The sequence below is a fragment of the Ramlibacter aurantiacus genome, assembly GCF_016722895.1.
GTDB lineage: Bacteria > Pseudomonadota > Gammaproteobacteria > Burkholderiales > Burkholderiaceae_C > Ramlibacter > Ramlibacter aurantiacus.
In genome coordinates this window covers 109635-222286 of the sequence record NZ_JAEQNA010000004.1, presented here as the reverse complement: position 1 = coordinate 222286, position 112652 = coordinate 109635, and the positions used below count along the sequence as shown (strand labels likewise).

The following is a 112652-nucleotide window of genomic DNA, read 5'->3' as shown; positions in this document are numbered from 1 at the left end:
TTCGTGTTTGTCTCGCCGGGCGATCAGTAGCCGCCGCGATTGCCGCCGCCGCGCGGGCCGGAGCCGTAGGGGCTACGGAAACCACCGTCGTTGCCGCCGCGGCCACCGCCACCACCGCCGCCCCCACTGCGGCCACCGCCGCCGTAGCCGCCGCCACCACTGCCGCCACCGCCGTAACCGCCGCCGCCGCCACCGTAGCCGCCGCCGCCACCGCCGTAACCACCACCACCGCCGCCGTAGCCGCCGCCACCACCACCGTAGCCGCCGCTGCGTGAGCGCGGCTCAGGCGGACGGGCTTCGTTGACCACCACGCTGCGACCGCCCAGGGGCTGGCCATTCATGCCGTTGATGGCTGCCTGCGCTTCCGCGTCGCTGCCCATCTCGACGAAACCGAAGCCTTTGGACCGGCCGGTGTCGCGCTCCATCATCACCTTGGCGCTCGTGACGGCGCCAAATTGGCTGAACGCCTGCTCGAGGTCGCTATCGCGCACGGAATAGGGCAGGTTGCCCACGTAAAGTTTGTTGCCCATTTGATTGGGACTCCTAAAAAAACATAGACCTGAGCGATGAGTCCCGGAAGCGCTTTAACTGAGCAACAACGCGAAGATGAACTGTTCACCGCAATCTTGCGCGGGCACGAACCCACGCGAGGCCATTATGAATCACAGCTTGAGGCTGGACGCAAGGGCGCAAACCCCCGGCTGGCTCGACAACGGGATCCATAGGGAAAGCATCTAGGAACGAACGTTCTCCCGTGCCGACTGATGAGTCCGGCGGGTTTGGACAGGATGAACTTCTATGGGTGATCGCTCAGTCAAGAACGGGGGTGGTGCTTTTTCACCGGGGACTTCGCGGCGCAGCAATGACCTGCCCAAGTCTCCCGCTCGGACAACGCCCGCACGCGGGGAAGGGTCCACAAGCGCGCTGCCCGTACAGTTCCATGCCGCCAGCCCACCGCTGAGAGACCGAGCTGCAACGGGGGTGGGGCCTGCCAAAGTGTTTTCTCCTCGTCCATCCACAAACTCAGCTACGTCGACAGCAGCCGCTGCTGGCCAGGTTGGGTCACGCGAACCAGGGAAAGACCGCAAGGCGGAGCGTGAGTCCAAGGGCGGACAGATCGATTCGGCCGCGTCCTCGGCAACGGCTTCGCCATGGGCCGCACGCAATGGACAGCTCGAGGAGCCGGAGGGAAGCCAGCAAGCGCCTCCACTCGGGTCGAGCGCGGCGGGTGCCGCAGGGCACCCCCTGAAGCCCGGCGGGACTTTCACTGAGACATTCGCTGAGTTCGCGCCCTACATGCCGACGCCGATTCGAGGGACGATCGACCACGAGTCTGCGCTGCACGTCATCGCTGCCGCAGAGAGACGAAACCTGGCCAAAGCGCTCGAGCGGTTCATTCCGCCCACAGCCGGCGAGCGCGAATCGCGTATTCAGAGGACGGCCATCGCCCTGCACAAGATGAGCGTCACTCGCGAAGACGTGACGTCGTTGGTTGCTGCCAGCCGCACGCGTGACGCCTGGCGCAATGGCCATGTCGTGTTCCGGACGCTCCTCAGCTTTTTCCCGGCGGCCCTGAGCGGCTGGTTGCTCGTCAACCATCCAATCGTCAACAAGGACGATTACGCGGGTGACGCGGCGCATGACGCGGCGATCTTCAATCACTTCCTGAGTTACCTCGTGGCGGTCGGATGGATCACGCTCGGTGGCGCGCTGGCAAGCCGGGTTGCCGAGGGCGGCAAGCTGATGCCCAAGTACAACAAGCCCGCTCCGATCGAACGCGACGGCAAGCAGGTTCCGGACAAGGACACGACCGGAGCGGTGTTCGCCAGCGGTTTGCAGTTCTGGCCGTTCGCATTGGGTCATTCCATGGTGGGCGCAGGCCTGTTCGGCACCAGTCCGCAGCAGCTCGCCCCCGCCTATGTGGTCAGCACGATGTGTTCCAGTGTGGCGACCGCTGTCAGCACCTCGGTGGTCGAGGCATGCCGCACCGAGGGGCGCCGGGATTCTGTTTTTCTTGATGCCAGCACCCCAGAGAAAGAGGAGGCACTCAAGAAGGCGATCGAGGATCTGCGGCAGGGAACGTGGGAGGCGATCAAGGGATACGGTGCCGACCTTGCGACCGGCTTCGCAAGCGCGCTGAGGGAGCCGGTTGTCCAGCTTCGCGATTCGAAGCACGCGCAGCCGGCTGCCGCGTCCGTGCCGCTGGAGCCGGGCGAGGGACCCGCTGCGCCGGAGACCAGGTGGCAACGCCCGGATTGGGACACGGTCAAGGACATCACCCGGCGTGGCGCCGCCACCGTTTATTCGACGGCCGGCCGGGCCATCGCACCGTTGGCTCACAACCCGACGGTGAAAATGGCCCTGAGTGTGGGTGCCGGCCTGTGGCTGGGACTGTCGTGGGGATGGGTGCTGGGCGCGGTCGTGCCGCCCAGGCAGGCGGCTGGGCAGCCAGCCGCTGCCCAGCCGGCATCAGCGAGGGCGGTGGCGGCGATCATGCCGGCGACGGCGACCGTGCCGCACTGAACGAAAACGGGAGGCAGACATGATCAGTTCGCAATCGCATGAAGCGCCCGCCGAGGATTCCGGCCCTTCCTTCGCGGCGGAAATGGAGCAGATGGACGAACACCTGCACAACCTGAGTTCGAAGTTCTTCGAGGCCATGTTGCCGCGGGTGGTCGAGCGCATGGTCGGCCCGGGTGACGCTGCTCGCGAGGCGCTGGCCAACGGGGGCTTCGTTCTCAATGACTGTACGGTCGTGATGCGTCTGAACGCCGAGACCGACTCGGTCGAATTCTTCTGCGACGTGGGCTTGCCGCGGCCGCCGTCGCTGCACCAGGTGTATCGGGCGGCGCTCGAGCACAACCTGTGCCGCACCTACCCGGGGATCGTGCTGGGGATCCATCCCGAGTCGGGTCGCCTGGTGGCAACCGCCGCTTCGCCGGCCATGCTCGTAGGCAACGACGAGGTGTGCATCGAGACCCTCCAGATGCTCACCGGCGTCGTGACCGAATTGCGCGCCCAGCCAGGCATCGATGTGGAGCTCTAGCCTGGCGGGCACGCGAACCGCACGGCTATACTGCGCCGCTTCAGCGCCGATTTGCTTCCGATTGCGGGCGCTCTAACAAGTTCAGCTAAAGACGAAGCCCGCGTGAAAACCGGCCTCGCACTTGGCGACGCCGGTTTTGTTTTTGGATGTCGATGACGCTGGTCGCTCAACCTCAGGCTCTGCATTTCCCGCAGCCGCTGGCGCTGCAAAGCGGTGCGTCCATCGCGCAGTACGACCTGGCCTACGAGACCTATGGCCGGCTGAACGCCGATCGCAGCAACGCGGTGCTGGTATGCCACGCCCTCAACGCCTCGCACCACGTGGCCGGCGTCTACGAGGGCCAGCCCAGGTCCGAGGGCTGGTGGGACAGCATGATCGGCCCCGGCAAGCCGGTGGACACCGACCGCTTCTTCGTCATCGGCGTGAACAACCTGGGTTCGTGCTTCGGCTCCACGGGTCCCATGCACACGAATCCCGCGACTGGCAAGCCGTGGGGGGCCGACTTTCCCGTGGTCACCGTGGAAGACTGGGTGAACGCGCAAGCGCGGCTGGTGGATGCGCTGGGCATCGATCAGTTGGCAGCCGTCATGGGCGGCAGCCTGGGCGGCATGCAGGCGTTGTCGTGGACGCTGCAGTACCCCAAGCGGGTGCGCCACGCAGCGGTGATTGCCAGCGCACCCAACCTCAACGCCGAGAACATCGCTTTCAACGAGGTGGCGCGCAGGGCCATCGTCACCGACCCGGACTTCCACGGCGGCCACTTCTATGCACATGGGGTGGTGCCGCGACGGGGACTGCGCATTGCCCGCATGATCGGCCACATCACCTACCTCTCGGACGACGTCATGAACGAGAAGTTCGGACGCGAGTTGCGCAGCGCCGTGGGAGCCGCCGCCAGCGACTACCGCTACACCACGCAGGAAGTGGAGTTCCAGATCGAGAGCTACCTGCGATACCAGGGCGACAAGTTCAGCGAGTACTTCGATGCCAACACATACCTGCTGATCACCCGCGCCCTGGACTATTTCGATCCGGCGCGCCGCTTCGGCGGCAACCTCACCAAAGCACTGGCGGCGGCTTGCGCCCGCTTCCTCATCGTGAGCTTCAGCACCGACTGGCGCTTCTCGCCGGCGCGCAGCCGCGAGATGGTCAAGGCGCTGCTGGAGAACCGGCGCAGCGTGAGCTATGCCGAGATCGACGCGCCCCATGGCCACGATGCCTTCCTGCTGGAAGACCCGCGTTACCTGGCCCTGGTGCGCGCCTGGTTCGACGGCATTGCCCGGGAGTTGTCCGCGTGAACGCGCTAGTCCACCACCACCGCGTTGCGGGTCGCCGGATCGGTGTTGATGTCGCTGATGCGGCCCGAGGCGTCGAAGACCAGCTGGTACTCGGCGAAGCTGCTCAACCAGTGGCGCAGCACCTTGGCCTGGGGGTCGGGGTTCTCGCTGCTCACCGGCCAGCCCACCGCCATGCGCGCCTGTTCACGCGTCATGCCGCGGGTCACCTTGCCCGCTGCGATCGCCTCGCGGATCTTGGGCGGGTGAGAGGCGAGCGTGGCGCTGGGGTCTTCAGCCAGCACGTAGCGCCGCGCGAACGCCTCCAGTCCCAGGTCGCGGCTGTAGTCGTTGCCGATGGCTTGCGACTTGCCATCGATGGTCACCAGCACGCGATAGCGGCCATAGCCGGTGATCTGCACCGGCGTGCCCGCCGGAATGATGCGGTGCGTGGGCCCCTCGTCGTAGTTGATGTCGCTGATCCACTTGCCGTCACCGCGCAGGCTGCAGCACAGCCAGCCGCTCCAGGTCGCCTGCGCGTGCGCGGCGCTGGCGGCCAACAGGGCTGTGGCCAGGGCCAGTTGCTTGATCGTTCGTCGCATTGTTTTTCCCTCCTCCGGGTGGTTCGTCCCGGCGCCGGGATTCTGCCAGCCGGCTTCGGCACGGAGCGTCCATGAGCGACCGCCCCCTGCTGCAGACCATTGCCCGCATGGTGCCCACCGGATCGCGGGTGCTCGACCTCGGATGCGGCGACGGCGCCCTGCTCGACCTGCTGCAGCGCGAACGAGGCTGCACCGGGTATGGCGTCGAGATCGCCGACGACAACGTGATCGCCTGCGTGCGTCGCGGCGTCGACGTGATCCAGTTGAACCTGGACGAAGGCCTGGCCATGTTCGACGACGACAGCTTCGACGTGGTGCTGCAGATCGACACCCTGCAACACCTGCGCAACACGGAAACCATGCTGGTGGAAACGGCACGGGTGGGTCGCGTGGGCATCGTGGCCTTCCCCAATTTCGCGCACTGGCCCAACCGCCTCGCGGTGCTGCGCGGGCGCATGCCGGTCACCAAGCGCCTGCCCTACCAGTGGTACGACACGCCCAACATCCGCGTGGGCACCTTCAAGGACTTCGAGGTGCTGGCCACCCGCAATCGCTTGTCGATCCTCGATGCGTTCGGCGTGCAGGACGGACACGAGGTGCGCTGGCTGCCCAACGCCCGGGCATCGACGGCGGTGTTCCGTTTCGAGCGGGGATGAAGCCTTCAGGCGGCTATCCTGTCGGGCTGCCTGACCTGCAAGAGCCACCCCGCATGCCGCGCTTCGCCGCCAACCTGAGCCTGCTCTATCCCGAGCTCGATTTTCTCGACCGCTTCGAGGCGGCCGCTGCGGATGGATTCCGCGGGGTGGAGTTCCTGTTCCCCTATGCCTGGCGGCCGGCCGAGCTGGCCGGCCGCTTGCGCGGACACGGTCTGCAGCAGGTTCTGTTCAATGCGCCGCCTGGCGGTCTCGACGCGGGCAGCGTGGACCGCGCGTGGCAGGCCGGTGACCGGGGGCTGGCCTGCATTCCGGGGCGCGAGGCCGAGTTCCGCTCGGGCGTGACACTGGCGCTGGCGTATGCCCGGGCACTCGACTGCCCGCGCATCCATGTGATGGCCGGAGTGGTTCCCGCGGGACTCACGCGCGAGACGGTCCGGGCGACCTTCGTGGCCAACCTGCGTTGGGCCGCGGCCGAGGCTGCTCATGACGGCGTGGTCCTCCTGATCGAGCCGATCAACACCCGTGACATGCCCGGCTTTTTCCTGAACCGGCAGGACCATGCCCACGAACTGGTCGAGGAGATCGGCGCGGCCAACGTGCAGGTGCAGATGGACCTGTACCACTGCCAGGTGGTGGAAGGCGACGTGTCGACCAAGATCCGGCGCTATCTGCCGACCGGCCGCGTGGGACATTTCCAGGTCGCCGGCGTGCCCGCGCGGCAGGAACCCGACCAGGGCGAGTTGAACACCGCTTATCTGTTCGACGTGATCGACGAGGTCGCCGCTGCATGCGGATGGCAGGGCTGGGTCGGCGCCGAATACCGCCCGGCACTTGCAAGCGTCGGCGGCACCCGCGCGGGGTTCGGCTGGCTGCGGCGCCGCGGAGGCCCCGAAGCGGGTTCTGTCCCTAGACCGTGACGATGATGTCGCTGCCGTCGAGGAGTTGCTCCACCTTGGCGGCGGAAGATCCAACCTCAGCGACCGCGGCGCGAAGCTGCTCTTCGCTGCAGCCGAATCGTTTGATCCACCAGTTGACCTCCCTGGGATTGTCGAGTTCGATGACGTTGCGTTGTGCAGGAATGGGTTCGAAAACGAATGCCATTTGGGTTCGGCTCCCTACTTCTTTGATGGGCCGATTGAAGCGCAACGGGCGTCCAGGGAGTGAACGCCTGTGGCGCAACCGTTCGTCGGCTCGGTCCTACCCCCAAGGGATTAACCCGCCACGGCTGGCGTCGGCCGCAGGGCGCGCTTACAGTGTCGAATCATCGAGCCCAAAGTAAACGCCGAGTCATGAACAGACCCCTGCACCGGGAGTTCCCTGCGCCCGTGCTCGAATCGTCCCTGGCCCGGGAGCAGATCGATCACCAGTGGAACGCGGACATCGTCCGGCAGCTCGCCGACTACATCGCCATCCCGGCCAAGTCGCCGGCCTTCGACGCTGATTGGCAGGCGCATGGACACATCGAAGCCGCCGTCCGGCACGCGGCCGCCTGGGTCGAGGCCCAGCGGGTCGAGGGCCTGCGGCTCGAGATCGTCCGCTTGCCCGGCCGCACGCCGGTGCTGTTCTTCGAGATTGCACCGACCCGGGCGCTCGCGGAGCACTCACAGACGGTCCTGATGTACGGTCACCTGGACAAGCAACCCGAATTCACAGGCTGGCGCGCGGACCTGGGGCCCTGGTCGCCGCGCTACGAGGACGGCAAGCTGTATGGCCGGGGCGGCGCCGACGACGGCTACGCGGTTTACGCCAGCATCGCGGCCGTGCAGGCGCTGAAGGCGCAGCAGGTGCCGCACCCCCGCATCGTGGGACTGATCGAGACCTGCGAGGAGTCGGGGTCGCACGACCTGCTGCCTTACATAGACGCCCTGGGTCCGCGCCTGGGCGAGGTGGGCCTGGTGATCTGCCTTGATTCGGGCGCGGGCAATTACGACCAGTTGTGGCTCACGACCTCGCTGCGCGGGCTGGTGGGCGGGACGCTGCGGGTGGACATCCTCACCGAGGGCGTGCACTCGGGTGACGCATCAGGCCTGGTGCCCTCCAGTTTCCGGATCATGCGCCAGGTGCTCGATCGCCTGGAGGACAGTCGCACGGGGCGTCTGCTGCCGGCTGCGTTCCATTGCGACGTGCCGCCCGATCGCCTGGAGCAGGCGCGCGCGACGGCGGCGGTGCTGGGCCAGGAGGTCTATGCCCGTTTTCCCTGGGCGCATGCCGATTGCGCCGGGAGCACCCAGTCCGCGCTGCCCACCACCACCGATCCGGTGCAGGCCCTGATCAACCGCACCTGGACGCCGACGTTGTCGGTGACGGGTGCCGAGGGACTGCCGCCGCTGGACCAGGCCGGCAATGTGCTGCGTCCCTATACGGCCTTCAAGCTGTCGCTGCGACTGCCGCCCCTGGTGGACGCCGCGCAAGCCGCGCAGGACCTCAAGCGGCTGCTGGAGGACAACGCACCCTATCGAGCCAAGGTGACATTCGAGCCGGGTGGCGCCGCCACCGGCTGGAACGCGCCGGCGATGCTCCCCTGGTTCGAGCAGGCGATGCAACAGGCTTCACAGGCGCACTTCGGCGCACCCTGCGGCTACATCGGACAAGGTGGCACGATCCCGTTGATGAACACGCTCAGCCAGGGGTTCCCCGCGGCGCAAATGATGGTTTGCGGGGTGCTCGGTCCGCGCAGCAATGCCCACGGACCCAACGAGTTCCTGCATGTGCCTTATGCCAAACGCCTCACCGCGGCCGTCGCCGAGGTGATCGCGCGGATGCCCTAAACTCCGCGACCGTTCCATGTCCCATAGCGATTCCACGCTCTCGACCTTCACCGCCGCGGATGGCGACAACCTGGCCGTGCAGTACTGGCCACCGCAGCTGGGGGTGCCGCGGCGCGGGGTGGTGGTGCTCGTCCACGGGCTGGGCGAGCATGCGGGCCGCTACGAGCGGCTGGCGCAGACGCTGACGTCGTGGGGCTTCGCGGTGCATGGCTACGACCAGTGTGGCCACGGCGATTCCGGCGGCGTGCGCGGGCGCCTGCCCAACACCATGCGCCTGATCGAGGACCTGTACGACATCGTCGACAGTGCCAGCCGTCGCGTCGCTCCGGGCGAGTCCCTGATCGTGCTGGGCCACAGCGTCGGCGCGTTGGTGGCCTGCTGCCTGGTGCTGCTTCGCGATGTGCCGGTCGACGGCCTGGTGCTGTCGTCGCCCGCGTTCAAGCCGTATCTCACCCCGCTGCAGAAGATGTTTCTCTCGGTGTTGCCGCGCTTCGCTCCCAATCTCACGGTGCGCAGTCCGGTGTTGCCCGAGGCTTTGTCGCACGACCCCGAGGTCGTGGAAGCGTACCGGGCCGATCCGCTGGTGCACGACCGCATCTCCGGACGCCTGGCCCACTTCATCACCGAAGCCGGGCCGCGGGTGCTGGCGCGTGCCGGTCGCTGGAAGGTGCCGACGCTGCTGCTGTATGGCGGCGAGGACTGCGTGGTCAAGCCGCAGGCATGCCGGCAATTCGCCGAGTCCGCTCCGCCGGGGCTGGTGACGGCGCACGATTTTCCGCACCACTACCACGAGGTCTTCAACGAGCTCGAGTCAGAACCGGTCTATGCGGCCCTGCGCGACTGGGTGGAACAGCGGTTTCCGGCGCCGGCCGCCGCCCCGCCGCGGCGCCGGTCGCCGGCCTACCTGTGAGCGGCGCGGGACTGCAGGATCGCCAGGGCGGCCAGTGGTGCCGTCTCCGCGCGCAGCACGCGCGGACCCAGCGATACCGGCTCGAAACCGCCGGCGTGCGCCGCCTGCAGTTCCTTCGGGCTCAGGCCACCCTCGGGTCCGGATAGCAGAAGCGCCGGCTCGTCGTCATCGATCAGTTGACCGATCGGGCGGGCCTGCGGGTCCAGTGAGAGCACCAGACGCCGCGCCGCGGGAAGCGCCGAGTCGATCCAGGCGTCGAAGGCCTGGATCGGCTCGACGGCCGGCACCCGGTTGCGCCCGCACTGCTCGCAGGCGGCCTGCGCCACGGCTTGCCAGTGCGACTGCTTGCGCGAAGCTCGCTCACCCGAGGGACGCAGCACGCTGCGCTCCGACAGCACCGGTGCGAAGCTGGCCGCGCCCAGCTCGGTCGCCTTCTCCACCAGCCAGTCCATCCGTTCGCCGGCGGCCAGGCATGGCGCCAGGTGCACGGTGCGCCCGGCCTCGCGCTCGATCGGCAGGTGCGCTGCCACCTGCGCGTCGACCTCGCTGCGCCCCATGCGGGTGATGGTGGCGGCCCATTCACCGCCCTGACCGTCGAACAGCGTCACGCACGCGCCCGGTTGCAGGCGCAGCACCTGCACGTGCCGCGCGGCCCCTGGCGGCAGCTGCAGGCAGGCGCCCTCGGCCAGCGGCCATGGGCAGAAGAAGCGGGGGCCGGCCTTAGAGCCTGCCAAAGGCATAGCCGGCGGTCAGGGTGGTGCCTTCGACCCGGTCCACCAGCGCCAGCAGCGGCGCGAGTTCACGATAGCGTGCGGCGGTGGCCCGGATGTAGCCGATGAAGCGCGGCGCGTCGGCCAGGTATCGCTGCTTGCCGTCCCGCAGGGTGAGCCGGGCAAAGATTCCCGCCACCTTCAGGTGCCGCTGCAGGCCCATCCACTCGACGGCACGCCAGAACTCACCGAAATCCGAATCGACCGGCAGCCCGGCCTTCACGGCCTTTTGCCAGTAACGGATGGTGATATCGAGCACGAATTCCTCGTCCCAGCTGAGGAAGGCGTCGCGCATCAAGCTGGCGATGTCGTAGGTGATCGGTCCGTAGACCGCGTCCTGGAAGTCGAGCACGCCCAGCCGGCTCTCTCCGGCCTGGGGGACCATGAGGTTGCGCGGCATGAAGTCACGGTGTACGTAGACTGCCGGTGCCGCCAGGTTGCGCGCGACGATCAGCCGGAACTGCTCGTCCAGCGTCTGGCGCAGCGCGCCTTCCACGGCCATGCCGCGGTGGCGCGCGAGGTACCAGTCGGGGAACAGTTGCAGCTCGCGGGTGAGCAGGGCTTCGTCGTACGCCGGCAGCACCCCGGGTCGCGAGGCCAGTTGCCAGGCGAGCAGGGCGTCGATCGCGCCTTCGTACAGGGGGCGGTTGGCGCTCGCATGCGCCGGGTCGATGGCGTCCATCATGGTGCGAGTGCCCAGGTCCTCGAGCAGCATGAAGCCAAGGGTCGAATCCCACTCGAGCACCCGCGGCACATGCAGCCCGGCATCGGCCATCAGGCTGGCCACGCGCACGAACGGGGAGCAGTCCTCGCGCTCGGGCGGCGCGTCCATCACGATGAGGCTGCCTCCGGGCTCACGGTCGATGCGCAGGTAGCGACGAAAGCTGGCGTCGGCCGACGCGAGGCGCAGTGTCGGCGGCAACAGTGCATGCGTGTCCTGGATGCGGCGCAGCCAGCCGTCGAAGTCGGCTTGACGCCGGGGATCGGACCATGCCACCTGCGGCGACAAGGACTGTGGGGCAGGGGAGGGCGCGGCATCGCTCATGGATAATCGATTCTACAAACGCAACCGGAACCGCCTGGCCCACGGCCGGCTACTCCATCGACTCCCCCATGCCGTCTCCCCGCCCCAGGAATCGAGCGGCCCGCTTCAGGCTGGCCGCGATGTCGCTGGCGGCCTGCGCGCTCTGGCCCACCGTCCAAGCCCAGGAGGATGGACTGCCCGCGCCGGTCTTGCGGTCCAGTCCCGCGCTCGGCGAAACCATCAGCCCCGATGTCCGACCTGAGTTGCCGGTCTTCGTGGAAGGCGACCGCATCAGTGGACGCAGCGAACTGGAGACCCTCATCGAAGGTGACGCCACGCTGCGCCGGGGCGACACGCTGATCCGGGCCGAGCGCATCGAATATGACCAGGCCGAAGACCTGGCGCGCGCCCGTGGTGACGTGCGCATCAACCGTGCCGGCGATGTGTTCGAAGGGCCCCAGCTCGAGATGCACGTCGACGCCTTCGAGGGCTTCTTTACCGAGCCGACCTACCGGCTTCGGTCCACCGAGGGCTACGGCCAGGCCAGCCGCATCGACTTCCTGGGCCCCGACCGGGCCCTGGTCCGCCAGGGGACCTACACCACTTGCGAGCGTGAGCCCGGCTCGAGCTGGCCGCTGGGATGGTTGCTCACCGCCGATCGGCTCTACATCGACAACGAATCCGAAACCGGGTTGGCCCTGGGAGCCACCGTGCGCTTTCTCGGCGTGCCGCTGCTGCCGATCCCGGTGCTGAGCTTCCCACTCACGGACAAGCGTAAATCCGGCGTGCTCACGCCCACCCTGGCGGTCAACAACCGCAGCGGCGTCGAGCTCACGGTGCCTTACTACTGGGACATCGCGCCCAATCGTGACGCGACTTTTTCGCCCACCCTGATGTCGCGGCGCGGCCTGCAGCTGTCGGGCGAATTCCGCTATCTGGAGCCTCTCTACAGCGGCACCACGGGCCTGAGCTACCTGCCGGGAGACAACCTGCGCGGACGCGACCGCTGGGCCTACAACGTGCGCCACGCGCAGGTGCTTCCTGCGGGCGTGGGGCTGAGCCTGAACCTCAACCGTGTCAGCGACGACGACTACTGGCGCGACTTCACCCGCTCGCCCGCCATCGCCTCGCTCACACCGCGCCTGCTGGCCAGTGACGCCGTCCTGAGCTGGGGGCGGGGCAACTTCGCCGCCCACGCGCGAACCCTGCGGTGGCAGACCCTGCAGGACGTCACCGCGCCCATCGTTCCGCCCTACGACCGGCTACCGCAACTGCAGGGCCGCTACACCAACCTCGAGCTGCTTGGCGGGTTCAGCAGCTATGTAGAGGCCGACTACACCCGCTTCAGTGCCGAACCCGCCCTCACGCGTCAGCCGAACGGCGAACGCGCCTACGTCATGGCGCAGTTCGCCCGGCCCTGGCAGGCGCCCGGCTGGTTCGTCATTCCGCGGGTGCAGCTCCACGCCACGCAATACCAGTTCGACGCGCCACTGGCGAACGGGCTCACCTCGGCCGAGCGCAGTGTTCCGACCTTCAGCCTGGATACCGGCTTGCTGTTCGATCGGCAGGTAAGCCTGTTCGGCCGGCCTCTGGTGCAGACCCTGGAGCCGCGTGCCTTCTACGCCTACACGCCGTTCCGGGAGCAGAACTACCTGCCCAACTACGACTCTGGCCAGCACGACTTCAACTTCGCGACCATCTTCACCGAGAACCCGTACGTCGGGCACGACCGCATCGCGGACACCAACCTGCTGACGCTGGGGCTGACCAGTCGCCTGCAGGACGTGGCGACCGGTGGCGAGCTGGCGCGATTTGGGCTCGCCCAGCGGCTGCGCTACGAGGACCAACGGGTCACGTTGGGGGGCGCTCCCCCCATCGCCGACCGCTTCTCCGACATCCTGCTGGGCGCCTCCGTCAACTGGAGCCCGACCTGGGCCAGTGAAGCCACGGTGCAGTACAACCCGCGCACCGACCGCTCCGAACGGGCCACGATCGGGGCGCGCTACAACCCCGGACCGTTCCGCACCGTCAGTGCGGCTTACCGGACCCAACGGCTCCTGAGCGAGCAAGTGGACCTGGCATGGCAGTGGCCGCTCCAAGATCTCTGGGCCGGCCGCGGCAACGGCAATGGCCGCTGGTACAGCGTCGGCCGGCTCAACTTCAGCCTGAAGGACCGGGAGCTCGTGGACACCATCGTCGGCGTCGAATACGACGGCTGTTGCTGGGTGGGGCGCTTGGTGTTCGAGCGGCTCCAGACGGGCAGCGCCGGCCCCAACAAGCGCCTGCTGTTCCAGATCGAGCTGCTGGGCCTGAGCCGTGTCGGAACCAATGCGGTGACCCTACTCAGGGACAATATCCCGCGCTACCAGTTGCTGCGTTCGCTGCCGGGCACGCCGCGCAGCCGATTTACCGAATACGACTAGCCGATGATTTCAATCCAATTTCCACGCCCGCGTGCGATCGCGCTGGGGCTGGTGGCCGGGGCCTTCCTGGCGAGCACCACCATCCCGGCCAGCGCTCAGCTGCGCCTGGGGCCGGGGCCCGGCGTCCGCTCAGCGCCTGTGCCATCCACGGCCGCGCCCGCGGCGTCCGACCCGTCGACGCGGTCAGCCGATTACATCGTTGCCGTGGTCAATTCGGAGCCGATCACCAATAACGAAGTGCAGGCGCGGGTGGCGCGCGTGCAGCAGGAACTTTCCGAGCCGGGTGCGCGCATGCCCGATCGTGAGTCGCTGGTTCGGCAGGTGCTCGAGCAGTTGATCGTCGAGCGGGCGCAGCTGCAGCTCGCGCGTGAACTCCAGCTGCGCGTCGATGAAGGCATGGTGGACGCGGCCGAGCAGAACATTGCACGCCAGAACCAGCTTGACGTAGCCGATTTCAGGCGTCGACTGGCCGCCGAGGGGATTTCGCCCGAGTCGTTCCGGCAGGATCTGCGAAACCAGCTGCTGCTGTCACGGCTGCGTCAGCGCGAGGTCGAGCCGCGGGTTCGGGTGACCGATGCGGAAGTGGAGCGCTTCATCCACGAGCAGCAGAACACGAGCGACCTGTCGGCGGTGGAACTGAACCTGGCCCATATCCTGGTGGCGGTGCCGGAAAACGCGCCTGCGGAACTGGTGCGCGAACTCAGGACCAAGGCGGAGCGCGTGCGCGACCGCGCACGCGCCGGAGAGGACTTCGCGGCCCTGGCTCGCGAGCTGTCGGACGCCCCTGGAGCTGCCACCAATGGTGGCGTGGTGGGCGTGCGCACCGCCGACCGCTACCCGAGCCTGTTCGTCGAAGCGACACAGCCGCTCGCGCCGGGCCAGGTCAGCGACGTGGTTCGATCGGGCGCGGGTTTTCACGTGATCAAGGTGCTGGAAAAGCGCCGTGGCGAACTGCCCGGTTCGACCGTGGTCCAGAACCGGGCCCGACACATCCTGCTGCGGCCGACCGCCCAGCTGAGCGAAAGCGAGGCTCGACAGCGGCTGGAGGACTTCAAGAAGCGGATCGAATCCGGTCAGGCGGAGTTCGCTGAACTGGCGCGGCGCCACTCGCAAGATGGCAGCGCCCGCGAAGGCGGCGACCTGGGCTGGGCCAATCCGGGCATGTTCGTGCCGGAATTCGAGGAGGTGCTGGCCACGCTGTCGCCAGGCCAGATCGCCGACCCGGTGCAGACCCGTTTCGGCCTGCACCTGATCCAACTGGTGGACCGGCGCCAGCACACGCTCAGCCCACGAGAGCAGCGCGAGCTGGCGCGCAATGTGCTGCGCGAGAAGAGGCTGCAGGAGGAATATGCGCGGTGGGCACGCGATGTGCGCGCCCGTGCCTGGGTCGAGCTGCGCGATCCACCCCGGTGAAACACGTCGCTCGCAAGCGCTTTGGCCAGCACTTCCTGGCCGACAGCAGCATCATCGATGGCATCGTTCGCGCGATCGATCCGCGACCCGGTGATGCCATGGTGGAGATCGGCCCGGGCTTGGCCGCACTGACGCAGCCCTTGGTCGAGCGCCTCGGACGCCTGTCGGTCGTCGAACTGGACCGCGACCTGGCGTCCCGCTTGCGCGCTCACCCCCAATTGGAGGTGATCGAATCGGATGTGTTGCGGGTCGACTTCAACGATATCGCCGAGCGGGCCGGATCGAAACTGCGTGTCGTGGGCAACCTGCCGTACAACATCTCGACGCCGATCCTGTTCCACCTGCTGTCGTTCGCCGAGCGCATCGTCGACCAGCACTTCATGCTTCAAAAGGAGGTCGTCGACCGGATGGTGGCCCGACCCGCCACGGCGGCGTATGGACGCCTGTCGGTCATGCTGCAGTGGCGCTACGCCATGGAGGACGTGCTGTTCGTCCCCCCCGCGGCTTTCGATCCGCCGCCCAAGGTGGACAGTGCGGTGGTCCGGATGGTGCCGCGAGCGCATCCCCAGGCCGTGGATCCGCAGCTGCTGTCCGAGATCGTGCAAGTCGCCTTCAGCCAGCGGCGCAAGCTGCTTCGCCACACCCTCGGGCAGTGGCTGCAGGTGCGCGCCGTCGAGACCGACTTCGACACGCGCAGGCGTGCCGAGGAGGTGCCATGGGAAGCCTACGTGGCACTGGCGAACTCAGTCACTGCCGGCTCGCCACCATGAACAAAGCCCGGGGCAAGCCCGGGCTTTGTTCATGGTGGCGAGGTGATGTCAGGTCAGGCGGCGGCCAACCAGTAACCCGCGTTGAAGGGGCTGCTCATGCGAAGCGCCAGCGGCGACACGTCCACGAGCTTGTCGGTCGGCATCTTTTCGCCGGTTTCAGTCATAGCCTGCGAGGTCGCGGCGGCGGTGTCGCCTTGAGCCTCGTTCGCCCGCTCTGCTTGGCTGTTTTGCGCAGAGCGGGCTACAGAAAAGAATAGAAACACCTGAACGGTATCTTCCGGTCGGCCCAGTAATCGGCCGTGTCACGGAAGATGTCCAGCAACTGCTCGCGTGCTTCCTTGTCGAACTTCGCGTTGGCCGGGATCTGCTCCAGCACGACCACGAAGCCCGGCTGCGGCCCGGACTTGTGCACCGGGTCGGTCATGCAGTCGTACAGCGCATCGAAGTTCTTGCCGAAGTGCGCCGGCAGCATGAACTGCTGCGCAATCAGGTCGAGCACGTCCTGCTTGCTCTGGGCGGTGGCGAGGTTGGCGTACAGGAAGTGGTGCCCCAGCTTGCTGGCGGCGTCTTGCAAGTCTTGCACGCGGTGCGCGCGAATCGACTGAACGATGTTGTTGCGCACGTTCTTCAGCGGCGTATCGCCGGTCTCGAGGCGACGGGACGAATCCATCTCCGCGTTTCTTTCCAAGTTCAAGAACAGGTCCCGCTTCATTCGGGTTCACTCCACAATTTTGCGAAAACTGGCGTAATGGTCTGCGGTGTAGTAGCACGCATGTGGCTGCCTGGGCGGCCCGCCGCATACGATGCGCCGGGCTCCCCGGTCGCGCGATCCTGGTGTCTTCACGGTGTATTCCCGGTAATAGCCCCGCTTGTTCAGCGGCAGCAGGCGTTCGCGATTTCCGAAAACGCTGCCGTCCTTCCCATAAGGAAAGGGCCCACCGCGGAAGACCATTTCGTAGGTTTCACGCCCTTGCCGCGGCAGCTCGGCCAGGGCCACGGTGGCTGACTGACCGGAAACCGGGTCCACGCGCTCCCTGGCCGAAACCGGGACTGTGAGCGACGTGACGATCAGGGCGCTAGTGAGGGCAAACTTGCTCGCAAACCCGCGCACGAACTGGACCTTCTATGGTGACCTTCGGGACACTACTGTCCGGGAAAACCCCGAAAATTCAAGTGCGCGAGTGTGACCGATCCCGGTTCAAAACGCAAGCTTATGCACAAGTTTTGAGCAGTGGGCAGGGCCATTGGAGGGTCTGTCGACGGGCGGACGCCGGCGACCCTGGCGCAATTGATCAGCGGGTCGCGTTGGCGTCGGCGACCGTCAGGGCGGTCAGGTTGACGATTCGCCGGACGGTCGTGCTCGCGGTCAGGATGTGGACCGGCAAAGCGGCGCCGAGCAGCACCGGTCCGATTGCGATGTTGCCGCCGGCCGCAGTCTTCAGCAGGTTGTAGGAAATATTGGCAGCATCGATATTCGGCATCACCAGCAGGTTGGCATCTCCGCTGAGCGAACTGCTGGGCATGAGCTTCAGGCGTGCGTTGCCGTCGAGCGCGACGTCTCCGTGCATCTCGCCGTCGACTTCGAGCCAGGGAGCCTGGACCCGCAGCAGGTCCAACACCTGCCGCATCTTCACCGCGCTGGGCTGGTTGCTGTTGCCGAAGTTCGAGTGCGACAGCAGCGCAGCCTTGGGACGGATGCCGAAGCGCATCATTTCTTCGGCAGCCATTACGGTGATTTCCGCCAGCTGGTCGGCCGTCGGGTCATAGTTGACGTGCGTATCGACGAGAAAAACCTGGCGGTTCGGCAGCAGCAGGCCGTTCATGCAGGCATAGGTGTTCACGCCGGCGCGCCGGCCGATCACCTGGTCGATGTAGTGCAGGTGGAGGGTAGGGACGCCCCAGGTGCCGCAGATCATTCCGTCGACCTGGCCCTTGTGCAGCAGCATGGAGCCGATCAGGGTCAGGCGCCGGCGCATCTCGATCTTCGCCATCTGCACCGTCACGCCCTTGCGCTCGGTCATGCGGTGGTAGGTCTGCCAGAAGTCGCGGTAGCGCTCGTCGTGCTCGACGTTGACCACGTCGTAGTCGTCGCCACTTCGAAGGCGCAGGCCGAACTTCTCCACACGCTGGGCGATCACTGTCGGACGACCGATGAGCGTGGGACGGGCGATGCCCTCGTCGACCACGATCTGCGCGGCCCGCAGCACCCGCTCTTCCTCGCCTTCGCAGTAGGCCACCCGCTTCTTTGGGGCGCTTCGTGCGGCCGCGATGATCGGCTTCATCGTGGTGCCCGAGGCGTAGACGAAGCTTTGCAGTCGCTCGCGATACGCATCCATGTCGCCAATCGGCCGCAGCGCCACGCCACTGTCCACGGCCGCCTGGGCGACGGCAGGCGCGATCTTGATCATCAACCGCGGATCGAAGGGCTTGGGGATCAGGTACTCCGGTCCGAACGCCAACTGCTGGCCTGCGTACGCCGCGGCCACGACTTCGCTCTGTTCGGCCTGCGCCAGCTCGGCGATCGCGTGGACGGCGGCGATCTCCATTTCGTCGGTGATCGTCGTCGCACCGGAGTCCAGCGCGCCGCGGAAGATGTACGGGAAGCAAAGGACGTTGTTGACCTGATTGGGGAAATCGGTCCGGCCGGTGGCCAGGATGGCGTCCGGCCGCACGGCCTTGGCTTCTTCGGGGTGGATCTCGGGATTGGGATTGGCCAGCGCCAGGATCAGCGGATGGGCCGCCATGGTGCGCACCATCTCGGGCTTGAGTACACCGCCCGCAGACAGGCCCAGGAAGATGTCGGCGCCCTCGATGACCTCGGCCAGCGTGCGGGCCGAGGTCTTCTGCGCGAATTGCACCTTGTCCTCGTCCATCAACTCGGTACGGCCTTCGTAGACCACCCCGGCCAGGTCGGTGGCGAAGATGTTTTCGCGCGGCATGCCCAGCTTGACCAGCAGGTTCAGGCAGGCCAACGCGGCCGCACCCGCGCCGGACGTGACCAGCTTCACCTGCCGCAGGTCTTTGCCGATGACCTTCAGGCCGTTGATGATGGCGGCCCCCACGACGATCGCCGTGCCGTGCTGGTCGTCGTGGAACACGGGGATGTTCATGCGCTCGCGCAGCTTGCGTTCCACGTAGAAGCAATCGGGCGCCTTGATGTCTTCCAGGTTGATGCCGCCAAAGGTGGGCTCGAGGGCGGCGATCACGTCGACCAGCTTGTCGAGATCGTGCTTCTCGTTGATCTCGATGTCGAAGACGTCGATGCCGGCGAACTTCTTGAAGAGCACGCCCTTGCCTTCCATCACCGGCTTGGCCGCCAGCGGACCGATGTCGCCCAGGCCCAGCACCGCAGTGCCGTTGGTGACGACAGCCACCAGGTTGCCGCGGCTGGTGTAGCGGAAGGCGTTGGCCGGATCCTTGACGATCTCCTCACAGGGAGCGGCCACGCCGGGCGAATAAGCCAGGGACAGGTCGTGCTGGTTGATCAGCTGCTTGGTGGCCTGGATGGCGACCTTGCCCGGGGTCGGAAACTCGTGGTACTCGAGGGCGGACTGGCGCAGGAGTGCGCGCTTGTCTTCAGGCGTGACCGGGGGGGTGGCGGACATCGGGGAACTCCATGGGCGCGGTCCGGACTGCACGCGCCGGCCGCGCTGTTGTGCGGTGGCTGGGCATTGTAGACGTGGCCCCGCCGCCGCCGCCGTCAGGCCGCGGCGGGCACCAGATCCCCCGGACGCTTGTGCGCGAGCCGGTCCCAGAGCTTTTCGTGGAAGAAGAACGCGACGGCCTGCACGGTCGGTTCGACCAAGCTCAGCGTGAGCGACAGCATCAGGTTGCCGGTGACCGCGTAGGCCACCGAGATGGCGACCAGCATGTGCAGCAGGTAGTAACTGGCAGTCTTCTTCAACGTGGGCACTTGAGCGAGGGCGATGCGGGCCATGGACACTCCTTTTCGAAACGTCCCGAAATGGTAGGTATTCGCAATTGAGTGGGCCAATTGGATTGACCTACTCAATCGATAGCCTGCCGCTCAGGCCCGCATCAAAGCCTCAATCTCGTCCGGATCCACGGGCGCTCCGCGCGTGATCAGCTCGCAGCCGGCTTCTGTCACGATCGCATCGTCCTCGATGCGAATACCCAAGTGGTGGAATCGCTCGGGCACCCCTTCGGCGGGCCGCACGTACAGGCCGGGTTCGATGGTGAGCACCATGCCCGGGCGCAGGATGCGGCTGGGCCGGTTCTTGATGGTCTCGCCCGACAGCGGGTCCACCCGTTCGCTCACTTCGCCCACCTCGCCGGGTTCGACGTAGCTGCCGCAATCGTGCACGTCCATGCCCAGCCAGTGCCCTGTGCGATGCATGTAGAAGGCGAAGTACGCGCGCTTCTCGATCACGTCCTCCACGGTTCCGACCTTGGCGGGGTCGAGCAAGCCGAGATCCAGCAGCCCCTGCGACAGCACCTTCACGCTCGCCTCGTGCGGCTCGGTGAAGCGGGCCCCTGGCCGAGTCGCGGCCACGGCGGCTTCCTGGGAAGCCAGCACCAGGTCGTACAGCGCACGCTGCGCTCCGCTGAAGCGGCCATTGGCCGGAAAGGTGCGGGTGATGTCGCTGGCATAGCCATCGAGCTCGCAGCCGGCATCGATCAACACCAGCTCGCCCGCCCGTACCGGCGCCGTGTCGGCCCGGTAGTGCAGCACGCAGGCGTTGGCGCCGGCCGCGACGATGGAGCCGTATGCCGGGTACTGGGAGCCGCCGCGCCGGAACTCGTGCAGCAACTCGGCATCGAGGTGGTATTCGCGCAGGTCCTGGCCCTCGCGCAGCATGCGGGCGCTCAGCTGCATGGCGCGCACATGCGCTCGGGCGCTGATGGCCGCGGCCCGGCGCATCAGGTCCTGTTCATGCGCGTCCTTGATCAGGCGCATGTCGTCCAGGATGCCGCACAGGTCGCGCTGCTGTTCGGGGCAGGTCGCACCAAAGCGCACCCGTGCCCGGACCTTTTGCAGCCAACCGGCCACGCGCGCTTCCAGGCCCTCGTGGATGGCGAACGGGATCCACACCGTCTCGCGGTTTTCCAGCAGCCGGGGAAGGCTGGCCTCCAGCTCGGCGACCGAATGCGCCTCGTCGACCCCCAGGGCGGCCGGCGCGGCGTCGGGACCGAGCCGCAAGCCATCCCAGATCTCCCGCTCGAGGTCCTTGGGTTGGCAGTACAGCGTGCTGCGCCCGTCGCCGGTGATCACCAGCCAGGCATTCGGCTCGCCGAAGCCGGTGAGGTAGTAGAAATAGCTGTCGTGCCGGTAGATGTAGTCGGTGTCGCGGTTGCGCGGCCGCTCCGGTGCGGTAGGGATGATCGCGATGCCGCCGGGACCGATCTGCCGGGCGACCCGGGCGCGCCGTTCGGCGTAGGGAGAGTGGTTCATGTTGCGTTCAGTTCGGCCAGGCGCTGCGGGGTGCCCACATCGGTCCAGGGCCCGGTCCAGAGTTCGGCGCTGACCTGGCCATTGTCCATGGCCCGGCGCAGCATGGGCCCCAGGGCGGCCCTGATGCCCTCGGGGTTGCCCATGGGCAGCGGATCGAAGAAGCGCCGCCGGTACAGGCCTACGGTGGAGTAGGTATGGCGCACCGGTGCGTCGTTCAAGGCGCGTCCATCGGCAGCCAGGCCGAAGTCGCCGCCAGGATGATGGGGCGGGTTCGGCACCAGCCACAGGTGGGCGTCGGTCGGTCCGCTCGCAAACCGTGCATAGGCGTGACGACTGAACTCGAACCCGGGCATGTAGACATCGCCGGCGGCAATCCAGAACACCTCGTCGAGCAGGGGCAGGGCACGGGCGATGCCGCCCGCGGTCTCCAGCGCCGCACCGAAATCACGCCCCTCGTGCGAGTAGGCCAGCCGCATCGGCTCTTCCAGCCCCGCCAGCGGCAGCGCGTGGCCAAAAGCCTGCTCGATCTGGTCGCCCAGCCAGGCGGTGTTGATCACCACGCGGTCGAACCCTCCGCGGGCGAGCGCCTCCAGGTGGTGCCGCAGCAGCGGCTTGCCTCGCACGCCCAGCAACGGCTTGGGGCAGGTGTCGGTGAGGGGGCGCATGCGCTCGCCCCGGCCGGCGGCCAGCAGCATGGCCTGGGCGGGTGCCATCAAGCGTCCTCTCCCCGGTCCAGCGAGCGTTGCTCGGTCCACTCGGGCTCGAACAGCTCGCCCAGCGCGTCCACCACCCGGCGCGCAAGGGCACGCTCGTCCTCGGTGGCCGCAGCCATCCACAGGTCGAGCGCGACACTGCGCTCGGCGGGCCAGGTGCGCAGGGTCAGCTGTGCACTGTCGGCCAGCACAGCCCCGGCCAGGCCGCCGTGCGCCAAGGACACGAAGCACTCGCCACCCGCAGGCCGCAGGCCGCAGACGTCCAGCACCTGCGCCGCTGCCGCGCGCAGGCGCATGCCATCCGTCAACCAGCTGCGCTCGCACCGGCACTGGTAGAGGTCGGCGATGAGGTGAACCGCTTGCATCCGGGCACTGTAGACGAAGGCTGGCCAGGCGCGGGGCGGCCGGGCCCGGACCCGCCCCCCGGCTAAAATCCCGGGTTTCCCCCACCTTTCCGCCTTCCCCCCGGAGCTGCCCCCGATGGCCAACCCCCTTCAGATGGCAAGCGCGATTCGCGCCTTGTCCATGGACGCTGTTCAAATTGCCAACTCGGGTCATCCGGGTGCGCCCATGGGCATGGCCGACATCGCCGTTGCGTTGTGGGGCCGCCATCTGCGCCACAACCCGGCCGATCCGCACTGGCACGACCGTGACCGCTTCGTGCTGTCCAACGGGCACGGCTCCATGCTGATCTATTCGCTGCTGCACCTGAGCGGCTACGAGCTGCCGCTGGACGAGCTGCGCAGCTTCCGCCAGTTGCACAGCAAGACGCCGGGCCACCCCGAGGTCGGCATCACCCCAGGGGTCGAGACCACCACCGGGCCGCTCGGGCAGGGCCTGGGCAATGCGGTGGGCATGGCCCTGGCGGAGAAGCTGCTGGCCGCCGAGTTCAATCGCGAAGGCCACGCGATCGTCGACCACCACACCTATGTCTTCCTGGGCGATGGCTGCCTGATGGAAGGCATCAGCCACGAGGTCTGCGCCCTCGCCGGCGTCTGGAAGCTCAACAAGCTGATCGCCGTCTACGACGACAACGGCATCTCCATCGACGGCCAGGTGACGCCCTGGTTCATCGACGACACGCCGGCACGCTTCCGCGCGTATGGCTGGAACGTGATCGGCCCGGTGGATGGCCATGACGTGGACGCGGTGGATCGTGCCATCGCCCAGGCGCGCGAGAGCCGCGACAAGCCCACGCTGATCGTGGCCAAGACCCAGATCGGCAAGGGCAGCCCGAACCGCGTGGGCACGGCCAAGTGCCACGGCGAGCCGCTGGGCCATGAAGAGATCGGTGCCACCCGCGATGCGCTGGGCTGGCCGCACGAGCCGTTCACGGTGCCCAAGGAGGTATACGCCGAGTGGGATGCACGCCCTCGTGGCCGCGAGCGGCAAGCCGCCTGGAGCGAGCGTTTCGCCGCCTACGAGAAAGCGCACCCCGAGCTGGCCGCCGAGTTCACCCGCCGCATGCGTGGTGAGCTGCCCGTGCAGTTCGCGCAACTGGCGCTGGAAGCCACCATCGCCGCCGAAGCCAAGGCCGAAACGATCGCCACCCGCAAGGCTTCGCAGCTGGCGTTGGAAGCCTTCACCGCCGCGCTGCCCGAGCTGCTGGGCGGCAGCGCCGATCTCACTGGCTCCAACCTCACCAACACCAAGAGCACTCCGCCGCTGCGCTTCGGCAGCGACGGCGCGCCCGAGCGTGACGAACAGGGCCGCGTGGGCCGCCACATCAACTACGGCGTGCGCGAATTCGGCATGGCCGCGGTCCTCAACGGCATCGCGCTTCATGGTGGATTCATCCCCTACGCCGGCACCTTTCTGACCTTCAGCGACTACAGCCGCAACGCCATCCGCATGGCCGCGCTGATGAAGCAGCGCGTGGTGCACGTGTTCACCCACGACTCCATCGGCCTGGGCGAGGACGGTCCCACGCACCAGTCCATCGAGCACGCTGCCAGCCTGCGCCTGATCCCCAACCTGGACGTCTGGCGCCCCTGCGACACGGCCGAGACCGCGGTTGCCTGGGCCGTGGCCCTGCAGAACGCCGACCGTCCCACGGCCTTGCTGTTGTCGCGCCAGAACCTGCCGTACGCGCCCAAGCCCGGTCTGCAGGACATCCGCCGTGGCGCCTACGTGCTGGCCGAATCGGCGGAAGTCGGTCTCGCGCGCCGGCCCCAGGCTGTGCTCATCGCCACGGGTTCCGAGGTGCAGCTGGCGCTGAAGGCGCAGGAACAGCTCGCCGCCCAGGGGCTGGCCGTGCGCGTGGTCTCCATGCCCAGCACCACCACCTTCGACCGCCAGGACCGGACCTACAAGGAGCAGGTGCTGCCGCCGGGCGTGCCACGCGTGGCCGTGGAGGCCGGCGTGACCGACTTCTGGTGGAAGTACGGCTGCTCGGCCGTTGTCGGGATCGACACCTACGGTGAATCCGCGCCGGCCAACGTACTGTTCAGGCACTTCGGATTCACCCCCGAGAACGTGGCGGACACCGTGCGCGCGGTGCTCGGCCACTGACCACGCTTCGTTTCATCAACTCTTCAAGGGATTCAGCATGACCCTCAAGATCGGCATCAACGGCTTCGGCCGCATCGGGCGCATGGTGTTCCGTGCCGCCGTGCAGAACTTCAAGGACATCGAGGTGGTCGGCATCAACGACCTGCTCGAGCCGGAGTACCTGGCCTACATGCTGCGCTACGACAGCGTGCACGGCCGCTTCCAGGGCGAGGTCTCGGTCGAGGGCAACACCCTGATCGTCAACGGCAAGCGCATCCGCCTGACCGCCGTCAAGGACCCCGCCGAGCTCAAGTGGGCGGACATCGGTGCCGAGGTGGTGGTCGAATCCACCGGCATCTTCCTGACCAAGGAAACCGCGCAAAAGCACATCGATGCCGGCGCCCGCAAGGTGATCATGTCGGCGCCCTCGAAGGACGACACCCCCATGTTCGTCTTCGGCGTCAACGACAAGACCTACAAGGGCGAGGCCATCATCTCCAACGCCTCGTGCACCACCAACTGCCTGGCGCCGCTGGCCAAGGTGCTGAACGACAAGTGGGGCATCAAGCGCGGCCTGATGACCACCGTGCACGCCGCCACCGCCACCCAGAAGACCGTGGACGGCCCGAGCAACAAGGACTGGCGCGGCGGGCGCGGCATCCTGGAGAACATCATCCCCTCCAGCACCGGAGCAGCCAAGGCCGTGGGCGTGGTCATCCCGGAGCTGAACAAGAAGCTCACCGGCATGTCTTTCCGCGTGCCGACCTCCGACGTGTCGGTGGTCGACCTGACCGTCGAGCTGAACAAGGAAGCCAGCTACAAGGACATCTGCGCCGAGTTCAAGGCGCAATCCGAAGGCGCGCTCAAGGGCGTGCTGGGCTACACCGAGGACAAGGTCGTCGCGACCGACTTCCGAGGCGATCCGCGCACGTCCATCTTCGATGCCGAGGCCGGCATCGCCCTGGACGGCACCTTCATCAAGGTCGTGAGCTGGTACGACAACGAATGGGGCTACTCCAACAAGGTGCTGGAGATGGTGCGGGTGGTCTCTCAACGCTGAGCCGGCGCCCGGTCCCCCGCAAAGAGCGCCCCCTGTGGGCGCTTTTTCCATTGCGCGATCATCCAACCATGGTGGGCGCCCTCAGGCGCACCGTCACGACTTTCGAACAACAAGGAGACCCATGCAGCCATCCGACCTACCCGGCCCCGGCCCGCGCGACCTTCGGCTGCCCGGCAGGCTGGTGATGATCGGCCTGGGAAGCATCGGCCAGGCCGCCTTGCCCGTGCTGCTGCAGCGCGTCGGCGTGCGGCCCGAGCGCATCACCGTCATCCACGCCCATGCCGCCGAGCGCGCCGTGGCGCAGCGCTGGGGTGTGGCCTCCCATCAGACGCCGCTGGCGCCGGACAACCTGGACGCCGTGCTCGAGCCCCTGCTGGCGCCGGGTGACTTCGTGCTCAACCTCTCGGTGAATGTGGCCAGCCTGGCACTGGTGCGCTTGTGCCGGCGGGCCGGCGCGTTCTACCTGGACACCTGCACCGAGCCCTGGGCCGGCGTGTACGACAACCCCGAGCTGCCGCCTACCCGCCGCAGCAACTACGCGCTGCGAGAGGACATGCTGCGGCTGCGGCGTGAACTCGGTCCCGGTCCCGCGGCGGTGATGACCCAGGGCGCCAACCCCGGGCTGGTGTCGATCTTCGCCAAGGAAGCGTTGCTGCAGATGGCACGCGAGACCGGCCTGCAGGCGCGCACGCCGGACAGCCGCGAAGCATGGGCGAGCCTGGCCCGCAGGCTGGGCGTGCGGGTGATCCACGTGGCCGAGCGGGACACCCAGTCGGCGACGCGCCGCCGGCTGCCGGACGAGTTCGTCAATACCTGGTCGGTGCAGGCCTTCATCGACGAAGGTCGGCAGCCCGCCGAGCTGGGCTGGGGATCCCATGAGAAGCATTGGCCGGTCGATGCGATGCGCCACGAGGGCGGCTGCGGTGCGGCGATCGCGCTGGCCCGGCCGGGCCTGTCCACGCGGGTGCGTAGCTGGACGCCCCTGCAGGGGACCTACCACGGCTTCCTGGTCACCCATGCCGAGTCGATTTCGCTGGCCGACTACCTGAGCGTGGAGGACAACGGCGCCCTGGTCTACCGTCCCACCGTCCACTACGCCTACCACCCGTGCGACGACGCGGTGCTGTCCATCCATGAGATGGCCGGCCGGGAGTGGGCCGAGCCGGCGCGCACCCGCATCCTGCGCGACGAGATCGACGGCGGCATCGACGAGCTGGGCGTGCTGCTCATGGGCCACCCCAAGGGTGTCTACTGGTTCGGTTCCCGCCTCGCCATCGAGCAGGCGCGGTCGATCACGCCAGAGAGCAACGCCACCTCGCTGCAGGTGGTGGCGGGCATCCTGGGCGGCATGCAGTGGGCCTTGCGGCATCCGCAAGCCGGCGTGGTCGAGCCGGAGGACCTGGATCACCGGCTGGTGCTGGACGTGGCGCGCCCCTACCTGGGCGAGCTGGTCGGCAGCTGGGGCGAATGGAACCCGCTGCTCGGCCGGGGCCGCCTGTTCGACGAGCCGATGGACACCAGCGACCCCTGGCAGTTCGTTAACTTCAGGGTGTCGTAGGCGCCGGGCTCAGTGGTGATGTCCACCCTCGCCGTGGACATGGCGATGGGCGAGTTCCTCGGCGCTGGCCGGCCGCAGCCCGGCGACCTTGATCGCCAGCTTGAGGGTGTGCCCGGCCAAGGGGTGGTTGCCATCCAGGTGCACGGTGTCCCCCTTGATCTTCGCCACCGTGTAGGGGCGCGGCAGACCGTCGGGCCCGGGCAGCTGGAGCTGGCCGCCGACCTTCACGCCGGGAGGGAACTCGCGCTTGGGCAAGGTGCGCACCAGGGCCTCGTCGCGCTCACCGAAGGCGTCGGCCGCCGCCAGCACCAGCGAGACCTGGTCGCCGACCTGGCGGCCGTCCAGGGCCTGCTCGATCTTCGGGAAGGTGTTGTCATACCCCCCGTGCAGGTAGGCCATGGGCTGCTTGCCGTCCTGGATCAGCTGCCCCTTCTCGTCACTGATGCGGCAAAGCATCGTGACCACCGTGTCTTTTCCGATTTGCATCGCGCGATTTTGCCCGCACCGCCCGGGTCGCCCGCAGGGGACCGCCCGCCGCGGCTACAGTCGCAGCCTCATGCAGGAAAGCCAAACCCCTCCCCGCCAGGCGCGGCCGCAGCGCCGACCGGCGCGTCCGCAGCGAGACGTGCATCCGCTGCTGCAACGCTTGTGGGAACTCCATCCGCGCCTGTTCGGCGCCCGATTCCGCCCCTTGAAGATCGGCATCTTCGAGGACCTCATGACTCGCCACCCGGGCGCGTTCGAGAAGGACCAGTTGAAGGCCGCGCTCGCGCAGCACGTGCGCTCCACCCGATACCTCGAGAGCGTGGCTAACGGGGAGGACCGCTGCGACCTCGATGGTGAACCGGTCGAGCCCGTGGCCCTGGAACATGTGCAGCACGCGATCCTGGAGGTGTTCCGCCGCCGCCAGTCGCAGGGCCGGGGCGAAGCCTCGCGCGGCTGGGCCGTGGCTCGGCTGGCGCAGGCCGTTCAGGCCAGTGGGCTGGCTCGCGAGGCCTACCTGGAGCGGGTGCGCACGCAGGACACCACGGCCCTGGGGCTGCTCGACGAAGCCTTCGGCCAGGTGGCGGCGGAGACCGCAAGGCGCGAAGCCCTGGTGCGGGCCTACCGCGCGAGCGGCAAATCGCCGGAAGAGTTCGCCGAGATGTACGGGCTGGACGTCGCCGTCGTCCGGCAGGCGATCGGCGAGCCTTCCGGCGCCTGAGGTCATCCGGGCGTCGGCCGGCGCGCAGCGGATCTCGCGCGGCCGACCTACAGCCCGCCGGGTCGGCGCGGGACTACAAAGGACGGCTAACCGCCGGAGTACCCCCTGCCATGAACCCCCTGCTCGAGCGCCTGTCGCCCTCCGCCACCAACCTGATCCGCAGCGACCATGCCCATGTGCTGGCGTCGTTCCAGCAATACCTGCCGAGCAGCGCGCCGCGGGTCAAGCAGGGCCTGGTCAACACCGTCTGCCTGGCCCTGGAGGTCCACGCCCAGCTGGAAGAGGAGATCTTCTATCCGGCGGTGCGCTCCGTCGGTGACAGCGAGTTCCTGAACAAGGCGGTGCCCGAGCACAACGAGATGCGGCGCCTGATCACGCAGCTGCGGGCCATGGATCCGAGCGACGCCAGCTACGACGACACCTTCATGGAGTTGATGCGCGATGTCATGCACCACGTCGCCGACGAGGAGACGAAGGTGCTGCCGATCGCCGAGCGGCTGCTGGCCGACCGGCTGGGCGAGCTGGGTGCCCGCATGACATCGCGGCGCGTGCAGTTGATGGCGCCGCGCACCGGTGACATGGCCACCAACATGGTCCGGGCGATGCCGGCGACGTCGATCGCGCTGGCGGCCGGGCTGATGGCTGGCGGCGTGCTCTTGGGCAATCGCCTGCTGTCGGGCCGCGACGGGGTTCGCGCGCGCACCCACAGGCGCTGAGGAGCCGGCCGTGCAGGATGTCCCGCGCCAGCGGCAGGCAGGGCGCCGCGCGCCGCAGGCGCCGAAAGGCCAGGACCAGCCGCCCGAGCGTCGCCCCGACCCGGTGAGCCCGACGAACGGCGCCGAGGTGCATGTGCCGGAGCCCGGCCCCGAAGAGGCCCGGCGCGATCGGGGTGGCGACCGGGTCTGGGACGACCGGGCCGGCTGACCCCCCGTCGTGCGCCGCCAGGCGCCTGCTAGTCGCCGGCCTGCAGGTGCTTGCCCACCAGTCCCGCAATCTCGAACATGGTCACTTGCGGTTTGCCGAAGACCGCGCGCAGCTTGTCGTCGGCGTTGATCGCCCGCTTGTCCTTGGCGTCCTGCAGGCCGTTGGCCTTGATGTAGTCCCACAGCTTCTTGATCACTTCGGTGCGAGCCACCGGCGCCGCACCGACCACCGCCGCCAGTTCCGGGCTGGGCTTGAGCCCGGAGGCGGCCGTGGTCTTGCGCGGCGCGGCCTTGCGTGCCGGCGCGGCCGTCTTGGCAACCGCGGTCTTCTTGCCGGCCGCCGTCTTGGCCGCGCGTGCCACCGGCGTGGTCGCCTTGCCCGGCGCCGCCTTGCGGGCAGCGAACTTGGCTGCCGCACCCTTGCGGGGCGGGAACTTGCTCTCGCGCTGCTCGAACTCGAAATTCACCTTGCCGGCTTCGGCGTCCCACACCAGGAACGCCTTGAACGAGCGCCGGGTGCGGGTGGAGACGAACTTGTCCAGCAGGTCGGTCTTGCCGGTGGTCAGCAGCTTGTGCATCTGCTCGCGTTCCACCGGCTGCTGCAGGATCACCTGGCCGCTCTTGAAGTCGCAGCTGGGCGTGGCCTGGGCGGCCGTGGGCACGCTGCGCTCGCACACGTAGTTCTTGCCGAACTCGAACACGCGGGCGCCGCACTTGGGGCATGGCCCCAGCGGCTCCTGGGCGGTGAAGTCGACCAGCTCGCCGGTCTCGGACGGATCGGCCTCGTCGCCGAAGTCGAACTCCAGCTTCCAGTTGCGTTCCTCCTCGCTGTACTTCAAGGCGATCTCGGCGGTGAAAGGCCAGCCCGCCTTGGAGCGAAAGCCCTCCAGCGGGCCGATGCGCTTGTCGCGCAGGAAGCGCTCGACCTCGTCGAGCTCGAAGGCTCGCCCGGCCGGCATCTTGGTGAACGAGAAGCCGCACGCGTCCTCGCCCGAGCCGGAGCGGCCGGTGCACGTGTAGCGGCGGTAGTTCTCGCGCACGATGCCGCCGCAATTGGGGCAGGGTGTCTTGAGCGTCGCGTAGTCGCCGGGCACGGTGTCGCGGTCGTACTCCTTGGCCTTCTTGACGATGCGCTGCGTCATCTCGGCGATCTGCTGCATGAAGGCATCGCGACTGAGCTGGCCGCGTTCCATCTGCGCCAACTTGTATTCCCACTCGCCGGTCAGTTCGGGCCGGGAAAGCTCCTGCACGTCCAGGCCACGCAGCAGCGTCATCAGCTGGAAGGCCTTGGCCGTGGGAATCAGCTCGCGGCCTTCGCGCAGCATGTACTTCTCGTTGATCAGGCCTTCGATGATGGCCGCTCGGGTGGCGGGTGTGCCCAGGCCCTTCTCCTGCATGGCCTCGCGCAGCTCCTCGTCCTCGATGTGGCGACCGGCGGTTTCCATCGCGCCCAGCAGCGTGGCTTCGCTGTAGCGTGCCGGCGGACGGGTCTTCAATCCCTTGGGCTCGACCGTCTGCGCCAGCACCAGCTCGCCGGGTTTCACCGGCACCAGCGTGCGGCTGTTCTCGTCCCCCTCGACGTCGGCCTCCTTGCCCCAGATGGCCAGCCAGCCGGGACGCACCAGCACCTTGCCGTCGGCGCGGAAGCTGTGCGCTTCGACGCGGCTGATGCGCGTGGTCACCAGGTACTCGGCGCTCGGGAAGAACACCGAAAGGAAGCGCCGCACCACCAGGTCATAGAGCTTCTGTTCGGCGTCGGACAGGCCGCTGGGTGCCTGCAGCGTCGGGATGATGGCGAAGTGGTCGCTGACCTTGCTGTTGTCGAAGATGCGTTTGCTCGGCTTCACGTAGCCTTCGCTCAACGCCTGTTTGGCGAATGGCGCGAGGTGGCCCATGCCGCTGCCGGAAAGCATCTTCATGGTGTCCTTCACGGTGGCCAGGTAGTCCTCGGGCAGCGCGCGCGAGTCGGTCCGCGGATAGGTCAGCGCCTTGTGCCGTTCGTACAGGCTCTGGGCCAAAGCCAGAGTGGTCTTGGCCGAGAAGCCGAAGCGGCCGTTGGCCTCGCGCTGCAAGGAGGTCAGGTCGAACAGCAGCGGCGAAGCCTGGGTGGTCGGCTTCGATTCCTCGGTGGCGGTGGCCTTCTTGCCACGCACCGCGTCGGCGATGGCCTGGGCCTCTTCGCGCGACCAGAGGCGGTCGGCCTTGAGCTCGGCGTCCTCGGCGTTCTTCTTCCACTTCGGGTCGAACCACTTGCCGGGGTACTCGCCCGCCTCGGCGGCGAAGCTCGCGTGCACTTCCCAGTAGTCGCGGCTGATGAACTTGCGGATCTGCTCCTCGCGCTCGACCACCAGCGCCAGCGTGGGGGTTTGCACCCGGCCCACGGTGGTGAGGAAGAAGCCGCCGTCGCGCGAGTTGAAGGCGGTCATGGCCCGGGTGCCGTTGATGCCCACCAGCCAATCGGCTTCCGAACGCGATCGGGCGGCATGCGCCAGCCCCTGCATCTGCTGGTCGCTGCGCAGCTTGTCGAAGCCGTCGCGGATGGCCTGCGGCGTCATGGACTGCAGCCACAGCCGGCGCACCGGCTTGCCCAGGGGCTTGCTGCCGCCGGCGTACTGCTCGATCAGCCGGAAGATCAGTTCGCCCTCGCGTCCCGCGTCACAGGCATTGACCAGTTCGCCGATGTCCTTGCGCTTGGCCAGCTTGACCACCGCATGGAGCCGGCTCTTGGTCTTGTCGACCGGCTTCAAGTCGAAGTAGGGCGGGATCACCGGCAGGTGCGCGAAGCTCCACTTGCCCCGCTTGACGTCGAACTGCTCGGGCGCCTGGATCTCCACCAGGTGGCCCACGGCGCTGGTGACCACGTACTGGTCGTTCTCGAAGTAATCATCGTGCTTGTCGAATTTGCCCACCGTGGGCGTGAGCGCGCGCACGATGTCCTGCGCGACCGACGGTTTCTCCGCAATGACGAGAGTCTTGCTCATGCTTGTGTCTTGGTAAGTCCCGGATCAGAGCTGTCCGGGCAGTGGCTTGTTCCTACAATCCCTGCTCTCGCGCGTGTACGCGCACGCGCATGTGCACACATTCAACTTATCAGAGTTTCCACAGATGGCAGCAAGAGACGGGCGTCCGAACCCGAGCACGACGGCAGGGGCGAGGCGGCCGCATCCGGCCCCGGGTCGCAAGATCCAGGTGCGCAGGTCGGGGGTCCATGGCAAGGGCGTGTTCGCGGTGCAGGATATCGCCGAAGGCGAGACCCTGATCGAGTACGTGGGCGAGATCATCAGCTGGGACGAAGCCCAGCGGCGCCATCCGCATGATCCTGATGACCCGAACCACACCTTCTATTTCCACGTGGACGACGACCGGGTCATCGATGCCCTGCATGGTGGCAACTCCTCGCGCTGGATCAACCATTCGTGCGACCCCAACTGCGAAACCGACGAGCAGGATGGCCGCATCTTCATCAAGGCCCTGCGCGACATTCGCGCGGGTGAAGAGCTGAGCTACGACTACGGGCTGATCATCGACGAGCCCTATACCCGCAAGCTCAAGGCCGAATACCCCTGCTGGTGCGGTTCGCACAACTGCCGGGGCACGCTGCTCGCGCCCAAGCGCCGTCGCTGATGCCACCGCAGCGCTGGCCGGCCGAGGCGCTGTGGGAGGACATGGCGCCCGCCCTGCCCGGCTTCACCGTGGAGGTGCTGCCGGAGATCGACTCCACCAATTCCGAGCTGATGCGCCGCGCTCGCGCCGGACGGTCTGAAGCGGTGCTGCTGGTGGCCGAGCGCCAGAGTGCCGGCAGGGGCCGCCAGGGCCGGACCTGGCATGGCCAGCCGGGTGCTGCACTCACCTTTTCGCTGGGTTTGACGCTGGCGCCCGGCGACTGGGCGGGCCTGTCCCTGGCGGTGGGTGTCACCCTGAGCGAAGCGCTGGATCAGCGCATCGGCCTCAAGTGGCCCAACGACCTGTGGCTGCTGGACCGCAAGCTGGCCGGCATCCTGGTCGAGACGGCGGGCGGAGGCAGTGGCACGGCCCAGCGCTACACCGTGGTCGGCGTAGGGATCAACCTGGCCGCCCCTGACGGCGCCGGATTGTCCACCGCGCCAGCGGGCCTGCGCGAGGTCTGGCCAGACGCCGGACCTGGCGAGGTGCTGCTGCGCGTCGCCCCGGCCTTGGCCAAGGCGCTGCAGGTGTTTCAGGCGGAGGGCTTCGCGCCTTTTCGCCCGCGCTACCTGCATCGCGACGTGCTGCGCGACCGCCACGTGGTCCTCAGCGACGGCCGCACCGGCACCGCTGCCGGCGTCGACGAACGCGGCGGCCTGCTGGTGCATACTGCGGCGGGCCTCGTCACGGTCACCAGCTCGGAGGTGAGCGTGCGCCCCGATCACAGCGCCTGAGGCCGCCCACCTGCCAGCCATGTTGCGTACCTTCGTCCTGCTGCTGCTGCTGCTCAACGCGGCCTGGTTCGCCTGGGCCCAGGGGCTGTTGCGGCCCTGGGGCCTCGGCCCGGCAGAGGTGTCCGAACCCTACCGGCTGGAACAGCAGGTGCGCCCCGAGCTGCTGCGCGTCCAGCCCCGCGCCGAATCGGCTGCCGCCGTGCCACGTCCGCCGGCCCGCGTCCAAGGAGAAAGCCAGTGAGCATGAAGCTGTACTACGCACCCGGGGCCTGCTCATTCGTGCCCCACGTCCTGCTCGAGTTGATCGGCGAGCCCTTCGAGCCGGTCATGGTCAAGCTGCACAAGGGCGAACAGAACGAGCCGGCCTACCGCGCCGTCAACCCGCGGGGCCAGGTGCCGGTGCTGGTGGACGGCGGCGAAACGATCACCCAGATCCTGGCCATCGTGGGCTACCTGAACGACCGGTTCCCGCAGCACGCTTTCCTGCCCACCGAGCCGCTGCCTCGGGCCCGGGTCATGGAGCGCCTGGCGTGGTTGAACAACACGGTCCACACCACCTTCACCCACGTCTTCATGCCGTACAAGTTCGTGGATGAGCCCGAGGCGCAGCGACAGGTGAAAGCCTTCAATGTCAACGTGTACCGCGGATTGCTGCAGGACCTGGAGGATTTCGCGACCCGGGTGATCGGCCAGGGGGAGCCGTGGCTGGGTGGCGCGCGGGTGGGCCCGCTCGACGCGTACGCCCTGACGGTGCTGCGCTGGGGCGGGCTGGGCGGTATCGATCCGACCGGCTTCCCCACGCTGTGGACCCAGGCCAACAAGCTGGCCGTCCATCCCGCCGCCGCGCGGGCGATCGAGCGCGAGCGGCTGCAGCTCAATCTCTACAGGCCCGGCTGAGCGACCTGCGTCCTTTCATCGTCGCTCGCCAGGCGAGCCTCAGGCCGCGGGAGCAGCCCAGGCTTCCAGGCCGATGGTGATGACGGTGGCCACCGCGTCGCCCACCTCGGCCCTGAACTCGGCTTCCACCTGCGCGACCGCCAGCCGGAACGCCTGCAGCCAAGCCTCGCCAGCGGCCGTGAAGCGCACCAGCTTGGCGCGGGCATCTGTCGGGTCCGGCACCCGCACCACCAGGCCCCAGGCTTCGCACTGGGTGACCAGGTCGCCCATCGCCTGCTTGCTCATGCCCGCGCTCTGTGCCAGATCGGTCAGGCGGGAGCCCGACAAGGCCAGGTGGCGCGTGATATGGATGTGCGCCGCCGTCACCTGTCCACGCGCAGCCAGGTTGGACAGCGCCAGCGGCACGTCCAGATCGTGAGCCATCAGGTGCAGCACGCGCTCGTCGAAGCGGCGCGACGCAAGGCCGAGCAGGCGGCCCAGGTGTGACGCTCGCCAGCCGGACTCGAAGGGTGTTTCCATCGCGGCAAATCGTAAGGCAAACTGACCAAAAACTGGAATGGATTACAGGCAAGCTGCGCTTACAGTACTGGTCAGGCATCCAGGCGCCACCCCCGGAAACCACTGGATGAACACACGCAAGTCACTGATCCACAAGGAGAAAACCATGGACGCACAGGTCAAGGGCAGCAAGGTCGCCGGAGCCGACAACGAGAAATCCAAAGCCCTGCAGGCCGCGCTGGCCCAGATCGAGAAGCAATTCGGCAAGGGCACGATCATGCGGCTGGGCGAGGGCGAGAAGATCGAGGACATCCAGGTCGTCTCCACCGGCTCGCTGGGGCTGGACATCGCTTTGGGCGTCGGCGGCCTGCCGCGCGGGCGGGTCATCGAAATCTATGGTCCGGAGTCGTCGGGCAAGACCACCCTCACGCTGCAGGTCATCGCCGAGATGCAGGCCCAAGGCGGCACCTGTGCCTTCGTCGACGCCGAACACGCGCTGGATGTGCAGTACGCCAGCAAGCTGGGGGTTAACCTGCCTGACCTGCTGATCAGCCAGCCCGACACCGGCGAGCAGGCCCTCGAGATCGTCGACAGCCTGGTGCGCTCCGGTGCCGTGGACCTGATCGTGATCGACTCGGTCGCCGCCCTCACCCCCAAGGCCGAGATCGAAGGCGAAATGGGTGATGCCTTGCCCGGCCTGCAGGCCCGGCTGATGAGCCAAGCGCTGCGCAAGCTCACCGGCACCATCAAGAAAACCAACTGCATGGTCATCTTCATCAACCAGATCCGCATGAAGATCGGCGTGATGTTCGGCAGCCCCGAAACGACCACCGGCGGCAACGCGCTCAAGTTCTACGCCTCGGTGCGCCTGGACATCCGCCGCACCGGCACCATCAAGAAAGGCGAGGAAGCCATCGGCAACGAGACCAAGGTCAAGGTGGTGAAAAACAAGGTCGCTCCCCCCTTCAAGACCGCCGAGTTCGACATCCTGTTCGGCGAAGGCATCAGCCGTGAAGGCGAGATCATCGACATGGGCGTGAACGCCCGGATCATCGAAAAGTCCGGGGCGTGGTACGCCTACCAGGGGGAGAAGATCGGCCAAGGTCGAGACAACTCGCGCGAGTTCCTGCGCGAGAACCCCGAATTGGCCCGTGAAATCGAGAACAAGGTGCGCGAACAGCTCGGCATCCCGCTGCTGCCGGCGGACGCCGAACCCCAGGCCGCCTGATCCCCGTGCCGCAGGAGCCCTCGCTCAAGGGACGGGCCCTGCGCCTGCTGTCGATGCGCGAACACTCCCGCGCCGAACTCGAACGCAAGCTCGCCAGGCACGAGCAGGAGCCTGGTCAGTTGCAGCGCGCGCTGGACGAACTCCAGGCCAAGGGCTTCATCGACGAGCAGCGGGTGCTGGAGTCGGTGCTGCATCGCCGCGCAGGTCGCCTCGGCGCCCTGCGCATCCGCCAGGAGCTGCAGGCGAAGGGCCTGGCTGCCGATCAGGTGAGCCAGGCCCTGGCGCAACTCAAGCCGACCGAACTGGCCCGGGCGCGGGAAGTGTGGCGCAAGCGATTCGATGGGCCGGCAGCCGATGCAGCCGGGCGCGCTCGGCAGTCGCGCTTCCTGGCCGCCCGCGGCTTCGGAGCCGAGGTGATCCGCCAGGTGATCGGCGGCCATGCAGACGACTGAGGTTGCCCGGCCGTCCTCGCTCACACACCCAGCATCAGCCGCAGGTTTTGCACGGCGGCGCCACTGGCGCCCTTGCCCAGGTTGTCCAGCCGCGCCACCAGCACGGCATGGTGGTAGTCCATGTTGGGGTAGACGCGCAGCTCCAGCTTGTTCGTGTCGTTCAGCGCCAGGGCGTCGAGCTTGCCGTTCTCGGTGGGCGGCTCCACCGTGACCCACTCGCTGCCGGCGTAGTGCCGGGCCAGCGCCTCGTGCAGGTCCTCGGCGGTGGGCGCGCCCGGCAGCAGGTCCAGGTGCAAGGGTAGTTGCACCAGCATGCCCTGGCGGAAATTCCCCACCGAGGGAATGAAGATCGGGCGGCGGGTCAGGCCGGTGTACTTCATGATTTCGGGCAGGTGCTTGTGCTTCAGGCCCAGGGCATACAACTCGAACGCGGCGGCGCGGCCATTCTCGTAGTCCTCGATCATGGCCCGCCCGCCGCCCGAATACCCGCTGACCGAGGGAAGCGCCAGCGGCCAGTCGCGCGGCAGCAGGCCGGCATCCACCAGCGGCCGCACCAGCGCGATCGCTCCAGTGGCGTAGCAGCCGGGGTTGCTGACCCGGCGTGCCTGTCGCACCGCCTCGCGCTGCCCCGGTGCCAGCTCGGGAAAGCCGAACACCCAGCCCTCGGAGGTGCGGTGCGCGGTCGAGGCGTCGATGATGCGCGGCCCGCGGCCCTGGCTGCGCTCGATCTCGTCGATCATCGCGGCCGATTCGCGCGCCGCGTCGTCGTGCAGGCAGAAGATCACCAGGTCGACGCCGGCCATCAGTTCGCGCTTGGCGGCGGGGTCCTTGCGCCGGTCCGCTGCGATGCTCACCACCTCGACCTCGGGCAGGCCGAGCAGCCGCTCGCGGATCTGCAGGCCGGTCGTGCCTGCTTCGCCATCGATGAAAACTCTTGGCATGTTCTTGTCCAGAAAACGGTTGACCCGCCAATGTATGCCAGCGGGGGGAGGTGAGTGGCCCCATGCTACAGTCGCGGGCTGCTATTCGGCACCCGGTCCCCGGCTTGCCTCAGCCATGCGCCGGGCACTCCCCCCAAGTTTCCCCAGAGAACCCTCATGAAGATTCACGAGTACCAAGGCAAGGAGATCTTGCGCAACTTCGGCGTGCCTGTGCCCCGCGGCATCCCCGCGTTCACGGTGCAGGAGGCGGTGGAAGCCGCGCAGAAGCTCGGCGGCCCGGTCTGGGTCGTGAAGGCGCAGATCCACGCCGGTGGCCGTGGCAAGGGGGGGGGCGTCAAGGTGGCCAAGTCCATCGAAGATGTGAAGCGTCTGGCCGGTGAGATCCTGGGCATGCAGCTCAAGACCCACCAGACCGGCCCCGAGGGGCAGAAGGTGCGGCGCCTCTACATCGAAGACGGTGCCGATATCCAGAAGGAGTACTACGTCTCCGTGGTCACCGACCGGGCCACCCAGAAGGTCGCCTTCATCGCGTCCAGTGAAGGCGGCATGGACATCGAGGAGGTCGCGCACGCCACCCCCGAGAAGATCATCAAGGTGTACGTCGATCCGCTCACCGGCCTGACCGATGCGCAGGGCCAGGAGATCGCCAATGGCATCGGCTTGCCGGCGGAGTCGACGGCGCAGGCGGTGGACGTGTTCAAGAAGCTGTATCGCTGCTACATGGAAACGGACGCCTCGCTGGTCGAGATCAACCCGCTCAATCGCGACAGCAAGAACCACATCGTCGCGTTGGACGCCAAGTTCAACTTCGACTCCAACGCGCTGTTCCGCCATCCTGAGATCGTCGCCCTGCGCGATCTCGATGAGGAAGATCCCGCCGAGATCGAGGCCAGCAAGTTCGACCTGGCCTACATCAGCCTGGACGGCAACATCGGCTGCCTGGTCAACGGCGCCGGCCTGGCCATGGCGACCATGGACACCATCAAGCTGTTCGGTGCCGAGCCCGCCAACTTCCTCGACGTGGGTGGTGGCGCCACGCCCGAGAAGGTCACCGAGGCCTTCAAGATCATGCTCAAGAACCCCAAGGTGAAGGCCATCCTGGTCAACATCTTCGGCGGCATCATGCGTTGCGACACCATCGCCACCGGCATCATCACCGCGTGCAAGGCCGTCAACCTCAACGTGCCGCTGGTCGTGCGCATGAAAGGCACGAACGAGGAACTGGGCAAGAAGATGCTTGCCGAGTCGGGCTTGCCCATCATCAGCGCGGACACGATGGCCGAGGCGGCGCAGAAGGTCGTCGCCCAAGTGAAGGCTTGAAGGAATTCCCATGTCGATCTACATCAACAAAGACACCAAGGTCATCACCCAGGGCATCACGGGCAAGACCGGCCAGTTCCACACCCAGAAGTGCCAGGAATATGCCAACGGCAAGAACTGCTTCGTGGCGGGCGTGAACCCGAAGAAGGCCGGCGAGAAGATCTTCGACATCCCGATCTTCGGCACCGTCAAGGAAGCGGCGGCGCAGACCGGCGCCACCGTCTCGGTGATCTACGTGCCGCCGGCGGGTGCGGCCGCCGCCATCTGGGAAGCGGTGGAGGCCGACCTCGACCTGGCCATTTGCATCACCGAAGGCATCCCGGTGCGCGACATGCTCGAGGTGCGCAACCGCATGAAGGCCAAGGAGGCCGCCGGCGGCAAGAAGACGCTGCTGCTGGGCCCGAACTGCCCCGGCCTGATCACGCCCGACGAGATCAAGATCGGCATCATGCCCGGCCACATCCATCGCAAGGGCCGCATCGGCGTGGTTTCTCGCTCGGGCACGCTGACCTACGAAGCGGTGGCGCAGCTCACTGAAATCGGCCTGGGCCAGTCCAGCGCCGTGGGAATCGGCGGTGATCCGATCAACGGCTTGAAGCACATCGACGTGATGCAGGCGTTCAACGACGATCCCGACACCGAGGCGGTGATCATGATCGGCGAGATCGGCGGCCCTGACGAAGCCGACGCCGCGCGCTGGTGCAAAAACCACATGAAAAAGCCCGTGGTCGGCTTCATCGCCGGCGTCACCGCGCCTCCGGGCAAGCGCATGGGCCACGCCGGAGCGTTGATCTCCGGCGGTGCCGACACCGCCGATGCCAAGCTCGCCGTGATGGAGGAGTGCGGCTTCAAGGTGACCCGCAATCCGTCCGAAATGGCCAAGCTGCTGAAGTCGCTCCTGTAACGAGATCGACAGGCCGCTGCCAAGCTGCCGGGGGGCCGGTCGTCACGTGGACGATCGGCCCTTCATCCATCCACTTCCCCAACCCAAGCAACAAGATGGAAGCCCTCGCCTCCCCTGCATTTTGGATCGCCGTTGGCCAGATCATCCTCATCGACATCCTGCTCGGCGGCGACAACGCCGTCGTCATCGCGCTCGCCTGCCGTGGCCTGCCGCCGGCGCAGCGCAAGATGGGCATCATTTATGGCACCGCCGGCGCCATCGTCCTGCGCGTCATCCTGATCGCCTTCGCCCTCGCCCTGTTGGCTGTTCCGTACCTGAAGCTGGTCGGTGCAGTCCTGCTGATATGGATTGGCGTGAAGCTGCTCGTGCCCCACGACGAGGATGAACACGCCAACATCAGCCCCAGCGACAAGCTCTGGGGCGCGGTGAAGACCGTGATCGTCGCCGACCTCGTGATGAGCGTGGACAACGTGCTGGCCATTGCCGGCGCCGCCGAAAGCGCAGGCAGCCACCAGCTCGGGCTGGTGATCTTCGGCTTGCTGGTCAGCATCCCGATCATCGTGGCCGGCAGCCAGATCGTCCTGAAGCTGATGGACCGATTCCCCATCATCATCACCTTGGGCGGCATGCTGCTCGGGTGGATCGCTGGACAGATGGCCTACACCGATCCGGCCGCGAAGCCGTTCCTGCCGGACCAGAAGGTCTGGGAATACGCCGCGGCGGCCGCGGGTGCCTTGTTGGTGCTCGCGATCGGCAAGGGCATCCAGTACTCGCGTCGCGGCGGCTCGGCAGCCGCCTGATCGCGGCGGCCCTGGCACCTCCGAACGGGTGCGTGCCCTCCGCCCGGGTAACCACCCGCCTCTTCGTGCCGACTGCCAGGCGCAAACTCATGGGGTAAATGGGGGCCGGAGCGCTTTCGGACGAAGGCTATGATCCGGCCGCGGCCCGGCGGTTGCCTGCGTGCAGGGGGCTCGTTTCTTCGGCATCGGGGCGTCTCGGATCCCGAGGTCTGACCCCTTCTATGCAATACCAATTCTGTTCCCGCAGCGATACCGGACTGGCGCGGCCCAATAACGAGGATGCCGTTGCCGTCGACGAGCAGGCCTGCCTGGCCGTGCTGGCCGATGGCATGGGCGGCTACAACGCTGGTGAAGTCGCCAGCGGGATGGCCACCACCTTCATCCGCGCCGAGCTGGGGCGCTGGTTGGCGGAAGCTGGCGAGCAGGCCAACCTGCGCGAAGTGCGCAGGGCCCTGGAGATCTGCGTCGAGAACGCCAACCGAGCCGTCTTCGAGGCCGCCAACGCGAGTTCGGCCTATGCCGGCATGGGCACCACCTTGGTCGTCGCGGTGTTCCAGGGCGATCGGCTGGTGCTCGGGCATATCGGTGATTCACGCTGCTATCGCCTGCGCGCGGGGCAGCTTGCCCAGTTGACGCGCGACCATTCCCTGCTTCAGGAGCAGCTCGACGCCGGGTTGATCACGCCGGACGAGGCCGCCATCTCCAGCCAACGCAACCTGGTCACCCGTGCGCTGGGCGTGGAGGACACCGTGATGCTGGAGATTGGCGAGCAACGCGTCGAACCCGGCGACTGCTACCTCCTGTGCTCGGACGGACTGAACGACATGCTCGACGACAGCGCGATCGGAGCCATCCTGGCGCTGCGTGCACCGTTGGAAGAACGCGCTGACCGCTTGATCGACGCAGCCAATGCCAACGGCGGGCGCGACAATGTCTCGGTCGTGTTGGCGTATGCGCAAGCTGGGAGCGGACGCCGCGGACTGATCGCACGCTTGCTGGGAAAATGAGCACCGCAAGCAGCCATACCAAGACCAGAAGGACAGGAGCCGGGTCATGCCGAAGATGATCATCTCGATCGACGGTGTCGTCATCAAGGAAGTTCAGCTGACCAAGGAGCGCACCACCCTCGGGCGCCGTCCCTACAACGACATCGTCATCGACAACCTCGCGGTCAGTGGCGAGCACGCGATCGTGCAGATGGTCGATGGTGCCGTGTTCGTGGAAGACCTCAACAGCACGAACGGCACCTACATCAACGGCAAGGCGGTCAAGCGCCAGATGCTGCAGCACAACGACACCGTCGAGGTCGGCAAATACAAGATCAAGTTCATCTCCGAAGCCGCTGCCGCGCAGCAGGAAAGGGCCGGTTCCGCGCAGTCGGTCGGCTCCGCTGAACCAGCTGGTGTCGAGGAGGCGCTCGGCGGCCCGGAAGGGCGGGCGCTGATCCGGGTCGTCTCGGGTTCCGCGGCGGGGCGTGAGGTGCCGCTGGTGAAGCTGGTCACCACCATCGGCAAGCCCGGCGTCGCGGTCGCGGCCATCACCCGACGGGCGCAGGGCTATGCGATCAGCCATGTGGATGGTGAAGCCAGGCCGCGGCTCAATGGCGACCCGATCGGCGCCGATCCGGTCGCCCTGAAGGATGGCGACGTGTTCGACCTTGCGGGCACCCAGATGCAGTTCGTCCGGGTTTGAACCCCGTGGCCCGGCGCTTGCCGCCCGGCTCTCCCAGGCTGCGGCACTGGCCGCGGTTCGCCGTGGCGCTGCTGCCCCTGTTGCTTGCCCTGCTCCACGCCAGCGGCACCTTCGAGTGGACACTGCTGCGCCAGCTGGATCACATCCTCTACGACACCCGCCTGCGGGCGACCATGCCGCGCACCACGGACGCCAGCGTGGTCATCGTCGATGTCGATGAGAAAAGCCTGGCCGAGGTCGGCCGATGGCCCTGGGGCAGGCATCACATGGCCCGCCTGACCGACGAATTGTTCGAGCGGCAGGGCGCCGCGGTCGTGGGCTTCGACATGATCTTCGCCGAGCCCGACGAGAGCTCGGGGCTGGGACGGCTGCGTGAGCTGGCACTCGGCGAACTGCGGGACGAGCCTCGATTCGCTCGCCGCCTGACCCAGCTGGAGAACGGCCTGGACTACGACGGCCTGTTCGCCCAGGCGCTGAGGGGCCGTCCCGCGGTGCTGGGCTACTACTTCACCGACGACTCGCAAGGTCGTGCCTCCGGCGTGCTGCCGCCGCCGGCGATGCCGGCCGCCAGCTTGCGGGGCCAGCCGATCGCCTTCACCAGCTGGAGTGGCTACGGCGCCAACATCGAACGGCTGGTCGCGGCCGCACCCATGGGCGGCTTCATCAATCCGGTGATCGATCCGGATGGCGTGGTGCGTGCCGTGCCGCTGCTCGCCGAGTACCAGGGGCAGTACTACGAGGCGCTGTCCCTGGCGGTGTTCCGGGTTCTCATGGGCCTGCCCGAGGTCGAACCCGTCGTGGCCGGCGGCGGCGGAGGTTCGCTGGAAGCGGTGCGGCTGCGGCTGGCCAGCCGCTTCATCGAGCTTCCGGTGGCCTTGGGCGTGAGCGCCCTGGTGCCCTTCCGGGGGCCGGGCGGGCCGCAGGGCGGCTCGTTTCGCTACGTCTCGGCGTCCGACCTGCTGCAGGGTCGCCTGGCGCCGCACAGCCTCGATGGCAAGGTGGTGCTGGTCGGCACCACGGCCCCAGGGCTGAAGGACCTGCGAGCCACGCCGGTGGGCGAGACGTTCCCGGGGGTGGAGACGCATGCCAACCTGGTGTCGGCCTTCCTCGACGGCCGAGCCCTGGTCGAGCCCGACTACGCCCTCGGCTACGACCTCCTGCAGCTGCTCGTCGGGGGCCTGCTGCTGGCCCTGCTGCTGCCCGTGCTGTCGGCGGCGCCAGCGGTGCTGGTGAGCGCCGCCGTGCTGGCAGCCGGCGCGGGGCTGAACTTCTGGCTGTATGCCAGTGCCGGCCTGGTGCTGCCGCTGGCGGCCTTCCTGGCCATGGCGCTGTCGGCTTTCGCGCTGAACATGAGCTACGGCTACTTCGTCGAAAGCCGCAGCAAGCGTGGCTTGGCGCAGTTGTTCGGTACCTACGTGCCACCGGAGCTGGTGCACGAGATGGTCAAGAGCCCTGAGAACTACAGCATGGCGGCCGAGAACCGCCAGCTCACCGTGATGTTCTGCGACATGCGCGGCTTCACCCGCCTGTCCGAGCAGATGGAACCGAAGCAGCTGCAGGCCCTGCTCAATGGCGTGTTCAACCGCCTCAGTGCCGTGATCCGCGGGCACCAGGGAACCATCGACAAGTACATGGGCGATTGCGTCATGGCCTTCTGGGGCGCCCCGGTCGAGATACCGGACCACGCCGCCCTGGCGGTGCGCTGTGCGCTGGCCATCGGCATCGCCGTGGACGATATCAACCGCGAGCACCAGGCCCAGGGCTTGCCGGTGATCCAGGTCGGCATCGGGCTGAACACCGGGATCATGTGCGTGGGCGACATGGGCTCGGACGTGCGCCGTGCCTACACCGTGATCGGCGACGAGGTCAACCTGGGCGCACGCCTGGAGGGCCTGTCCAAGCGCTATGGCGTGCCCATCGTCGCCAGCGACAACACCCGTCGACTGGCGCCCGGCTTCACCTGGCAGGAATTGGACAAGGTGCGCGTGCACGGCCGCGCAAGTGCCCTCACGATCCATCAGCCGCTCGCGCCCGGCAGCGAGGACGATCCCGAGGTGGTCGACGAGCTGCGCGCCTGGCAGGCGTTCCTGCGCTCCTGGCGCGCGCAAAACTGGGAATCGGGCGAGCTGCTGCTGCGGGGGCTGGCGCAGCGACACGGCGAGCGTCCCCTGTACCGCTTCTATGCGGCGCGCCTGGAAGCGCGGCGCCCGCATGGCTTCGATCCCGCCTGGGACGGCGCCACCCATTTCGACGGCAAGTGAGGAGGCCTCCATGAAGATCCGCGTGCTGGGTTGTTCGGGGGCGATCGCCGCCGAGTGCCGCACCACCTCGTTCCTGGTCGACGACGACCTGCTGGTGGACGCCGGCACCGGCGTGGGGGACCTCTCGCTGCAGGAGATGAGTCGCATCACCGACGTGCTGCTGACGCATGCCCACCTGGACCATGTGTGCGCCCTGCCCTTGATGGTCGATGCGGTCGGATCGCGGCTGCGGGCCCCGCTGCGGGTGCATGCCCTGGGAGCCACGATCGACGCGCTGCGTGCGCACATCTTCAACGGCGTCATCTGGCCGGACTTCAGCTGCCTGCCGCAGCGAGACCGGCCCTTCCTCAGTTTCCATGAGATCGACGTCGGCCAGGCGCTGGCCATCGGAACCCACCGCATCGAGGTGCTGCCCGCGGTGCACACCGTGCCCGCCGTCGGCTTCGCGGTGGCCGCGCCGGTGGGGCCCTGGTGGGTGTTCAGTGGCGATACCGGCCCCAACCCGCTCTTGTGGCAGCGTGTGAACCAGATCGACGTGGGCGCACTCGTGATCGAGACCGCCTTCAGCGAGCGCGAGAAGGACCTGGCCGAGCGCAGCTGCCACCTGTCGCCGCGCACCCTGGCCGGCGAACTGCGGGCGCTGTCGGACGAGCGGCCCTTCCCGATCTACATCACCCACACCAAGCCGGCCGAGACCGAGGCCATCCTGGCCGAGATCCGGGCCTTCCACCCGCCGCGCGACATCCGCTGGCTGCAGGCAGGCCAGGAGCTCGACCTGTGAACGGCGCGGCCACCTTGCCGGCCGAGGCCTTGTTCTTCCGCGACCTGCAGCTGGTGACCACCCGCATCCATGCCAGCGAGGACGTGGAGCAGCTGGTGCGCGACGTCAGCCCCGACATTTGCCGCGCCCTCGGTGCCGAGCGCATCACCCTGTACCTGGCCGATGCGGACGTCGGCGCCATCGTCGCCAAGGTCAACACCGGCCTGCAGACCGCCCGCGCCCTGCGCCTGCGGGTGGGGCCTCGAAGCATTGCCGGCTTCGTGGCCATGACCGGGCGAGCGCTGAACATCGCCGATGTGTACGACGCCGATGCGCTGCGCCAGATCCATCCCGAGCTGGCCTTCCTGCGGGAAGTCGACCGGCGCTCGGGCTACCGCACCCGCGAGATGATGGCCTTGCCCATCGTCGAGGCAGGCACTTCGTACGGCGTGCTCCAGGTCATGAACCAGCTGCAGGGGCGGCCGTTCTCCGCCCTCGAATTCGACGCGGCGGCCGAGCTCGCCGGCACCCTGGCCACGGCCCTGAGGCGACGGCTGCAGGAGGCCCTTCATCCAAGGGCCATGGCCACGCGCTACGACGGGCTGGTCGCCGACGGCGTGGTCGCTGCCGACGAACTGCACCGCTGCACGCAGCTGGCGCGGCAGCAGCGGCAGGAGGTCGAGCAGGTGCTGCAGTCCGAATGCCAGGTCCGCCCGGCGCAGATCGGCGCCTCGCTGGCACGCCACTTCGGCGTTCCCTACGAACCCTACCGGCGCGCCCGCATCCGCTCCTCGCTGTTGCAGGGGCTGCTGCGGCGTGAGTTCGTGCAGTCGCACGGCTGGATGCCGCTGGAGGAGTCGCCCGAGGGGCTGGTGATCCTGTGCCTGGACCCGGAGGCGGTGCGCCGCTCGCGCGTCGTGCCCCAGGTCTTCCCGCGCGCCGGGCGCCTGGCCTGGCGCGTCACCACGCAGCTCGAATTCGAGCAGACGCTGGCCCAGTTGTACGGCACCGAGCCAGGGGCCTTGGACGGCATGCTGTCCGATGCCGCCTCCCCGCTGGAGGACGAGGCCGACACGCTGCTCGAATCCGCCGCGGCCGACAACGAGCTGGTCAAGTTCGTCAACAAGTGCATCGTCGAGGCCCACCAGCAGGGCGCTTCGGACATCCACATCGAGCCCCAGCCCGGCCGGGGCCGCACCGCCATCCGCTTTCGCATCGACGGCGTGCTGCAGCCGTACACCGAGGTGCCTGCGCCGTTCAGGCGCGCGCTGGTCACGCGGCTGAAGATCATGTGCGACCTGGACATCTCCGAGCGCCGCCGGCCGCAGGACGGCAAGATCGTCTTTCGCCGGTTCGGGCCGCTGGACATCGAGTTGCGCGTCGCCACCATCCCCAGCGCCGGCGGGGTCGAAGACGTGGTGATCCGCCTGCTGTCCTCGGGCGAGCCCATGCCCATGGACGCACTGGAACTCAGCGCCGACAACCAGCGGCGCCTGCTGTCGGTCATCACCCATCCGCATGGCCTGTTCTATGTGTGCGGCCCCACCGGCTCGGGCAAGACCACCACCTTGCATGCCGTCCTGTCGCACCTGAATACGAGCGAGGTCAAGATCTGGACCGCCGAGGACCCGGTGGAAATCACCCAGAAGGGCCTGCGCCAGGTGCAGGTGAACAAGAAGGCCGGTTTGGACTTTGCCGGCCTGATGCGCGCCTTCCTGCGCGCCGACCCGGACATCATCATGATCGGCGAATCGCGCGACCGCGAAACCGTGTCCATGAGCGTGGAGGCCTCGCTCACCGGGCACCTGGTGTTCTCGACGCTGCACACCAACTCCGCGCCCGAATCCATCACCCGGCTGCTGGACATGGGCATGGACCCGTTCAACTTCGCCGACGCCCTGCTGGGCGTCCTGGCGCAGCGCCTGGCGCGGCGTTTGTGCGCGTGCAAGCAGCCGTTCGAGGCGGACAAGGCGGCGGTGGATGCACTGGTCGGCGAGTACAGCGAGGAGCTGCGCGGGACGGCGGCCTGGCGCGCCGATGGCGGATCGGCCGACCGGCTGCGCCAGCAGTGGATGGCCCGGTTCGGGCATGAAGGGCGGCTGCAGTTCTATCGCCCGCTGGGCTGCGAAGCCTGCCGCGGAAGCGGCTACCGCGGTCGCCTGGGCTTGCACGAGTTGCTGCTGGTCGACGCGCGATTGCGGGCGCTGATCCAGCGGCGCGCGCCGGTCAGCGAACTGCTTCCCGCGGCGCTGGAGGGCGGCATGCGAACACTGAAGATGGATGGCATCGGGAAAGTGCTCGCGGGGCAAACGGACATGGCGCAGGTGCGGGCGGTGTGTCTGCGTTAGCCGTGGTCACGTCTGACAAATTTGTCCCACGGGTGCGCCGGTCTGACGGAATTGTTGAGCCAGGCCCGTGGAAAGCGGTTGTAAACGCTTGTTTACGGACGTATCCGGGCTGGCACAGCCATTGCATACATCGGTTCCGCTCCACCAACTCACTTCCGGAGATATTCATGAAGCGTCAAATGCAAAAGGGTTTCACCCTGATCGAACTGATGATCGTCGTCGCGATCATCGGCATCCTGGCCGCCGTGGCACTGCCGGCATACCAGGACTACACCAAGCGGGCGAAGATGTCCGAAGTGGTCCTGGCAGCTTCGGCCTGCCGCACCACCATCACCGAGGCGTACCAATCGGCATCGTCGACCAGCGTCAGCGCCGGCGGCTGGGGCTGCGAGAGCTCGGTCCAGACCAGCAAGTACATCAAGCAGATCTCGACCAGCGAGAACGGCCAGATCCGCGTCCAGATCAACCCCGGCATCGACACCGCGCTGGACGACAAGTACGTCTACCTGGCACCGCAGACCAACACCGGCGGCGCGCTGACCAAGGCAGCAATCCCCGCTCAGGTGGGTCAGTGGAGCTGCGGCGTGGGGTCTACTGCCGACCTGTCGACGGTTGGCAAGTTCCTCCCCGGCTCGTGCAAGGCAACCGTGACGCCGGACGGCACGTTCTCCCCGACCTAATCGATTTATCGATCTGAAAGGGGCGTGCGCTGCATGCCCCTTTTTTCTTTGTGCGCCCAGCGTGGGCGCACTCCTGCATCGATCCAACCTTCAGCGATCACAGCCACGGCTTCCGCGCGGGCCGGCGGGCACAGGACGCGGTGCGGCAAGCCCGCGCCTGCGTGCAGTCGGGCCGCCGGGCGCAACAGCGCCGGAGAGATCGACCGCGTGCTGACCATCGCCCACTTCGACCGACTCGGCCTGCCTCGTCTCTCATGACCTCAAGCGCTCGAACCGCCCGGTGCGGACCCGCACGCCGGGTGGTGTGGGAGGGGCGGCCGCTACGATAGCGGCCCTCCTATCCCGATTCCAGCATGCAGATACTCCAGGCACCGAATGCCGACGCCGCGCGCAGCGCCCTTGGCGCCGGTGTCGCCTGCCCTGATCCGCTCGACGCAAGTGGGGAGCTCGAGCTGACGATCCTCATGCCCTGCCTGAACGAGGCCAACACGGTCGGCCGCTGCGTTCAGATGGCGCGGGCCTTCCTCGCCGCCAGTGACATCACTGGCGAAGTGCTGGTGGTCGACAACGGATCGAGCGACGGGTCGGCCGAACGGGCCACGGCCGCTGGCGCACGGGTGGTGAGGGCCGAGATCCGCGGCTACGGTGCCGCGCTGACCGAAGGTATCCGACAGGCCCAGGGTCGTTACGTGGTCATGGGCGACGCGGATGACAGCTACGATTTCGCATCCCTGGCGCCGTTCGTGGCGCAGCTGCGCCAGGGCGCGCAGCTCGTCATGGGCAACCGCTTCCGCGGCGGCATCGCTCCCGGCGCCATGCCCCTGACGCACCGCTACCTCGGCAACCCCGTGTTGAGCTTCCTGGGGCGGGTGTTTTTCCGCATCTCCATCGGTGACTTCCACTGTGGCCTGCGGGGATTCGATCGGCGAGCCATCCAGCAGCTGGCGCTGACGACCACCGGCATGGAGTTCGCCAGCGAGATGGTGGCCAAGGCTGCGCTCGCCCGCCTCCGCATCGCCGAAGTGCCGGCCAGCCTGCGGCCCGACGGGCGGGGCCGGCCGCCGCACCTGCGGACTTGGCGCGATGGGTGGAGGCACCTGCTGTTCATGCTGTTGTACAGCCCGAGGTGGCTGTTCCTGATCCCGGGTGCGCTCCTGTTGCTCTCTGGTGCGGCCGGGTTCGGCCTGGCGGCCACGGGCCCCTGGCACCTGGGACCCGTTAGTTTCGGCATCCATTCGCTGCTCTACATGGCAGCCGCGGTGATCCTGGGCCTCCAGTTCATCCAGCTGGCCTTCCTCACCAAGTGGGCGGGGGTGGTGACCGGCATCGTGCCCAGCCCGCCGTGGCTGGAGCGGGTCGCGCGGCGAGCGCGGGTCGAATTCGGCCTGGTCCTCGGCCTCGGGCTGGCGCTGGCCGGGCTGGTCTGGTCGGCGCGACTGGTTTCGGCATGGGGCGCCGGGGGATTCGGCGCCCTCGATCCCACCGAGGTCATGCGGCAAGCGATTCCGGCTGTCACCTTGATGGTCGTCGGCGTGCAGGCCATCGCCGGATCGCTGTTCGCCGGCGCCCTGCATTTCGCCTTCCGCTCGCTCGCGCGCAGGCCCGGCCATGAGTGAAGCGCCACCGCGCCGGGCCGGGCGCCTCGCGTCCGCGGAGCTGGCCATCGTGCTGGTGGCGGCGGCCTGTCTGTTCGTCTCCATCCCCTGGGCCGGTGGTGGCCTGGGTCTGAGCTCGGACACGCTCAACCACCACATCTACCTGGGCTGGGTGGCCGACGCGCCGCGCTTCGACCAGGATTTCCTGGCGGCGTCCTATCAGAGCTACCAGTACCCCTATTCGTACTGGCCGCTGTACCGGTTGTCCGCGGCGGGTGTCTCCGGCCTGACCGCCGGCATGGTCCTGGCCGTGCTGCAACTCCTGGTGGTCCCCCCCGTCTGGCTGATCGCCAGGGCCTGCATGCCGGGCGCCAGCGCCTTCGATGTCGCCATGCGCCTGCTGGCGACGGCCCTGGCGGTGATGAGCGGCGTGATCCTGCTCAGTCTCGGAACCACGGCCAATGACCTGGTCGCCGCTGTCCCCCTGGCCTGGGCCCTGGCGTTCGCGGTCGCGCCGTTCGACGCCGATCGCGCGAACTGGCTCACCCCTGCTCGTGCCCTGTGGGCATCCGGCGCACTCGCCGGCGTGGCCACGGCGCTGAAGTTGAGCAATGGTCCACTGGTGGTGCTGTTGCCGCTGCTCTGGGCGGCGTCGGCGACGACCACCAAAGCTCGTGTGCTCGCGATCCTTGCCGGCGGCGCCGCGGCCGCGGCCGCTTTCCTCGTGCTGTATGCGCCCTGGGGCCTTCAGCTCTGGCGCCTGTTCGGCAATCCGGTCTACCCGTCCTATGACGACCTGTTCGCCCCCCTGCGGGAGTGGCTGGAGTGGACGCCATGAACCGGTTCGTGCCCGAAACCTGGCTGGAATGGCTGCTGCGGCCCTTGGCCATGGCTTTCCCCGACGCCTGGGTCTATATCGAGGTCATGGCCCCTGACCTGCGCTTCGCGCTGCTGCTGGTGCTGATGGCCGTGGCCATCGGTGCGGGGCTGAAGACCGGGCGCCGCCTGCCGGCCGTGCTCGTCGCCCTGCTGGCCTTCCTCTGGCTGGCCTTCGTCCCCTGGCTGGCCACCACCGGCAACGGCCGCTACTTCATTCCCGTCCTGCTGCTGGTGGGCGTGCTTTGCGTCGCGCTGATCCACGCCCTTCCTGCCAGCCGCTCGTTCCGCCTGACGCTGGCGGCCGGCGCCGTGCTGCTGCAGGGCGTGGCTTTGCTGCAGAACCCGCCGTGGCAGCCGGGTAGCAGCTGGTCGTTCATCGACTGGGGCCAGGGACCGTACCTGCAGGTCGAGCTGGACGAGCAGGCCCGGCGGGAGCCAGCGACCTACGTCGGCGTGTCGATGATCTCTTACTCGCTGGTGGCGCCGCAGTTCCCCGCATCGGCACGATGGATCAACCTCAGTACGCTGCAAGGAGTGGGTGAGCACGCCGCCGACGTGAAGCGTGCCCGGGCCTTCCTGGCGGCGTCGACAGCCTTGCGCGTGATCGTGCCGGCGCTCGCCGCAGGGGCAGGGCCTGGCGGCCAACCCAGCGCAGAGACCTTGACGGTCATCGACCAATTCCTGCAGCAGTGGCACCTGGGCGTCGCAGACGCGTCCGCGTGCCGCACGCTCAAGGCGCGCACCGGCGATGCGGCGATGAATTCCGGGTTCTGGATCTGTCCCCTGGCACCAGTTGACGCCAAAGAGCGAGTGCCGCTCGAGGTGCCGCCGCGGTCGCTGGCCGCCTTCGAGCGGCTCGAGGCGCTTTGCCCGCGCCAGTTTCCGCCTGGCCTGTCCACCGTCGTCCCGACAGGTGACGGGTTCATGCGGCACTACCAGGGTGCGGACATGAAGGTGTACGTCACCTCGGACCGGTCGGTCTTCTACAAGCATCACCGCGCGTTGTCGGCCGAGCGGATCGGCGATGTGGACAAGGTGCTCGGCGCAGGCTTCTCGCTGGATTGCCAGCGCCTGCGCGCGGGGGCGGCCCTGCCCTGGGCCAGGAAACTCTGACCGCCTACTTCGACAGGAGCGAGACGAGCTGTGCGTGCAGCCGGCTTCGCAGGCGAACCATCGGCCGTGCCACGTGATGGGCGGCCCAGTGTCGCGCCAGCCGCTGCCAACGCGCCAGCTGGTAGTGCAGCCGCGTGCGCCATGCGGCGTCCTGGCGGTGTGGCGCGGTGAAGCGGCCGACGTCCTGCATCAGGATTCCGAACGGAAGGGTGAGCGGGTCCGGACATTGGCGCTGCACCTGCGCCAGCAGGCTGGGGCGCACGTGGCCTGCGGCCACGGCCGTGGCGACGTCGGCTGCGCTGATCGCGCCATCGGCGATTGCGTCCAGTAGTGCCTGGCACCAGAGGCACGCGAGCGGGTGGAACGCATTCAGCCACGGCTGCCGGTCCATCTCGGTGAAGTGGATCAGGCGCGTGCGGCCGGCTTCGTGGTGTTCGAGGCTGTTCCACTCCCGGGGCAGCGCGGCAGCGTGTCGATCGACCGTGGACATCCGGAACATCAGGTCCTCGTAGGACACCGAGCCCGCGTCGAGCGATTGCACGATCTCGTTCAAGTCCCAGGGCAGGGCCTGGCAGTCGATCAGCATCACGCTGAACTGCGGGGGCCGGTGGTCGCCCGCGCGCGAGGCGGCCGACAGCATCTGCCGGCCTTGCATCGGGTACAGCCACAGCTCGCGCAAGTCGGACAGCACCAGCATGTCCGAGTCCAGGTAGACGGCGCGGCCCTGATAGCCACACAGGCGCGGAATGTGGAAGCGCTGGAAGGAGAACGGCGTGCGCCCACGGTTGGCGGGGGCGGCCGGCACCGGCACGTCCAGCCCTGCGGCGCTGATGCTGGCATCGAGCCGTTCAACGCGTACGCTGATGCTGCTGCGGCGCCGGATCGAATGCGCCAGCACCTGGAAAGCCAGGTCCTGCTCGGGCTCCGCGCCCACGAACACCCGGGCCGGCACCTGGGCGTCGAGCGGGCCGAAGGTCACGGGGTATCGGCTAAGTGTCTCGGCCATTTCATCGAACTGCGTATCGAAGCGCTGCTGGCCGGTCTGCAGCTTGGTCCTGCCTTCCAGGTCGCTGAAGGACGAACCGTAGGCCGAGCCGCCATCGACTCCCAGGGTGCGGATCTCCGAGGCGCCCGCTGCGACCAGCAGTCGCATCGCGACGGCCGCACTGAAGGTGCGCCCCTCGATATCGGGCAGCCCAGGGTTGCGCAGGCGAGCGGGCGCGCTGCACAGGTTGTACGAGAGCAGGCGCCCGGCGGAGGCGTAGCGGGCAAGCACGGGGTGCGAGATCGCCAGCTCGGCAAGTGTCTGTCTCCCCGGCCCGAAAAGGGCCTGGTCGCTGCGGCCGATGCGTTGCCTGCGCACATGCGGCACCCAGGGCATGCACAGGAAGCGCACGCCCTGCAGCTCGTGCGGCTCCAGGTGCGAGAACACCTCCAGGTCGATGGCGTGGCCGACGTCGACCGACAGGCCGCGCATGGCATGGTTCAGCACGAAGGTGTGGTGCGAGCGACCGATCTCGGGGTCGAACGCCGCGAAGGATGGTCCCTTGCCGAGGATCAGCCAGGACGCGTTCGGGCCCGGCGGCCCGGCGAAGTGGTCGAGCCGAAACGGAGCGATGGGTGGGCTGGTCATCGGATCCATGGGCTTGTCCACCAGGCGGCAGTGATCAGGAGGCCGCTTGCGGCCAGCAGAAGAAGCGCGGATTCGAGCAGGTCGGCGGGCGCCCTCAGCTGCTGGCGCCAGGCAAGCCACATGAAGCCGGCCCACGCACAGACGGTTCCGATTGCCAGGCCTGCCGCGACCCCGGCAGGGCCGAAGGAGTCGACCAGCAGCCAGGACGTGGCGATGGTCAGCACCTGCCGCAGCGCCGACAGGCCGGCCAAGGCGGCAATGCGTTCACGCAGCACGTAGACCTGGTACTCGATCTGCAAGGCGGACGCAGCGATGAGGTCCACCCCCAGGATCGCGGCGCACCAGAAGATGCCGTTGCCGAACGACAGGCCCAGCAGGGGCAGCATGGCCGAAGCAACGGCGCACAGGCCCAGGGCCGCGAGCATCGTGAGCACCAGGCAGCTGCGGGCCCAGCGTCGATACCCGCGGGCGAACAAGGCCGGGTCGGTTCGCAAGGCTCGCCTGAAGCTCGGGCGCGCCCACTCCATCGCCTCGGGGATCAAGCCCGCGGCCGACCGGAAGGCCTGCTGCAGCAGCCTGAACTCGGCCAGCACCCCGGTGGTCGCTCCCACGCCCACGGCGATCACGGGAAAGGCATCCTTGATGAAGCCGGACACGGCCGTGAAGGACATCGGCCAGAAGTAGTGCCAATGCGTCGGTGTCGCGATCGCTCCGAGGCAATGCAGTGGCTGCCTGAGTTGCTGGCGCATGCGTCGGGCCAGCCGTGGTTGCCGGCGTGCCAGCAAGGCCAGGCGAACGGCCAGGCTGGCTACGGAAATCGCCGCCAGGCCCGCGGCGAGTCCGGTCAGCGGATCGCGGGCCAGGGTGCGTGAGGCCACCCAGGTCCACAGGCTGCACAAAAGCAGGTAGCCGAGCTCGACGGCGAGCTGATCCCTGTGCCGGCCATGGATCAACAGGACTCGCGCGGCCCACGCGTTTGCCAGTGGTGCAAGCCCCGCGTGCACCATGAGCGACAGCTGGAAGGGCCATGGTCCGTTGCCTGCGGCTTCATATCGGGACAGTGCGACGCCCACTGCGAGAACGATCAGCAGCCCGACCAGCAGCTTCACCACCAACAGGCCGGTGAAAAGCCGCGCGTCGGAGGCGGTCGACTGCCCCGAGCCAAAGCGCAGCGCCAGCTGGTCGGCGCCGGTCAGCAGCAACGGCGCGCTGGCGTAGGCCGCGAAGTGGAAGATCAGCGCTCCGGCGGATGCAGAACCCCAGGCCAGCGCGAGCACGCTGGTGTAGAGAACACCGGCCAGAAGCAGGATGCCGTTGGCGGCAATGGCTTTCCCCAGGACGGAACGCCAGCCCGGCGACGGCGCGGGCGCGGCATCGGCGGCCAGGCTCAGCGGCTTGTCGAGTTGGGAATGGCCCGACGTTCGCATGTGGCCACGTAATAGCTGTCCGGGTACCGCTGCCCATCACGCCGCGTCTGCACGATTTTCGATTCGGACTTGATGTCGAACCGGGCCGCGAGCAGCTCGCGGATCTCTTCCGCGGTGAACTCCCGCACGTGGTACGGCGAGACCAGGTCCGGGCGGATGAACAGCGGCGTGCCGAGCACCAGGGTCGCACCAGGGGCCATCACTTCCTGCGCCAGGCAGAGCAGTTCGTCCGGCTGCGGCAGGTGTTCGATCACGTCCATGCTCCACACCAGGTCGAAGCGTTCGGACGTGCTCGCGAAATGTTGTCGGGCCTCGTCGATGCGCAAGTGGTGCACCTGGCAGTTGTGGATGCCCCGGCGCTCGAACTGCTTCCTGGCCTGGCGGATGGCCTCGCCTTCGGCATCGATACCGACGCCCTTGGCAAAGCAGCCGGCCAGGGTGCCCAGGTAGGCGCCATCCCCACAGCCGATGTCGAACACCGACAGGCGAGGTGCCATATGCTTGGCCACTTCGTCCATCAGCTCGCGGTACTCGGGGTTCACTTCCAGTTCTCGCCAGTGGTAGGCCCCGGCCTTGCGGTATTTGTCGAATCCGACAAAGTTCTGGGCCAGGGGGGTGCGACGTGTGAGCGCGCGAAGCAGTCGAGGGATCATGGCGGCAACGATCGATGGGACAGCAGGCATCGCCCACCTTGTCGGGCACACGAACAGCGAGGCTTCGTCTGCATGGAGCAAGGTACCGGTGTGCGGCGGCACAGGATATCAGAGCAATTGCGACGGCCGGGCGCCCTTTCCTGTGCCTGCAAGGCCAGGCCTGTGATGGCGAGTGCCGTTCCGGACATGGGTCGCAAGTTCGTCGACGATTCGCAAGCGGGCGCCTCGTTGCTCGCAGCGGTCATCTGCTACGAGCCCGATCTCGGCCAGCTCACTGCGGGTCTGTCGGCTTTGCGGGTCGAGGGCCTGGACGTACTGGTGATCGACAACGGCAGCCAGGCGCAGGAGCGAATCCGCAAGATAGCTGAGTCTCTGAAATGCCGATGGGTGGCCAACTCCGACAACCGCGGCATCGCCACCGCAATCAACCAGGCGCTCGCCGTGGCAACCGATCTGGAGGTGCCTTGGCTTTGGACCTTCGACCAGGACACCGAGATTCTTCAGGGCGCCGCGCGTGCCATGCGGCTGGTCTTGAGCGATCCAAAAGTCGTTGGCCGCGCAGCGCTGGTCGGCATGCGCTTCATCGACCGCCAGACCGGCGCCGATTATGGCCAGCCGTCCTCGTCGCATGACGAGAGCGTGCATGAGGTGGATTCCGTCATCACGACCGGCTGCGCCACTCGCGTGGCGGCGGTGGTCGGGGTCGGCGGCGCGGACGAGCGGCTGTTCATCGACGGCGTCGACCACGACCTCGCAATCCGCTGTCGACTCGCGGGATGGCGCATCCTTCGTGCTCCGGGCAGCGTCGCCCGTCATTCGCTAGGACACCTGCGAAGGCATCGCTTGCTGGGGATCACGCTCCACAGCACCAACCACTCCGCGCTGCGACGGTACTTTATGGCGCGCAACACCCTGCGGATCGTCGCGGCCCACGGGTTGCGCGAGCCGCGCTTGTGCCTGCGCCTGGTTGCCGTGCTGGCGGCGACGGTGGTGACCGTGGCGCTGTTCGAAGCCTGCAAGGGGCGCAAGCTGCGCGCGCTGTTCGAAGGCGTGCGATCCTTTTGCCTGAACGAGTACGGTCCGGCGCCGTCGCGAGTTGTCAGCAGGCTGGCTGGCGCGGCTCAGGCCGCCAACCCAGCCGATGGAGCATGAGCAGGCCGCGGAACATCAGCTCCTGCCCTGCGCTCTGGCGCCAGCGCTGCAAGCTGAATACCAATCGCCAGCGGAAATGCGCCCGGCCCTCCTGAAAATAGAAATAGCGCTCGATGAGTTGCCGTTGGGACGGGGCGAGTTGGGGTCCATAGCACCGCCAGAGCGCATGGACCTGACCGAGCAGCATGCCGACCCAATCGTTGCGAATCAGGAAGCGAACGATCTGCACATGCCGGCCCCACCAGCCAGCGCCGCGGCCAATGGTGTTGCGGCCATGCTGGCGATACAGGATGGTCGGCTCATCGTCGACGAGGACGCGGCCCACGGTGCTGATGGCCAGGTACATCCACCAGTCATGGAACCGGACTTCCCGCGGAATTCCCCCCTTCTTAAGGAAGGCGAGTGCCGAGCGGTTCAGTGCGGCCGTGCAGCCGGTCACGATGTTTTCGGCGACGGCGCTCGCCATCGAGGGTCCCCGGGGCCATGGTGGACTTGTCCCTAGAACCGCCAACGACTCGTCGACCAGGCGCTGCGCCGTGCAGTACAGGGCCGGCGTGTCCCCGCACGTGCCCAGGTACTCCCCGGCCCGAGCGATCTTGCCCGGCAGCCACACGTCATCCTGGTCGCTGAACATCACGAGGTCGGCGTCGTCCGGAGCTTGGCACAGCAGGGTGAGGAAGCTCGCGCCGAACCCTATGTTGGCCCCGCGCTCGATGACGATGCGCGGATCGGCGAACGCTTCGATGGCGTCGACGGTGTCGTCACGGGAACCGTCGTCCCGCACCAGTAGCAGTCCGTTCGACGGCAACTGCGAGAGGATGGACGCCACTTGTTCCCTGATGAACCGGGCGCCGTTGTAGGTGGACATCAGGACGACGGTCTTCATCGCAATCGCAGCACGAAAACCGGAAGCTTAGCAGTGGACAAGCCGGCCGCGCCCTGGTTTTGCTACGGGCTCCAGGTGCCGCGAATGTCGATCAGCTCGCGGCACGATCCCGGCAGCACGTTCATCAGGGCCTGGGATGCGGTGTCGCTGGCGTCGACACCGCACTTCCACGCACGCACCGACTTGCCTGCGACGAAGACGCCTCCGCCGGTGGCGGGAGGCGTCGCGGTTTCGTAGGGCTTCAGGTAGATGTGAAGTCCATTCAGCTCCGAATTCAGGCCACGGACGCGAATGCGGATTTCGCCGTCGTGGGTGGTCTGCACGCGGTCCACGTACTTGCTGGTGCCTACCGAATGTTCGCAGCCCCAGTTCCCGGCACCCGGCGAGCTGAGCTCGCGCAACCAGCCGTCGCTCACGGCCAGTCGGCATGGCGCCGTCGCCAGCAGCACCTCGGACATCCGGGCCCTGTTGCTGTTGTCCCGATAGGCAGGCAGCGCGAGCGCTCCGAGGATGGCGATCACCATCACGACGATCAGCAACTCGACGATCGTGAAGCCGTTGGATAAGGATGGTCGGGAGCGGGTCATGTACTTCGGCTGCGGCCAGATGGATTCGAGCCGCAGTATCCGGCATCCGTAACAATATGTCACGGCATGCTGGAGCATTCATGCAACGGTCGTGGAGCCTACTCGCCTGACTCAGGCCGGGCAGGCGCATGCCAGTCCCCGCTCTTGCCCCCGCGCTTCTCAATCAGCCGCACCCCATCCATCACCATTCCCCGGTCCACCGCCTTGCACATGTCGTAGATCGTGAGGAGGGCCACCTGTACCGCGGTGAGCGCCTCCATCTCCACGCCCGTCACCCCCACCGTCTCGGTGGTTGCCTCGCAGGTCACGGCGCTTGCCGCTTCATCGATGGCGAATTCCACCGCCACGCGGGTCAGGGGAATCGGATGGCACAAGGGAATCAGATCGCTCGTCTTCTTGGCAGCCTGGATGCCCGCGATGCGCGCCACGCCGAGCACGTCGCCCTTTTTCGCCGTGCCCGATTGCACCAGCGCCAAAGTGGCCGGTTGCATGTGGATACGCCCGCTTGCGGTGGCGACACGATGCGTCACCGCTTTGCCGGACACGTCGACCATGTGGGCTTGCCCTTGGGCGTCAAAATGCGTCAGTCCACTCATGTTGCCTGGAACCTCTGGATGTTTCGTTCCATGATACGAGCCCGTCGCAGCGGCATCGCTGCCCTGGCCGCTGCGTTGATCCTGGCCTGGCAGGCGCCCCCCGCCGTGGCTCAACTGCCCAGCCTGGGCGACGCCACCGAGATCTCGCTCAGTGCCGAGCGCCGCATTGGTGACCGCGTCGCCCGCGAGCTGTTCCGCGACCCCGATTACATCGACGACCCCGTGCTGATGGACTACGTCCAGGGCATCTGGCAGCCGCTCATGGCGGCGGCCCGCCAGCGCGGCGATCTGGGTCCCGAGCTGGAGGAGCGCTTCGCCTGGCGCGTGCTGCTGGGGAAGGACCGCAGCATCAACGCCTTCGCCCTGCCCGGTGGCTGGCTGGGCGTCCACCTGGGGCTGATCGCCGCCAGTGGCAGTCGGGACGAGCTGGCGTCGGTGCTGGCGCACGAGCTCAGTCACGTGACCCAGCGCCACATCTCGCGCCTGATGACGCGGGAGAAGCAGCAGGCGCCGTGGATGATCGGCGCCATGATCCTGGCCGCGCTGGCCGCCAGCAAGAGCCCGGAAGCAGGCAAGGCCGTGGTCACCGGCGGACAGGCGCTGGCCGTGCAGAACCAGCTCAGTTTCTCGCGCGACATGGAGCGGGAAGCCGACCGCGTCGGCTTCGGCGTGCTCACGCAGGCGGGCTTCCGGCCCCAGGGGTTTGCCGGGATGCTGGAGCGCTTGCAACAGAGCGCCCGGCTGAATGAAGCCGGGTCGGCGCAGAGCTATCTGCGCACACACCCCTTGACGACCGAGCGCATGGCCGAGATGCAGTCGCGGCAGGTGCTCGAAGAGCGCGCCGCGGCACCGGCGGACCTCGAGCACGCCCTGATGGCCGCGCGGGCCCGGGTGCTCTCGACCCATGGGACCGACGCGCTGGCGGCCCTGGTACGTGAGGCGAATTCGTCCGCTTCCTCGGCCGACCCTTTGCGCATAACGCCGGCCGTGTACGCCGGCGCACTGGCCGCCGCCCGGCGCGGCGAAATGGATGTGGCTGAACGCTTGCGTGTTCGCCTGGGCACCCTGCTCGGGGCGGATGGAGCGAATCAACGCTTGCTACGTCTGCTGGCCATGGAATTCGCCGTGATGGGCGCACCCAGCAGCCCTGCTGTGTCGCTGGCCAGCGCCGCCCGGCTTGCCCGGCCGGAGCTGCTGTTTGGCGCCCAGCTCGCCATCAAGGAGGGTCGGGCAGGGCAAGCTTCCCAGGCCTTGCAGGCGTGGGTCGCCGAGCATCCGCAGGACGGCACCGCCTGGCAGATGCTGGCGCGTGCGAGCGCGGCGGACGGCCAGGCGCTGCGTGCGGTGCGTGCCGAGGCCGAGGCGCAGGTGGCCTGGCTGAACTATGCGGGTGCCATGGACCGGCTGCGCGCCGCGCAGGAACTCGCTCGGCGCAGCGGAGCGGACCACATCGAGGCGTCCATCATCGACACCCGCACGCGGCAGGTGGAGTCACTTCTTCGAGAACAGGCGCTCGAGCGCTGAATCGATGATGACGCCGAGGAAGGAATAGATCAGCGACCCCAGCAGCGCGGCCCCGAACCCGCGCACCTGAAAGCCTTGCAGCAGCCCCGAGGCCGCCCAGAACATCAGCGCGTTGATCACGAACAGGAACAGGCCCAGCGTGACGAGCGTGACGGGAAAAGTGAGCACGACGAGGACCGGCCGTACCAGCATGTTCAACAGGCCGAGCACCAGCGCGGCCAGGAGGGCCGTGGTGAAGTCGGGCACGCTTACCCCGGTGTAGATGTTCGCCACGAACAACAGGGCGATGGCGCTGAGCAACCATTTCGCGATGAGCTTCATGCGCGGCAGGATAGCAGCAGCCCGGCGCTATCATCCGCGTCCCCTACGACCCCCGCCATGGCCGCCATCCACATCACCGACATCGAGGCCGCGATCAACTACTGGCGCGAGCGCAAGCCGTCGCCCGATGGCGTGACGCTCGCGCCCGAGTTGCGCGCGCTGGCCGAGGTGTATGCGCTCATGGTTTTCTATCGCGAGGAGGAGGCTGCCGAGAAGGGCTTTCCGCCCGCCGCGTATGCCGCCTGGAAGGCCTGGTACGACACCACGCCGGACACACCCTGCATCGCGATCTGCTCCACCAGCCAGGGGGACGAGTCGTGCAAGGGCTGCGGCCGCAGCTTCGAGGAGGTGCAGCGCTGGCCGGAGATGACGCCGGCGGAAAAGCGCCAGACCTGGCGGCGCATCACGCTGCACGGTGACGCTTGGCGCTTCAACCGTTATCGCGAACGGTCCTGAAATCCATCTACTTCCAGCGCACGGGCTCCACGTCGATGCTGCGCGTCCCATCCCCCAGCATCAACGCACCGTCCTGTACCGTCGCCTGAAGTTGCATGCTGCGTGCCGCCATGGCAGCCAGCTGCTGGCTCTGTTCCGCGGGGATGCGGAACACCTCCAGCGATGCCAGGCGCGTGAGCTTGCCCTCGATGCCACGCCACCAGATCTCCGCCGCCGAGGAGAACACATACACCCGTACCCGGTCGGCCTTGCTGCAGGCCTTGGCCAGCGGCTTGTCCTCCGGCTGGCCAACCTCGATCCACAGGCGCGTGCGGCCGGTGAAGTCGCGCAGGTAGACGTCCGGGTTGTCCGGATCCGACAGCCCCGCGCCGAACGCCAGCTGGCCGTCGCCATCGCAGGTGGACTGCAGCTCGTGGGCGTTGAGCGCCAGCGCCACCAGGCGGATCATCATCCGCTCGTCGGTCTCGCTGGGGTGGCGTGCCAGGGTCAGTGCATGGTCGGCGTAGTAGCCGTGGTCGATGTCCGCCAGCTGCAGGCTGGCCTTGAAGATGGTCGATTTGAGCGCCACAGCTGGACGCTCAGGCGCGGCGGGCCAAGTCGGCGGCCAGGCCGGTGTAGCTGCCTGGCGTCATCGCCAGGAGTCGCTGTCGCTCCGCCTCGGGGATGGGCAGCGATTCGATCAGCGCCCGCAGGTCCTGGGGGCGGACGGTCTTGCCGCGCGTGACTTCCTTGAGCTTCTCGTAGGCGCCGGCGACGCCGTAGCGCCGCATCACGGTCTGGATCGGCTCGGCCAGCACTTCCCACGCCTGGTCCAGGTCCTCGGCCAAGGCCTCGGCGTTCAGTTCCAGCTTGGACAGGCCGATGCCCATGGAGTGATAGGCCAGCGCCGCGTAGCCGAGCGCCACGCCCATGTTGCGCAGCACGGTGGAATCCGTCAGGTCACGCTGCCAGCGCGAGATCGGCAGCTTCTCGGACAGGTGCCGCAGCAGCGCATTGGAAAGGCCCAGGTTGCCCTCGGCGTTCTCGAAGTCGATCGGGTTGACCTTGTGCGGCATGGTGGACGAACCGATTTCGCCCTCGCGCAGCTTCTGCTTGAAGTAGCCCAGGCTGATGTAGCCCCAGACGTCGCGCGACCAGTCGACGAGGATGGTGTTGGCACGGGCCACGGCATCGAACAGTTCGGCCATGTAGTCGTGCGGCTCGATCTGGATGCTGTAAGGCTGGAACGCCAGCCCCAGGCCGGTGGGCTCGGGCGTCTCGATGACCTTCCGGCTGAAGGCTTCCCAGTCGAAGCCGGGGAAGGCCGCCAGGTGCGCGTTGTAGTTGCCCACCGCACCGTTCATCTTCCCCAGCAGGCGCACCGCGGCGATGCGCTCGCGCGCCTGCGCCAGGCGCATCACCACGTTGGCGACCTCCTTGCCCACCGTGGTGGGGCTGGCGGTCTGGCCGTGGGTGCGACTGAGCATGGGCACGTCGGCGTACGCGTGGGCCATGCCGCGCAGCCGCTCGACCAGGTCGTCCAGCGCCGGCAGGATCACCTGCTCGCGCGCGGCCTTGAGCTGCAGCGCGTGGCTGGTGTTGTTGATGTCCTCGCTGGTGCAGGCGAAGTGCACGAATTCGGCGGCGGCGACCAGTTCGGGCCGGGCCTCGAAGCGCGACTTGAGCCAGTACTCCACGGCTTTCACGTCGTGGTTGGTGGTCTTTTCGATCTCCTTGATGGCCAGCGCATCGGCCTCGGAGAAGTTGCGCACCAGGCCCAGCAAATAGGTGCGGGCCCCCGGCGAGAGGGGTTTGAACTCGGGAAATCCGGCGTCGGACAGCGCGATGAACCAGCACACCTCGACCTGGACGCGGCGGTGCATGTAGCCCTGCTCGCTCATGAGGGGACGAAGCGGCGCCAGCCGGGCCGCATACCGGCCGTCCAGCGGCGACAGCGCGGCGATGGTGGAGAGCGTCATGGCCCGGATTGTAGGTGTCGCCTTCCAACCACCCCGGCCCCAGCCAGGCGGGGCAGTTCGGGGGCCGGACACTAGAATCGCCGGCAGTTCAACAGGTCGCGCCAGCCCCTCCCCAATGAAATTGATCGGAGCCATCACCAGCCCTTACGTGCGCAAGGTGCGCATCGTGATGGCCGAAAAGAAGCTGGATTACCAACTCGTGCTGGAAGACGTCTGGGCCGCCGACACCACCATCAGCCAATCCAACCCGTTGGGCAAGGTGCCATGCCTGGTGATGGAAGGCGGCGAGGCGCTGTTCGACTCACGCGTGATCGTCGAATACCTCGACACGCTTTCGCCGGTGGGCAAGCTCATTCCGGTGGTGGGCCGTGAGCGTGCCGAGGTCAAGACCTGGGAGGCGCTGGCCGACGGCGTGCTCGATGCCTTGGTGCTGGCCCGCCTGGAAGACCACTGGGCCGGACGCCAGCCGGGCGAGCGCAGCCAGGCCTGGATCGACCGGCAACTCGACAAGACCGACAGCAGCCTGCGCGCCATGAGCCTGGGCCTTGGCGACAAGCCGTTTTGCACCGGGATTCACCTCACCCTGGCCGACATCGCGATCGGCTGCGCGCTGGGTTATCTCGACTTCCGGTTTCCGCAGATCGACTGGCGAGCCGACCATCCCAACCTGGCCAAGCTGCACGACAAGCTGATGCAGCGCCCGAGCTTCACCGAAACCCGGCCCTCGTGAAAAAGCAGCCGGCCTTTGCGGCACGGCTGCCCGCAGCATAAAAACGCCGCGAAGCGCCCCAGAGCGAAGAGGGAGGGAGGGAGGAGGAGAAGAGTCGCCCCAGGATTGCGTCCGGGTCCAAGGACCTGGAAGGCTCCGCGGCAGGAAACGGGTCATCGAGTCACCGGTCCTGCTCCCAAGCCATCATGGATACCGCCCATCAGCCAGCGGTTCCCCTTGGCGGCTGGGCAAGCGTAAGAGTTTGTAGGCCAGCATGCTCCGTGCGGGGCATGGCCCTGCTCGCCCCTGCGGCGAGGGGTGCCGCTTAAAATTGCGGCGATCTTCTTTCGGACCCACCATGCTCTACCCCGAACTCTTCAAACAACTCGAGTCCGTCCGATGGGACATGGACAAGGACATTCCTTGGAGCCAGTTCGACGGTTCCCTTCTCTCCGACGAACAGGCGCAGACCATCAAGATGAACGCCATCACGGAGTGGGCGGCATTGCCGGCCACCGAGATGTTCCTTCGGGACAACCGTGACGACAGCGACTTTTCCGCGTTCATGTCGATCTGGTTCTTCGAGGAGCAGAAGCATTCGCTGGTGCTGATGGAGTATCTCAAGCGCTTCCGACCGGACCTCGTGCCCACCGAGCAGGAGCTCCACGAGATCCGCTTCGAGTTCGAGCCCGCCCCGGCGCTCGAGACGCTCATGCTGCATTTCTGCGGCGAGATCCGCCTCAATCACTGGTACCGGCGGGCCAGCGAATGGCACACCGAGCCCGTCATCAAGCACATCTACCAGACGCTGAGCCAGGACGAGGCGCGGCATGGCGGCGCCTACCTGCGTTACATGAAGCGCGCGGTGAACAAGTTCGGCAGCGAGGCCAAGGCCGCTTTCGCCAAGATCGGCGTGCTCATGGCCAGTGCTCGCCGCACCGCGCAGGCGCTGCATCCGACCAACCTGCACGTGAACAAGGACCTGTTCCCGCGCGACACCATCCAGAGCCGCCTGCCCGATCCTGAGTGGCTCGAGCATTGGCTGGACAAGCAGATCAAGTTCGACCTGCAGTGGGAGAACAAGGTCATCGAGCGCATCCTGCACAACATGAGCCTGCTGATGAACCGCAGCTTCAAGAGCGTGCAGGAGCTCAATCGCTATCGCAAGGAGATGCTGGCCGCGATGCAGCAGCCTGCCGACGCGACCCCCAGCCCCGCCTGATGCCGCACGCGAACGCCGCCGCCGCGTTCCTGCGCAAGATCGTTCCGAGAGACCAGGCGGCCGCTGCGGCGCGCCGTCTCCCCAGGCCGCTGGTGTTCACCAACGGCGTGTTCGACGTCCTGCACCGCGGTCACGTCACCTACCTGGCGCAAGCGCGTGAGCTGGGGGCGTGCCTGCTGGTCGCCCTCAACACCGACGCGTCCGCGCGCCGACTGGGCAAGGCACCCGACCGGCCATTGAACAACGAGCAGGATCGCGCGGTGATGGTCGCCGCCCTCGAGTCGGTGGGGCTGGTCACCTGGTTCGACGAAGACACCCCGGTGCAACTGCTGTCCGAGTTGCGGCCCGACATCTACGTGAAGGGCGGCGACTACGACATGCGGCGACTGGCCGAGACGGCACTGGTCGAGGGCTGGGGTGGCCGCTCGCTCGCCATCCCCTTCGTCGAGGGGTACTCGACCACGTCTTTCGTCCAGCGGGTCCGGGCGGGCTAGGGCGCAGGGGTAGGCACGGGCGGTGCGTCGGCCTTGCGGCCGCGCAGCCGCCGCACGCCGCGGCGCACCAGGTGCTCGAAGTCGTCGACATAGGTGAAGACCACCGGGATCACCAGCAGGCTCAGCACGGTGGACGTGATCAGGCCGCCGATCACGGCGATGGCCATGGGTGAGCGGAAGCTCGGATCGGCCGCACCCCAGCCCACGGCGATCGGGAGCATGCCCGCGGTCATTGCGATGGTGGTCATGATGATCGGCCGCGCTCGCTTGTGGCAGGCGTCGAGCAGCGCGTCCAGTCGGTTCATGCCGTGGTCGCGGCGGGCCACGATCGCGTACTCCACCAGCAGGATCGAGTTCTTGGTGGCGATCCCCATGAGCATGATCAGCCCGATCAGCGAAGGCATCGAAAAGCTCTTGCCGGCCAGCAGGAGCCCGACGAACGCGCCGCCCAGCGACAACGGCAGGGCCGCCAGGATGGTCACCGGGTGCAGGAAGTCCTTGAACAGCAGCACCAGCACGATGTAGATGCACGTCAGCCCGGTGAGCATGGCCAGGCCGAAGCTTGCGAACAACTCGCCCATCACCTCGGCATCGCCGACCTCCACCACTCGTACGCCCGGCGGCAGCCGTTGCAGCGAGGGCAGGCGTTCGACGGCCGCCTTGACGTCGCCCAGTGGCAGCCCCGAAAGCTCCAGCTCGAAGTTGATGTTGCGCGAGCGGTCGTAGCGGCTGATGACGGCGGGCCCGCCGGTGTACTCGACCTGAGCCACCTGTTTGAGCATCACCGGTCCGCGCGCTCCCGGCACCTGCAGCCGCTCCAGCACCGAGAGGTCCTGCTGCGCCGAGGTCTCGAGCTTGACCACGATGGGCACCTGGCGCTGCGCCAGGTTCAGCTTGGGCAGGGCCGCCTCGTAGTCGCCCAGGGTGGCGATGCGAAGCGTCTCGCCGATGGCGGCGGTGGTCACGCCCAGGTCCGCGGCCCGGGCGAAGTCGGGTCGCACCGCGACCTCGGGCCGCACCAGGCTGGCCGTCGATGAAATGCTTCCCAGGCCCGGGATGGTGCGCAGGTCGCGCTCGACCTCGCGGGCCGCCGCCGTGAGGGCCTGAGGATCTTCGCCGGACAGCACCAGGATGTACTTCTCCCCCGAACCCCCGAGGCCGACCTTGGTGCGGACACCGGGCAGAGGCTCCAGGGCGCGCCGGATGTCGTTTTCGATCGGCTGCTTGCGCGGGCGTTGCTGGCGCTCGGACAGCAGCACGGTCAGTGTCGCCTTGCGTACCTCGCTGGTGCTCGGCAGAAAGGGATCGGCGCCAGCCGTCCCGCCGCCGATGGTGGTGTAGACGCTCTCCACGTGCGGCACCCGCGTGATCAGGGCGCGCGCCTGTTCGGCAGCGTCGCGGGTCTGCGCGAGCGTGGCGCCCGGCGGAAGCTCCAGGTACACCTGGGTCTGCGAGTTGTCGTCGGGCGGAATGAAGCCGGTGGGCAGCAGCGGGATCAAGGCGACCGAGCCGAAGAAGAACAAAGTGGCCAGCACCATGGTGCTGATGCGGTGGCGCAGGCACCAGCGTGCGGCCACCAGGTAGGCGCCCAGCCAGCGCGGTTCGCGCTCGGCAGGCGGCATCGGCTTGAGCATGTAGGCGGCCATCATGGGCGTGAGCATCCGCGCCACCACCAGCGAGGCGAACACCGCCAGCGCGGCGGTCCAGCCGAACTGCTTGAAGAACTTGCCGGCGATGCCGCTCATGAAGGCCGTCGGCAGGAACACCGCGACCAGCGTGAACGTGGTCGCGATCACCGCCAAGCCGATCTCGTCGGCGGCTTCCATCGCGGCCTGGAGCGGTGTCTTGCCCATGCGCAGGTGGCGCACGATGTTCTCCACCTCCACGATGGCGTCATCGACCAGGATGCCCACCACCAGCGACAGCGCCAGCAGCGTCACCACGTTGATCGAGAACCCGAGCAGGTACATGCCCACGAAGGCCGGCAGCACCGACATGGGCAGGGCCACGGCGGATACGAAGGTGGCGCGCCCGTCGCGCAGGAACAGCCAGACCACCAGCACCGCCAGGATGGCGCCCTCGTACAGCAGCTTCATCGAGGCGTCGTACTCCTGCTGCACGGGGGTGACGAAGTCGAAGGCCTGGGTCAGCTCGATACCGGGATGGGCCGCCTTCAGTTCGGCCAGCGCCGCCTGCACGCCGGCGCCCACCTCGACCTCGCTCTCGCCCTTGCTGCGCGCGACCTCGAAACCCACGACCGGCCGCCCGTCCAGCAGCGCCGCCGAGCGGGGCTGCGCATGGGTGTCGGTCACGGTGGCCACGTCGGCGATGCGTACCGACCGACCACCCGACACCGGCACGCGGATCTGCGCGATCTCGTCGGCCGTGCGTACGGTGGCCAGGGTCCGCACCGGCTGCTCGCCGCTGCCGAGCTCGGTGCGGCCGCCGGCCACCTCGAGCTGCATCTGCCGCAGCTGGCGGGACACGTCGGCCGCGGTCACGCCCAGGGCCAGCAAGCGCTGCGGGTCGAGCGCCACCTGCACCTCGCGCGTGACGCCCCCCACCCGCGTCACCGCGCCCACGCCCTTCACCGCGAGCAGCTTGCGCGAGACCTCGTTGTCGACGAACCAGGACAACGCCTCGGCATCCATGCGCGCCGAGGCGATGGTGAAGGCCAGCACCGGCTGCCCCGCCAGGTCGAGCTTGCGGATCACCGGATCGCGCAGGTCCGAAGGCAGCTCCGAGCGGATGCTCGAGATCGCCGAGCGCACGTCGTCCAGCGCCTCCTGCGTGGGCTTTTCCAAGCGGAATTCCGCCGTGATCAGCGCCAGGCCGTCCTGCGCCCGGGTGTAGATGTGCTTGATGCCCTGCAGCGTCGCCAGCCGGTTCTCGATCTTGCGCGCGACGTCGGTCTCCATCTGCGCCGGCGAGGCGCCGGGCAGCGTGGCGGTGACGCTGACGGTGGGCAGGTCGATGTCGGGGAAGTTCTGCACCTTCATCGCCTGGAAAGCGAACAGGCCGGCGAAGGTGAGCAACACGAACAGCATGGCTGCCGGAATCGGGTTGCGGATGGACCAGGCGGAAACGTTCATCTCCGATCTCCGTGGCCGTCAGCGGGCTGCCGCCGGGCCGTTCACGGCGCCGTTGCCCGGACCATTGCCGGTGGCCGCAGCGGACGGCGGCTCCGCCACGCGGACCAGGTCGCCTTCGTTGAGGAAGCCGCCGCCCGAGGCGACGATGCGCACATCCGGCGCCAGCCCCTCCAGGATCTCGATGCGGTCGCCCACGATCTGGCCGGTGCGCACGCGCAGCAGGGTGACCCGGTTGTCCGGGTTCAGTCGTATCACGTACGAGAAGCCCTCGCGCACGACCACGGCAGATTGCGGGACCGTGAGCGCCTGCCGCTTGCCCAGCTCGAACACGCCGCGCGCGAACATCCCCGGGAGCGCTTTGCCGCCATCGCCGGAGCTCGGTTTCACGTCGACGTAGACCAGGGCCTGGCGCGTCTGGGGATCGACGGTCGGGCCGATCGTGCGCAACCGCCCCTGCAGCTGCGCGCCGCTGGCGGCGGTGACCTGGGCCGGCGTTCCGGGCCGCAGGCGCCCGAGCTCGCTGGCGGTGACCTCCGCACGCCACTCCAGCCGGCCCTGGCGGATCAGCCGGAACAGTTCGGTGCCGGATCCGACCACCCCGCCCACCGTGGCCGTGCGGCTGGAGATGATGCCGTCGTCCGGCGCCACCACGTGCAGCTGTCCCTGGCGCACCTCGCGTGCCTGCAACGCCGCCCGCGCGGCCTGGACCCTCGCCTCGGCGGTCTGGGCGGCCGTGATGTACTGGTTGATCTGCGCCTCCGACAAGGCGCCGGTGGCTTCCAGGCTGCGGGCACGCTGGGCATTGGCCTTGGCGTCGGCCGCCGCGGCTTCGGCTTCGGCCAGCGCGGCGCGGGCCTGCGCCGCCTCGGCGTTCACGGTTTCGCGCGCGAAGGTGGCCAGCACCTGGCCTCGCTTGACGGTGTCGCCGACGTTCACGCGCACCTCGACCAGGCGTTGTCCCCCGGTCTCGGCGCCCACGATCGCCTCCTGCCAGGCCGCCAGGTTGCCGTTGGCGGCCAGGGTCTCGACGACCGTGGTGCGCTGGGCGGTGGTGGTGTTCACCGTCAGCGACGGATTGGCGCTGGGCGCCTGTTTCTCGGTGGCGGGCGCTGGGGCGCCACGCTCGCCGCTGCAGCCGGCCAGCAACGCAAGCGCCAGGAGCGCGAGCCCGAGCCCGAGGACGCCGGGAAATCGGTCGGTCGATGTCATGGGGAGGTTCCAGGTTGGAGGGCGCCGCTGCGTTGCGCAAGGGGCGTGCCGGTGCCTGGCTGCCAGGCACCGCCGGCGGAGCGGTACAGGCGGGTCCAGGCCAGCTGCAAGTCGCGGTAAAGCTCGGCCAGCGCGGTCTCGGCGGCCAGCAGGCTGCGCCGGGCGTCTTCGAGTTCGACCAGGCTGGCCAGCCCGGCGCGGTAGCGCGCCTCGGTCGCTTCGAAGGAGGTGCGGAAATCCTGGGCAGCGCCGCGCACGGCTTCGCTGCGGGTGCGAGCGCTCTCCAGCGCGACCAGGGCCTGTTCGACCTCGCTGACCGCCTGCCGCGCCCGCCCGCGGTACACCGCCACCGCCTCGTCGTAGCGCGCGCGGGCGCCGTCCAGGTTGGCGGCGCGGCGGCCGGCGTCGAACAGCGGCACCGACACGGCCAGCGGCCCCAAGGTCCAGGTCTGCGCGTCCGTGGTTGAGCCGCGCAAATGGACCAGGCCGGCATTGATGGAGCCGCCGAGGGTCACTCGCGGGTACTGGTCGGCCCAGGCCGAGCCGATCTCGGCGCGCGCCGCCTCGATGGCCTGCTCGGCCTGGTACAGGTCAGGGCGCTGCGCCAGCACCTCGGCAGGGAGGGCGGACACCGTGAACAGCTCGGCGCCGACCGGGACCTGGCGCTCGGCCAGGTCGGCCCGCAGTTCGGCGACCGGCACGCCGGTCAGCGCGGAAAGCGCGTGTCGCTCGGTTTCGCACTGCGCGCGTTGCACCGCCCGGCGCACCTCGCCTTCGGAACGGCTGGCACGCGCCAGGGCGGCCGTGGCGGGGGGCGTGAAGCCCGCTTGCTGGCTGAGCTGGGTGAGGCGGGCGGTCTCGGCGCGGGAGCGCAGATCGGCCTCGGCGACCCCGAGGAGCATTTCGCAGGCGCGCAGCCGGAAGTAGCTGGCGGCGGTTTCGGCGGCCACCGACACCCGGGCCTCGTGCCAGCCGGCCTCGGCGCTGCGCACGCGGGCCTGGGCCGCGTCGACGCGATCGCGGCGGGCGCCGAACAGATCGATCTCCCAGCCGGCCTGCACACCCACCTGCGCGGTGGTGGCCAGGGGCAGTGGGGGCTGGGCATTGCCACGGCTGAGGGCGGCGCTGCCGTCCAGGGTCGGCAGGAGGGCCGCCTCGGCGCTGCGGCGCGCGGCCCGCGCCTGTTCCAGCCGGGCCAGGGCGGCGTCGAGGCTGGGGCTTTCCCGCTGAGCTCTTTCGAGCAGTCGCGTCAGCACCGGGTCGCCCAGTTGCCGCCACCACGCCTGCAGGTCCGCCACGCGACCGCCATGCGGTAGCGGGGTTGCCCATTGCGGTGGCGCCTCGAAGGCCGGCAGTGGCTCGATCGGCGGCGGCCGCAATGGCGTGCAGGCCCCCAGGCCAAGCGGCAGCAGCAACGCGACCAGCCGAAGTCTCTTCATCAAGCTGCTCCTTTAGCGGTCGGGCGCCATTGTGGCGCCAGCGCCGCGGCTCATCCGGTGAAGACGGCGTTCCACAACGCCAGCACCGCTGCCCGTTCCTTTGCCACTTGGGCGGGTTCGACCTGCGTCGGCTGCTCGTTCAGGCGCGCCAGGTGCTGCACCCGCCGCAGGCTGCGGTAGGCGGCGGCGGCGGCCTGGCCCACCTCCGGCGGCAGCAGCCCACCGGCCTCGGCGCGCTGCAGCAGCGCGATGTTGCCCACGTTGGGGATCAGCTCCGGGTGGGTGGCGGCGTGGGCGAGCACCAGGTACTGCACCGCGAACTCGGCATCGACCATGCCGCCGGGGCTGTGCTTGATGTCGAAGCCGCCGCCGCGCACCGGGTGTGCGGCGCGGACTTTCTCGCGCATGGCGACGATTTCCTGGCGCAGTGCGTGTTGGTCGCGCGGCGCGGTGATCACCGCCTGCCGCACGGCGTCGAAGCGAGGCGCCAGCGTGGGTTCGCCCATGATGAAGCGGGCGCGCGTCATGGCCTGGTGCTCCCAGGTCCACGCGGTGTTGCTGCCGCGGTTCTGCTGGTAGTCGGCATAGGCCTGGAACGTGGTGATCAGCAGGCCCGAGTTGCCGTTGGGCCGCAGCGCCGTGTCGATCTCGAACAGGTCACCCTCGCCGGTCTTGGTGGTCAGCCAGTTGATCAGCTTGCGCACCAAGGCGGTATAGGTCTCCGGGGCCGACTCGTGCGGATCCTCGAAGACGAACACGATGTCCAGGTCGCTGCCGTAGCCGAGCTCCTTACCGCCGAGCTTGCCGTAGCCGATGATCGCGAAATGCGGCTGCTCGTCGTGGCGGTTGCGCAGCCGCTGCCAGACCCAGGCCGCGGTGACGCGCAGCACCGAATCGGCCAGCGCGCTCAGGTCGTCCGCCACCTGCTCCACCGTCAACCGGCCCTCCAGGTCGCGCGCCAGCGTTCGCATGACTTCGGCGTGGTGCGCGCGGCGCAGCAGGTCGAGCAGGGCTTCGTCGTCGTCCTCGTTGGTACGGGCCAGGGCTGCGCGGCGCTCGTCCAGCTCGCGCTCGAAGTCGGCGGGGCTGAAGCGCTCGTCCAGGAACGCCTCACCCGCCAGCTCGTCGATCACCCCCGGGTGCTTGAGCAGGTAGCGCGCCGGCCACCGGGCGGCGCCGAGCAGGCGCAGCAGCCGCTCGTGCACGCCGGGACGCTCCAGCAGCAGCGCCAGGTAGCTTTCGCGCCGCAGCAGCGGCTCCATCCAGTCGGCCATGCGCAGCGCAGCGTCTTCGGTGACCCGACCTTCCTGCAGCCACTGGGCGGTGCGCCAGACGAGGCGCAGCAGTCGGCCCCGGGCATCGTCACGCAGCGCCAGCACGCGCGGGTGCTCGCGCCAGCCCTGCAGGCGCTCGCGCAGGCGCCCCGGCAGTTCCGCCAGCAGGGTTTCGAAGTCGAGCGTGGGTGTCCGCCGGCCGTTGTGGCAGCCCTTGCAGCTGTCGGCGCCGCCGAGCAGGCGGTCGAACTCCTGCGCCACGAGCTCGCGATGGCGGTCCAGCTCGCGCAGGAAGTCGCAGCAATCGCCAAAGCCCAGGGTTCGCGCGATCCAGTTCAGGTCCCCGTCGGCCTGTGGATCGCAGGCCATGGGCAGCACATGCGTCTGCTGGTCGTCCAGGTACTGGATACGGTGCTCGACCTGCCGCAGGAACACATAGGCCGCCGCCAGGTCGTTCGCGGTTTCGGGCGCCATCAGCCCGGCGGCCGCCACCCGCTGCAGCGCGTCCAGGGTGGGGCGGGTCCGCAGCTCGGGGAACTGGCCGCCGCGCACCACCTGCAACAGCTGCACCGTGAACTCGATCTCGCGGATGCCGCCGCGGGACAGCTTGACGTCGTTGGCCCGCTCGGGCCGCCCGGCCGCACGCCGCGCCGCGTGCTCGCGGATCTGCCGGTGCAGGTCGCGCAGCGACTCGAAGACGTTGTAGTCGAGGTAGCGGCGGAACACGAAGGGCAGCACGCTGGAACGCAGGGCCTGGGCGCTGCCGTCCTCGATGGCGGCGCGCGGCGCGACCACGCGGCTCTTGAGCCAGGCGAAACGCTCCCACTCGCGGCCCTGCACCTGGAAATAGTCTTCCAGCGCGCCCTGTGAAATCGCCTGCGGGCCCGAATTGCCATGCGGGCGCAGCGCCAGGTCGATGCGGAAGACGAAGCCGTGTTCGGTGGTTTCGCCCAGCAGCCCATAGACGAGCTTGACCGCCTTGCCGAAGTATTCGTGGTTGGTGATGCGTGCGCGCCCGTCGACGCCGGTGGTCTCGCCGTCGTGGTCGTAGACATAGATGAGATCGATGTCGCTGGACACGTTGAGCTCGCGGGCGCCGAGCTTGCCCATGCCCACCACCCAGAGCCGGGCGCGTTCGCCCGATTCGCCGCGGGGCTCGCCGTGGACGGTGTCGAGCTGGGCAAAGCTCTCGAGGCAGGCCTGGTCCAGCGCGAACTCGGCCAGCTCGGTCATGGCAGTGGTCACGGTCTCGAGGGGGGCACCGTGGTCGCAGTCCAGGCCCACCAGGCGTTCCAGCGTGAGCTGGCGCACGATGCGCAGCGCCGTGGCGGTCGGCTCGCCGCGCGCGCACAGGCGCTCGAAGGCGATGCGAAAGCTCTCACGCACGGGAGCGCCCGGAGGCAGCAGCCCCAGGTCGTCGCCGTAGCGTCGGCGCAGGCGTTGCACCAGCCTGGAATGGCCGGACAGCGGCTGTGATGAAAGGCCTTGGGGTGGCAGGACCTCTGGAGGCTGCTCGGGATCGGCGTTGGCACCGGGGCTCATAATTCCTGCCACTTCAGAGTTTCCATGAACGATTCGCTGCTGCCTTCGCGCGCGCTGCGCGTTTTTTCTGCCCTTGCCAGCGCGTTGTGGTGGCTGCTGGTCGCGTTCTGGGTGGTGCTCGCGCTCGCCTGGGGCGCGTTGCACGGGTGGATTGTGCCGCGCATCGGAGAGCTCACTCCGCGCCTGGAAATGCAGGCCACGCGGGCGCTGGGGGTTCCGGTTCGCATCGGGTCTGTCTCCGCCCGCAGCGACGGGCTGATGCCCACCCTGGAGTTGCGTGACGTGGTCCTGCACGATGCCCAGGCCCGCGAAGCCCTGCGCCTGGCGCGGGTGGTGGCGGCGGTGTCGCCGCGCTCGTTGTGGAACCTCGGCTTCGAGCAGCTGGTCATCGAAAGCCCCGAACTCGAGGTTCGCAGGATGCCCGACGGGCGCTTTCAGGTGGCGGGGCTGGAGCTGTCCGGTGAGCGCGGCGAGGACGATCGCGCGGCGGACTGGTTCTTTCGCCAGAAGGAGGTGCTGGTGCTCGGTGGCCTGCTGCGCTTCGTGGACGAAACGCGCCCGGCATCGCCGGCGCTGGCGCTCAGCGACATCCGCTTCGTCAGCCGCAACAGCGCGCGCCGTCATTCGATGCGGCTCGATGCGACCCCGCCGCCCGAATGGGGCAGCCGTTTCCAGGTAAGCGGTGTGTTCCGCCAGCCCCTGTGGTCGGTGCATCCCGGCCGATGGAGCGACTGGACCGGGCAGCTGCATGCGGATGTCGCCTCGCTGGATCTGTCGCGGCTGCGCGATCACACCGGCTGGGGCGCGTCGCTGCGGGACGCGCGCGGCGCCCTGCGCGCCTGGATCGACATCGAGCAGGGGCGCGCGGTCGGTGGAGCCGCCGATGTCGACCTGCGGCAGGTCCGGGCCCGGTTCGCACCCGATCGGCCGGTCCTGGCGCTGGACGCGTTGTCGGGTCGTGTCGACGGCCACTGGACCGCTCGGGGTTTCGACCTGCAGACCCGCCGCCTCCGGTTCCAGCTCCAAGGCGGACCGCGCTGGCCGGGCGGCGATGTCAGCTTGAACTGGCAGCAGGCCCTGGGCCGCCAGCCGGCCCACGGAAGCGTGGGCGCCGATCGGCTGGACATCGGCGCGGTCGCCCAGCTGGCGCGCCACCTGCCTGTCGATGCGCGATGGCAGACCCTGCTGGCGCGCCATGCGCCCTCGGGCGCGGTGGAGTCCTTGCAGGCCCGATGGCAGCTGGCCGCGGGTGGCCCACGGTACAGCGCGAGCGGGCGGGCGACGCAGCTGGCATTGGCCGCCGGCGGCGGGGTGCCGGGCGTGCGCGGGGCCGATGTCGAGTTCGACGCCTCCGACACGGGCGGCAAGGCGCGCGTGCGGGTCCAGGGCGGGGCCGTGGACCTCGCCGGCATCCTGCAGGAGCCCCTGGTGCCCATCGAGCAGCTGGCCACCGACCTGCAGTGGCGCATCGCCGGCGGGCGCCTCAACGTCGAGGCCCGCGGGATGGAGCTGCGCAACGCCGACCTGCGGGCGCACGGCCAGGCGAGCTGGCGCAGCGCAGAAGCCAGGCGACCCGACCAACCCGGCCTGCTCGACCTCGACATCGCGATCACGCAGGCCGACGGCGCCCGCGTGGTGCGCTACCTGCCGCTCTCGATCGGGCAAGGCACGCTGGACTACGTGCGCGCATCGGTGCAGGGTGGTCGCATCAGCGATGGGCGCATCCGTGTCCGTGGTGACCTGCACCACTTCCCCTTCGCTGATCCGCGCCAGGGCGAATTCCGCATCAGCGCCAAGGTGCGCGACCTGACCTATGCCTTCGCGCCGCCAGCGGTCGCGCCCTCCGCCGAGGGCCAGTGGCCGACGCTGGCGCAGCTCTCGGGCGAGCTGCTGTTCGAGCGCAACGGCATGTTCGTCCGCGGCGCGCAGGGACGGTTCGCCGGATTCCCGGGGCTGCTGGTGCAGGCCGATGCCAGCATCCCCGACTTCTCCAGCAGCACGGTCAATGTCACCGGGCTGGTTCGCGGGCCGCTGGCCGAATCGGTGGCCGTCTTCAACGCCATGCCGGTGGCGGCCTGGGTCGGCCAGCCGCTGGCGCAAGCCTCGGTGGACGGCCCGGCGGATGTGCGGTTGCGGCTGGCGCTGCCCCTGGCGCATCTGGCGGACTCGAAGGTGCAGGGGAGCGTCGTTCTCTCCGGCAACGAGCTGCGCCTGCGGCCCGATGTGCCGGCCTTGTCGCGCACACGGGGCACGGTGGCCTTCCACGAAGGCGGGTTCTCGATCGCGGGCGCGCAGGCCCGGGCCCTGGGCGGCGAGGTGCGGATCGATGGCGGCACCCGTGCGGCCGCCAGCGCCGCCGAGGCACCCGTGCAGCTGCGGCTGCAGGGCACGGCCAGTGCCGAGGGCCTTGCCGGGTCCGCCGAGCTGGGGGCGGTGACCCGGCTGGCGCGCCGCGCCAGCGGCAGCGCGGCCTACACGGCGCTGATCGACATCCGCGACAGCGGGGTGGACCTCGGCATCGACAGCAACCTCCAGGGCCTGGCACTGGACCTGCCGGCGCCCCTGGCCAAGGCGGCCGAGGCGGCCCTGCCGGTGCACGTGGGCGTGAGGGCGCTGCCGGGTGCGCCCTCCACCGACCGGGTGTCGGTGCGACTGGGGCAGTTGGTTCTGGCGGTTTTCGAGCGTGACGTGTCGGGCCCGCAGGCGCGGGTGTTGCGCGGGGCGATCGGCGTGGGCCTGGGTGCCGGCGAATCGGCGCCCTTGCCCGCCCGTGGCGTGCTGGCCAACGTGCGTCTGGACAGCGTGAACCTGGACGCCTGGCAGGAGGCCCTGTCGGGCCTGGCGCCCGCGGCCGGTCCCGCTTCGCGGGAAGCGTCCGCCGGCGGCGCCGCGGGGTCGGACTACCTTCCCACCATCCTGGCCGTGCGGGCGCGCGAGCTCAAGATGCAGGGCCGCACGCTCGACCAGGTGGTGGTGGGCGGCTCGCGCGAGGGACCGGTCTGGCGCGCCAACGTGGACGCCGACCAACTCGGTGGCTATGTCGAATACCGCCAGCCGTCCGATGGCAACCCGGGGCGGGTGCTGGCCCGGCTGGCCCGGCTGTCGATCGCCGCCTCCCATACCGACGAGGTCGAGTCGCTGCTCGACCAGCAGCCTTCCAGCATTCCGGCGCTCGACGTGGTGGTCGACGACTTCGAGCTGCGCGGCCGCCGGCTCGGCCGGCTGGAGATCGAGGCCACCAACCGCGGAACGACCACGGCCGCGGGAGCGCCGGAGTGGCGCCTGAACAAGCTGCGGCTGTCCATGCCCGAGGCCGTGTTCAGCGCAAGCGGCAACTGGGCCCCCGCGCGCGCCGGCGCACGCGAACGCCGGCGCACGGCGATGAACTTCAAGCTCGACATCTCGGACTCCGGCGCGCTGCTGTCGCGGCTGGGCATGCATGACGTGATCCGTCGCGGCAGGGGCCAGCTCGAAGGCGAGGTCGCCTGGATGGGGTCTCCGCTGGCGCTGGATTACCCCAGCCTCACCGGCGAGGTCGACGTGGGCATCCAGGCGGGCCAGTTCCTCAAGGCCGAACCCGGCCCGGCCAAGCTGCTGGGGGTGTTGAGCCTGCAGTCCCTGCCCCGCCGCCTGTCCCTGGATTTCCGCGATGTATTCTCGGACGGCTTCGCGTTCGACTTCGTGCGCGGACACATGAAGATCGAGCAGGGGGTCGCCAGCACCAACAACCTGCAGATGAAGGGCGTCAATGCCGCGGTGCTGATGGACGGCAGCGCCGACCTGGCACGCGAGACGCAGGACCTGCGGGTGATCGTGGTGCCCGAGATCAACGCCGGCACGGCGTCGCTGGTCGCCACCGTCATCAACCCCGCCATCGGCCTGGGCACCTTCCTCGCCCAGATGTTCCTGCGCGAGCCGCTCATGCGGGCGGCCACGCAGGAATTCCATGTCGACGGCACCTGGAGCGACCCGCGCGTGACCCGCGTGCGGCGCCAGGAGTCCCGCCTGGCGCGGGACGCGAACGCACGCGCCGCCATGGCGCAAGGGAGCTAGGCATGCCGCTGCAGGTCGCCGCCATCCAGATGGTCTCGTCCACCGAGTTGGACGACAACCTCGCCACCGCCCGCGGGCTGGTCGACCAGGCCGCGCGCCAGGGCGCCGAACTGGTGGTGCTGCCCGAGTACTTCTGCCTCATGGGCCGTCGCGACGCCGACAAGCTGGGCGTGCGCGAAGAACCCGGCAGCGGACCGGTGCAGGACTTCCTGGCCCGCACGGCCCGCGAGGCCGGGGTGTGGCTGGTCGGGGGCACGCTGCCGCTGCGCGCCGGGGACGAGCAGCGCGTGCGCAACACGACACTGGTGTACTCGCCGAACGGTGACTGCGTCGCGCGCTACGACAAGATCCATCTGTTCCGCTTCGACAACGGCCGTGAGCGCTACGACGAATCGCAGGTGATCGAGGCGGGGGTCGAGCCTGCCACCTTCGAGCTGGCCTCGCGCGACGGCCGCTCCTGGCGCATCGGCCTGTCGGTCTGCTACGACCTGCGCTTTCCCGAGTTGTACCGGCGCCTGGCCGCCGCGGGTGCCGAGGTGCTGCTGGTGCCCAGTGCCTTCACCCACACCACGGGGCAGGCGCATTGGGAGGTCTTGCTGCGGGCACGCGCCATCGAGAACCTGGCCTGGGTGATCGCGCCGGCCCAGGGCGGCCTGCATGCGAACGGCCGGCGCACCTGGGGCCACTCGATGGTGATCGAGCCCTGGGGCCGGGTGGCCGCGTGCCGCGAAGAGGACGGGGCCGGCGCGGTCATGGCCACGCTGGACGAGTCGCGCCAGGCCGAGGCACGCCGGCAGTTGCCCGCGCTCGAACACCGGGTCCTCTGAAGTGAAAGTCCACCCCGAAGCGCCTTCGGCGCCTCCCTTCGAGGGGCGCCACCAGCGGCCTGGTCAAGCCGGTTCCGCGGTGGCCCGCGGTCGCCGGGTCTGCTTCCATGCATCGCGGCTGATGCGCAGCATCGTGGAAAACTGAGATGCCAGACAGCGATCCCGTCGAGCTCGCCTCGGCAGGCCCTGCCGGTGCTGCGCAGCCGGCTTCGCCGTCTCCCCGGTGGCGCGCCCTCGAGGGGAGGGCCCCGACGGTGTTCCGGGTGTGGTCCGTTCTCTTCGATTCGCGCTGGCTGCTGTGGACCTTGCTGCTGGCGCTGGTTGCGGTGCTCCTCGGGACGCTCGTCTGGCTGGCCGGTCGCTACGAGGCCAGCCAGGTCCAGGGCGGCCTCGAGCGCGACGCGGCGGCGGCGGCCGGTGACATCCGGTCCGGCCTGGCTCGCAACGCGCAAACGCTGCAGGCCCTGCACAGCACCAGCCACAACGTCACCGACTGGGACAGCCAGGCCGCTCAGCTGCTGCGCGACATGCGGGAGTGGCTGCGGCTGGAGTGGCGCGACCCCGGGCTGCGCACGATCGCCGTGGCCGAGACCCCGTACCGGGCGCCGGTGTTCGAGCGCCTGGGCCGGGCGCAGATCCAGCCCGACCTGCAGCTGGCCTGTGCGCAGGCGCGCCGCCTGGGCGGCGCGGCCTACTCGGCCAGCTACTTCTTGCCGCAGCCGGACGGCATGGGCATGGAGGTGATGGACCTGTGCCTGCCGCTGGTCCACGCCGGCGAGGTCACCGGCTATGCGGTGGCCACCTATTCGCTCAACGAGCTGCTGGTCGGCATGGTCGGGCCGCAGCTCTCGCGCAGCCAGCAGGTGTCGTTCAACGAGCCCGACGGCACCCGGCTGGCGCTGCATGGCATTGCCCAGCGGGGCAGCCGCACCTTCTCGGCCCAGCAGCTGCTGGACCTGCCCGGCACCACCATCCTGTTGCGCCTGGACAGCTGGCGCATCGCGCCCGACCTGTTCCCCAACGTGCTCACCGCGCTCGTGACGGCGATGTCCATCACGCTGATGGTGGTGCTCACCATGCTGGTCAAGGACATGCGCCGCCGGGTGCAGGTGGAACAGGACCTGGCCGACGCATTGGCCTTTCGCAAGGCGATGGAAGACTCGCTCGTCACCGGCCTGCGCGCGCGTGACCTCGAAGGGCGCATCACCTATGTCAATCCGGCCTTCTGCGAGATGGTGGGCTTCACCGCCGACGAGCTGCTGGGGCGGCCGCTACCCGCGCCCTACTGGCCGCCCGAGCTGGCGGGCGAATACCAGAAGCGCCAGGAGATCCGCCTGGCCGGCCAGCACACCCCGCCGCGCGACGGGTTCGAGTCGGTCTTCATGCGCAAGGACGGCTCGCGCTTTCCGGTGCTGATCATCGAGGCCCCGCTGATCAACGCGCAGGGCACGCAGACCGGCTGGATGAGCGCGTTCCTGGACATCAGCGAGCAGCGCCGGATCGAGGAGTTGTCGCGGGCCAGCCAGGAGCGCCTGCAGGCCACGGCCCGCCTGGCCACGGTGGGTGAAATGGCTTCGCTGCTGAGCCATGAGCTGAACCAGCCGCTGGCGGCGATCGCCAGTTACGCGACGGGCTCGCTCAACTTGCTTCGGAACGGCGATTCCGATGGTCTGGAAGGCGCCCTCCAGCGCATCGCGCAGCAGGCCGAGCGCGCCGGCAAGGTCATCCGCAGCGTGCACGACTTCGTCCGGCGCCGCGACCAGGCGCGCGAGCCGGTGTCGCCGCAGGCGCTGGTGGAGGCGGTGATGCCGCTGGTCACGCTGCAGGCGCGCAAGCTGGGGGTGACGGTGCTCACCCGCCTGCCGGCCGGGCTGCCCCAGGTCACCTGCGACCGCACCATGGTCGAGCAGGTGCTGTTGAACCTGGCGCGCAACGCCATGCAGGCCATGGACGCGGGCCGGGTGCTGCGGCCGGCCCTCACCATCCAGGCACGGCGCGTGCGCCCGGGGGAGCTCGGTGGCAAGGCCTGGGTGGAGTTCGCCGTCGTCGACATCGGCCCCGGCATCTCGCCCCAGGTGCGCCAGCAGCTGTTCACGCCCTTCTTCACGACCAAGGCCGAAGGCATGGGCCTGGGCCTGTCGTTGTGCCGCACGGTCATCGAGCAGCACGGCGGCGCACTCGGATTCGAGCCGAACCTGCCCCAAGGTACGATCTTCCGGTTCACGCTGCCAGCGTCCGACACCGCGCCCAGCATGCCCGCACCCGCCCCCATTACCGCCTGACCGTTCCGCCATGCAGCCCGTCCAGGACGCCATCGTCTACATCGTCGATGACGATGCCAGCGTGCGCGAAGCGCTCGCCTGGCTGCTGCGCTCACGACGGCTTGCAAGCGACACCTTCGCCAGCGGGACGCAGTTCGAGGCCATGCTGGCGCGCGGCTTCAAGCCGGCGCAGGCCTGCTGCCTGCTTCTCGACGTGCGGATGCCGGGCGTCAGCGGTCTGGCCCTGTTCGATCAGCTCGCCGAGCTGGGGCTGGTGGAGGTGATGCCGGTGATCTTCCTCACCGGGCATGCCGACGTGCCGACCGCGGTGGGCATGGTCAAGCGGGGCGCGTTCGACTTTTGCGAGAAACCGTTTTCCGACAATGCGTTGGTCGATCGCATCGAGCAGGCCCTCGCCCGCTCGGCCGAGGTGCTGGAGCGCCGGCGCCAGGCGCAGCGCCTGCGCGACCGACTGGCCGAGCTCACCCACCGTGAGCTCGACGTGATGCGGCTGGTCGCCCGGGGATTGCCGAACAAGCTGATCGCCGACGAACTGGACATCAGCGTGCGCACGGTCGAAGTGCACCGCGCGCGGGTGTTCGACAAGATGGAAGTGAAATCGGCCGTGGAGCTGGCCAATGCGCTGCGTGATGCGGCTTAGGCAGCCTGGGCGACCTAGGCCTGGTCGTCGCCGCGCTTGTCGTCCGCCGGCGGCGGCTCGCCCCGCGGGCGGCCAGAGAACATGGTCCACCAGACGATGGCCACCAGAACCACCAGGGCGAGCAAGGCTTCGAGCAGGATCAACAGCATGAGACAGACGTGGCGGTGGTTGGGCCCCGCGATTCTAGGAACACTGGCGGGCTGCGGCGGCGTGCCGCTGATCGTCGAACAGGGTCCGGCCGGGCCGGTGCCGCCGCAAGCTGCGGCGGATGTGGCGGCACCGGCCGCGGCTCCGGCTGATGGGCCGGTGCTCGTGCGTGGCCGCAGCCGCTGGGTACCGGTGGGTTGGGAGGAGCTTCCGGGCTTCGAGGAGGACGCGCTGCACGAGGCCTGGAACGCCTGGCTCAAGAGCTGCGAGCGGCCACCGGCGCCGTTGGCGGCGCTGTGCCCGCAGGTGCGGCAGCTCGCGATCGCCCCGCCCGAGGAGCAGCGGGCCTGGCTGCGCCGCCAGCTGCAGCCGTATCGCGTGGAATCGCACGGTGGCGCCGCGGAGGGCCTGCTCACGGCCTATTACGAACCGGTGTTCGAGGCTCGCCGGCAGGCCGCACCGGGGTTCGGCGTGCCGCTGTACGCACCGCCACCCGGCCTGGGCCAGCGCCGGCCCTGGCACACCCGGCAGGAGATCGACACCCAGCCGGTGGTGCGCGCCCAGTTGCAGGGGCGCGAGATCGCCTGGCTGGCCGATCCGGTCGACGCGCTGGTGCTGCAGATCCAGGGGTCGGGCCGGCTGCGCCTGACCGAGCCCGATGGCCAGCGGAAGCTGGTCCGGCTGGCTTACGCCGCAACCAACGACCAGCCCTATCGAAGCGTCGGGTCGTGGCTGCTGCAGCAGGGGGCGGTGCGCGACGCCTCCTGGCCCGGCATCAAGGCCTGGGTGCGCGCCAATCCGCAGCGGGTGCAGGAGATGCTGTGGAGCAACCCCCGGGTGGTCTTCTTCCGCGAAGAGCCGCTCGCGGGGTTCGATGCCGCTTTCGGACCGCGGGGTGCGCAGGGGGTGCCGCTCACGCCGGGCCGGTCGATCGCGGTCGACAGGGAGAGCGTTCCCTACGGCACGCCGGTCTGGCTCGCTTCCACCGGGCCGCAGCTGGAATTGCGCCGGCTGGTGCTGGCCCAGGACACCGGCAGTGCCATCGTCGGGGCCGTGCGGGTGGACTGGTTCACCGGCTGGGGGCAGGAAGCCGGCGAGCTGGCCGGCCGGCTCAAGCAGCCGGTGCGGATGTGGGTGCTGTGGCCTCGAGGCGGTCCGCCGCCCGGTTGAGCGGGCATTTCAGGCGGGCGCGTGAGGCTCCAGCGGCCAGATGCTGGCCGCCTTGACTTCGCCCAGCGAAAAGCGCGTGTGCAGGTCCTTCACGTTGGGCAGGTTCAGGAGCACCTCGCGAGCGAATTGCGAGAAGGCGTCCAGATCGCGCGACACCACCTGCAGCTCGAAGGTGCCGGTGCCGCTGATGTAGTGGCACGAGATGACCTGCGGCAGCCGCCGGATCGCTTCCTCCATGCGCCGGGTGCCGTCGGCGGTGTTGCGTTCCGCATCGATCCGCACGAAGGCCAGCACGCCCAGCCCGACCTTGTGCCGGTCGATCACCGCGTGGTAGCCGGTGATGAGGCCGGCTTGCTCGAGCGCCCGCACGCGGCGCCAGCAGGGCGCCGCCGACAGCCCGACCCGCTGTGCCAGTTCGGCGTTGGTCAGGCGCCCCTCGTTCTGCAGCTCGCGCAGGATGAGCCAGTCGAACTTATCGAGTCTTTCCATCGGGTGCCCATTGCAGCAATAGTCTTTCAAATACTAGTCGTAAACGTACATAGAAAGCAATCAACGATCGGCGCTGCCCACCTACACTGACCCGACCCGCTACCGGAGAGAGACACGCCATGAATGCCCCGTTGCCCGACCATGTCCGACAGGCCCTCGAGACCGTTTCGCTGGACGACAAGTACGCGCTCGACGTGGGTCGTGCGTTCATGAGCGGGGTGCAGGCGCTGGTGAAGCTGCCGATGCTGCAGCACCGGCGCGACGAACGCGCCGGCCATCGCACCGCCGGGTTCATCAGCGGTTATCGCGGCTCGCCGCTGGGCGGCTACGACCAGGCCCTGTGGAGCGCGAAGGCGCACCTGGCCGCGCACGACGTCGTGTTCCAGCCGGGCGTGAACGAGGAACTCGCCGCCACCGCGCTGTGGGGCACGCAACAACTGGGTTTCGCGCCCGCCGGGGCCAACCGCTTCGACGGCGTCTTCGGCATCTGGTACGGCAAGGGCCCCGGCGTCGACCGCTGCGCCGACGTGTTCAAGCACGCCAACATGGCTGGCACCACGCCGCTCGGCGGCGTGATCGCGGTGGCCGGTGACGACCACGTGGCCAAGAGCTCCACCGCCGCGCACCAGAGCGACCACCTGTTCAAGGCCTGCGGCTTTCCGGTGTTCTTCCCGGCCTCTGTGCAGGAGATCCTCGACCTGGGCATCCACGCCTTCGCCATGAGCCGCTACGCCGGCGTCTGGACCGGCATGAAGACCATCCAGGAGATCGTCGAATCCAGCGCCACGGCCATCATCGACCCCGATCGCGTGCGCATCGGGTTGCCCACCGACTTCCAGATGCCGCCCGGCGGGCTGCACATCCGGTGGCCCGACCATCCGCTGGAGCAGGAGGCTCGGCTCTACGAGTTCAAGTGGTATGCCGCCCTGGCCTACATCCGCGCCAACCGGCTCAACCACAACGTCATCGAAGGCCCGGCCGACCGGCTGGGCCTGATCGCCAGCGGCAAGGCCTACAACGACACCCGCCAGGCGCTGGCCGACCTCGGGCTGGACGACGCCGAATGCCGGCGCCTGGGCATCCGACTGCACAAGGTCGCCGTGGTCTGGCCGCTCGAAGCGCAGATCACCCGCGCCTTCGCGTCGGGCCTGCGCGAAATCCTGGTGGTCGAGGAAAAGCGCCAGGTGATCGAATACCAGCTGAAGGAGGAGCTTTACAACTGGCGCCCGGACGTGCGGCCCAACGTGCTGGGCAAGTTCGACGACGTCGAAGGCGGCGGCGGTGAATGGTCCGTGCCCAACCCCACGCCGCACACGCTGCTGCGCGCCAACGCCGACTTGTCGCCGCCCTTGATCGCGCGGGCCATCGCCCGGCGGCTGAAGAAGCTGGGTGTCGACGCTGGCACCGCCGCCCGGCTGGACGCCCGCCTGGCCGAAATGCAGGCCAAGGAAGCTGCGATGCAGGGCGCCGGAAAATGCGCCGAGCGCGCCCCCTGGTTCTGCTCGGGCTGCCCGCACAACATCTCCACGGTCGTGCCGGAGGGCTCGCGCGCCATGGCCGGCATCGGCTGCCACTACATGGCTACCTGGATGGACCGGCGCACCGCCGGCTTCAGCCAGATGGGCGGGGAGGGCGTGGCCTGGGTCGGCCAGCAGCCCTTCACCCACGAGACCCACGTCTTCGCCAACCTGGGCGACGGCACCTACTTCCACAGCGGCCTGCTGGCGATCCGCCAGGCCATCGCGGCCGGGGTGAACATCACCTACAAGATCCTCTACAACGACGCCGTCGCCATGACCGGTGGCCAGCCGGTGGGCGAGCGGCCCGAGGGGCATTCGGTGCGCCAGATCGTGCAGAGCCTGTTGTCCGAAGGCGTGGCGCGGCTGGTGATCGTGACGGACGATGTCCGCCGCTACGAAGGCGCGGACTGGCTGGACGGCGTGCCGGTGTTCGACCGGGCCGAGCTCGACCGCATCCAGCGCGAGTTGCGCGAGATCGCCGGCACCACCGCCATCGTTTACGACCAGACCTGCGCCACCGAGAAACGGCGCCGGCGCAAGCGCGGCAAGATGCCCGACCCGGCACTGCGCGTGGTGATCAACGACCTGGTGTGCGAAGGCTGTGGCGACTGCGGCGCGCAGTCGAACTGCCTGTCCGTGGAGCCGCTCGAAACGCCCTTTGGCCGCAAGCGCGCCATCAACCAGAGCACCTGCAACAAGGACACCAGTTGTCTCAAGGGCTTCTGCCCGAGTTTCGTGACCGTGGAAGGCGGGCGGCTGCGCAAGCCCGACAAGTCCGCCCAGCCGTCCCCGCTCGAAGGCGGCGAGCTGCCGATGCCGCAATTGCCGCCGCTGGATCAGCCCTGGGGCATCGTCGTTGCCGGCGTGGGCGGCACCGGGGTCATCACCATCGGCCAACTGCTGGGCATGGCCGCGCACCTGGAAGGCCGGGGCGTGGTGACGCAGGACGCGGCGGGGCTGGCGCAAAAAGGTGGCGCCACCTGGAGCCATGTGCTGATCGGCCGGCAGCCGCAGGACATCCGCACCACCCGCGTCGGACTCGCCGCGGCCGAGCTGGTAATCGGCTGCGATCCCATCGTGGCCGCCAGTGCCGAAACCGTGTGGCGCATGCGCCGCGATCGCACCCGTGTGGTGCTCAACACCCACAGCGGCCCTACCGCGGCGTTCGTGCGCCAGCCCGACTGGGCCAACCCGGGAGAGGCTTGCACGGCCGAGGTTGCCCAGGCGGTTGGGCCGGAGCGCCTGGGCACGTTCAATGCCGATGAGCTGGCCCAGCGGCTGATGGGGGACGCCATCTACGCCAATCCGATGCTGCTCGGATACGCCTGGCAGCGCGGCTGGGTGCCGCTGGCGCTGGAGGCGCTGCTGCGCGCGATCGAGTTGAATGCCGTGGCCGTCGAAGCCAACAAGCTCGCGTTCGCCTGGGGGCGCCGCGCCGCGCACGATGCGGCGGCCGTCGAGCGGCTGCTGGCGCCCTCGCGGGTGGTGCAGCTGCACCGCCGCGAGACCCTGCCGGCGATGGTGGAACGCCGGGTGCAGTTCCTCACCGACTACCAGGACGCCGCTTACGCCGAAGCCTATCGGGCGCTGGTCGAGCGGGTGCGGCAGGCGGAGGCGCCTTTGGGCCAGGCCGCGCTGGCCGAGGCGGTGGCCCGGTACCTGTTCAAGCTCATGGCCTACAAGGACGAATACGAAGTGGCTCGGCTGCACGGCGACGCCGGTTTCAGGGAGCGCATCGCCAGCCAGTTCGAGGGCGATTACCAGGTCCACTACCACCTTGCGCCGCCGCTGCTCGCGCGGCGCAACGAGCGGGGCGAGCTGCAGAAGCGCCGGTTCGGTCCGTCGATGGCCATCGCCTTCAGGCTGCTGGCGCGGCTGCGCGGCCTGCGCGGCACGCCGTTCGATCCGTTCGGCCGGACGGCCGAACGTCGCACCGAACGCGAGCTGATCGCTCGTTACCGGCAGGACATCGAGGAGATCCTGGGCACGCTCGATCTCCACAACCATGCGCTCGCACTCGAGATCGCCCGCCTGCCCGAGCAGATCCGCGGTTTCGGCCACGTCAAGGAGCGGCACCTGACACCGACGCTCGCGCGCTGGGCCGAGTTGATGCAGCAGTGGCGAGCGGCTCGAGAGCCCGGCCGGCTGGTCGCCTGATGCGACGCGGGGGGCGGCTGCCCCCTTGCTGAAGCGGGCGTCAGCCGGGACATACAATGCCCGGTTTTCGCCGCCACGGCCGGCGCACTTGCGCCTGACCGCACGGTTGTCCCGCACCAGAAATCGTCCAGGAGCCGACGTGTTCATTTCTTCCGCCATCGCCCAGACCGCCCCTGCCCCAGCCGCCGGAGGCGACATGCAGTCGACGCTGGTCAGCATGCTGCCGCTGGTGCTGATGTTCGTGGTCCTGTACTTCATCATGATCCGCCCGCAGATGAAGCGCCAGAAGGAGCACCGCGCCATGGTCGAGGCCCTGGCCAAGGGTGACGAAGTGGCGACGGCTGGCGGCATCCTCGGGCGCGTCTCGCGCCTGGGCGACCCCTACCTGACCGTCGAAATCGCCAACGGCGTCGAAATCCAGGTGCAGCGCAGCGCCGTGGTGCAGGTCCTGCCCAAGGGCACCATCAAGTAAGGGCGTCATGAACCGTTACCCGGTTTGGAAGTACGCGATCCTTCTGGTCGCGCTTCTGGTGGGCATCGTCTACACGCTGCCCAACTTCTTCGGCGAAGCGCCGGCCGTGCAGGTGTCCGCGGGCAAGGCCACCGTCCGGGTCGACACCGGCACGATGGCGCGGGTGGAGCAGGCGCTCTCGCAAGCCGGCATCAAGCCCGAATCGGTGGCGCTGGAAGGCACGTCGATCCGGGTGCGGGTGGACACGCCGGACATGCAGTTGCGGGTGCGCGACCTGCTTCAGTCGACGCTGGTGCCCAATCCGGCCGACCCCGGGTACATCGTGGCCTTGAACCTGGTGTCGGCGTCGCCCTCTTGGCTGTCGGCCCTCGGCGCCGAGCCCATGTACCTCGGCCTGGACTTGCGCGGCGGCGTGCACTTCATGCTGCAGGTCGACATGCAGGCGGCGTTGACCAAGAAGGCCGAAGCCTTCTCGGGCGACCTGCGCACCCGGCTGCGCGAAGCCGACATCCGGCACGGTGGCATCGCCCGGCAGGGCCAGCAGGTGGAGGTGGTGGCGCGTGACGCGCAAGCCGTCGAACGCATCCGCCGCCTGGTGCAGGACCAGTTCCCGGAATTCCAGCTTGCCGATCGCACCGTGGGTGACGAGACCCGGCTGGTGGCCACCCTGCGGCCCGAGGCCGCGCGCAACGTCCAGGCGCAGGCACTCAAGCAGAACATCACCACGCTGCACAACCGGATCAACGAACTGGGTGTCGCCGAGCCGGTGATCCAGCAGCAGGGCCTGGACCGCATCGTCGTGCAGCTGCCGGGCGTGCAGGACACGGCCAAGGCCAAGGACATCCTGGGTCGTACGGCCACGCTGGAGATGCGGCTGGTGGACGAGAGCGCCGAAGGCCGCGCCGCCGAACTGGGCACCGGGCCGGTGCCGTTCGGCTCCGAGCGCTTCTTCGACCGCGAGGGCCGCCCCGTCATCGTCAAGCGCCAGGTGATCCTCACGGGCGACAGCCTGACCGACGCCCAGCCCGGCTTCGACTCGCAAACCCAGCAACCCAAGGTGGACCTGACCGTCGATGCCAAGGGCGGCCGGATCATGCGCGACGTCAGCCGCGAGAACCTGAAGCGGCGCATGGCCATCCTGCTGTTCGAGAAGGGTCGCGGCGAGGTGCTGACCGCTCCCGTGATCCAGGGGGAGCTCGGCAATCGGTTCCAGATCTCCGGCTCGATGACCGTGAGCGAAGCCAACGACCTGGCCTTGCTGCTGCGGGCCGGATCGCTCGCGGCGCCGATGGAGATCATCGAGGAGCTGACCATCGGCCCCACCCTGGGCGCCGAGAACATCGCCAAAGGCTTCCAGAGCGTGGCCTGGGGCTTTGCCGCCATCATCGCCTTCATGGCCGTTTACTACGCCGTGTTCGGCTTGATCTCGGGCCTGGCACTTGCCGTGAACCTGTTGCTCCTGGTCGCGGTGCTGTCCATGCTGCAGGCCACGCTCACCTTGCCCGGCATGGCCGCCATGGCACTGGCGCTGGGCATGGCCATCGACTCCAACGTCCTGATCAACGAACGCATCCGCGAGGAGCTGCGAGGCGGGGCGGCGCCGCAGGCAGCGATCCACACCGGGTACGAGCGCGCGTGGGCCACCATCCTGGACTCGAACATCACGACACTGATCGCCGGGGTGGCCTTGCTGACCTTCGGCTCGGGGCCCGTGCGCGGGTTTGCGGTGGTCCACACCATCGGCATCCTCACGTCCATGTTTTCTGCGGTCTTCTTTTCGCGAGGTCTCGTCAATCTCTGGTACGGTCGCCAGAAGAAGCTCAAGTCGGTCTCCATCGGCACTGTCTGGCGGCCTTCGGCCGACAGCGCTATAACCGGGGCCGACGGGCGATAAGGAAAGCATCAAGTGGAGTTCTTCAGGATCCGCCGCGACATCCCGTTCATGCGGTATGCGCTGTTGTTGAACATCATCTCGTTCGTCACATTCGCCGCCGCCGTCTTCTTCCTGGTCACGCGCGGGCTGCACCTGTCGGTGGAATTCACCGGCGGCACCGTGATGCAGGTGAGCTACAGCCAGCCCGCCGAGATCGAGCGCATCCGCCAGCGGGTGGCCGCGCTCGGTTTCAGCGATGTGCAGGTCCAGAGCTTCGGCACCGCGCGCGACGTGATGATCCGCCTTCCGGCACAGCGCGGCGTGAGTTCGGCGCAGCAAAGCGAGCAGGTCATGGCGTCTCTGCGCGAGGCCGACCCGTCGGTGTCGCTCCAGCGCACCGAATTCGTCGGGCCCTCGGTCGGCGAGGAACTCGCCGTCGACGGACTGCTTGCGCTGGCCATGGTGATCATCGGGATCGTCGTGTACCTGGCGTTCCGCTTCGAGTGGAAGTTCGGGGTGGCGGGCATCATCGCCAACCTCCACGACGTGGTGATCATCCTGGGCTTCTTCGCCTTCTTTCAGTGGGAGTTCTCATTGGCGGTGCTGGCGGCGGTGCTGGCGGTGCTGGGCTATTCGGTCAACGAGTCCGTGGTGATCTTCGACCGGATCCGCGAAGCCTTCCGCCGCTATCGAAAGATGAGCACCGAGCAGGCGATCGATCACGCGATCACCTCCACCATCAGCCGAACCATCATCACCCATGGCTCCACCCAGCTGATGGTCCTGTCCATGCTGATCTTCGGTGGCGCCACGCTGTATTACTTCGCCCTGGCTTTGACGATCGGCATCCTGTTCGGCATCTATTCGTCCGTGTTCGTGGCCGCTGCGATCGCGATGTGGCTGGGGGTCAAGCGCGAGGATCTGGTCAAGGCGCCCGTGCGCAAGGAAGGCGATCCCAACGACCCCAACGCGGGCGCGACCGTGTGAGGCCTGCTTGAACGCTCCGGGCTCCGATTCTCCCGTGCCGCTGGCGCGCAAGGCGCGCGAGCAGTTCGTGGCCGCCGTGGAGGCCTGCGTGGAGCCCATGGCGAGTGCGATCGGCTCGCGCCTGCTGGAGCTGGTGGACCGCAGCCCCTCGACCCGCGAGGCGCAGATCCGGCGAGATGCCATGCTGCAGTTCGATCAGCAGCGCACCCGTTGGACCGAGAAAGTTCGCCGCGCCTTGAAGGCCGCCAGCCGGCCCCGCGCACCGAGCCAAATCGTGCCGGCCGTCCCGCTCGGGCTCGAGCTGATCGGCGATGACGTCGTCGAAAAGAAGATCATCGCGTCGCGATTGGCCATGGCCATCCACGAGAAGGCGACGTGGGAACTCAACGACCTCAAGATCCGGATCCAGCAATTGGAGGGCGGTGACGATTTCGCCAGCGACGACATCCTTCGTCCCGAAGCACTGGCGCTGGTGCTGATCGACCAGTGGATGGACAGCGAGTTGCCGCGCCATACCTGGCTGCTGGTGGGCGATGTCATTCAGCAGCATGTGGTGCCTGCGGCAGTGGACGCTTATCGCCAGGTCAACACGGAGCTGGTCCGGGCTGGCGTGGTGCCCGATGTCAACCTCAACCGCCGCGTCAAGCGGGGCGCATCGGGCCCGGCGCGGCGGGCGCCGGAGATGACGTTCGGTGACAGCCAGCCGGCGCAGGGTTCGGGGGGCGCTGGTGTTCCGTCCGGTTGGGGCGCCTCCGGTTCGAACGGCGGGGCCCCGGGTACGTCGCACGCCGCGGGGAACAACCCGGCAGGGGGCGGTGGGTTCCAGGGTGGCATGGACGTGGTGGCGAGGCCCCCGTTCGATGGTCCATCGTCGGTTGCCGGGGCGCCAGGCGGCGGCCGCGCAGCGGGATTCAGCGGTGTCCCGGCGGCCGACGCTTCCCTGGGCAGGCCAGCACCCGTGAGCCTTCCTGCCGGAGCGTTCAACACCAGTCCCTTCGCTGCGGGACAACCAGGCGCCTTTCCGGTGCTGCCTCCCGTGCCCCCGACGGGAGCCGCCGGGGCGCGTGCAACCGACGCCGGCGCCGCAGGCTCGGTGGAGCATCCCAGCCCCGGATGGAGCGGCACCGGCGACGCGGGGCTGACCACGACCACCACCTCTCCGATGGGCCGCGCACGCGTCAAGGCCCAAGGCGTGATCGGACAGCTGAAACGCCTGCTCACCCAACGTGTCGCGGGATTCGATTCCGACCGACCGATTGCGGCCTCGCCCGCCTTGTCCCAGGCCATCAGCATGCAGGGCACCCAGATCCAGACGCGGGTGCAGGAGCGCGGCGGTGACGACTCGGTGGGGCAGTCCTATGACAACGCCGCGGTCCAGCAGGTGGCGCGGGAGCTGCGTGAACGCACCGGCGAGCTTAAACAGCAGGCCGTCACGTCAGGCGAAAAGGCGGTCATCGAGATCGTCGCGCTCATGTTCCAGAGCATCCTCGCGGAAGAGCGCATTCCGCCGGCGGTGCGGGTCTGGTTCGCCCGGCTCCAGATGCCGGTGCTGCGGGTTGCGCTCGCCGAGCCGGAGTTCTTCGGCAGCCTGCAGCATCCGGCGCGCCAGTTGATCGACCGCATGGGCTCTTGCGTCCTGGGCTTCGACGCCAGCGCCATCGGTGGCACCGCGCTCGAAGGGGAAATCCGGCGGGTGGTGCAGCTCATCGAGCAGTACCCAGAAACCGGTCGCAAGGTCTTTCAGCTGGCCTTCGATGAATTCCAGAAGTTCCTGTCGCGCTTCCTCACGGAGCGGGGCCAGACCCAGCGCCTGGTCAGTGTGGCCCAGCAGGTCGAGCAGAAGGAGACGATGGCGGTCCGCTACACCATCGAGCTGCGCAAGATGCTCGAGGACATGCCGGTACGCGACGAGATCCGCGAATTCCTGTTCAAGGTATGGGCCGAGGTCATGGCGATCGCCGCGGTCAAGAACGGGCCGCAGCATGCCGAAACCCTGGCGTTGAAGAAGTCGGCGTCGGAACTGGTCTGGGCGGCGAGTGCCAAGCCCAACCGTGCCGAACGCGCGCAGGTGATCCAGGGCCTGCCAGGCCTGCTGCAGCGCTTGCGCCAAGGCATGTCGCTCCTGGGACTCGAGGCGGCCGAGCAGGAAGAGCACATCAAGCGCATTGGCGACACCCTCGCCGATGCCTTCCAGTCGAAGACGGCGGCCATTCCCTCGGAGCGGATCGAAGCGATCGCCCAGCGGCTTGCGAATCTGGAAGACTTCGTCGGGGACGATCCGGAAGGCGACCTGCCGCTGGTGGCCGAGAGCATCGAACTCATGCTGGGCATCGACACCTCAGGCATCGACGTCATCACCGACGGCGGAGCGACGCCCAATGCCGCCATGCTGGCCTGGGCACGCGAGCTGCAGCCGGGCACCTGGTTCAGCCTGGATCACAACGGCCAGATGCACCAGGTGCAGTACGCGTGGCGCAGCGAGCGTGCGCAGTTGCACCTGTTCGCATCGGTGACCGGGCGCAGCTTCCTCATTCAGGCCGGCCGACTGGCGGCATACCTGCAGGCCGGCCTCATCCTGCCGGCGGAAGAAGAAGCGCTCACGGTGCGTGCCACCCGCGATGCACTCGCCAAGCTCGACGCCAACCCCGGGCGTTTGTTCAGCTGAAATTCAACGGGGCGCGCCCAGGACTCAGTGGGCGAGCCGCCCCTGGCGGTCATCACAGAGCTCATCGAGCACCAGTGCATCGGGCTGCTCCCCGCAGCTCCAATACACCATCAGGACGATGATCTTCAGTTCCTCCAGGCTGACCGGCGCCCCGGGTGCGGCCATGGCGCGATCGAGGACGATCTCCCGAAGGGGTGCCGGCAGCACGCCCGCTGACTCGAGGAAGCTGATGAACCCGAGGCACTCGGCGCCCAGGTGGTCCTGCTCGGATACCGAGTAGACCCGCAGGCTGGCCGGTGACTGCCGGCCAGGGGGCGCGTCGCCGATGGCCGCCCTCCCTTCGGGTGACAACTCGGTGTTTTGTGCGGCAAGGTTCAACCCGTCGAGCCAAGCCAGCGCCTGCTGGATTTCGTCGGGCTCGAAGCCATGGGCACTGAGCCTGCGTTCCAACCGCTCCGGCTCGGGACAGGCGTCCCCGCGCCAGTAGTTTTCGTAGACGAACACCAGCACATCAAACATGGGGCCAATATAGCCCATAAGGTGCGGTGACTGAGCCGCTGTTGCCGGTGCGCCGCAGGGGCCCGTGCCTCAGCGTCTCACGTAGTGGCCAGGCGCTGGAACAGCCCGCCAGGCAAGCGAGCGAGGGCACCGGACAATTCGAGTTCCAGCAGGTGCGCCTGCAGCGTCTGCGTCGGCAGGCCCGTGCGGGCCTGGAGCGCATCGAAGCTCACGGGATCGAAACCGGCTGCTTCGAGGACCGGATCGAGCTCATCGGCGGGCACGCTCGCAGGCTGGCTCGGGCCTGGAGGTGTGTGGCCGGTCACCAACTCGTCGAGCACGTCCTGCGCGGTTTCGACCAACTTGGCGCCTTGTTTCAGCAGCGCATGGCAGCCGCGCGCCTGCGCCGAGTGGATCGAACCGGGAATGGCGAAGACCTCCCGCCCCTGCTCGGCCGCGATACGAGCCGTGATCAGCGAGCCGGATCGCAAGGCCGCCTCGACGACCAGGGTGCCGCGGCTCAGCCCGGATATCAGCCGGTTGCGCAGCGGAAAATTCTCGGAAAGCGGCGGCGTGCCCAGCGGGTACTCGCTGATCAACAGCCCGCGCTCGGCGATCCGGTGCGCCAGGTCCAGGTGCTGCCGCGGGTAGACCCGATCGAGTCCGGTGCCCACCACGGCCAAGGTGGCCAACCGCTCAGGCCCAGCCCCCTCGAGGGCCCCTTCATGCGCGGCGCCGTCCACACCCAATGCCAAGCCGGAGACCACGGTCCAGCCGGAGGCGGCGAAGCTGCGCGCGAATGCGTGGGCGTTCAGCTTGCCCTGCGGCGTCGGGTTGCGACTGCCCACCACCGCGATCGCCTCGGGCCAGCACAGGCCGCCAGCCCGGTGCAGCCGGGCCCCTGCCAGCCACAGCATCAAGGGAGGGTCTTCGATCTGGAGCAGGGCGGCCGGGTAGTCGGCTTCGGCCAGTGTGACGAGGCGGCGCTGGCCCGGCGCCTCGGCCAGCCACTCGTCCGTGCGGTCCGCGAGCGCGTCCAGGCCTTCGGGCTTGGCTCGCAAGGCGGCGACCTGGGCCGGCGTGGCCAGCTGGGACAGCGCAGCCGCAGAGGCCTCGAACACTTGTTCCGGAAGGCCAAGGGCGGCCAATAGGCGACGGGCCGTGGTCCGGCCCACCTGCGGAGTCAGCGCGAGCCGCAGCCAGGCACGGAGCTCCCGTGGCGCCATGGCCCAGGATCCGGTCAGCGCGGGTTGACCAAGCGGTCGCCGATCCTCACGCCTTCGGAGGTCTCGACGATCAGTCCGTACGACACGCGGTCGAAGGTGCGGAAGATCATCAGCAGCCCATTCCGCTCATCGGGCAGCTTGATCTGCTCGCGTTCGCCGCTGGGTGAGCGATCGACCAATTGCCGACCTTCCTTCAAGATGGCCAGCACGTGGCCGGTCTCGAGCCCATCGGCGCGCCCCTTGTTGATGGTCACGACCTGGTTTTGCCCGGCCACGCCCACCGCCGTGCCGTACATCGACATGACGGCCGCGCCCTGGATGGGTGTCTGGGGGGCGCGCGGGACGTAGTTGACCAGCTCGCGCGGCGGCTCCGGCAGCAGACGGTCCCCCACGCGCATTTCCTCGCGCGCCGAGACGATGTCGAGCGACGCCGGAACGGGCAGCGCCTCGCCGCGGGTGGTGTCCTGCGTCTCGCCGCGCACCAGGACCGCACGACCGAGATAGTGCGCTTCGTAGCCCAGGATTGCCTGGGTGTAGGGGTCGCGCAGCGGTTTGGCGCTGCGGAAGACGCGGTAGTCGTCGCCGCTGCGCTGTGGCGCTTCCATGAGCGGCGCGCCCGGCGTGCCACGTGCGTAGGCCCGGTCGCCACGGGTGATCATCACCCGTGTGTCCGGCGCGGCCACGATGCGGGGCGCGCGTTCGAGCACGCCCTCGTCCACCACCAGCGGCTCGGCCAGGAAAGGTTCGATCAGGTGCGGCTGCAAGGTCGGTAGCGCCACCTCGGGCAAGGGTTCGACCCGGGTCCGGGGCGACAGGCGCACGGTGTCGAGCCCAGCGTCCGGCGCGGGCTGCCCCATCCGCAAGCGGGCACGGCCATCGATCTTTTCGAGGAACAGCTGCTGACCGGGGAAGATCAGGTGCGGATTGCGCACCTGGTCCAGGTTCATTCCCCACAGCTCCGGCCAGCGCCATGGCGTGCGCAGGAACAGCCCGGAAATGGCCCACAGCGTATCGCCGCGTTTGACGGTGTAGCTGTCTGGAGCGTTGGGTGCGAGCTCGGACAGTGGCACACCGGCTTGCGCCACCTGCTGGGCCGTCGCACGCTGGCTGGGGGTGATGGGGAAGTTCTGGGCCTGGGCTGCGGGGAGGACCAAGCCCAGGAGCAGGCTGGTGCCGGCCAGGCCGGTGAGTGCGAAACGGGAGACGGCCTTGGGGCGTGGCACCATGAATTTTTTTCCAAGCTCTTCTTGAATCACGCGCGATTCTGGGCCCCAAGTCCTTGATCCGGCAACGTTATTGGCGCCCTTGCACGCGACCCGCCCCCCAAAGTGGCGGAAAATAGCGACACCGCACCCGCTACCCATGGCCATCAAACCCATTCTCGTTTTCCCTGATCCCCGGCTCCACATCGTCGCCAAGCCCGTCGGCGCCGTCGACGCCCGCATTCGCCAACTGGTGGCCGACATGCTCGAAACCATGTACGAGGCGCAGGGCATCGGACTGGCGGCCACGCAGGTCGACGAGCACGAGCGGGTCGTCGTCATCGACGTGTCGGAGGAGCGCAACCGCCCGCTCGTCCTGATCAACCCGGAGATCGTCTGGGCCAGTGAAGACACGCAGGTGGGCGACGAAGGCTGCCTGTCGGTCCCCGGCATCTATGACGGCGTCGAGCGTTCCGTCGCCGTCAAGGTGCGGGCGCTCGATGACAGCGGCCAGGAGCGGGAGATCGAAGCCGAGGGGCTGTTGTCGGTCTGCATCCAGCACGAGATGGACCACCTCATGGGCAAGGTCTTCGTCGAATACCTGTCACCCCTCAAGCGCAACCGCATCCGCAGCAAGATGCTCAAGAGCCGGCGCGAAGCCGTGCGTGCCTAGCCGAATTCGTGAGCGCCTGATGCGGGTCGTTTTCGCCGGCACCCCCGAGTTCGCCCGCGCCGCGCTGGAGCGCCTGCACGCCGAAGGCCACGAGGTCGCCCTGGTGCTGACGCAGCCGGACCGACCGGCCGGTCGGGGCATGAAGCTGCAGCCGTCCGCCGTGAAGCAGTTCGCATTGGACCGGAGCCTGCCCGTGTGCCAGCCCCGCAGCCTGCGGCTGGACGGCCGCTATCCCGAAGATGCCGAGGTCGCTCGCATGGCGCTGGAGCAGGCGGCCGCCGACGTGATGGTGGTCGCCGCCTATGGCTTGATCCTTCCTCGTTGGGTGCTCGAGCTGCCGCGCCTGGGTTGCCTCAACATCCATGCCTCCTTGCTGCCGCGTTGGCGCGGCGCAGCGCCGATCCATCGCGCCATCGAGGCCGGCGACGCGGACACGGGCATCACGATCATGCAGATGGACGAGGGCCTGGACACCGGCGCGATGCTGCGCTTGGAGCGACTGCCGATCGAGCGCGTCGACACCACGGGCACGCTGCACGACAAGCTGGCCGAGCTCGGTGCGCGCCTGGTCGTCGAATGTCTGCGCGATGCGCAGGCCGGCCGGCTGCAGCCGGTGCCGCAGCCGACCGACGGCGTCACCTATGCGAACAAGATCGACAAGGCCGAAGCCGCCGTCGACTGGTCGCTGCCGGCGCCGGTGATCGAACGCCGCATCCGCGCCTTCGATCCGTTTCCCGGGGCGAGCAGCACTTTGGCGGGTGAGGTGGTCAAGCTGTGGCGAGCCGAGGTGGCCGATCCGCCGCGTGTGCCGGCGCAGCCGGGCGAAATCCTCGAAGTCGATGCCACGGGCGTCACGGTCGCCTGCGGCACGGGAGCGCTGCGCCTGACCGAGCTGCAGCGGCCGGGTGGCAAACGACTGCCCTGCGAAGCCTTCCTGCGCGGTTTCCCCGTCACCGTCGGTTCGCGGCTTGGAGCGAGCTGATGTTCTGGCAGCCGGCCGTCTACCGTCGACCCGACTTCATGGTGGGTGTGCGCGACATGCTGCCCCAGACGCCCGGCATCGCTGCCTGGGGCCTGATGACCGGCGTTGCAATGGCCAAGTCGGGCTTGTCGACGGTCGAGGCATTCGCCATGGCGCTGATCGTGTTCGCCGGCAGCTCGCAGTTGGCGGCCCTGCCGCTGCTGGTGGCCGGCACGCCGGTCTGGGTGATCCTGGCCACGGCGTTTTGCGTCAACCTGCGCTTCGTCGTGTTCAGCCTGCACCTGCGTGACTACCTGATGCACCTGCCCCTGGGCCGACGGCTGCTGACCGGGTACTTCACCACCGACATGTCCTACGCCATCCTGACCCACCGGCATCCCAAGCCGGCGGAGGACGTGGAGGGCCGCGGTGCCCAGCTGGCGCACCTGGGCGGGGGCTGCCTGGCCAACTGGCTGTCCTGGATGGTGCCCAGCCTGTTGGGTATCGTGCTGGCCAACTTCATTCCTGAGCGCTGGGGCTTGGGCTTCGCAGGCATCCTGTGCCTGCTCGGCATGGTCGCCACGCTGGCCGCGACCCGGCTGCGAATCGTGGCGGCTGCGGTCTCGGGCGCGACTGCGATCGCGGCGTATGCGTTGCCGCTCAAGCTGAACATCGTGCTGGCGATCGGCATGGCGGTGGTGGTTTGCCTGACACTCGAGAGCCCACGCCTGAAAGCGGCGCGTCCGTGACCGACGCCTGGACATTGATGGTCATCGTCGGCCTGGCGCTGGTGACGGTGCTCACCCGCAGCTTCTTTTTCATCTCCGACCGACGCTGGCCACTGCCGACATGGGCCGAGCGCGGATTGCAGTACGCCCCGGTCGCCGCGCTGGCGGCGGTGGTCATTCCCGAGATCATCAGCGTGCAAGGCGAGCTGATCGGCACCTGGAAGGACGCGCGCTTGTTCGGCGGACTGGTTGGCTTGGCCGCCTTCGCCTGGCGGCGCAGCGTGTTGCACACCCTGGTGGCCGGCATGGCCGTGTACCTGCCCCTGCGCCTGGCGCTCGGCTGGTAAGCTCCCAAGGCACTTTTCGCAGGGAACCCATGAACATCCTCCGCTTTTCCGATCTTTGCGCACAGGGCCGCGCCCAGGGTCGGCGCGTCTTCATCCGCGCCGACCTGAACGTGCCGCAGGACGACTCCGGCCGCATCACCGAAGACACCCGCATCCGCGCGTCCATCCCGTGCATCCGCATGGCACTCGACGCCGGCGCGGCGGTGATGGTCACCTCCCACCTGGGCCGCCCCACCGAAGGCGAATTCAAGCCCGAGGATTCGTTGGCACCCGTCGCGCAGCGGCTGTCGGAGCTGCTGGGGCGCGATGTGCCGCTGCGGGCCGGCTGGGCCGACGGTGTGGAGGTGCAGCCCGGCCAGGTGGTGCTGCTCGAGAACTGCCGCCTCAACAAGGGCGAGAAGAAGAACGATCCCGGGCTCGCCCGCAGGATGGCCGCGCTGTGCGACATCTTCGTGCACGACGCCTTCGGCACCGCGCACCGTGCCGAGGCTTCCACCTACGGCATTGCCCAGTACGCCCCGGTTGCTTGCGCCGGACCGCTGCTCGCAGCCGAGATCGACGCCATCAGCCAGGCACTGGCGAACCCGCGCCGTCCGCTGGCGGCCATCGTCGCCGGCTCGAAGGTGTCGACCAAGCTCACCATCCTGAAGGCTCTCTCGGCCAAGGTGGACCAACTCATCGTGGGTGGAGGCATCGCCAACACCTTCTTGCTGGCCGCAGGCCTGCCCATCGGCAAGTCCCTGGCCGAGGCCGACCTGGTGGGCGAAGCGCGTGCCGTGATCGAGGCCATGAAGGCACGTGGCGCCGAGGTGCCCATCCCCACCGACGTGGTGGTCGCCAAGCGCTTCGCGGCCGACGCCGAGGCCACCGTCAAGGCTGCTCGCGACGTGGCCGAAGACGACCTCATCCTGGACATCGGTCCCGAGACCGCCCAGCGCCTGGCCGCGCAGCTACAGTCGGCCGGCACCATCGTCTGGAACGGGCCGGTGGGCGTGTTCGAGTTCGACGCGTTCTCGCATGGCACCGAGGCCATCGCCCGAGCCATCGCGCAGTCGTCCGCCTTCAGCATCGCCGGCGGCGGCGACACACTGGCGGCCATCGCCAAGTACCACATCGAGAAGGACGTGAGCTACATCTCCACCGGCGGTGGCGCCTTCCTCGAGGTGCTGGAGGGCAAGCAACTGCCGGCGTTCGAGATCCTGGAAAAGCGCGCGCAGGGCTGAGGCCCCGCGCCGTCTTCAAGCGGCGGCCGCCCGGCTGGTCGGCCGTCCGCTGTAGTCGGTCCAGCAGCGGCGGCCGAAGTCATAGAGCTTGCAGCGACGCGCCGTGTCGAAGTACCAGCGCCAGGAGAACGGCTGCACGACGATGCGGCCGGGCAGCATGCGCTCCAACGTGGTCTGCGCCTGCTCCAGGTGGTACAGGGGAATGCTCATGTCCACGTGGTGCGCGGTGTGCTCCATGATGTGGTGCATCAGCGCCCCGATCCGGAACGGCATGGTGAGGTGCACGGTGGTCGACACGAAGGGCTGCGACTGCTGCCAGCTCGTGCGATCCGCGTGCCACGATACCGCGGGGTGCGTGTGGTGCACATACACGACGAAGCCGATCATGGCGCACCAGAACAGGAACGGCACCCCGACGCCGGTGGCGAGCACCAGGGCCACGGACTGTCCTGCCGAAGCCGCCGCGGCCCACAGGCCGCCGACCCACAGCAGCGCAAAGCCCGAGACCAGCCCGTTGTCCCAGTAAAAGGCCGCCCGGCGCGTGGGCATCTGGCGCCGGCTCGGAAAGAACATGCGCTTCCACCAGATCTCCAGCATGTAGTACAGGCCCGGCGCCCAGCCGCTGCGGTAGATCCGGTCCATCAGCCGCGCGAGCGCGCCCATGGACTCGTATTCCTCGCGCGTGGCGGGTGCCCAGACGAAGTCCACGCCCTTGAGATTGGTGAAGCCGTGGTGCACCACGTTGTGTCCGGCATCCCAGAGGCTGTAGGGCGTGAGTGAGGGCAGAAAGGCGATTCGGCCGATCCACTTGTTCAGGCGCCGATGGGGCGTGAGGCTCTGGTGGCAGGCATCGTGGCCGATGATGAACAGGCGGCCGATGACGAAGCCGGCCCCCAGCCCGCACAGCAGCTTGGCCCAGGCCGCGGGCAGCAGCACCGCGCCCGCCAGCATCGCGAGCAGCAGAGCCCAGTCCAGCAGCAGCAGCGCGATGGCACGCGCCGTCACGCGCTGCGACAGCGGGATCAGCCACTGGCGAAGGATCTTGCGATGGGGAAGGGGCGCCTCGGGTGGCAGGGGATGGGAATCGGAATCTGGTCGCATGGGGTCAAGGGCAGCGGGCCAGGTCGCCCGCAACGGACATGCTATGAGCTCCCCGGAAGCTCGGCGATGACATGGATCAAGCCCCGGGCGCGAAGAACCCGCCTTGCTGCACCACGGTCGGGTGAGCGAATGGCGCGGTGTACGGTGGAGGTGCTCGTTCGGAATCCAAGTTAGTACTGATGGGCCGGAGCGGCAGGTGCTCCGAAACCCGGATGCCGTCTACCGTGCCCGGCGAGCGAGGCGGCGCCGCCGATGCTTGCGAGGGATGTGAGAATGGGCGCTTTGTGTCGTCTCAGAGGAAGCTGTCCATGGCCCGTCGTGCCACCAAGATCGTCGCAACCCTCGGGCCCGCCTCCAGCGATCCCCAGCTGCTCGAGGAGATGATCCGGGCGGGCGTGAACGTCGTGCGCCTGAATTTCAGCCACGGAAAAGCCCAGGACCACATCGACCGGGCCCGGCTGGTTCGCGAGGTGTCGCAGCGCGCCGCGCGCGAGGTGGCCATCATGGCCGACCTGCAAGGCCCCAAGATCCGCGTCGGCCGTTTCGCCGAGGGCAAGGTGCTGCTCGAAGCCGGTCGCCCCTTCGTGCTCGACGCGTCCCGCGAGGAGCCGGGCGACGTCCATGGCGTCGGCCTCGACTACAAGGAGCTGCCGCGCGACGTGCGCTCGGGCGACGTGCTGCTGCTCAACGACGGGCTGATCGTGCTCACCGTCGATGCGGTGCAGGGCGACGAGGTCCGCACCACGGTCAAGCTCGGTGGCGAGCTGTCCAACAACAAGGGCATCAACAAGCAAGGTGGCGGGCTGTCGGCACCGGCGCTCACGGCCAAGGACATGGAGGACATCCGCACCGCCATGAGCTTCCAGGCCGACTACGTGGCGGTGAGCTTTCCCAAGACCGCGACCGACATGGAGATGGCGCGCCAGTTGTGCAACGTCGCTGCCTCCGAATACCGGCACAAGCCGGGCCTGATCGCCAAGATCGAGCGGGCCGAGGCCATCCCGAACCTCGAGTCCATCCTCAAGGCCAGCGACGGCATCATGGTCGCGCGCGGCGACCTCGCGGTGGAGGTCGGCAACGCCGCCGTCCCCGCGTTGCAAAAACGCATGATCCGGCTGGCCCGCCAGGCGGACAAGGTGGTGATCACCGCCACCCAGATGATGGAGTCCATGATCACCAACCCGGTGCCCACCCGGGCCGAGGTGAGTGACGTGGCCAACGCCGTGCTCGACGGCACCGACGCCGTGATGCTCAGCGCCGAGACCGCGGCCGGCCGCTATCCGCTCGAGACCGTGATCGAGATGGCCAACATCTGCGCCGAAGCCGAGATGGCCGAGGAGGTGACCCTCGACGCCGACTTCACGAGCATGGACTTCCAGCGCATCGACCAGTCCATCGCCATGGGCGCGCTCTTCACGGCGCACCACCTGGGCTGCAAGGCGATCGTGGCCCTGACCGACTCCGGTTCCACCGCGCTGTGGATGAGCCGGCACCGCATCCACGTGCCCATCTACGCGCTCACCCCGCGGTTGTCGACGCAGCGGCGCATGGCCCTGTACCGCAACGTGCGCCCCCTGCTGATGGACCAGAGCGCCGATCGCGACACCGCACTGCGAGAGGCCGAGTCGCATCTCAAGAAGCGCGGCATCGTCGGCAAGGGCGACATCTACGCCATCACCTGCGGCGAACCCATGGGGGCGCCCGGCGGCACCAACATGCTCAAGGTCTGCATCGCCGAATGAGCGTGCCGGCGTCCGCATAGCCCGTCCGGGCTATTCACCAGCCACGGCCGGGACTGCCCGCGGGTCCGATCGTTAAAATTGCCCGGACTCCGCGGGTCTTTCGCACCGCCCAGCTTTCCAACTTCCTACGAGCCCCACCCATGCCCCTCGTTTCCATGCGCGAACTGCTGGACCATGCCGCCGAGAACGGCTATGGCATTCCGGCTTTCAACGTCAACAACCTCGAGCAGGTCCAGGCCGTGATGGAAGCGGCCAAGGAAACCGGTGCCCCGGTCATCCTGCAGGCCAGCGCGGGCGCTCGCAAGTACGCGGGCGAATCCTTCATCAAGCATCTCATCCAGGCAGCTGTCGAGGCCTATCCCACCATCCCGCTGGTGATGCACCAGGACCATGGCCAGAGTCCCGATGTGTGCCGCGGCGCGGTCGACCTGGGCTTCACGTCGGTGATGATGGACGGCAGCCTGGAGGCCGATGGCAAGACGATCGCCAGCTACGACTACAACGTGGAAGTCACCCGCAAGGTGGTCGACATGGCACACCCCATGGGCATCACCGTCGAGGGTGAGCTGGGGTGCCTGGGCTCGCTGGAAACCATGCGCGGCGACAAGGAAGACGGCCACGGCACCGACGCCACCATGACGCGCGAGCAGCTGCTCACCGACCCCGAGCAGGCCGCCGACTTCATCGCGCGCACCCAGGTCGATGCGCTGGCCATCGCCATCGGCACCAGCCACGGCGCCTACAAGTTCAGCCGCAAGCCCACCGGCGACATCCTGGCGATCGGGCGCATCAAGGAAATCCACCGCCGCATTCCCAACACCCACCTGGTGATGCACGGCAGCTCCAGCGTGCCGCAGGAACTGCTGGCCATCATCCGCCAGCACGGCGGGCAGATGAAGGAAACCTACGGCGTGCCGGTCGAGGAGATCCAGGAAGCCATCAAGCATGGGGTGCGCAAGATCAACATCGACACCGACATCCGCCTGGCGATGACCGGCGCGGTGCGCAAGTTCCTGGCCGAGAACCCCGAGAAGTTCGACATGCGCGAGTGGATGAAGCCGGCGCGCGAGGCGGCCCGGCTGGTCTGCAAGCAGCGCTACCTCGAGTTCGGTTGCGAAGGGCAGGCTGGCAAGATCAAGGGCCAGGGTCTGCAGGTGATGGCCCGCAAGTACTCGCAAGGCGAGCTGGCGCAAGTCGTTCACTGAACCCGCCCCATGTGATTTCCCGGCCCGTCGCCCCAGACGGGCCGTTTTCGTTTCGGACATTGCCATGACCTCCGCCCTCCACACCTCTTCGCTCCACTCCCTGCCGCTGCTGGCTCGCGGCAAGGTCCGGGACAACTACGCCGTCGGCCACGACCGCATCCTGATGGTGGCCACCGACCGGATCTCGGCCTTCGACGTGATCATGGGCGAGCCCATTCCGGGCAAGGGCGAGCTGCTCACGCACATGTCGCTGTTCTGGTTCGGCAAGCTGGGCCATGTCTGCCCCAACCACCTCACGGGCGAGCTGCCCGAGAGCGTGGTCGATTCGGCCGAGGTGCAGCAGGTGGTCGGCCGATCGATGCTGGTGCGCCGGCTCAAGCCGATTCCGGTCGAGGCCGTGGTGCGCGGCTATCTGGCCGGCAGCGGCTGGAAGGAGTACCAGCAAAGCGGCTCCGTCTGCGGCGTGCCGCTGCCGCCCGGCCTGACCAATGCGGCGCGCCTGCCGCACCCCATCTACACCCCGGCGGCCAAGGCCCAGGCCGGCGAGCACGACGAGAACATCAGCTACGAGCGCACGGTGGAGATGGTCGGCCCCGAGTTGGCGGCGACTTTGCGCGACCTGAGCCTGCGCCTGTACCAGGAGGCTGCGGCCATCGCACTGCAAAAGGGCGTGATCATCGCCGACACCAAGTTCGAGTTCGGCCTGGACGCCGATGGCAAGGTGGTGCTGATGGACGAAGTTCTCACGCCCGATTCCTCGCGTTACTGGCCGGTCGAAGGCTACGAGCAGGCCGCTGCCCGCGGCGACAACCCGCCCAGTTTCGACAAGCAATTCGTGCGCGACTGGCTGGAGCAGGTGCGTATCAATGGCAAGCCCTGGGACAAGACGCCGCCGGCGCCCCGGCTGCCGCAGGACGTGATCGACCGCACCGCCGCCAAGTACCGCGAAGCGCTGGAGCGCCTCACGGGCTGACGGGTCAGCTCAGCACCACGCTCGACAAGCGCCGCCGGTAGGTGGCCACCGTGGGATCGTCGGGCGGAATCTGACCATCGGCCACCTTCGCCTTGGGAGGCTCGATCAGGTCCAGGATGGCGATGTAGGTCTTGCGCGCGGCGTCGTCGTTCCAGGCTTTGTCGCGCATCAGGATCTCCAGCAGCTCGTCCATGGCATCGGTCCAGCGGTGCTGGGCGATCAGCGATTGCGCGCGTGCGAAGCGGGCATCGAAGTCGCGGCGGTTGGCTTCGATGCGGGCGTCCAGCGCCGGCAGCCCGTGCTCGCTCGCCTCGGCGGCGTGCATGGCCTCCATCACCCGCTGCAGCGAGTCGAAGCGCCGCACCACCGCCACCTTGTCGAGCACCGGCGCAAATGCGAGCTTGGCGTCTTCGAGGCGGCCGGCTAGCAGAAGCGCCTGGACGTACCCGAACCGGGCCTCGTCATTGGCCGGATCAACGGCCACCGACTGCTGCAGCTTCTCGAGCTGTGCGTCGCTGCCGGCGGGCAGTTCCGGTTCGAGTTCGGGCCCGGCTTCGGGCTCGTCGGCGGCCGGCGGCAGGTGCTTGTCCAGGAACTGGCGCAGCTGGCCTTCGGGCAGGGCGCCCATGAAGCCGTCGACCGGCTGGCCTCCCTTGAGCAGGATGCAGGTGGGGATGCTGCGGACGCCGAAGGCGGCGGCCAGCTGCTGCTCCTGGTCGGAGTCGATCTTCACCAGCTTGAACCGGCCTTCGTAAGCGGTTTCGAGCTTCTCCAGCAGCGGGCCGATCACCTTGCAGGGTCCGCACCAGGGCGCCCAAAAGTCGACCAGCACCGGGGTCTCCATGGAGGCGGCGATGACCTCGGTTTCAAAGTTTTCCAGGGTGACGTCGATCATTCGGCTTGGCTTGTGTGGGCAACTTAAAATTCACACCTTTTGGGCACAGGCATGAGCACGGTAGAGGTTGGCGTCGTGATGGGGTCCGGCAGTGACTGGGACACGCTCTCGCACGCAGTGGCGATTCTCCAGGAATTCGAAGTGCCCCACGAAGCCCGCGTGGTGTCGGCCCACCGCATGCCCGACGACATGTTCGCGTATGCGCAAGCCGCCGAGTCACGCGGCCTCAAGGCCATCATCGCCGGGGCCGGCGGAGCAGCCCACCTGCCCGGCATGCTCGCGGCCAAGACCACCGTGCCGGTGCTGGGCGTGCCGGTCGCCAGCCGCCACCTGCAGGGCGTCGATTCGCTGCACAGCATCGTGCAGATGCCCAAGGGCATTCCCGTGGCCACGTTCGCCATCGGCACCGCCGGCGCGGCGAACGCCGCGCTCTTCGCGATCGCCATGCTGGCCAACGGCAACCCGGTCCTGCGCGAGCGGCTGCGGGCCTGGCGCGAGCGGCAGAGCGAAGCGGCACGCCAGACCACCTTGCCGCCCGTCGCATGAACCCGCCCGCCATCCTTCTTCCGGGTGCCACGCTGGGCGTGATGGGCGGTGGACAGCTGGGCCGCATGTTCGTTCACGCGGCCCAGCGCATGGGCTACTTCACGGCCGTGCTCGATCCCGACGCCCAGAGCCCGGCCGGACGGGTGAGCCATCACCACCTCCACGGCGAGTACCTGGAGACGCGCCACCTGGCCGAGCTTGCGCGCATCGCCGACGCCATCACCACCGAGTTCGAGAACGTCCCGGCCGCCGCGCTGGAGCAGCTGGCGGTGCATCGTCCGGTCGCCCCCGGCGGCGAGGCCGTGGCCATCGCCCAGGACCGCATCCGCGAGAAGGCCCATTTCACCCGCTGCGGCGTGGCCTGCGCGCCCCATGCGGTGATCGAGACCGACGAACACCTGGCCCTGGTGGCCGACTCGCTGCTGCCCGGGATCCTCAAGACCGCCCGCCTCGGATACGACGGCAAGGGGCAGCTGCGGGTCGCCACGCGCGAAGCCCTGGTGCAGGCCTGGAACGACCTGGGGCGGGTGCCCTGCGTGCTCGAGCAGATGCTGCCGCTGGCGGCCGAATGCTCGGTGGTGGTGGCGCGCGGCGCCGACGGCCGGATGGTCCACCTGCCGCCGCAGCGCAACCTGCATCGCGACGGCATCCTGGCGGTGACCGAGGTGTTCGATGGCGTGCTGCCGGACGCCGCGGCCGCGCAGGCGGTCGCATCCACGCAGGCCATCGCCGAAGGGCTGGGCTACGTGGGCGTGCTGTGCGTCGAGTTCTTCGTGCTGCAGGACGGTTCCCTGGTGGTCAACGAGATGGCGCCGCGGCCCCACAACAGCGGCCACTGGAGCCTCGATGCCTGCGACGTCTCGCAGTTCGAGCTGCAGGTGCGCACGCTGGCCGGCCTGCCGCTGGCGGTGCCGCGCCAGCACAGCCCGGCCATCATGCTCAACCTGCTGGGGGACCTGTGGCGGGGCGGATCCACACCAGCCGAGCCGGACTGGACGAGCATCCTGGCGTTGCCGGGCATGCACCTGCACCTGTACGGCAAGACCGACGCCCGCGTCGGCCGCAAGATGGGCCACCTCACCGTCACCGGTCCCACGGCTGCCGCCGTGCGCGAGCGTGCGTTGAAGGCCTGCGAGGTGCTGGGCATCCAGCCGTTCGTCTCCGCATGATCCTCGACGGCCAATCCCCGGCCGCCATCGCCGAGGCTGCGCGCCGCCTCGCGGTCGGCGAGCTGGTCGCCTTTCCGACCGAAACGGTCTACGGCCTGGGCGCCGATGCCGGCAACGACGCCGCCGTGGCCGCGATCTTCCAGGCCAAGGGCCGGCCGGCCGACCACCCGCTGATCGTGCACGTGGCAAGCGCCGACGATGCGAGCCGCTTCGCCCGCCACATCCCGCCCGTGGCCGAACGCCTGATGCAGGCCTTCTGGCCCGGACCGCTGACGCTGATCCTGCCGCGGCGGGAAGGCATGGGCGAGGCCGCCAGCGGCGGCCAGGGCAGCATCGGCCTGCGTTGCCCGTCGCATCCGGTCACGCAGTCCCTGCTGCAGGCCTGCCACTCGAACCAGCCGCCGGTGTGGGGCCTGGCCGGGCCCAGTGCCAACCGCTTCGGCCGCGTCAGCCCGACCACGGCCCAGCATGTGCAGGACGAGTTCGGGCCCGAGCTGGCGGTGCTCGACGGCGGCGCCTGCCCGGTGGGCATCGAGTCGGCCATCGTCGACTGCACCCGCGGCGTGCCCGTACTCCTGCGCCCGGGCGTGCTCACCGGACCGCAGATCGCGCGGGCCTGCGGCGAACGGCTGTGGCTGCCCGACGAACTGGCCCAGGCCGCGCCCCGGGCCTCGGGCACCCTGGCTTCGCATTACGCGCCGCAGGCGCGGTTGCGCCTGATGGACGCCCGCGCCTTGCAAGACGCGCTCGACGTGCTGGGGCCGCAGGCCTCCGGCATCGCGGTCTGGTCGCTGGCGCCGGTACGGCCGCCTTCTCCCCGGGTGTCGGTGCGTGCCATGCCGGCGCAGCCCGAGGCGGCGGCCCGCGAGCTGTTCGCGGTGCTGCGCGCGTTCGATGCCCAGGGCGTGCGGCTGATCTGGGTCGAGCAGCCGCCCGACACGCCCGAGTGGGCCGGCGTCAACGACCGGCTTCGACGAGCGGCCACCTGAAGGGCCCTCGCTACACTCGCGGCCAACTCCCCCCAACTTCCCTTCCTTGCCCTTCCGGAGAAGTCTTCAATGGCATTCCAACGCTCGCGCCGCTCCCTGCTTGCCGCCAGCCTGAGCGCGGCGGTGCTGGCCGCGTGCGGCGGCGGCGACGTGGTTTCGCAGTTCACGCCCGCGCGCATCGTGGTGTTCGGTGATGGTTCGGCCGATCTCGGCCGGACCGACGCGGCCGATCCCGCCCAGAACCGCCCGCGCTACACCATCAACGACGGCAGCATCGGCATCTGGACCCGGCAGCTGGCGGCGCGATACGGGCTGCCGCTGGCCTCCAGTGACGCCGGTGGCAGCAGCTACGCCATCGGCAACGCACGCGTGGCCGCGGCCACCGACGCCGCCGGCAACACCGGCACGCCGACGATCGTCTCGCAGATCGCGGCCTACTCCCCGCTGCCGAGCGACCTGGTCGTGATCAGTGCCGGCTTCAGCGACGTGATCGCCGAGGCGCGCCAGACCCAGCTGTCCCAGCAGACGCGTGAGCAGGGGCTGGCCGACCTCGATGCCGCCGCCCGCCAGCTCGGCGAGGCCGTCGCCGCACTGGTGCAGCGCGGCGCCGGGCGCGTCGTGGTGACGGGGCCGTATGACCTGTCGATCTCGCCCTGGGCCCGTGCCACCGGGCAGGGCGAGCTGCTGCGGGCCTACAGCAGCCGCTTCATTTCGTCCCTGAAAGTGTCCATGGTCCGGCTAGGTGGCAGCGTGCTGTACCTGGACCGGGAGGACTACGTCAACCGCATCTACAACAGGCCCGACTCCTACGGCATCACCAACGTCGCCGGCCGGGTCTGCACCTCGGTCGACCCGGGCCCCGGCATCGGCATCGGCGAGAACCAGGTCAGCTCGGCCCTGTGCACGCCGGCCACGCTGGAGCCTTCGGCCGATCCGGCGCGCTGGCTGTTCGCCGACGCCGTCTACCTCACGCCCGCCGCCAACCGCCTCTTTGGCGACTTCGCCTACGACACCATCCGCCGCTACTGGTAGGGGAAGGCTAGGGCCTGGTCCCTGCCCACTCCACCACCGCGTCGATCACCGGCCGGAAGGCGCCCGCGTTCGGGTGGTTGGCGATGGCCACGACCACCCAGCGGCGGCCGTCCGCGCCATGCACATAGCCGGCCACGCCGGTCACGTCGCGCAGGCTGCCGGTCTTCAGGTGCGCCTGCCCGGCCGAGCGCGTGCCGGTGCGCCGGGCGGTGCCGTCGATACCCGAGACGGGCAGCGAGGACACGAACTCCGGCATCAGCGGCGAGGCCCAGGCGTGCTGCAGCAGGCGTGCGATCTGGCTGGCGCTGATGCGTTCCTCGCGCGACAGGCCCGATCCGTTGCCGAAGGACGGCGGCTCGGAGCGCAGCCGCTCGCGCCACCACTGCTGCAGCACCTCGCGCGAGCCCGCCCAGGTGCCGGTGCCACGCCGCTGCAGGCTCAGCGTGAGGAACAGCTGCTGGGCCATCACGTTGTTGCTGAACTTGTTGATGTCGCGCACCACCTCGGCCAGCGGTGCCGAGCTGGTCTCCAGCAGAGGCGACAGCGCCTCGGGCACGCGGCCTTCGCGGACCGTGCCGTCGAGGCGGCCGCCCATCTCGAGCCACATGCCGGCCAGCGTGCGCGCGGCATGGCCGGCGGGATCGGGCGGGGCCACCGGCCAGCTGCGTGAACCGCAGGCCACCGGATAGCCGCCTGCGAATCGAACCCGCTGGGGATCGCTGAAATCGGCCTTCAAGGCGGCTCGCCAGTCGCCGCAAGGCCCCGTGGCCAGGGGCACCTGCACCGGCCACTGCACGCCGGCCAACGGGGGTTCCATCTGCACGGTGGCCACGCCGGATGCGGGCGTGAAGTGGAAGACCACCGACCGGAAGTTCAGCAGCAGCGCGTCGGGCGCGGCGTTGTAGGGGCGCAGCGGCTCGCCGTCGAAGGCGGCCGGGTCCTGCGCCGGCAACTCGAAGGCACTGCGATCCAGCACGATGTCGCCCGCGATGCGCCGGATGCCCAGCCCCTGCAGGCGGCGCATCAACAGCCACAGGCGTTCCATCACCAGCCGCGGGTCGCCCTGGCCCCGCAGGTACAGGTTGCCGCGCAGGGTGCCTTCCTGGACCACGCCGTCGGCGTAGACCGGCGTGGTCCAGCTGTAGGCCGGCCCCAGCAGGTCCAGGCCGGCGTAGGTGGTCACAAGCTTGGCGACGGAAGCCGGGTTGACCGGCACCTCGGCCCGGTGGGCCAGGCGGGCCGGCTGCCGGGGATCGACATCGGCCACCAGCAGCGTCACGGCGTCGGCCGGAATCCGGCTGCGCGTCAGCGCCGTCTCGATCTCCGGCGGCAGGACCTGCGCGAGCAGCGCCGCGGGCAGCAGCAGCGCGCCGCAGGTCAACGCCCGGCGCAGCAATCGGAGCGGAACAGCCATGGGCCATTATGGGTGGCTGGGATAATCGCCGGCCTGATCCCAGTCCGCCGTCCGTGCCCCAGAACCTTCTTGCCTTCGACACCAGCACCGAACGTCTGTCGGCGGCGCTCGCCTGGCGTGACGCCGGCGGGGCGCGCCGGCTCGAGCGCGAGGGGCCGGGCGGTCGCGAGTCGTCGGCCGCGCTGATCCCGCTGGCGATGGGACTGCTGCACGAAGCCGGCCTTCGCCTGTCGCGGCTGGATGCCATCGTTTTCGGGCAGGGCCCCGGCTCCTTCACCGGCCTGCGCACGGCCTGCGCCGTGGCCCAAGGCCTGGCCTGGGGCGCCGGGTTGCCGGTGCTGCCGGTCGAAACCCTGATGGCGGTGGCCGAGGACGCCCGGCACCGAAGCGGCGCGACCCGCGTGCTGGCCCTGCTCGACGCCCGCATGGACGAGGTCTACTGGGCCCGCTACGTGTTTGGACACGGCGGCTGGCAGCGGCAGGGGCCGATCGCCCTGGGCGCGCCCGAGAGCGTGCAGGCCGGCCCGGCCGACGAGTGGCAGGCCGGCAACGCCTTCGATCTGTACGGTGGCCGCCTGCCGACCGGCCGGCGGCTGCCGGCCCTGCCGAGCGCGGGCGCCATGCTGCGGCTGGCGCCCGGGCTGATCGCGGCCGGAGGCGCCGTCCCGGCGTCCGAGGCCTGGCCGCTGTACGTCCGGGATAAAGTCGCCCAGACCACCCAGGAGCGCCTGGCGGCTCGCGCCGTTGTGCCGGCCCCCGGTGCCCACCCATGAACGCCCTCGTCCACACCACCCATGTGCAGTTCGAGCCGATGAGCGCGGCCTGGCTCGACGCCGTCATGGCGGTGGAGACGCGGGCCTATGACCATCCCTGGACCCGCGGCAACTTCCTCGATTCGATTCGCGCGGGCTACCAGGCGCAACTGCTGCTGGCCGGACCCGTGCTGCTGGGCTACTTCGTGGCCATGAAGGGCGTGGACGAGGTGCACCTGCTCAACATCACCGTCGACCCCGGCTACCAGGGCCAGGGCTGGAGCCGTCTGATGCTGGAGGCGCTGGCCATCTGGTCGCGCGACCAGGGTGCGCAGTGGCTGTGGCTGGAAGTGCGCGAAAGCAACGCGCGGGCCCAGCATGTCTACCAGCAGGGCGGCTTCCGGCGGGTCGGCCTGCGAAAGGGCTACTACCCGGCGCGCGAGGGGCTGCGCGAGGACGCCATCGTCATGAGCCTGAAGCTGTGAGGCACCGCGGATGAGCCTCGAACTGGATCCCCGCCGCCGCGCCATGCTGGCCGAGATGGGCCTGCAGGCCTTCGTGCCGGTTGCTGGTGCGGCCTCCTCCTGCGCGGCGCAAGAGCCGGCACCTGTCGAGGCACCTGCGGTGGTCGCCGAATCCGTGGCGCCGGCGCCCGCGCGCCTGCCTGCCGCACCGCCCCAGGTCATGCGGGACCAGGCGACGGTCCGGGTCATGCCCAGCGGTGGCGAGGCGGGGGGG

Annotated in this window: 101 protein-coding genes and 1 pseudogene (1 of these 102 only partly in view); 65 read left to right on the top strand and 37 right to left on the bottom strand. The window is 68.6% G+C overall.

Features of this window, described 5'->3' with window-relative positions:
• Window positions 1-23 precede the first annotated feature (23 nt).
• Window positions 24-530, bottom strand: coding sequence for an RNA-binding regulator (gene rbp / locus JI739_RS12960; RefSeq protein WP_201684335.1), 507 nt, complete (start codon window positions 528-530; stop codon window positions 24-26).
• Between the two features lie 766 nt (window positions 531-1296).
• Here rbp and JI739_RS12955 point away from each other — a divergent pair.
• From JI739_RS12955 to metX, 3 genes are all read left to right on the top strand, one after another.
• Window positions 1297-2523, top strand: a complete 1227-nt coding sequence (locus JI739_RS12955) for a hypothetical protein (RefSeq protein ID WP_201684334.1) — start codon at window positions 1297-1299, stop codon at window positions 2521-2523.
• Window positions 2524-2542: 19 nt separating this feature from the next.
• Complete coding sequence (locus JI739_RS12950) at window positions 2543-3046, top strand: type III secretion system chaperone (RefSeq protein WP_201684333.1); 504 nt, start codon at window positions 2543-2545, stop codon at window positions 3044-3046.
• Between the two features lie 152 nt (window positions 3047-3198).
• Window positions 3199-4344: a homoserine O-succinyltransferase MetX gene (metX, locus tag JI739_RS12945; protein WP_201684332.1), complete on the top strand. Its 1146-nt coding sequence runs from the start codon at window positions 3199-3201 to the stop codon at window positions 4342-4344.
• 5 nt (window positions 4345-4349) lie between these two features.
• On the opposite strand, the gene JI739_RS12940 is transcribed toward metX, so the two are convergent.
• On the bottom strand, window positions 4350-4922 hold the full coding sequence (locus JI739_RS12940) for a hypothetical protein (protein ID WP_201684331.1): 573 nt from the start codon (window positions 4920-4922) through the stop codon (window positions 4350-4352).
• A 71-nt stretch (window positions 4923-4993) separates the two neighbouring features.
• Between JI739_RS12940 and metW the strand changes: the two genes are divergently transcribed.
• Both metW and otnI read left to right on the top strand, forming a co-directional pair.
• Window positions 4994-5578, top strand: a complete 585-nt coding sequence (metW, locus tag JI739_RS12935; RefSeq protein WP_201684330.1) for a methionine biosynthesis protein MetW — start codon at window positions 4994-4996, stop codon at window positions 5576-5578.
• A gap of 53 nt (window positions 5579-5631) precedes the next feature.
• The gene (gene otnI, locus JI739_RS12930; protein ID WP_201684329.1) at window positions 5632-6495 is read left to right on the top strand and encodes a 2-oxo-tetronate isomerase; all 864 of its coding nucleotides are present in this window, start codon (window positions 5632-5634) and stop codon (window positions 6493-6495) included.
• Here the strand turns inward: otnI and JI739_RS12925 are convergent.
• Window positions 6485-6679, bottom strand: a complete 195-nt coding sequence (locus JI739_RS12925; RefSeq protein ID WP_201684328.1) for a DUF3606 domain-containing protein — start codon at window positions 6677-6679, stop codon at window positions 6485-6487. The genes otnI and JI739_RS12925 overlap by 11 nt on opposite strands.
• 188 nt (window positions 6680-6867) lie before the next feature.
• On the opposite strand from JI739_RS12925, the gene JI739_RS12920 reads away from it, so the two are divergent.
• On the top strand, window positions 6868-8346 hold the full coding sequence (locus JI739_RS12920; RefSeq protein ID WP_201684327.1) for a M20 family metallopeptidase: 1479 nt from the start codon (window positions 6868-6870) through the stop codon (window positions 8344-8346).
• Between the two features lie 16 nt (window positions 8347-8362).
• Window positions 8363-9256 (top strand): alpha/beta hydrolase, encoded by an 894-nt coding sequence (locus JI739_RS12915; protein WP_201684326.1) that lies wholly within the window; start codon window positions 8363-8365, stop codon window positions 9254-9256.
• Here the strand turns inward: JI739_RS12915 and JI739_RS12910 are convergent.
• Together JI739_RS12910 and JI739_RS12905 are read right to left on the bottom strand one after the other, a co-directional pair.
• A complete protein-coding gene (locus tag JI739_RS12910) occupies window positions 9247-9990 on the bottom strand; it encodes a 16S rRNA (uracil(1498)-N(3))-methyltransferase (RefSeq protein ID WP_236589540.1) in 744 nt (247 codons plus the stop codon). The two genes, JI739_RS12915 and JI739_RS12910, sit on opposite strands and share 10 nt — an antisense overlap.
• Entirely contained in the window at window positions 9977-11071 is a 1095-nt protein-coding gene (locus JI739_RS12905; protein WP_201684324.1) for an aminoglycoside phosphotransferase family protein, read from the bottom strand. The genes JI739_RS12910 and JI739_RS12905 overlap by 14 nt, the downstream gene beginning before the upstream one ends.
• A gap of 68 nt (window positions 11072-11139) precedes the next feature.
• Here JI739_RS12905 and JI739_RS12900 point away from each other — a divergent pair, with 68 nt between their 5' ends.
• From JI739_RS12900 to rsmA, 3 genes are read left to right on the top strand one after another with little or no spacing between them, the layout of a single operon-like run.
• Window positions 11140-13473, top strand: a complete 2334-nt coding sequence (locus JI739_RS12900; RefSeq protein WP_236589538.1) for an LPS-assembly protein LptD — start codon at window positions 11140-11142, stop codon at window positions 13471-13473.
• Window positions 13474-13476: 3 nt separating this feature from the next.
• The gene (locus JI739_RS12895; protein WP_201684323.1) at window positions 13477-14886 is read left to right on the top strand and encodes a peptidylprolyl isomerase; all 1410 of its coding nucleotides are present in this window, start codon (window positions 13477-13479) and stop codon (window positions 14884-14886) included.
• A complete protein-coding gene (rsmA, locus tag JI739_RS12890) occupies window positions 14883-15656 on the top strand; it encodes a 16S rRNA (adenine(1518)-N(6)/adenine(1519)-N(6))-dimethyltransferase RsmA (protein ID WP_201684322.1) in 774 nt (257 codons plus the stop codon). The genes JI739_RS12895 and rsmA overlap by 4 nt, the downstream gene beginning before the upstream one ends.
• Before the next feature lie 241 nt (window positions 15657-15897).
• Here rsmA and JI739_RS12880 read toward each other — a convergent pair whose 3' ends face one another.
• The 7 genes from JI739_RS12880 to JI739_RS12850 form a co-directional block, all read right to left on the bottom strand.
• Window positions 15898-16326, bottom strand: a complete 429-nt coding sequence (locus JI739_RS12880; RefSeq protein WP_201684320.1) for a barstar family protein — start codon at window positions 16324-16326, stop codon at window positions 15898-15900.
• Window positions 16327-16374: 48 nt separating this feature from the next.
• A complete protein-coding gene (locus tag JI739_RS12875) occupies window positions 16375-16728 on the bottom strand; it encodes a guanyl-specific ribonuclease (RefSeq protein ID WP_236589600.1) in 354 nt (117 codons plus the stop codon).
• Between the two features lie 220 nt (window positions 16729-16948).
• Window positions 16949-19261, bottom strand: coding sequence for an NADP-dependent malic enzyme (locus JI739_RS12870; protein ID WP_201684318.1), 2313 nt, complete (start codon window positions 19259-19261; stop codon window positions 16949-16951).
• A 95-nt stretch (window positions 19262-19356) separates the two neighbouring features.
• On the bottom strand, window positions 19357-19593 hold the full coding sequence (locus JI739_RS12865) for a DUF2061 domain-containing protein (protein ID WP_201684317.1): 237 nt from the start codon (window positions 19591-19593) through the stop codon (window positions 19357-19359).
• A 90-nt stretch (window positions 19594-19683) separates the two neighbouring features.
• Window positions 19684-21069, bottom strand: a complete 1386-nt coding sequence (locus JI739_RS12860) for an aminopeptidase P N-terminal domain-containing protein (RefSeq protein WP_201684316.1) — start codon at window positions 21067-21069, stop codon at window positions 19684-19686.
• Window positions 21066-21782: a nucleotidyltransferase family protein gene (locus JI739_RS12855; protein ID WP_236589536.1), complete on the bottom strand. Its 717-nt coding sequence runs from the start codon at window positions 21780-21782 to the stop codon at window positions 21066-21068. Before JI739_RS12855 ends, JI739_RS12860 begins: the two co-directional genes overlap by 4 nt.
• Window positions 21782-22147 carry an S-adenosylmethionine decarboxylase gene (locus tag JI739_RS12850; protein ID WP_201684315.1) on the bottom strand — a complete coding sequence of 122 codons (366 nt, stop codon included), beginning with the start codon at window positions 22145-22147 and terminating at the stop codon, window positions 21782-21784. Before JI739_RS12850 ends, JI739_RS12855 begins: the two co-directional genes overlap by 1 nt.
• Before the next feature lie 115 nt (window positions 22148-22262).
• On the opposite strand from JI739_RS12850, the gene tkt reads away from it, so the two are divergent.
• The 3 genes from tkt to JI739_RS12835 all read left to right on the top strand — a co-directional run bounded on the left by tkt (window position 22263) and on the right by JI739_RS12835 (window position 26890).
• Window positions 22263-24293, top strand: a complete 2031-nt coding sequence (gene tkt, locus JI739_RS12845; protein WP_201684314.1) for a transketolase — start codon at window positions 22263-22265, stop codon at window positions 24291-24293.
• Window positions 24294-24330: 37 nt separating this feature from the next.
• The gene (gene gap / locus JI739_RS12840) at window positions 24331-25332 is read left to right on the top strand and encodes a type I glyceraldehyde-3-phosphate dehydrogenase (protein WP_201684313.1); all 1002 of its coding nucleotides are present in this window, start codon (window positions 24331-24333) and stop codon (window positions 25330-25332) included.
• Between the two features lie 121 nt (window positions 25333-25453).
• Window positions 25454-26890, top strand: coding sequence for a homospermidine synthase (locus JI739_RS12835; protein WP_201684312.1), 1437 nt, complete (start codon window positions 25454-25456; stop codon window positions 26888-26890).
• A gap of 9 nt (window positions 26891-26899) precedes the next feature.
• Here JI739_RS12835 and JI739_RS12830 read toward each other — a convergent pair whose 3' ends face one another.
• The gene (locus tag JI739_RS12830; protein WP_201684311.1) at window positions 26900-27376 is read right to left on the bottom strand and encodes an FKBP-type peptidyl-prolyl cis-trans isomerase; all 477 of its coding nucleotides are present in this window, start codon (window positions 27374-27376) and stop codon (window positions 26900-26902) included.
• A gap of 70 nt (window positions 27377-27446) precedes the next feature.
• On the opposite strand from JI739_RS12830, the gene JI739_RS12825 reads away from it, so the two are divergent.
• From JI739_RS12825 to JI739_RS12815, 3 genes are all read left to right on the top strand, one after another.
• A complete protein-coding gene (locus tag JI739_RS12825) occupies window positions 27447-28094 on the top strand; it encodes a ProQ/FINO family protein (protein WP_201684310.1) in 648 nt (215 codons plus the stop codon).
• Between the two features lie 110 nt (window positions 28095-28204).
• Window positions 28205-28810 (top strand): hemerythrin domain-containing protein, encoded by a 606-nt coding sequence (locus JI739_RS12820; RefSeq protein WP_201684309.1) that lies wholly within the window; start codon window positions 28205-28207, stop codon window positions 28808-28810.
• Between the two features lie 10 nt (window positions 28811-28820).
• Window positions 28821-29018 carry a hypothetical protein gene (locus JI739_RS12815; RefSeq protein ID WP_201684308.1) on the top strand — a complete coding sequence of 66 codons (198 nt, stop codon included), beginning with the start codon at window positions 28821-28823 and terminating at the stop codon, window positions 29016-29018.
• A gap of 28 nt (window positions 29019-29046) precedes the next feature.
• Here the strand turns inward: JI739_RS12815 and JI739_RS12810 are convergent, their stop codons facing one another.
• Window positions 29047-31998, bottom strand: coding sequence for a DNA topoisomerase III (locus JI739_RS12810; protein WP_201684307.1), 2952 nt, complete (start codon window positions 31996-31998; stop codon window positions 29047-29049).
• Between the two features lie 124 nt (window positions 31999-32122).
• Here JI739_RS12810 and JI739_RS12805 point away from each other — a divergent pair.
• The 4 genes and pseudogenes from JI739_RS12805 to JI739_RS12790 all read left to right on the top strand — a co-directional run.
• Window positions 32123-32632 (top strand): annotated as a pseudogene (locus tag JI739_RS12805) (SET domain-containing protein); the annotation flags it as partial.
• Between the two features lie 8 nt (window positions 32633-32640).
• Window positions 32641-33414, top strand: coding sequence for a biotin--[acetyl-CoA-carboxylase] ligase (locus JI739_RS12800; RefSeq protein ID WP_201684305.1), 774 nt, complete (start codon window positions 32641-32643; stop codon window positions 33412-33414).
• Between the two features lie 19 nt (window positions 33415-33433).
• Window positions 33434-33655 (top strand): hypothetical protein, encoded by a 222-nt coding sequence (locus JI739_RS12795; RefSeq protein ID WP_201684304.1) that lies wholly within the window; start codon window positions 33434-33436, stop codon window positions 33653-33655.
• Window positions 33656-33657: 2 nt separating this feature from the next.
• Complete coding sequence (locus JI739_RS12790; RefSeq protein ID WP_236589598.1) at window positions 33658-34311, top strand: glutathione S-transferase family protein; 654 nt, start codon at window positions 33658-33660, stop codon at window positions 34309-34311.
• A 39-nt stretch (window positions 34312-34350) separates the two neighbouring features.
• Here JI739_RS12790 and JI739_RS12785 read toward each other — a convergent pair whose 3' ends face one another.
• Window positions 34351-34830 carry a MarR family winged helix-turn-helix transcriptional regulator gene (locus JI739_RS12785; protein ID WP_201684302.1) on the bottom strand — a complete coding sequence of 160 codons (480 nt, stop codon included), beginning with the start codon at window positions 34828-34830 and terminating at the stop codon, window positions 34351-34353.
• A gap of 145 nt (window positions 34831-34975) precedes the next feature.
• Here JI739_RS12785 and recA point away from each other — a divergent pair, with 145 nt between their 5' ends.
• Both recA and recX read left to right on the top strand, forming a co-directional pair.
• Window positions 34976-36037, top strand: coding sequence for a recombinase RecA (gene recA / locus JI739_RS12780; protein ID WP_201684502.1), 1062 nt, complete (start codon window positions 34976-34978; stop codon window positions 36035-36037).
• A 5-nt stretch (window positions 36038-36042) separates the two neighbouring features.
• Window positions 36043-36489, top strand: coding sequence for a recombination regulator RecX (gene recX, locus JI739_RS12775; RefSeq protein ID WP_435531604.1), 447 nt, complete (start codon window positions 36043-36045; stop codon window positions 36487-36489).
• Between the two features lie 20 nt (window positions 36490-36509).
• On the opposite strand, the gene argC is transcribed toward recX, so the two are convergent.
• A complete protein-coding gene (gene argC / locus JI739_RS12770; RefSeq protein ID WP_201684301.1) occupies window positions 36510-37430 on the bottom strand; it encodes an N-acetyl-gamma-glutamyl-phosphate reductase in 921 nt (306 codons plus the stop codon).
• A 156-nt stretch (window positions 37431-37586) separates the two neighbouring features.
• On the opposite strand from argC, the gene sucC reads away from it, so the two are divergent.
• The 12 genes from sucC to JI739_RS12710 all read left to right on the top strand — a co-directional run bounded on the left by sucC (window position 37587) and on the right by JI739_RS12710 (window position 51782).
• Window positions 37587-38750 carry an ADP-forming succinate--CoA ligase subunit beta gene (gene sucC, locus JI739_RS12765; protein WP_201684300.1) on the top strand — a complete coding sequence of 388 codons (1164 nt, stop codon included), beginning with the start codon at window positions 37587-37589 and terminating at the stop codon, window positions 38748-38750.
• 10 nt (window positions 38751-38760) lie between these two features.
• On the top strand, window positions 38761-39654 hold the full coding sequence (sucD, locus tag JI739_RS12760; protein WP_201684299.1) for a succinate--CoA ligase subunit alpha: 894 nt from the start codon (window positions 38761-38763) through the stop codon (window positions 39652-39654).
• A 95-nt stretch (window positions 39655-39749) separates the two neighbouring features.
• Entirely contained in the window at window positions 39750-40454 is a 705-nt protein-coding gene (locus JI739_RS12755; protein WP_201684298.1) for a TerC family protein, read from the top strand.
• Window positions 40455-40675: 221 nt separating this feature from the next.
• Entirely contained in the window at window positions 40676-41461 is a 786-nt protein-coding gene (locus tag JI739_RS12750) for a Stp1/IreP family PP2C-type Ser/Thr phosphatase (RefSeq protein WP_201684297.1), read from the top strand.
• 46 nt (window positions 41462-41507) lie between these two features.
• Window positions 41508-42146 carry an FHA domain-containing protein gene (locus JI739_RS12745; protein WP_201684296.1) on the top strand — a complete coding sequence of 213 codons (639 nt, stop codon included), beginning with the start codon at window positions 41508-41510 and terminating at the stop codon, window positions 42144-42146.
• A 62-nt stretch (window positions 42147-42208) separates the two neighbouring features.
• Entirely contained in the window at window positions 42209-44407 is a 2199-nt protein-coding gene (locus tag JI739_RS12740; protein WP_354003724.1) for a CHASE2 domain-containing protein, read from the top strand.
• Between the two features lie 10 nt (window positions 44408-44417).
• Entirely contained in the window at window positions 44418-45188 is a 771-nt protein-coding gene (locus JI739_RS12735; protein ID WP_201684295.1) for a 3',5'-cyclic-nucleotide phosphodiesterase, read from the top strand.
• Window positions 45185-47515, top strand: a complete 2331-nt coding sequence (locus JI739_RS12730; protein WP_201684294.1) for a GspE/PulE family protein — start codon at window positions 45185-45187, stop codon at window positions 47513-47515. Before JI739_RS12735 ends, JI739_RS12730 begins: the two co-directional genes overlap by 4 nt.
• A 167-nt stretch (window positions 47516-47682) precedes the next feature.
• Window positions 47683-48195 carry a pilin gene (locus tag JI739_RS12725; RefSeq protein WP_201684293.1) on the top strand — a complete coding sequence of 171 codons (513 nt, stop codon included), beginning with the start codon at window positions 47683-47685 and terminating at the stop codon, window positions 48193-48195.
• 353 nt (window positions 48196-48548) lie between these two features.
• A complete protein-coding gene (locus JI739_RS12720) occupies window positions 48549-49811 on the top strand; it encodes a glycosyltransferase family 2 protein (protein ID WP_201684292.1) in 1263 nt (420 codons plus the stop codon).
• Window positions 49804-50628 (top strand): hypothetical protein, encoded by an 825-nt coding sequence (locus tag JI739_RS12715; RefSeq protein ID WP_201684291.1) that lies wholly within the window; start codon window positions 49804-49806, stop codon window positions 50626-50628. The genes JI739_RS12720 and JI739_RS12715 overlap by 8 nt, the downstream gene beginning before the upstream one ends.
• Window positions 50625-51782 carry a hypothetical protein gene (locus JI739_RS12710; protein ID WP_201684290.1) on the top strand — a complete coding sequence of 386 codons (1158 nt, stop codon included), beginning with the start codon at window positions 50625-50627 and terminating at the stop codon, window positions 51780-51782. Before JI739_RS12715 ends, JI739_RS12710 begins: the two co-directional genes overlap by 4 nt.
• A gap of 4 nt (window positions 51783-51786) precedes the next feature.
• Here the strand turns inward: JI739_RS12710 and JI739_RS12705 are convergent, their stop codons facing one another.
• The 3 genes from JI739_RS12705 to JI739_RS12695 are packed head-to-tail and all read right to left on the bottom strand — an operon-like array spanning window position 51787 to window position 55495.
• The gene (locus JI739_RS12705) at window positions 51787-53415 is read right to left on the bottom strand and encodes a glycosyltransferase family protein (protein ID WP_236589534.1); all 1629 of its coding nucleotides are present in this window, start codon (window positions 53413-53415) and stop codon (window positions 51787-51789) included.
• Window positions 53412-54842 (bottom strand): hypothetical protein, encoded by a 1431-nt coding sequence (locus tag JI739_RS12700; RefSeq protein WP_201684288.1) that lies wholly within the window; start codon window positions 54840-54842, stop codon window positions 53412-53414. The genes JI739_RS12705 and JI739_RS12700 overlap by 4 nt, the downstream gene beginning before the upstream one ends.
• A complete protein-coding gene (locus JI739_RS12695; protein WP_201684287.1) occupies window positions 54803-55495 on the bottom strand; it encodes a class I SAM-dependent methyltransferase in 693 nt (230 codons plus the stop codon). Before JI739_RS12695 ends, JI739_RS12700 begins: the two co-directional genes overlap by 40 nt.
• A gap of 186 nt (window positions 55496-55681) precedes the next feature.
• Between JI739_RS12695 and JI739_RS12690 the strand changes: the two genes are divergently transcribed.
• Entirely contained in the window at window positions 55682-56647 is a 966-nt protein-coding gene (locus tag JI739_RS12690; protein WP_201684286.1) for a glycosyltransferase, read from the top strand.
• Here JI739_RS12690 and JI739_RS12685 read toward each other — a convergent pair.
• The 3 genes from JI739_RS12685 to moaC form a co-directional block, all read right to left on the bottom strand.
• Complete coding sequence (locus JI739_RS12685) at window positions 56595-57533, bottom strand: glycosyltransferase family 2 protein (RefSeq protein ID WP_201684285.1); 939 nt, start codon at window positions 57531-57533, stop codon at window positions 56595-56597. The two genes, JI739_RS12690 and JI739_RS12685, sit on opposite strands and share 53 nt — an antisense overlap.
• Before the next feature lie 62 nt (window positions 57534-57595).
• Window positions 57596-58198, bottom strand: a complete 603-nt coding sequence (locus JI739_RS12680) for a pilin (protein WP_201684284.1) — start codon at window positions 58196-58198, stop codon at window positions 57596-57598.
• A gap of 20 nt (window positions 58199-58218) precedes the next feature.
• A complete protein-coding gene (gene moaC, locus JI739_RS12675; RefSeq protein WP_201684283.1) occupies window positions 58219-58716 on the bottom strand; it encodes a cyclic pyranopterin monophosphate synthase MoaC in 498 nt (165 codons plus the stop codon).
• A 30-nt stretch (window positions 58717-58746) separates the two neighbouring features.
• Here moaC and JI739_RS12670 point away from each other — a divergent pair, with 30 nt between their 5' ends.
• Window positions 58747-60240: a M48 family metalloprotease gene (locus tag JI739_RS12670; RefSeq protein ID WP_201684282.1), complete on the top strand. Its 1494-nt coding sequence runs from the start codon at window positions 58747-58749 to the stop codon at window positions 60238-60240.
• Here JI739_RS12670 and JI739_RS12665 read toward each other — a convergent pair.
• The gene (locus tag JI739_RS12665; protein ID WP_201684281.1) at window positions 60208-60561 is read right to left on the bottom strand and encodes a phage holin family protein; all 354 of its coding nucleotides are present in this window, start codon (window positions 60559-60561) and stop codon (window positions 60208-60210) included. The two genes, JI739_RS12670 and JI739_RS12665, sit on opposite strands and share 33 nt — an antisense overlap.
• 57 nt (window positions 60562-60618) lie before the next feature.
• Between JI739_RS12665 and JI739_RS12660 the strand changes: the two genes are divergently transcribed.
• Window positions 60619-61017 carry a DUF3717 domain-containing protein gene (locus tag JI739_RS12660; protein WP_201684280.1) on the top strand — a complete coding sequence of 133 codons (399 nt, stop codon included), beginning with the start codon at window positions 60619-60621 and terminating at the stop codon, window positions 61015-61017.
• Between the two features lie 7 nt (window positions 61018-61024).
• Here JI739_RS12660 and JI739_RS12655 read toward each other — a convergent pair whose 3' ends face one another.
• Both JI739_RS12655 and purB read right to left on the bottom strand, forming a co-directional pair.
• Window positions 61025-61585 carry a YaeQ family protein gene (locus tag JI739_RS12655; protein ID WP_201684279.1) on the bottom strand — a complete coding sequence of 187 codons (561 nt, stop codon included), beginning with the start codon at window positions 61583-61585 and terminating at the stop codon, window positions 61025-61027.
• A gap of 10 nt (window positions 61586-61595) precedes the next feature.
• Window positions 61596-62975, bottom strand: coding sequence for an adenylosuccinate lyase (purB, locus tag JI739_RS12650; RefSeq protein WP_201684277.1), 1380 nt, complete (start codon window positions 62973-62975; stop codon window positions 61596-61598).
• A gap of 115 nt (window positions 62976-63090) precedes the next feature.
• Between purB and JI739_RS12645 the strand changes: the two genes are divergently transcribed.
• From JI739_RS12645 to JI739_RS12635, 3 genes are all read left to right on the top strand, one after another.
• Window positions 63091-63705 (top strand): glutathione S-transferase N-terminal domain-containing protein, encoded by a 615-nt coding sequence (locus tag JI739_RS12645; RefSeq protein WP_201684276.1) that lies wholly within the window; start codon window positions 63091-63093, stop codon window positions 63703-63705.
• Window positions 63706-64042: 337 nt separating this feature from the next.
• Window positions 64043-64906, top strand: a complete 864-nt coding sequence (locus JI739_RS12640; RefSeq protein ID WP_201684275.1) for a ferritin family protein — start codon at window positions 64043-64045, stop codon at window positions 64904-64906.
• The gene (locus JI739_RS12635) at window positions 64906-65400 is read left to right on the top strand and encodes an adenylyltransferase/cytidyltransferase family protein (RefSeq protein WP_201684274.1); all 495 of its coding nucleotides are present in this window, start codon (window positions 64906-64908) and stop codon (window positions 65398-65400) included. The genes JI739_RS12640 and JI739_RS12635 overlap by 1 nt, the downstream gene beginning before the upstream one ends.
• Here the strand turns inward: JI739_RS12635 and JI739_RS12630 are convergent.
• Genes JI739_RS12630 through glnE form a run of 4 tightly spaced genes read right to left on the bottom strand, consistent with a single transcriptional unit; the run spans window position 65397 to window position 73956 of the window.
• Window positions 65397-68492, bottom strand: coding sequence for an efflux RND transporter permease subunit (locus tag JI739_RS12630; RefSeq protein ID WP_201684272.1), 3096 nt, complete (start codon window positions 68490-68492; stop codon window positions 65397-65399). The genes JI739_RS12635 and JI739_RS12630 overlap by 4 nt on opposite strands.
• Window positions 68493-68510: 18 nt before the next feature.
• Entirely contained in the window at window positions 68511-69701 is a 1191-nt protein-coding gene (locus JI739_RS12625; protein ID WP_201684271.1) for an efflux RND transporter periplasmic adaptor subunit, read from the bottom strand.
• Window positions 69698-71140, bottom strand: coding sequence for an efflux transporter outer membrane subunit (locus JI739_RS12620; protein WP_201684269.1), 1443 nt, complete (start codon window positions 71138-71140; stop codon window positions 69698-69700). The genes JI739_RS12625 and JI739_RS12620 overlap by 4 nt, the downstream gene beginning before the upstream one ends.
• A 50-nt stretch (window positions 71141-71190) precedes the next feature.
• Window positions 71191-73956, bottom strand: a complete 2766-nt coding sequence (gene glnE / locus JI739_RS12615; protein ID WP_201684267.1) for a bifunctional [glutamate--ammonia ligase]-adenylyl-L-tyrosine phosphorylase/[glutamate--ammonia-ligase] adenylyltransferase — start codon at window positions 73954-73956, stop codon at window positions 71191-71193.
• Between the two features lie 24 nt (window positions 73957-73980).
• On the opposite strand from glnE, the gene JI739_RS12610 reads away from it, so the two are divergent.
• The 4 genes from JI739_RS12610 (at window position 73981) to JI739_RS12595 (ending at window position 81758) form a co-directional block, all read left to right on the top strand.
• Window positions 73981-78009: a YhdP family protein gene (locus JI739_RS12610; RefSeq protein ID WP_201684266.1), complete on the top strand. Its 4029-nt coding sequence runs from the start codon at window positions 73981-73983 to the stop codon at window positions 78007-78009.
• A gap of 8 nt (window positions 78010-78017) precedes the next feature.
• On the top strand, window positions 78018-78836 hold the full coding sequence (locus JI739_RS12605) for a carbon-nitrogen hydrolase family protein (RefSeq protein WP_201684500.1): 819 nt from the start codon (window positions 78018-78020) through the stop codon (window positions 78834-78836).
• Between the two features lie 146 nt (window positions 78837-78982).
• The gene (locus tag JI739_RS12600; protein WP_201684265.1) at window positions 78983-81118 is read left to right on the top strand and encodes a two-component system sensor histidine kinase NtrB; all 2136 of its coding nucleotides are present in this window, start codon (window positions 78983-78985) and stop codon (window positions 81116-81118) included.
• A gap of 10 nt (window positions 81119-81128) precedes the next feature.
• Window positions 81129-81758, top strand: a complete 630-nt coding sequence (locus JI739_RS12595) for a response regulator transcription factor (protein ID WP_201684264.1) — start codon at window positions 81129-81131, stop codon at window positions 81756-81758.
• 14 nt (window positions 81759-81772) lie between these two features.
• On the opposite strand, the gene JI739_RS24970 is transcribed toward JI739_RS12595, so the two are convergent.
• Window positions 81773-81907 (bottom strand): hypothetical protein, encoded by a 135-nt coding sequence (locus JI739_RS24970; RefSeq protein WP_494338070.1) that lies wholly within the window; start codon window positions 81905-81907, stop codon window positions 81773-81775.
• Here JI739_RS24970 and mltA point away from each other — a divergent pair.
• A complete protein-coding gene (gene mltA, locus JI739_RS12590; protein WP_494338069.1) occupies window positions 81855-83075 on the top strand; it encodes a murein transglycosylase A in 1221 nt (406 codons plus the stop codon). The two genes, JI739_RS24970 and mltA, sit on opposite strands and share 53 nt — an antisense overlap.
• Before the next feature lie 9 nt (window positions 83076-83084).
• On the opposite strand, the gene JI739_RS12585 is transcribed toward mltA, so the two are convergent.
• The gene (locus tag JI739_RS12585) at window positions 83085-83564 is read right to left on the bottom strand and encodes an Lrp/AsnC family transcriptional regulator (RefSeq protein WP_201684262.1); all 480 of its coding nucleotides are present in this window, start codon (window positions 83562-83564) and stop codon (window positions 83085-83087) included.
• Window positions 83565-83683: 119 nt separating this feature from the next.
• On the opposite strand from JI739_RS12585, the gene JI739_RS12580 reads away from it, so the two are divergent.
• The 5 genes from JI739_RS12580 to JI739_RS12560 all read left to right on the top strand — a co-directional run bounded on the left by JI739_RS12580 (window position 83684) and on the right by JI739_RS12560 (window position 93238).
• Complete coding sequence (locus JI739_RS12580; protein ID WP_201684261.1) at window positions 83684-87241, top strand: indolepyruvate ferredoxin oxidoreductase family protein; 3558 nt, start codon at window positions 83684-83686, stop codon at window positions 87239-87241.
• A gap of 139 nt (window positions 87242-87380) precedes the next feature.
• Entirely contained in the window at window positions 87381-87713 is a 333-nt protein-coding gene (gene yajC / locus JI739_RS12575; RefSeq protein ID WP_201684260.1) for a preprotein translocase subunit YajC, read from the top strand.
• A gap of 7 nt (window positions 87714-87720) precedes the next feature.
• The gene (gene secD / locus JI739_RS12570) at window positions 87721-89607 is read left to right on the top strand and encodes a protein translocase subunit SecD (protein ID WP_201684259.1); all 1887 of its coding nucleotides are present in this window, start codon (window positions 87721-87723) and stop codon (window positions 89605-89607) included.
• Between the two features lie 12 nt (window positions 89608-89619).
• Window positions 89620-90573: a protein translocase subunit SecF gene (gene secF / locus JI739_RS12565; protein WP_201684258.1), complete on the top strand. Its 954-nt coding sequence runs from the start codon at window positions 89620-89622 to the stop codon at window positions 90571-90573.
• 7 nt (window positions 90574-90580) lie between these two features.
• Complete coding sequence (locus JI739_RS12560; RefSeq protein ID WP_201684257.1) at window positions 90581-93238, top strand: DUF1631 family protein; 2658 nt, start codon at window positions 90581-90583, stop codon at window positions 93236-93238.
• Window positions 93239-93262: 24 nt separating this feature from the next.
• Here JI739_RS12560 and JI739_RS12555 read toward each other — a convergent pair whose 3' ends face one another.
• The 3 genes from JI739_RS12555 to JI739_RS12545 form a co-directional block, all read right to left on the bottom strand.
• Window positions 93263-93757 (bottom strand): Smg family protein, encoded by a 495-nt coding sequence (locus JI739_RS12555; protein WP_201684256.1) that lies wholly within the window; start codon window positions 93755-93757, stop codon window positions 93263-93265.
• Between the two features lie 77 nt (window positions 93758-93834).
• The gene (gene dprA, locus JI739_RS12550; protein WP_201684255.1) at window positions 93835-94962 is read right to left on the bottom strand and encodes a DNA-processing protein DprA; all 1128 of its coding nucleotides are present in this window, start codon (window positions 94960-94962) and stop codon (window positions 93835-93837) included.
• Between the two features lie 14 nt (window positions 94963-94976).
• Entirely contained in the window at window positions 94977-96188 is a 1212-nt protein-coding gene (locus tag JI739_RS12545; protein WP_201684254.1) for a LysM peptidoglycan-binding domain-containing protein, read from the bottom strand.
• Between the two features lie 136 nt (window positions 96189-96324).
• On the opposite strand from JI739_RS12545, the gene def reads away from it, so the two are divergent.
• The 5 genes from def to JI739_RS12520 are packed head-to-tail and all read left to right on the top strand — an operon-like array spanning window position 96325 to window position 100096.
• Window positions 96325-96837, top strand: a complete 513-nt coding sequence (gene def, locus JI739_RS12540) for a peptide deformylase (RefSeq protein ID WP_201684253.1) — start codon at window positions 96325-96327, stop codon at window positions 96835-96837.
• 19 nt (window positions 96838-96856) lie between these two features.
• Window positions 96857-97819 (top strand): methionyl-tRNA formyltransferase, encoded by a 963-nt coding sequence (fmt, locus tag JI739_RS12535; protein ID WP_201684252.1) that lies wholly within the window; start codon window positions 96857-96859, stop codon window positions 97817-97819.
• Complete coding sequence (locus JI739_RS12530; RefSeq protein ID WP_201684251.1) at window positions 97819-98547, top strand: AzlC family ABC transporter permease; 729 nt, start codon at window positions 97819-97821, stop codon at window positions 98545-98547. Before fmt ends, JI739_RS12530 begins: the two co-directional genes overlap by 1 nt.
• 17 nt (window positions 98548-98564) lie before the next feature.
• A complete protein-coding gene (locus tag JI739_RS12525) occupies window positions 98565-98873 on the top strand; it encodes an AzlD domain-containing protein (RefSeq protein ID WP_201684499.1) in 309 nt (102 codons plus the stop codon).
• Window positions 98874-98902: 29 nt separating this feature from the next.
• Window positions 98903-100096: a phosphoglycerate kinase gene (locus JI739_RS12520; protein WP_201684250.1), complete on the top strand. Its 1194-nt coding sequence runs from the start codon at window positions 98903-98905 to the stop codon at window positions 100094-100096.
• A gap of 15 nt (window positions 100097-100111) precedes the next feature.
• Here JI739_RS12520 and JI739_RS12515 read toward each other — a convergent pair whose 3' ends face one another.
• Complete coding sequence (locus JI739_RS12515) at window positions 100112-101197, bottom strand: fatty acid desaturase (protein WP_201684249.1); 1086 nt, start codon at window positions 101195-101197, stop codon at window positions 100112-100114.
• 308 nt (window positions 101198-101505) lie between these two features.
• On the opposite strand from JI739_RS12515, the gene pyk reads away from it, so the two are divergent.
• The 3 genes from pyk (at window position 101506) to JI739_RS12500 (ending at window position 105117) form a co-directional block, all read left to right on the top strand.
• Window positions 101506-102939 (top strand): pyruvate kinase, encoded by a 1434-nt coding sequence (pyk, locus tag JI739_RS12510; protein ID WP_201684248.1) that lies wholly within the window; start codon window positions 101506-101508, stop codon window positions 102937-102939.
• Window positions 102940-103079: 140 nt separating this feature from the next.
• Window positions 103080-104144 (top strand): class II fructose-bisphosphate aldolase, encoded by a 1065-nt coding sequence (fba, locus tag JI739_RS12505; RefSeq protein WP_201684247.1) that lies wholly within the window; start codon window positions 103080-103082, stop codon window positions 104142-104144.
• Between the two features lie 64 nt (window positions 104145-104208).
• On the top strand, window positions 104209-105117 hold the full coding sequence (locus JI739_RS12500) for a phosphoribosylaminoimidazolesuccinocarboxamide synthase (RefSeq protein ID WP_201684246.1): 909 nt from the start codon (window positions 104209-104211) through the stop codon (window positions 105115-105117).
• 4 nt (window positions 105118-105121) lie between these two features.
• On the opposite strand, the gene trxA is transcribed toward JI739_RS12500, so the two are convergent.
• A complete protein-coding gene (gene trxA, locus JI739_RS12495) occupies window positions 105122-106012 on the bottom strand; it encodes a thioredoxin (RefSeq protein WP_201684245.1) in 891 nt (296 codons plus the stop codon).
• Between the two features lie 51 nt (window positions 106013-106063).
• Between trxA and purE the strand changes: the two genes are divergently transcribed.
• From purE to JI739_RS12475, 4 genes are all read left to right on the top strand, one after another.
• Window positions 106064-106558: a 5-(carboxyamino)imidazole ribonucleotide mutase gene (purE, locus tag JI739_RS12490; protein ID WP_201684244.1), complete on the top strand. Its 495-nt coding sequence runs from the start codon at window positions 106064-106066 to the stop codon at window positions 106556-106558.
• Entirely contained in the window at window positions 106555-107727 is a 1173-nt protein-coding gene (locus tag JI739_RS12485) for a 5-(carboxyamino)imidazole ribonucleotide synthase (RefSeq protein ID WP_201684243.1), read from the top strand. The genes purE and JI739_RS12485 overlap by 4 nt, the downstream gene beginning before the upstream one ends.
• Window positions 107724-108716, top strand: a complete 993-nt coding sequence (locus tag JI739_RS12480; RefSeq protein WP_201684242.1) for an L-threonylcarbamoyladenylate synthase — start codon at window positions 107724-107726, stop codon at window positions 108714-108716. The genes JI739_RS12485 and JI739_RS12480 overlap by 4 nt, the downstream gene beginning before the upstream one ends.
• A 69-nt stretch (window positions 108717-108785) precedes the next feature.
• Window positions 108786-109748 (top strand): SGNH/GDSL hydrolase family protein, encoded by a 963-nt coding sequence (locus JI739_RS12475; RefSeq protein WP_201684241.1) that lies wholly within the window; start codon window positions 108786-108788, stop codon window positions 109746-109748.
• Window positions 109749-109755: 7 nt separating this feature from the next.
• On the opposite strand, the gene dacB is transcribed toward JI739_RS12475, so the two are convergent.
• The gene (gene dacB / locus JI739_RS12470; protein WP_201684240.1) at window positions 109756-111162 is read right to left on the bottom strand and encodes a D-alanyl-D-alanine carboxypeptidase/D-alanyl-D-alanine endopeptidase; all 1407 of its coding nucleotides are present in this window, start codon (window positions 111160-111162) and stop codon (window positions 109756-109758) included.
• Window positions 111163-111170: 8 nt separating this feature from the next.
• Here dacB and tsaB point away from each other — a divergent pair, with 8 nt between their 5' ends.
• The 3 genes in view from tsaB to JI739_RS12455 are tightly spaced (at most 10 nt apart) and all read left to right on the top strand, a layout consistent with a single transcriptional unit that may run on beyond the window.
• On the top strand, window positions 111171-111935 hold the full coding sequence (gene tsaB / locus JI739_RS12465) for a tRNA (adenosine(37)-N6)-threonylcarbamoyltransferase complex dimerization subunit type 1 TsaB (protein ID WP_201684239.1): 765 nt from the start codon (window positions 111171-111173) through the stop codon (window positions 111933-111935).
• Entirely contained in the window at window positions 111932-112399 is a 468-nt protein-coding gene (gene rimI / locus JI739_RS12460) for a ribosomal protein S18-alanine N-acetyltransferase (RefSeq protein ID WP_201684238.1), read from the top strand. Before tsaB ends, rimI begins: the two co-directional genes overlap by 4 nt.
• Before the next feature lie 10 nt (window positions 112400-112409).
• Window positions 112410-112652: the 5' portion of a uracil-DNA glycosylase gene (locus JI739_RS12455; protein WP_201684237.1), read on the top strand. 573 nt of this gene lie beyond the right edge of the window; only the first 243 of its 816 coding nucleotides appear in the window; the start codon lies at window positions 112410-112412; the stop codon falls past the right edge of the window.

Bases quoted from the DNA above. Each gene is read 5' to 3' on its own strand.
- rbp (WP_201684335.1), bottom strand. From the start codon at position 530: ATGGGCAACAAACTTTACGTGGGCAACCTGCCCTATTCCGTGCGCGAT.
- JI739_RS12955 (WP_201684334.1), top strand. From the start codon at position 1,297: ATGCCGACGCCGATTCGAGGGACGATCGACCACGAGTCTGCGCTGCAC.
- JI739_RS12950 (WP_201684333.1), top strand. From the start codon at position 2,543: ATGATCAGTTCGCAATCGCATGAAGCGCCCGCCGAGGATTCCGGCCCT.
- metX (WP_201684332.1), top strand. From the start codon at position 3,199: ATGACGCTGGTCGCTCAACCTCAGGCTCTGCATTTCCCGCAGCCGCTG.
- JI739_RS12940 (WP_201684331.1), bottom strand. From the start codon at position 4,922: ATGCGACGAACGATCAAGCAACTGGCCCTGGCCACAGCCCTGTTGGCC.
- metW (WP_201684330.1), top strand. From the start codon at position 4,994: ATGAGCGACCGCCCCCTGCTGCAGACCATTGCCCGCATGGTGCCCACC.
- otnI (WP_201684329.1), top strand. From the start codon at position 5,632: ATGCCGCGCTTCGCCGCCAACCTGAGCCTGCTCTATCCCGAGCTCGAT.
- JI739_RS12925 (WP_201684328.1), bottom strand. From the start codon at position 6,679: ATGGCATTCGTTTTCGAACCCATTCCTGCACAACGCAACGTCATCGAA.
- JI739_RS12920 (WP_201684327.1), top strand. From the start codon at position 6,868: ATGAACAGACCCCTGCACCGGGAGTTCCCTGCGCCCGTGCTCGAATCG.
- JI739_RS12915 (WP_201684326.1), top strand. From the start codon at position 8,363: ATGTCCCATAGCGATTCCACGCTCTCGACCTTCACCGCCGCGGATGGC.
- JI739_RS12905 (WP_201684324.1), bottom strand. From the start codon at position 11,071: ATGAGCGATGCCGCGCCCTCCCCTGCCCCACAGTCCTTGTCGCCGCAG.
- JI739_RS12900 (WP_236589538.1), top strand. From the start codon at position 11,140: ATGCCGTCTCCCCGCCCCAGGAATCGAGCGGCCCGCTTCAGGCTGGCC.
- JI739_RS12895 (WP_201684323.1), top strand. From the start codon at position 13,477: ATGATTTCAATCCAATTTCCACGCCCGCGTGCGATCGCGCTGGGGCTG.
- JI739_RS12880 (WP_201684320.1), bottom strand. From the start codon at position 16,326: ATGGATTCGTCCCGTCGCCTCGAGACCGGCGATACGCCGCTGAAGAAC.
- JI739_RS12870 (WP_201684318.1), bottom strand. From the start codon at position 19,261: ATGTCCGCCACCCCCCCGGTCACGCCTGAAGACAAGCGCGCACTCCTG.
- JI739_RS12865 (WP_201684317.1), bottom strand. From the start codon at position 19,593: ATGGCCCGCATCGCCCTCGCTCAAGTGCCCACGTTGAAGAAGACTGCC.
- JI739_RS12860 (WP_201684316.1), bottom strand. From the start codon at position 21,069: ATGAACCACTCTCCCTACGCCGAACGGCGCGCCCGGGTCGCCCGGCAG.
- JI739_RS12855 (WP_236589536.1), bottom strand. From the start codon at position 21,782: ATGGCACCCGCCCAGGCCATGCTGCTGGCCGCCGGCCGGGGCGAGCGC.
- JI739_RS12850 (WP_201684315.1), bottom strand. From the start codon at position 22,147: ATGCAAGCGGTTCACCTCATCGCCGACCTCTACCAGTGCCGGTGCGAG.
- tkt (WP_201684314.1), top strand. From the start codon at position 22,263: ATGGCCAACCCCCTTCAGATGGCAAGCGCGATTCGCGCCTTGTCCATG.
- gap (WP_201684313.1), top strand. From the start codon at position 24,331: ATGACCCTCAAGATCGGCATCAACGGCTTCGGCCGCATCGGGCGCATG.
- JI739_RS12835 (WP_201684312.1), top strand. From the start codon at position 25,454: ATGCAGCCATCCGACCTACCCGGCCCCGGCCCGCGCGACCTTCGGCTG.
- JI739_RS12830 (WP_201684311.1), bottom strand. From the start codon at position 27,376: ATGCAAATCGGAAAAGACACGGTGGTCACGATGCTTTGCCGCATCAGT.
- JI739_RS12825 (WP_201684310.1), top strand. From the start codon at position 27,447: ATGCAGGAAAGCCAAACCCCTCCCCGCCAGGCGCGGCCGCAGCGCCGA.
- JI739_RS12820 (WP_201684309.1), top strand. From the start codon at position 28,205: ATGAACCCCCTGCTCGAGCGCCTGTCGCCCTCCGCCACCAACCTGATC.
- JI739_RS12810 (WP_201684307.1), bottom strand. From the start codon at position 31,998: ATGAGCAAGACTCTCGTCATTGCGGAGAAACCGTCGGTCGCGCAGGAC.
- JI739_RS12800 (WP_201684305.1), top strand. From the start codon at position 32,641: ATGCCACCGCAGCGCTGGCCGGCCGAGGCGCTGTGGGAGGACATGGCG.
- JI739_RS12795 (WP_201684304.1), top strand. From the start codon at position 33,434: ATGTTGCGTACCTTCGTCCTGCTGCTGCTGCTGCTCAACGCGGCCTGG.
- JI739_RS12790 (WP_236589598.1), top strand. From the start codon at position 33,658: ATGAAGCTGTACTACGCACCCGGGGCCTGCTCATTCGTGCCCCACGTC.
- JI739_RS12785 (WP_201684302.1), bottom strand. From the start codon at position 34,830: ATGGAAACACCCTTCGAGTCCGGCTGGCGAGCGTCACACCTGGGCCGC.
- recA (WP_201684502.1), top strand. From the start codon at position 34,976: ATGGACGCACAGGTCAAGGGCAGCAAGGTCGCCGGAGCCGACAACGAG.
- argC (WP_201684301.1), bottom strand. From the start codon at position 37,430: ATGCCAAGAGTTTTCATCGATGGCGAAGCAGGCACGACCGGCCTGCAG.
- sucC (WP_201684300.1), top strand. From the start codon at position 37,587: ATGAAGATTCACGAGTACCAAGGCAAGGAGATCTTGCGCAACTTCGGC.
- sucD (WP_201684299.1), top strand. From the start codon at position 38,761: ATGTCGATCTACATCAACAAAGACACCAAGGTCATCACCCAGGGCATC.
- JI739_RS12755 (WP_201684298.1), top strand. From the start codon at position 39,750: ATGGAAGCCCTCGCCTCCCCTGCATTTTGGATCGCCGTTGGCCAGATC.
- JI739_RS12750 (WP_201684297.1), top strand. From the start codon at position 40,676: ATGCAATACCAATTCTGTTCCCGCAGCGATACCGGACTGGCGCGGCCC.
- JI739_RS12745 (WP_201684296.1), top strand. From the start codon at position 41,508: ATGCCGAAGATGATCATCTCGATCGACGGTGTCGTCATCAAGGAAGTT.
- JI739_RS12735 (WP_201684295.1), top strand. From the start codon at position 44,418: ATGAAGATCCGCGTGCTGGGTTGTTCGGGGGCGATCGCCGCCGAGTGC.
- JI739_RS12725 (WP_201684293.1), top strand. From the start codon at position 47,683: ATGAAGCGTCAAATGCAAAAGGGTTTCACCCTGATCGAACTGATGATC.
- JI739_RS12720 (WP_201684292.1), top strand. From the start codon at position 48,549: ATGCAGATACTCCAGGCACCGAATGCCGACGCCGCGCGCAGCGCCCTT.
- JI739_RS12715 (WP_201684291.1), top strand. From the start codon at position 49,804: ATGAGTGAAGCGCCACCGCGCCGGGCCGGGCGCCTCGCGTCCGCGGAG.
- JI739_RS12710 (WP_201684290.1), top strand. From the start codon at position 50,625: ATGAACCGGTTCGTGCCCGAAACCTGGCTGGAATGGCTGCTGCGGCCC.
- JI739_RS12705 (WP_236589534.1), bottom strand. From the start codon at position 53,415: ATGACCAGCCCACCCATCGCTCCGTTTCGGCTCGACCACTTCGCCGGG.
- JI739_RS12700 (WP_201684288.1), bottom strand. From the start codon at position 54,842: ATGCGAACGTCGGGCCATTCCCAACTCGACAAGCCGCTGAGCCTGGCC.
- JI739_RS12695 (WP_201684287.1), bottom strand. From the start codon at position 55,495: ATGATCCCTCGACTGCTTCGCGCGCTCACACGTCGCACCCCCCTGGCC.
- JI739_RS12690 (WP_201684286.1), top strand. From the start codon at position 55,682: ATGGGTCGCAAGTTCGTCGACGATTCGCAAGCGGGCGCCTCGTTGCTC.
- JI739_RS12685 (WP_201684285.1), bottom strand. From the start codon at position 57,533: ATGAAGACCGTCGTCCTGATGTCCACCTACAACGGCGCCCGGTTCATC.
- JI739_RS12680 (WP_201684284.1), bottom strand. From the start codon at position 58,198: ATGCTCCAGCATGCCGTGACATATTGTTACGGATGCCGGATACTGCGG.
- moaC (WP_201684283.1), bottom strand. From the start codon at position 58,716: ATGAGTGGACTGACGCATTTTGACGCCCAAGGGCAAGCCCACATGGTC.
- JI739_RS12670 (WP_201684282.1), top strand. From the start codon at position 58,747: ATGATACGAGCCCGTCGCAGCGGCATCGCTGCCCTGGCCGCTGCGTTG.
- JI739_RS12665 (WP_201684281.1), bottom strand. From the start codon at position 60,561: ATGAAGCTCATCGCGAAATGGTTGCTCAGCGCCATCGCCCTGTTGTTC.
- JI739_RS12660 (WP_201684280.1), top strand. From the start codon at position 60,619: ATGGCCGCCATCCACATCACCGACATCGAGGCCGCGATCAACTACTGG.
- purB (WP_201684277.1), bottom strand. From the start codon at position 62,975: ATGACGCTCTCCACCATCGCCGCGCTGTCGCCGCTGGACGGCCGGTAT.
- JI739_RS12645 (WP_201684276.1), top strand. From the start codon at position 63,091: ATGAAATTGATCGGAGCCATCACCAGCCCTTACGTGCGCAAGGTGCGC.
- JI739_RS12640 (WP_201684275.1), top strand. From the start codon at position 64,043: ATGCTCTACCCCGAACTCTTCAAACAACTCGAGTCCGTCCGATGGGAC.
- JI739_RS12635 (WP_201684274.1), top strand. From the start codon at position 64,906: ATGCCGCACGCGAACGCCGCCGCCGCGTTCCTGCGCAAGATCGTTCCG.
- JI739_RS12630 (WP_201684272.1), bottom strand. From the start codon at position 68,492: ATGAACGTTTCCGCCTGGTCCATCCGCAACCCGATTCCGGCAGCCATG.
- JI739_RS12625 (WP_201684271.1), bottom strand. From the start codon at position 69,701: ATGACATCGACCGACCGATTTCCCGGCGTCCTCGGGCTCGGGCTCGCG.
- JI739_RS12620 (WP_201684269.1), bottom strand. From the start codon at position 71,140: ATGAAGAGACTTCGGCTGGTCGCGTTGCTGCTGCCGCTTGGCCTGGGG.
- glnE (WP_201684267.1), bottom strand. From the start codon at position 73,956: ATGAGCCCCGGTGCCAACGCCGATCCCGAGCAGCCTCCAGAGGTCCTG.
- JI739_RS12610 (WP_201684266.1), top strand. From the start codon at position 73,981: ATGAACGATTCGCTGCTGCCTTCGCGCGCGCTGCGCGTTTTTTCTGCC.
- JI739_RS12600 (WP_201684265.1), top strand. From the start codon at position 78,983: ATGCCAGACAGCGATCCCGTCGAGCTCGCCTCGGCAGGCCCTGCCGGT.
- JI739_RS12595 (WP_201684264.1), top strand. From the start codon at position 81,129: ATGCAGCCCGTCCAGGACGCCATCGTCTACATCGTCGATGACGATGCC.
- mltA (WP_494338069.1), top strand. From the start codon at position 81,855: ATGGCCACCAGAACCACCAGGGCGAGCAAGGCTTCGAGCAGGATCAAC.
- JI739_RS24970 (WP_494338070.1), bottom strand. From the start codon at position 81,907: ATGCTGTTGATCCTGCTCGAAGCCTTGCTCGCCCTGGTGGTTCTGGTG.
- JI739_RS12585 (WP_201684262.1), bottom strand. From the start codon at position 83,564: ATGGAAAGACTCGATAAGTTCGACTGGCTCATCCTGCGCGAGCTGCAG.
- JI739_RS12580 (WP_201684261.1), top strand. From the start codon at position 83,684: ATGAATGCCCCGTTGCCCGACCATGTCCGACAGGCCCTCGAGACCGTT.
- secD (WP_201684259.1), top strand. From the start codon at position 87,721: ATGAACCGTTACCCGGTTTGGAAGTACGCGATCCTTCTGGTCGCGCTT.
- JI739_RS12555 (WP_201684256.1), bottom strand. From the start codon at position 93,757: ATGTTTGATGTGCTGGTGTTCGTCTACGAAAACTACTGGCGCGGGGAC.
- dprA (WP_201684255.1), bottom strand. From the start codon at position 94,962: ATGGCGCCACGGGAGCTCCGTGCCTGGCTGCGGCTCGCGCTGACTCCG.
- JI739_RS12545 (WP_201684254.1), bottom strand. From the start codon at position 96,188: ATGGTGCCACGCCCCAAGGCCGTCTCCCGTTTCGCACTCACCGGCCTG.
- def (WP_201684253.1), top strand. From the start codon at position 96,325: ATGGCCATCAAACCCATTCTCGTTTTCCCTGATCCCCGGCTCCACATC.
- fmt (WP_201684252.1), top strand. From the start codon at position 96,857: ATGCGGGTCGTTTTCGCCGGCACCCCCGAGTTCGCCCGCGCCGCGCTG.
- JI739_RS12530 (WP_201684251.1), top strand. From the start codon at position 97,819: ATGTTCTGGCAGCCGGCCGTCTACCGTCGACCCGACTTCATGGTGGGT.
- JI739_RS12525 (WP_201684499.1), top strand. From the start codon at position 98,565: ATGGTCATCGTCGGCCTGGCGCTGGTGACGGTGCTCACCCGCAGCTTC.
- JI739_RS12520 (WP_201684250.1), top strand. From the start codon at position 98,903: ATGAACATCCTCCGCTTTTCCGATCTTTGCGCACAGGGCCGCGCCCAG.
- JI739_RS12515 (WP_201684249.1), bottom strand. From the start codon at position 101,197: ATGCGACCAGATTCCGATTCCCATCCCCTGCCACCCGAGGCGCCCCTT.
- pyk (WP_201684248.1), top strand. From the start codon at position 101,506: ATGGCCCGTCGTGCCACCAAGATCGTCGCAACCCTCGGGCCCGCCTCC.
- fba (WP_201684247.1), top strand. From the start codon at position 103,080: ATGCCCCTCGTTTCCATGCGCGAACTGCTGGACCATGCCGCCGAGAAC.
- JI739_RS12500 (WP_201684246.1), top strand. From the start codon at position 104,209: ATGACCTCCGCCCTCCACACCTCTTCGCTCCACTCCCTGCCGCTGCTG.
- trxA (WP_201684245.1), bottom strand. From the start codon at position 106,012: ATGATCGACGTCACCCTGGAAAACTTTGAAACCGAGGTCATCGCCGCC.
- purE (WP_201684244.1), top strand. From the start codon at position 106,064: ATGAGCACGGTAGAGGTTGGCGTCGTGATGGGGTCCGGCAGTGACTGG.
- JI739_RS12485 (WP_201684243.1), top strand. From the start codon at position 106,555: ATGAACCCGCCCGCCATCCTTCTTCCGGGTGCCACGCTGGGCGTGATG.
- JI739_RS12480 (WP_201684242.1), top strand. From the start codon at position 107,724: ATGATCCTCGACGGCCAATCCCCGGCCGCCATCGCCGAGGCTGCGCGC.
- JI739_RS12475 (WP_201684241.1), top strand. From the start codon at position 108,786: ATGGCATTCCAACGCTCGCGCCGCTCCCTGCTTGCCGCCAGCCTGAGC.
- dacB (WP_201684240.1), bottom strand. From the start codon at position 111,162: ATGGCTGTTCCGCTCCGATTGCTGCGCCGGGCGTTGACCTGCGGCGCG.
- tsaB (WP_201684239.1), top strand. From the start codon at position 111,171: ATGGGTGGCTGGGATAATCGCCGGCCTGATCCCAGTCCGCCGTCCGTG.
- rimI (WP_201684238.1), top strand. From the start codon at position 111,932: ATGAACGCCCTCGTCCACACCACCCATGTGCAGTTCGAGCCGATGAGC.